Source organism: Streptomyces eurythermus, from assembly GCF_014649115.1.
Lineage (GTDB): Bacteria > Actinomycetota > Actinomycetes > Streptomycetales > Streptomycetaceae > Streptomyces > Streptomyces eurythermus.
Window position 1 is genome coordinate 56,311 of the sequence record NZ_BMSK01000016.1, and the last position, 115,343, is coordinate 171,653.

Below are 115,343 nucleotides of genomic sequence, written 5' to 3' on the forward strand. Positions count from 1 at the left end.
CCAGCGCGGTCAGCGCCTTGCGGTCGGTCTTGCCGTTGGCGGTCAGCGGAAGGCTCTCCCGCCAGTGGAAGGCCGAGGGCACCATGTAGGAGGGCAGCGCCGCCGCGAGTTCCTCGCGCAGCGTCTCCGGCGGGATCCGCCGGCCGGTGTGGAAGGCGATCAGATGCCTGTTCCCGCCGCCCCGCTCGGCGACGACCACCGCGCCGTCGCGCACCCCGGCCACCCGCAGCAGGGTGTTCTCGATCTCGCCGATCTCGATGCGGAAGCCGCGGATCTTGACCTGGTTGTCCCGGCGGCCGAGGAACTCCAGCTTGCCGCCCGGGTGCCAGCGGCCCAGGTCACCGCCCAGATACAGCCGCTCACCGGGCCGGTACGGGTCCGTCCGGTACGCCTCCCGGGTCCGCTCGGGATCGTTCACGTACCCCCGGCCCACGCACACGCCGGAGAACGCGATCAGCCCCGGGGCGCCCAGCGGCACCAGCGACAGGTGCTCGTCCACGACATAGACGCGGACGTTGTGCACCGCGCGGCCCAGCAGCACCCGGTCCGGCACACCGTCCAGCACCTCGTGGTTGGTGTCGTCCGAGGTCTCGGTCAGCCCGTAGGCGTTGAGCAGCCGGATCCCCGGCTGGAGCGCGAACCAGCGCTGGGTCAGCTCCCGCTTCAGCGCCTCCCCGGTCACCGACACGCACCGCAGGTCCGGCAGCGCGCGCGGACGCTGCTCCAGGTACGAGACCACGACCTCCAGGTAGGAGGGCACGAGCTGGGCCACGGCGACCCGGCCGCGCACCAGCGTGTCCACGAACCGCTCCACGTCCGTGATCACGTCCTGGCCGACCAGCAGCGTCCGCCCGCCGGTCAGCAGCGCGGACAGCAGCTGCCACAGCGAGATGTCGAAGCACTGCGGCGCCGTCTGCGCCACCACCGACCCCTCGCCGATCCCCAGGTCGTCGATCTTGGCGTACAGGTGGTTGAGCAGGCCCGCGTGCTCGCACATCGCCCCCTTCGGCTCCCCCGTGGAGCCGGAGGTGAAGTAGATGTACGCCAGCCGGCCGGGCTCGATCGGCAGCCCGGGGTCGGTGTCGGGGTGCGGCTCCGCGTACGCCGTCTCCACCGGCAGCTTCTCGGTGCCCGGTACGGCGGCCAGCGCCTCGTCGAGGTTGTCGGTGCCGCCGGACTCGGTGAGCACCAGCCGGCAGTCCGCCCGGGTCAGCATGGCCGCGATCCGGCCGGCCGGGAAGTGCGGTTCGACGGGCAGATAGACGCCGCCCGCCTTGAACACCGCCAGCGTCGCCGCCAGCCAGTCCAGATCGCGCTCGGTGACGACGGCGACCACGTCCTCCGGGCCGAGCCCGCGCTCCAGCAGCGCGTGCGCCAGCCGGTTGGCCCGCGCGTTCAGCTCCCCGTACGTCCACTCCCGCTCGCCGTGCACGGCGGCCACCCGGTCCGGGTGCTCCCGCGCCCGCCGCTCGAACAGCTCGTGCGCGCGGGCGTCCGGCAGCTCCCGGTGCGGCCCCGCCAGCCCCTGGAGCTGCTCGCGCACCTCCTCGGGGGACAGCAGGCTCTGCTGCCCGTGGTCGGCGTCCGGGGCGGCCGCCAGCAGAGCCAGGGCCTTCAGGTGGTAGCCGCCGATCCGGGCGGCGGCACCGGCGTCCAGCACGTCGGTGCGGTACCGCAGGCGCAGCACCAGCCGCCCGCCCCGGTCGTACCAGCGGACGTGCAGCACACCCTCGCCGTCGCTCTCCGCGCTCCCGGCGCCTTCGGGGCTCCCGGGGCCCTCGGGGCCGAACACCACCTCGTACGGCGGCTCGGTCAGGCCCAGCTCCCGGCGCAGCCCGGCCACCGGGAACTCGCGGTGCGCCAGCAGCTCCGCCTCGGCCCGCTCGGCGGCCGTCACCAGCGCCCGCCAGGACCCCGGCGGGACGGTCAGCCGGCACGGCAGCGGCTCGCCGCGCACCCCGCCGGTGTACCCGGTCACCACCTCCGGCTCGCCGGACAGCGCGGCCAGCACCTTGGCGTGCGCCGCCAGCAGCACCGCGCTCAGCGGGAGCCCGGAGCGCCGCACCAGGGCGCGCACCGCGGCCGTCACCTCCTCCGGTACCGCCGTCTCCTGCTCCAGCACGCCCGGCACCGGCTCCACGGCCCAGCGCGGCACGGCGGTCGCGCCGCCGGCGGTCAGCACACGGCTCCAGTGGTCCCGGTCGGCTTCCACACGCGTTTCCATCGATGGCCTTCCTCACCTGGTGGCGGCAGCGGCGGCGTCGGTCTTCTTCTCGGCCAGGTCCGGCGGGAGGGGCCCGCCGCCGGGCTCCGGCATGTCCACGGCCGGGTTGCCGCCCCAGTGGGCGCCCGGGGGGACCTCCTCGCCCTTCATCAGGAAGGAGTCGGGGGCCAGCACCGAGCCCTCGCCCATGGTCACGCCGTAGTGCACATGGGCGGCGACACCGAGCGTGCAGCGGGCGCCGAGCGTGATGCCGTCGGACTTGAAGGTGCCGTCCTCCTGCGAGTGGCACTGGATCTTGCTGCCGGCGTTGAGGGTGCACTCGTCGCCGACGGCGGCGAGGGTCCGCTCGGTCATGAAGCAGCCGTCGTCGAACACCCGCTTGCCCATGCGCACCCCCAGCAGCCGCCACACGAGGCTCTTGTAGGGGGTTCCGTTGAAGATGTTCAGGTACTCGACCGGGACCTTCCACAGGCGTTCGTGCAGCCAGAAGTTCCGGTCGTAGATGGAGCACAGCTGGGGCCGCAGCGCGCGGAACCTGGTCATGCAGCGCTCCACCAGGACGTAGTACGCGGTGGACAGCAGCAGGGTCAGCGCCAGGTACAGGGCGATCACCACATGGCCGGTCACGCCGTACAGCTCGACGGAGAGCAGGCCGAACAGGGTCAGCAGGAAGACGTGCAGCCAGCGCGCGAACAGCATCAACGTCATCGACAGCAGGTTGTAGCGGTTCTTCGCGGAGAGGTGGCGGCGCAGCTCCTCGCCCGTGCGCAGATGGTCGAACCGGGCGTCGCGGTCCACCGAGCGGGGAATCTCGAACGGCGGCGAGCCGAGCAGCCCGACGTTCGTGCGCACCTCGCCGTCCAGCGGCACCAGCACCTTCGTCGCGAGCAGACAGTTCTCGCCGGTCCGCCCGCCCGCCGGATAGGCGATGTTGTTGCCCAGGAAGTTGCGCGGCCCGATCGTCACCCGCGACAGCCGGAAGGACGTACCCGAGTACTCGGCGTTCACCACCGACAGACCGTCGGCCACCATCGTCCCGGTGCCCACGGTGACCAGGGACGGCGTCTCGTGCTGCACCTCGGTGCCGAAGTTGGACCCGGTCTGCTCCACGCGGGACAGGTCGTAGCCGAGTCCGCGGAGGTAGTACACGATGTACGAGCTGTCGCCGAACAGCCAGGCGAAGAACTTGACGTTCGTGATGCGGGCGGCCAGCCGGTGCAGCGTGTAGTGCACTCCGTACAGCGGATAGACCCGCTCGGGCCGGACCACCAGGCCCAGCAGCCGGGGCACCATGTAGAGGGCGACCAGCCCCAGGCCGACGAAGCCGGAGAACAGGGCGAGGGAGACGGCCAGCGCGTCGGGTATCAGCTCCGGCCGGCTCAGCACGGCCGTCTGCGGATCGAGCCGCTTGCCGATCGCCGGTATCCCGGTGAACACCATGTACACGCCGCCGAGGGCGATCGGGAGGTAGACGAACAGCAGTTGCAGCAGCGTCACGGTGCCGAACCAGGCCCGGCGCAGGGTGCCGCACCGGGCGGGCGGGACCCGTACGTGGTCCACGTCGGTGGGCTCCGCGGGGGAGCCGTGCCAGCGCTCGCCGTCCGGGACCGCCTGGCCGCGGTGCAGCGCGGAGGAGTGGCCCAGCTGGGCGCCGTCGCCCAGCGAGGTGTCGATGTCCAGGACGGTCTTCTCGCCGACGAACGCGTCCCGGCCGATCGTGACCCGGCCGGTCTGGATCCGGCCGGAGTGCGCCCGGTAGCCCAGGAAGAAGGAGTCCTTGCGGATCAGCGTCCCGGCGCCGATGGTCAGCAGGTCGGTGCAGACCGGGACCGAGCGGGAGAGGATCGTGACGCCTTTTCCGATCCGCGCGCCGAGGGCCCGCAGATACAGCACATACAAGGGGGTGCCGACGAGGAACACCATCGGATTCGCGTGCAGCAGCACTTTCACGAACCAGAAGCGCGCGTACGCCAGTCCCCAGACGGGAAACTCGCCCGGTTTCCACCGGCCGATGAGAATCCATTTCGCGAGCACCGGAAAGGCGCACAGCGCGACGAACGCGATGCTTCCGAACACCAGCGCGCGCAGATAGACGCCGCCCGGTCCGGAAGCCTCGGAGATCCACTCGTATCCGCCGGCGGCTATGTATCCGTAAACGAGCGAGTAGACCAGGAAGACCAGCAGCTGGAACGCCCCGCACAACCGGTGATGAAGCGGGTTCACCGGGGTCACCGCGGCCGGTTCCGGCGCCGTTTCCGCCGCCGGCGCGGGTGCCGCCGGGGCGTTGCCGTCGGGCGAGGCCGGCGCGAGGGCCTCGGCCAGGCCGCGGATCGTGGGGTGCCGGTAGATGTCCCGGATGGAGGGGGAGGGCAGGTCCGGTATTTTCCGCAGCCGTGCGCAGAACTGGGCCATGACCAGGGAATTGGCGCCCAGATCGGTGAAGAAGTGGCTGTCGGCCCGAACGTGGTCGGCCTCCACGAGTTCGGCCAGTGCCGCCGCGAGTTTTCTCTCGGTCTCCGCTCTGTCCGGGCCGGTGTCGCTCATGGTGACGGCGGTTTCGTCCGCCCCGGATATGGGGACCTCGGAGGACTGTTCCACCATTCGATCTCCTGAGGACGTATGGATGGCCCTTGCCGTCCGGATCCATTTCGATCACGAACCGCCGTTTTCAGTCTGGCGAGCCGGACGGCACCCTGCCACTCAACGAAGCCCGCCGCGGCCCCGGAAAACGGCCCCGGCACCGCACATTCCGGCCCCTCATGCCTCCCGCGTCCCACGGTTCACCCGATCGGCGGGCCCCGGACGCAGTAACGACGGCCGGGGCCGGCCCCTGACGGGACCGGCCCCGGCTCGCGCACCCGGGCGGGACGGCCGTCAGCCGTCCTTGCCCATGGCCCTGCGCACCAGGTCCTTGGTGCGGTCCATCAGCGCGGCCACCGGCCCGAGCGCCAGGTTCTTCGCCCCGGACTCGACCCCCGGGTGCGGATGCGTGGGCGCCATGGCCTCGGCGGCCTTGACGGCCTTGGCCATGGCCGCGAGGTTGGTGACGTCGGTGCTGCGCCGGATGTGCGTGAACTCGTAGCGTTCCTCGGCCCGCGCGTGCTCCTGGACGTCCGTGCGCAGCCGCGCCAGCCGGGGCAGGAACTGCGGGTCGTCGGTGTCCATCTCGTCCAGCGCGGCCAGCGCCTCCTTGGCGGCCCGTTCCTCCGCGAGCCGGTCCCGGACGACGTCCTCGCCGCCGGGCACGGCGCGCCGGGCGAAGGGGTGGACGACCTCCTCCTCGGCGGTCTCGTGCACGGCCAGCAGCCGCACCAGCCGCCGGAACGCGTCGCGCCGCTCGTCCCCGGTCGCGGCCTCGACCTCGTCGAAGAGGTTCCGGATGTCACCGTGCTGGCGCATCAGCAGCGCCACCACGTCCGTGTCCTTCGCCCCGTCGTCGCCGGCCTGCGGAGTGTGCGGTTCGGACATGTCGGCTCCCTCACTTCTCGCGCATACGGGGGTCGGGGTGCTCGCCCTCGGACTCGACGCGGTACTCGCGGCCGAACATCCGGTCGTGCTCCGCCATGACCCGTTCGCTCGGCGGCTCCTCGCCGCCGTGGATCCGCTCCTGCATCGTCTCGAACCGCTCGTGCGCCTCGCGCACATAACCGGCGCCGAGCGTGGTCAGGTCCATCTGGGTGTCGAGCAGGTGCCGCAGGTACTGCTTGTTCGGCTCGAAGGTGAGCACGGGCGGCAGCTCGGGCGCGAGGATCTCCTGCGGCTCCCGGCCGTCGTAGCGGCGCATCAGGTCGCAGGCCGTGTGCAGGTGCTCCAGCTCCATGTTCAGGTGCAGCTCCCAGACCGCCTTGACCCTGGGATCGCTCTCCTGCTCCATGAAGGAGTAGTACAGGTAGCACTCGTTGTACTCGTGGTTGACCAGCTGCTCCCACCAGGTCTCCCCGGGGTCCACCAGGGACTCGTAGTGGGTGACGTGCTCCTCCTCGATCAGCCCGATCTCCTGGTAGAGCTGCCGCGCGATCGGCTCCATGTAAGTGGGGCCGGTGTTCATGTAGAAGTTCATGGTCTGCTGCTCGGCGGACATGACCGTCAGCGCGTGCAGCTTCGACAGCGGGCTCGTGGCCGCCTTGTCGTAGGGGTCGCGGACGTTGTCGTACGGGTCGCGGTGATGGAACTTCGTGGGCCGGCCCGGCATGACCTCGGTGAGGTTGTCGACGATCGACTCGGCCTTGCGGTGCTCGATCATCTCGTACAGGTTCGCGTACCGGTACAGGTGGTCGAAGTCCTCCAAGACCCCGAACTCGTACGCCTGCTTCAGATACGGATCCGGCTCCATCCGCGCCACCCACGCCGTCAGGTCCACCGCGATCTGCTCGTAGGCGATGGTCGTCTCCAGCACCGAGGACACGCCGGGCAGCAGCCAGTTGACGACCTTCTGCTGCTGGGCCTCGATGTAGCGGGTCCGGGCCAGCTGCCGCTTCACCTCGGGGTCGGCGGTGTTGCGGGCGAGCTGGTGGCTGAAGAGGATCGCCTCCGCCTCGATGCCGTTCATGGTGATGACGCGGCACCGGGTGTACGGGTCACAGCGGTCGGGGTCGATCGGCCGCACGTCCAGCTCACGCCAGTTGCGCAGCTGACGGTCCAGCGGGATGCCCCGCTGCTCCAGGAGGTTGAAGGTCATGGAGGCCACTCCTGTGACGATTCGGGGGCGGGGGGTACCCCCGTCGCCGCACCGGAGATGAGCGCCAGGGTCCACCGCTCATGTTTCGGTCGCGCCCCCCGCCCGGCCACCGCCCACGCCCGGACGGCCGGAGGCTTCCTCCCTTCGTGCGCGTCACTGGGCTGTTCGCCCCGGCCGCGTCCGGCCCGCCATCTGTTTCCGCCGCGCGGGCGAGGGGACCCGGGCCGCGTGGCGGCGTACGGAGCGGAACAGCGGGTGCGGCTGCCCGCGCTGTGTGCGGGCTGGATGACGCAGACGTTCGTCCACTGGGCGTATCCGGCCCGGGCGGTGCGGGCGCTGGTGCCGGAGCCGTTGGTGGTGGAGGAGTACGAGGGCAGCGCCTGGGTGGGTTTCACCCCGTTCGTGATGACGGACGTACGCCCGCCCGGCGTGCCGTCCGCGCTGCCCGGCCTTCCCTCCTTCGCGGAGACCAATCTGCGGACCTACGTCCGGCACCCGAACGGCCGGGACGGGCTGTGGTTCCTCTCCCTGGAGGTCGCCTGCCCGGTCATGCTCGCGGCGCGGGCGATCGGCGCGCCGTACCACCCCGGTGTCCTGGAGGTCACCCGGAGCGGGGAGACCGTCCGCTACCTGGGCCGCAGGCGCCGGGGCCGGGCCTCGTACCGGCTGGTAGCGCGCCCCGGTGCCCCTCTCGAGCGGCCCACCGAGCGGGACCTCTGGCTGACCTCACGCTGGCGGGCGTACACCCGGCGGCTGGGCCTGCTGTGGGAGACGCCCGTGGAACACGAGCCCTGGCCGCTGGCCGGCGCCGCCGTCGGGGAACTGGAGGAGAACCTGACCACCGAGGCGGGTCTGCCGACCCCCACCGGCGAGCCCGTCGTGCACTTCTCGGACGGAGTCAGGCATGTGCGGATGGGTGTCTCGGTGCCCTGCTCGCGGACGCCCTGAGTCCGGGGGAGCCCCCCGGCGCCGGCGAACGCTCCGCTTCGAGGGCTGGATCGCGGGCCTGGGCACGACCTCCGGCACCCGGGTCGTGCTCGGCCACTGGCAGCGGTCGCCGTTCGGCCCGTTCAGCGACGTGATGCTGGAGCGGCCGGACGGCGAACGGCTGCTGCTCGCGCCCACACGGGAGACGGCGAAGTTCATCGACGGCACCTACGTCTTCGACACCGTACGCGTCGTCCCGGTGCGGGTCGGCGTGGCGGACGGCGTCTGGACCGTAGCCGCGGGCCCGCTGCGGCTGCGCTTCGTCACCGGGCGGCGCCGGCCGCTGGGCGTGCTGCTGCGGGCCGTACCCGCCGCGCTCGCCCGCCGCCCCGCGTGGAGCGCGCTCACCGACGGCCCGGCCCGGCTGCTGCTGCCCGGCGTCCGCACCCGGGGCAGCGCCGGGGCGGGCCGCCGCGAGTGGTACGGCGCCCGGGACCTGCGCGCGGTCCGCGCGCTCACCGCGTCCCTCGACGGCGCCGGCCTCGGCGCCCTCGCCCCGGTCGACCCGCCCGTCCGCTTCGGGTTCGGGTCGGTGCCGAGCCGGCCGTCGCTCACCCGGGTCACCACGACCGTAAGGCTCGGGGCCGGGTGAGCGGCACCGGCCGGGGTACCCGCCCCGCCCCGTGGAGGGAGGCTCACATGGCCAGGACGCCGGACCGGGAGCCCGGGCGCGGTGTGGCGGTGGCGCACGGCGCCTTCAACGTGGTGGGCGGGCTGTGGCCGCTGGTGCACCTGCGCAGCTTCGAGTGGGTCTTCGGGCCGAAGACCGATGTGTGGCTCCGGATGACGACGGGCGGGCTGCTGGCCTCCGCCGGCCTCGCCCAGCCGGCGGCGGCGGCCGGCCCCGGCGGGCCGGCCCATGCCCGCCGCGTCGGCCTGGGCACGGCGCTGACCCTGCCGGCCGTCGATCTCGCCTACGTGCCCCGGGGCCGCATCCGCCCGACGTACCTCCTCGACGCCGTGATGCAGACGGGCTGGATCACCGCCTGGCTGCGCACGAGCGCCCGGCCCGCCGCGCGGGCCGGGGCGGCGCGGTAGACGTGCCGGCGCGGTAGACGTGCCGGCGCGCCGCCGGGTGCCGTGGGTCAGCCGATGCCCTCCGTCGTCAGGAGGTGGGACGCGGTGATCGCCGGCTCGCGCAGCCGGTCCTGCGGCCGCCGGGACGCCGGGCCGGACACTCCGAGGGCGGCCACGACCCGGCCGTGCCGGCGCACCGGCACCGCGGCGCGGCACGGTCCGGGCTGGTGGTCGGCCCACGCCTCCGGTTGCTCACGGGAGCCGGCAAGCCGGCGGGACCAGGCAGAAGCTGCCCTCGCTCACCGGCCTGCGGTGCCGCACCCCCCTGACGCGGATCACTTGGTCGCGCCTTGGGCGAAGCCGTTGTAGATGTAGCGCTGGAGGAACAGGAAGACGACGAGGGTCGGCACGATGACGAGGATCGTGCCGGCCGAGATGTTCTCCCAGTGCGCCCCGAACGGGCCCTTGAAGCGGAACAGGGCCGTGGAGATGGTGCCGAGGTCCTCGGACGGCATGTACAGGAAGGGGATGTAGAAGTCGTTGTACACGGTGATCCCCTTGATGATGACGACCGTGGCGATCGCCGGTTTCAGCAGGGGAAGGATGATCTTCCAGTAGATGGTGAGGGAGTTGGCCCCGTCCAGCCGCGCCGCCTCGTCCAGCGACACCGGGATGCCGCGGATGAACTGCAGGAAGATGTAGATCGAGACGATGTCCGTGCCCATGTAGAGCAGGACGGGCGCCCAGATGGTGTTGAACAGCCCGAAGCTGTTGACCACTTGGAAGGTCGCCACCTGGGTGGTGACCCCGGGCACCAGGGTGGCGATCAGGAACAGCGCCATCACCGGCTTCTTCAGCCGGAAGCGGAAACGGTCGATGGCGTACGCGGTCATCGACCCGACGATCACCGTGCCGGTGATGGAGAACAGCAGGATGACGGACGTGTTGACGAAGGCGGACAGCATCTTGCCCTCGTTGAACGCCGTCACGTAGTTGCCGAAGTTCAGCCAGTCGCCCGGCAGCGACAGCGCACCGCCGTCCGCGACCTCCTCGGAGGTCTTCAGCGAGGTCAGGAAGACGACGGCGAGCGGAACAAGCACCACCAGCGAGGCGACGATCAGCGACAGATAGGTCAGCGCGGGGCCGGTCCGGCGGCGGGCGGGCAGGGGCGTGGTCATACGAGGTCCACCTTCTCGTCGGGCACGAGGCGGCGCTGGATCCAGGTGATCAGCAGGATGATCAGGAGCAGGACGACGGCGGCGGCCGAGGCCAGACCGGTCTTGTTGAACTGGAAGGCGAGCTTGACCGTCTGGATGACGAACGTCGTCGTGCCGGTCGCGCCGCCGGTCATGATGTAGGGGATCTCGAACACCGACAGCGAGCCGGAGACGGCCAGGATGACGCTCAGGCTGACCACCGGCCGGATGCTCGGGGCGATGATGTGCCGGAACTGCTGCCGGCGCGAGGCCCCGTCGAGCTGGGCGGCCTCGTACAGTTCCCCCGGGATGGACTGGATCGCGCCGAGGAACAGCACGAAGTTCAGTCCGGTGAACCGCCAGACGGACACCCCGGCCAGGGAGGTGTTGGCCGACTCGGGATCGCCGAGCCAGGCGTGGTCGGAGCCGGCGCCGAACCAGGACAGCACCGAGTCGAGCGTGCCGCCGTCCTGGAAGAAGTACAGGAAGACGAAGCCGATCGCCACGCCGTTGATCAGGTAGGGGAAGAACAGGATCCCCTTGAACAGATTGCGGAAGCGCAGGTCGAAGCTGAGCACGGTCGCGAAGTACAGGGCGATCACGATCTGCACGGCCGAGGCGGCGAGGTAGTAGAAGCTGACGAAGAACACCCGGAACAACTCGGGCCGGGTCAGGATCTGCTCGTAGTTGTCGACGCCGGTGAAGCGGCGGTCGGGACTGACGCCGTCCCAGTCGGTGAAGCTGTAGTAGATCATGTTCCCGACCGGCACATAGGTGAACGTCACCAGCAGGGCCAGGGGAACGGCCAGGAACAGCCAGGGGGTCAGCCGGCGCAGCACCCGGCCGCCCCGGCGGCCGCCGCCCGGCGTGGGCGCCCCGCCGGGAGCTGCGGTGGCGCGGGGCACCTTGGCGGGTGCCGTACGGGTCGTCTCGGTCATCTCGGCCTTCCGTCGTCGCGGGTGCGGACCCGGCGCGGTTCAGGAACCGGCGGTGCGCGCCGCCTCGTTCCACCGCTTGTCCAGGTCCGCGAAGTAGTCGTCGAGGCTGCCGTGCTGCGCGCCGCGGGCGAGGTCGACCAGCTTCTGGCGGTAGTCGGGCTTGTTCAGTCCGATCTCGGCCGCGTTGTCGATCGCGTTGACCTCACCGGTCTTCGCCTCGGAGCGCTCCACGAAGGTGACATCGTTGTCAACAAAGTCCTTCAGCGTGCCCGGCATCGCGGCGGACTTCAGGGCCGGGACGGCGCCTTCCGCGGCCGCGTAACCGGACTTCTGGGTGAACCAGTCGATCCAGGCGCGTGCCGCCGCCTTGTGCGCGGAGTGGGCGTTGACGGCCTGCTGGTAGTCGGAGGCGAGGACGGCGCAGTACTTGCCGTCCTTCCGCACGGGGAAGGGCATGAAGCCGATGTCGTCCGGGTCGCCGCCGGCCTTCTTCGCCGCGTCGCGCATCTGGGTGATGGCCCAGGAGCCGAGCTGCATGGTGGCGACCTTGCCCCGCGCGATCAGGCCCTTGGACGCCTCCCAGTTGGTGGTGTTGGGGTCCTTCTCCGACAGGCCGTCCTTGACGATGTCGTGGAGCAGGGAGTCGATCGTGTGCAGCTCGCCGCCCTCGCGCCAGGGCGAGACGGCGCCGGCGAGCTTGTCGTTCGCCTCGGCGTCGCAGGTGACGGAGCCGATGCTGTTGCTCCAGGCGGTCAGCGGCCAGCCGTCCTTGAAGTTCGTGTAGTACGGCAGGGCGTCCGTCTTCGCCCCGACGGCCTTCAGGTCGGCCAGGAACTCGCCCGGGGTGGCCGGCCAGCCGGTGATGCCGGCCTTCTTCCAGACGGCCTTGTTGTAGACGAAGCCGTTGGCCGTGCCGAACTGGGCGATGCCGTAGACCTTGCCGCCGACCTCGGTCTTGTCGCCGAACCGGTAGGTGCCGCCCAGTTCGGCGGCGGTGCCGAGGGGTGCGAAGAACTTCGGGTAGTCGTTCTTGGCCACGGCGGCCGGGATCATCAGGACGTCACCGTAGTCGTCGGTGTTCATCCGGATCCTGACCTCGCCCTCGTAGTCGGTGAGGGCCTCGAACTTCACCTTCACCTTGGGGTAGACCTTGGTGAACTCCTCGGCGTACCGGGCCATCGTCCCGTTCTGGACCAGGTCGGTGCGGTGGGTGAGGACCTTGATCGTGCCCGAGGCGTCGGCCGGGTCGGCCGGTGCCTTCGCCGTCTCGCCGGAGACCGTGCCCCCGCCGCCGCATCCCGCGGCGGTCAGCACCGCGGCGGCCAGCAGTCCACCGCGCCACCGACGCCCCGCGAACGTCGTGTTCTTCCCCATGTGCCCAGCTCCTCCAGGATTGCGGCTCAGCTCTGTGAGTGGGATGTCGGCACTATGTCAGCCGCTGGTGAACCGGTAAAGCTCCGATTTCCAGCGTGATGCGCAATCGTTACCGTTGGTCGAAGTGCGGTCCGTTGGCCTGTGGATTCCCTTGCGCCTTATGACGGTTGTGTGGCTAGACCGGTTTATAGACAGTCCGCTGTCCGCGCGTTAGGTTGTGCGCCGTTGTCCGTCGACCGGCCTGAGTCAGGCGATAGGAGCCGCACCATGAAGGACGTCACCCAGCTCACCGAGGGCTGGAGCCTGCGCCACGGGGAGGAGCTGCTGGAAGCCCGGGTGCCCGGCTGCGTCCACACCGATCTCCTCGCCGCCGGCGCCATTCCGGACCCCTTCGTCGCCCGCAACGAGACGGACGTCGCCTGGGTGGGCCGCCGCGCCTGGACCTACGTCCGCCGGCTCGGCCACGACAGCGGCCACGAGCGCACCGACCTCGTCTTCGACGGCCTCGACACGGCCGCGCACCTCACCCTCGCGGGCCGCCCCCTCGGCACCACCCGCAACATGCACCGCACCTACCGCTTCGACGTCACCGGACGCACCGGCGACCTGGAGATCCGCTTCGCCTCCGCCTACGACGAGGCGGCGGCCGTCCGCGCGGTGACGGGGGAGCGGCCCAACGTCTATCCCGAACCCTTCCAGTACATCCGCAAGATGGCGTGCGGCTTCGGCTGGGATTGGGGGCCCACCCTGGTGACCGCGGGCATCTGGCGGCCGGTCCGGCTGGAGCACTGGTCCACCGCCCGCCTGGCCGAGGTGCGGCCCCAGGTCACCGTGGCCGAGGGCACCGGCCGCGTCGAGGTGCGGCTGCGCGTCGAGCGCACCGAGCGGGGACGGGACCGGCGCCTGCGCGTCACGGCGGAGGCGGCCGACGTCCGGACCGAGGCCGAACTCACCGGCGACGAGACGGTCCTGAGCCTGGACGTCCCCGACCCGCGCCTGTGGTGGCCGCGCGGATACGGCGAACAGCCCCTGTACGACCTCGGACTCACCCTGAGCGACGACAGCGGCCCGCTCGACACCTGGCACCGCCGGATCGGCTTCCGCACGATCGAACTGGACCGCTCCGCCGACGCCCACGGCACCGGCTTCACCCTGGTCGTCAACGGCGTACGGGTCTTCGCGCGGGGCGTCAACTGGATCCCCGACGACGCCTTCCCCTCCCGGATCACCCCCGAGCGCTACCGCACCCGCCTCACCCAGGCCGCGGACGCGGGGATCGACCTGGTCCGGGTGTGGGGCGGCGGCATCTACGAGGACGAGGCGTTCTACGACGCCTGCGACGAGCTGGGCCTGATGGTCTGGCAGGACTTCCTCTTCGCCTGCGCCGCCTACCCGGAGGAACAGCCGCTGCGCGGGGAGATCGAGGCCGAGGCGCGCGACAACGTTGTCCGGCTGATGCCGCACCCCTCGCTGGTGCTGTGGAACGGCAACAACGAGAACCTGTGGGGCTTCCGGGACTGGGACTGGGAGGGCCCGCTCGCCGGGGACTCCTGGGGCGAGGGCTACTACCTGGGCCTGCTGCCCCGTATCGTCGCCGAACTCGACCCCACCCGCCCCTACACCGCGGGCAGCCCCTGGTCCGGCTCCTGGGACCACCACCCCAACGACCCCGCCCACGGCACCCACCACTCCTGGGAGGTGTGGAACCGCCAGGACTACGCCGAGTACCGGGCGAGCGTGCCCCGCTTCGTCGCCGAGTTCGGCTGGCAGGCACCGCCCGCCCTGGCCACCCTGCGCCGCGCGCTGCCCGGCGAGGTCCTCGCGCCCGACTCCCCGGGCATGCTCCACCACCAGAAGGCCGAGGACGGCAACGGCAAGCTGAACCGCGGTGTCGCCCGCCACTTCCCGCTGCCCGAGGACGACTTCGACCGCTGGCACTACCTGACCCAGCTCGTACAGGCCCGCGCCGTCGCCGCCGGCATCGAACACTGGCGCTCCCACTGGCCGGTGTGCGCCGGCACGGTCGTCTGGCAGCTCAACGACTGCTGGCCGGTGACCTCCTGGGCCGCCATCGACGGCGACGGCCGCCCCAAGCCGCTCTACCACGAGCTGCGCCGCGTCTACGCCGACCGGCTGCTCACCCTGCGCCCGGACCCCGAGGGCCCGGACCCCGACGGCCTGGTGCTCGCCGCGGTCAACCAGGCCGCCACGCCCTGGCGGCCGGCGGTGACCCTGCGACGGGTCGACGCCGACGGCACCACGCTCGCCGAAGCCGTGGTCGAGCCGGCCGCGCACCCCCGTTCCGTCGCCCGGATCCCGGTCCCCGAGCACCTCGTACCGGACCCGCGGACCGGCAGGGAGTTCCTGGTCGCGGACGCCGAGGAGGCCCCCCGCCCGGACGGGGCCGGGAGCGGGGAAGGGCTGCGCGCACTGCACTTCCCCGTCCCCGACAAGGACTTCGCCTACCCCCGCCCCCGCTACGACGTCACCCTGGAGCCCGTGCCCGGACCGGGGGATAGAGTCGACGTCGTGGTGAGCGCCCAGACCCTCGTCAGAGACCTTCTGCTCCAGCCCGACCGGCTGGGCCCGGACGCCGTCTGCGACCGCGGCCGGCAGACCCTCCTGCCCGGTGAGCGCACACGTATCCGGGTCGAGGGCTGCGGCCCGGTCACCGTGGACGCCGTCGAGGCCGCCCTGTTCTGCGTGGACCTCGGGTGAGCGGGACCGGGGAACGCGTCACCATCAAGGACGTCGCGGCGCGGGCCGGGGTGTCCAAGGGCGCCGTCTCGCTCGCCTTCAACCACAAGCCCGGCGTCTCCGAGGCCACCCGGGAACGGATCTTCGCGGCGGCCCGCGAGCTGGGCTGGGCCCCCAGCGCCACCGCGCGCAGCCTGTCCAGCAAACGGGTCGACATCGTCGGGCTGGCCCTGTGCAGGCCCGCCCGGCTGCTCGGCCTGGAGCCGTTCTACATGGACTTCATCTCGGGCATCGAGGGCGTCCTCGCGGAGCGGTCCTGCTCGCTGCTGCTGCGGCTGGTGCGGGACCTGGACGAGGAGATCGCGCTCCACCAGGAGTGGTGGCGCGGCCGGATGATCGCCGGCGCGATCCTGGTGGACTTCCGCGAGGACGATCCCCGGGTGCCCGCCCTGCGGCGCCTCGGCATGCCGGCGGTCGCCGTCGGCCACCCCCGCCTCACCGGCCCGTTCCCGGCGGTGTGGACGGACGACGCGTCGGCGGTCGCCGAGGCCGTCCGCTATCTGGCGGCCCTGGGCCACCGGCGCGTCGCCCGGGTCGGCGGCCCGGCCGACCTGGGACACAGCGCCATCCGGACCCGTGCGTTCGCCGACACCGTCCGGGAACTGGGCCTGGAGGAGGCGCGGCAGATCGCCACCGGGTTCGACGAGAAGGAGGGCGCCCGGGCCACCCGCACCCTGCTGCTCGCCGCCGACCGGCCCACCGCGATCGTCTACGACAACGACATCATGGCGGTCGCCGGGGCGGGCGTCGCCGCGGAGATGGGCTTCACCGTCCCCGACGACCTGTCGCTGCTGGCGTGGGACGACTCCCAGCTGTGCCGGATCACCCATCCGACCCTGTCGGCCATGAGCCACGACGTGCACCACTTCGGTGCCGAGGTGGCGCGCGTGCTCTTCGACGTGGTCAACGGCGTGGACACCGGCGGCCACCAGGTTCCGACCCCGTCCCTGACCCCGCGCGGCTCCACGGCACCGGCGCCGGGGGCGTAGACCGAGGCCGGACCGGCGCCGGGCCCATGGTCTGGGTCCGGGTCCAGAGCCGGCGGAGTGGGCGCGGGCCCGTGAGCCGGCGGAGTGCGGAAGGGCCGCGTCCGCGGCGGACGCGGCCCGTCGGCGTGCCGGGCTGCCGGGACTGCCCGTCTGCCGGGTCAGCCCTTCGCGCACGCGGCGCCGTTGAGGCTGAAGGCGGCCGGCACGCCGTTGGCGGTGCCGGAGGAGCCGTTGAACCCGAAGCTCACGGAGCCGCCGGCCGGGATGATCTCGGTCCAGGACTCGTGGGTGGCCCTCACCTCGCTGCCCTGCTGGACGGCCTTGGCGTTCCAGACCGAACCGAGCCTCTGGTCCCCGGGGAAGGCGAAGGCGAGCTGCCAGCCCTTCACGGCCGTCGTCCCGGTGTTGCGGATGGTGACGTCCGCGTTGAACGAGGTGCCCCAGTCGCCGAGGCGGTAGTCGACCGAGCAACTCGCGGGCGCGGGAACGGAGCCGCCGTCACCGAAGACGCCCGACTCCCGGGCCGTCTGCCGGATGCCGTCGGCGCCGGAGAAGACGCGCTGCCCCCAGGCGGTGAGGTGCGCGGCGTCGAAGCCGGTGGCCATGTCCAGGTACTCGACACCGCCGCCGTTGCCGCTCCAGGACCAGCCGAGGTAGCCCACACCGAGCTGCCGCGCGCTGGACATGATGGCGTCCTCGTCCGGATCGCCGTCCGAGTGCATGCTCCCGAATTCCCCTACGACGATCGGAAGCCGCTGCGAGATGAACCGGTCAAGGTAACTCCTGACCTTGTCGGCGGTGTTGAACACGCCGTACATGTGGATCGAGAACACCGTGTTGCGCTCGGGATCCGCGGCGAATACCTCGGCGGCGTGGTCGCGCATGGTGAAGGACCAGTCCTGGCCCCAGTTCGGGGCGTCCACCATGAGCGTGTGCCGGAATCCGGCCGCCCGCATCCGGGCGAGGGCGCCCGCGGTGTCGGAAGTCCACGCCGCATAGCCGGAATTGCCGTACGGCTCGTTCCCGATGTTCAGGATGACGTACTTCTCCTGGCCCTGTACCGCGTCCTTGACGCCGATCCAGTAGTCGACGGCGCGGGAGAGGGTGGTGGCTCCGGCCTGCTCGCCGTAGCCGGTGGTGTCGTGGGCCTCCAGGACGCAGACGAGCCGGTTCTGCCTGCACTGCGCGACCACGGCGGCGACGTCGGCGGTGTCGTTCCTCGTCCACCGGTCACCGGTGGCGAGCACCACGCGCACCGAGTTGGCGCCGAGGGCCTTGATGTCCTTCAGCGCCTGCGCCGTCCGGGTGGGGTACCAGGCGTGCGCGTGGTTGACGCCCCGCAGGACGAAGTCCTCGCCGTTCGCGTCCACCAGCCGGCCCCCGGCGACGTGGAACCCCGGGACCGCCTGGGCCCGTGTCTGCGGCTGTGCCTGCGCGGAGGACGGTGCGGCCAGTAGCGAGGCGGCGAGGGCCAGCAACGCTCCCGCCGCGGTGGCCAGTCTCTTTCTCATCTCTGCTCCCCAGGAGGCGGCGCGTACGGCCGGGACGCGAAGGCATACGCGAACCGTTCCGGAATGCCGCAGCCGGACGTGGTGTCGCGGCGAGGCTAGGACGGGAAATTGAGAGAGACAACCATCTGAGCGAAACCGGTTAAGTTTAGTGGGAGTTCAGTGGGCGGGGCGCCTGTCGGCGGCCGGTCGACCGCGATGCGGCCGGGGGAGCGGACCCGTGGAACGGGCCCGCTCCCCCCTGTGCGCGGTCAGGTGAGCGGGATCTGCTTGTCGCTCGGGTCCACCGACTGCCTGTCGGGGTGGACGGCGACCAGCCGGCTGCCCTGGGCGAAGCCGCTGTCCCGGCCGTAGAAGTGGTAGCCGGACTCGATGAGCTGGAGGATCTCATGACCCAGCATCGCCTGCGGCCCGCCTTCGTCCGGCGCCTTCGCGCTGTCCCAGAGGGCGCTGTCCCCCAACTGCTCGATCTCCGACCAGAAGTTGGCCGCGTTGAGCTGCCCGGAGGTGAGCATGCCCTCGATCCGCGGGCCCAGACTGGTGACGATCTTGAAGACGGCGCGCTCCTCGATACCGCCGTCCATGAAGGCGTAGTTGACCGGGACCGACCACTTGGTGGTGTTCAGCCGACGGCCCATCCGGGCGTCCAGGTCGAGTTCGCCGGGCGCCTGGGCCTTGTTCTTCTGGTACTCGGCCCACCGGCCGGTGTCGGTGGTGCGGCCGAGGATCAGCTTGTACTTGGCGATGGCCGCCGCCGTCCTGGTGCTCGCGACCGTCTCCGAGGCGGTGGTGGTCAGATCGGCGCGGATGGTGCCGTCCAGCTCCCGCAGCAGGTCGTCCTTGGAGCGCCCCTGGGGGTCGCCGACCTGCGACTCGATCACCTCGTAGGAGTCGTTGAGGTCGGCGTTGTTCATCACCCACTTGAAGTTCAGCCGGTTCGTCTGCCACTGGGCGTAGTCGGCGATGTAAGCGTCGATGCTCGGCTCCGCCTGGGCGACGAGCCGCGCCACCTCGGCGTCGATCTTGCCCGGGTGGTGCATCCGCTGCACGTCACCCCCGCCCGCCGGGGAACCCGCGGCGGGGGAGGCCGCTTCCGGCGCGGAGGCCTTCGCGGGGCCGCTCAGCACGCGCCGCGCGGTGGTCTCCGCCTCCCGCTCGAAGCGGTCCGAGGGGTCGCTGACCCGCAGCCCGTCCCCCCGGTCGGTCCCGGCCACCGGCCCCGAGCGCTGCTGGAGGACGTGGGTCAGCTCATGGGCCAGGGTGTGCCGGTCGATGCCGGAGGGGCCGGCGACGATATGGCTGCCCGAGGTGTACGCCACCGCGCCGAGCTGGGCCGCGGAGTCCCGGGCGGCGGCGTCGGTGTGCACGCGCACGTCGGAGAAGTCGGCGCCGAAACGGGCCTCCATGTCGGTACGGCTCCGCTCGTCGAGCGGCCGGCCGCCGCTGCGCAGGACGGCGTGCACGGCGGAACGCTGCACCGGCTGGGACTCCTCGGCGTGGCCGCAGCCGGCGCCGTGCCGATGGGCGTCCTCCTCCTCGGTCCGCTGCACCATCCGGACCACGGCCGCGTTTCCGGCGGAGCGCTGGAGGGCGAGCAGGGAAGCGGCCGGCGCCACCGCCCGTGACCCGGATGTGCGGGCGGCCGCCGGAGCCTGCCGACCCTTTCGTGCCCGGCTGTCGGCGTGGTCGTACAAGGCGGTTCCCTCCCGGCGTCGGTGTGCGTGCCTTCCCGGTGTACCGCACGATCCGGGCCCTGACCATGTACGCGAGGGCAGACCCGGGTCCTTCCGCGTTGCCCCCGGACCGACCACCACGTACCGCTCGTCGCCCCCCACCAACCCGTTGATCCGATCCTTCATCGAGATCGCGGCGGCCGCGTACCGCCATTGAGCACCGGCGGAGTCCCGGACGACGCCGTCCCGGACGGCAAGCGGCGCGCCCTCACCACTGCATTGGTATGGACATGTCTGGGCGGCCGCAATAGCCTGGGCGTTGGTCTAGACCAACGCACGGTTCGGCTCGATCAACTCCCCATACGTTCCGAGGAGCGGCTTCATGCGCACCAAGGGCAAGTTGTACGCGGCCGTATTAGGCCTCGCCACCGCCGGCGCCTTCGTACTGTCCACCGGCGGTGCCAGCGGTCACGGCTACACCGACCTCCCCATCAGCAGGCAACTGCTCTGCGCCGACGGCACGGTGCGGGGCTGCGGCGAGATCCAGTGGGAGCCGCAGAGCGTCGAGGGCCCCAAGGGCTTCCCGGCGGGCGGACCCGCCGACGGGCAGCTCTGCTCCGGCGGCGAGACCCGCTTCGGCCAGCTCGACGGCGCCCGCACCCCCAGGGGCGCGGAGTGGCCCACCACCAAGGTCACCGGCGGTCAGAGCTACACCTTCCGCTGGCAGTTCGAGGCCCGGCACGCGACGACCGACTTCCGGTACTACGTCACCAAGCAGGGCTGGAACCAGGGCCACGCCCTGACCCGCGCCGACCTGAACACCACACCGTTCCTGACGGTCCCCTACGGCGGCAAGCAGCCGCCGGCCACCCTCAGTCACAGCGGCACCCTGCCGACCGGGCTGAGCGGCCACCACGTCATCCTCGGCGTCTGGACCATCGCCGACACGGGCAACGCGTTCTACGCCTGCTCGGACGTGACGTTCTGACCCGGTCCCCGGCAGTCCTGAACCACCGCCGGTCCCGGCGGCGACCCTGAACCACCGGCCCCCCGGGGCCGGGCACGACGTCCCTGTCCGGTCCCGCCCCCTGACGCGGGCCCGGACAGGGATTCCAGGCCGTCGGCCGCCGACGGCGCCGCACCGTCGCCGACGGCACCTGGTGCAGACCGGTCGGTCTCCTTTTTCCCGGCATATGCCGCCTCCCGCGGAAGCCGTCCGGTTCTCCGCAGCGCCTGACATCACGTCACGGTGTCATCTCAGAGCCGGCATCTCTCGCTCGAGCAAGGAGCGGAGAAGACGCTCCGCGCACTCCTCGACGGAGCTGGCCGTCACGCACAGGCTCAGGTCGGCCTCGCAGTCCGTACGAGGTGACCTGGTCACGTGGACTTCGAGGAAGGGGCTGCCCTCGGCGGCGTGCCGTTGCCGTATGGCCGCCCGGCACTCGCGGGCGGGGTCGTCGGTGGCCAGCAGGACCGTGATGCCGCTGCGGGCCAGCACAGAGGCCATGAGACCGGTCCGGTGCAGCCCGGACTCCCAGTTCCGGTAGGAACACGGGGTTTCGGCGGCCAGGGCCTTCGCCAGCTCGCGGCCGTCGAGGATCTCACTGAGACGGCCGGCCCGCCGCAGGCCGTCGGCCACGGCGCGGGCGATGGGCGCCGTCTCCGAGGGAGCCCCGCGCAGCCATATCGTGGCACCTCGCCCCGGCTCGGCCGTGGCGTCGATCGCGGGGCCGCTGACCAGACGGCTTGCGGCGCCGCCGGTGAGTCTACGCACCGGAACTCCTCATGTTGACGCGTGAAGGGACCTCAGGGATAAAAACAAACCTTCCAGTTGGATTCAATTGACATCACGAATCTTGATCGAAAGGGCGCGGTCCGTGACCGCGCCGCCTCCCCGGCCCCGCCCGGAGGGCACCGGTCACGAAGGGGCGCGCTGCCGTACGGCCTGTGGCGGCGGCTGCTCCGCGCCGGTGCGCGGCCTCGCCAGGAAGAGCGCGACCGGCTCCGTGAACCTCGCGGCCAGCGGGCCCATGAGGACCAGCAGGAGAACGTACGCCGTCGCCAGGGGGCCGAGCGCCGGCGCGACGCCGGAGGACACCCCCAGGCCCGCGATGACGATGGAGAACTCGCCGCGCGCGACGAGCGCGCCCCCCGCACGCCAGCGCCCGCGCTCCCCGATGCCCGCCCGCTTGGCGGTCCAGTAGCCGGTGGCGATCTTGGTGGCGGTGGTGACGGCCGCCAGAACCAGCGCGGGAAGGAGGACGGGAGGGATCGTCGTGGGGTCCGTGCTGAGCCCGAAGAAGACGAAGAAGACCGCGGCGAACAGATCGCGCAGCGGCATGATCAGCTGGTGCGAGTGCCGGGCGACCTCTCCGGACAGCGCGATGCCCACGAGGAACGCCCCCACGGCCGCGGACACTTGGAGGTGCTGCGCGAAGCCGGCCACCAGCAGGGTGAGGCCGAGGACGACCAGCAGCAGGTTCTCCGGATCGTCGCTGGAGACGATCCGGGAGATGAAACGGCCGCATCTGACGGCGAGGGTCAGCACCAGGGCGACCACGAGGACGGCGACCGTGAGCGCGAGCACGCCGGCGGTCCAGCCGGCCCCGGCCAGCACGGCCGTCAGGACCGGCAGATAGACGGCCATGGCGAGGTCCTCCAGGACGAGCACGCTCAGCACCACCGGCGTTTCCCGGTTTCCGAGCCGTCCGAGGTCGCTCAGCACCTTCGCGACGATGCCCGACGACGAGGCCCAGGTGACGCCCGCGAGGACCAGCGCGGCCACCGGGCCCCAGCCGAGGAGGAGGGCCGCCGCGGCCCCGGGCAGGGCGTTGAGCGCGAAGTCGACCAGCCCGGCGGGCGCGTGCCGGCGCAGATGGCCGACCAGGTCGCCGGCGGTGTACTCGAGACCGAGCATGAGGAGGAGCAGGACGACGCCGATGTCGGCCCCGACTCCGATGAAGGTCTCGCTGGCGGCGAGCGGGACGAGTCCGCCGGCGCCGAAGAGGAGCCCGGCGAGCAGGTAGAGGGGGATGGGCGAGAAGCTCATGCGGACGGCTAAGCGCCCGAGGAGCCCCAGGGCGAGCACAACGCTTCCGAACTCGATCAGGAAGACCGTGGAGTGCATCCGTTCACGTCCGTTCGAGGATGGTGTGGGCCTCGTCCACGCCGTCGCGTGTGCCGATCACGATGAGGACGTCACCGCCCCGCAGCCGGAAGCGGGGGCCGGGCGACGGGATCGCGTGCGACCTGCGCAGGACCGCCACGATCGAGGCGCCGGTCCGGGTCCGCAGACGCGTCTCGCCGAGCGCCCGGCCGTTCCAGTAGGAGGTGCCCGCGACGCCGATCCGCTCGGCCATCAGGCCGAAGTCGCCGGCGTGCAGCAGGCTGGGGCTGTCGTGGTCCGGCACCAGCACGCTCGCCAGGACGGTGGCCTCGCCGGCGGCGAGCCTCAGGGAGACGCCGCAGGAATCCGGGTCCTCGTCGTGGTGCACGTTCAGTGTGCGGCCGCCGTCGCGGTGGGTCACGACGGAGAGCGCGTCTCGCGCGTTGGTGTGGAGCTCGTACCGGACGCCGATGCCCGGCAGAGGGGTCGCGCGTAGTCGCGGAGTCACCATGGCAGCTTCCTTTCCGCGCCGAGTTGTAATGCATGACAGTCATTGCATGTCATGCATAAAGTCAAGCATGTAGTCCTGAGCTGACGCTGCCAAGTGCGAATTCCCTCGGCGGTTCTGTCAGGCCACTCGACAGATCCCTGCCAGCTGCATGACTTACTGCTTGACAGTGTCTGACAGGCCGGGCTAGAACTGTCATGCAGTCGGGGCGTGGCTGGAGTGCGCTCCGATCGACGAGGGAGGATCGATGGACCACGCGGTAGCCGTCATCGGCGGCACGGGCCGGACCGGCCGTCTCATCGCGGAGCAGTTGGCGCGGCGCGGCGAGCGCGTCCGGACCCTGGCGCGGCGGCCCTGCCGGGACACGCCCGCCGACGGCATCACCCGCTTCACCGCCGATGTCCGGGACCCGGCCAGTCTGAGGATCCCGCTCCGCGGCTGCTCGGCCGTCGTCTACTGCGTGGAGCCCGGTACCGACGACGAAGGCCCCGACTCCCCCCGGGCGACGATGTACCAGGGCGTTCGCCATGTCGTCGCCGCCAGTACCGCCTCCGGTGAGCGCCCGCACATCGTGCTGGTCAGCCAGGTGCACACCACGCACCTGGGCCACCCGCTGAACGCCTACGGCGGCCTGCTCGACTGGCGCCGGGCGGGGGAGGAGGTGGTGCGGGCGTCGGGACTGCCCTACACGATCGTCCGCCCGGGCTGGCTGACCGACGACTGTGCCGGCGACCACGGCCTCCGGCTGGCCCAGGGAGACGACCAGACCGGCTACGTCTGCCGCCGTGACCTGGCGCGGGCCTGTGTGCAGGCCCTCTGCTCCCCGTCCGCGATCGGGGTGACCTTCGAACTCTTCAACGGCTCCGGCGTCTCCCCCTGGATGCCGGACGATCTGTCCGGCGCCTGGGACATGGCCTTCGCCGCGCTGGAGGGGGATCTGGAGATGGCCGCGTAGACCGGGCCGATGGCTTCACGACGCCCCTCGGCGCGCGCGTTTCCCCGCCACGCGCCGGCCCCCGATCCCGGTGCGCGGCCCCCGCGTCGGCCCGCCGGCTGTACACGCAGCGCTTCAGCATGCCCGGAAACGGAGAACCCCCGCGATGACAACAGCCGCCAAGAACCACCGTACTTATTCCGACAGCATCGCCGGTTACGTCACCTCGTACGAACCGACTCGCGACTGCTTCACCCTGCGCACCACGGACGACCGGCACTTCACCATCCACCTGGGCAGCTCGGTGAACTCGCAGATCGTGCGCAACCTGGGGGACCCACCCCATGACACGAGCGCCGGCACCCGCGACATGCTCACCGAGGGCCGCTACGTCCTGGTGTACGGGCTGTTCCACCAGTACCCGGACGGAGAGCGGATCGAGGCCCGCTCCATCACGTTCGCCGAGGAGCACCGCGGCTCCTACGTCTTCGAACAGCCCGGCTGGTGGCAGCAGCAGGCGCGCGAGATAGCCGACTTCTATCTGCGCGCCCACTTCCCCGACGGCGTCTACGACTGGAGCAGGTTCCGCACCCACGTCACCCTGTCCGGAACGCACCTTCCCGACACGGGGCAGGACGTCCGGCAGGAGACCGACACCATCTCCCGCCTGGTGTACGGGCTGGCCACCGCCTATCTGCTCACGGGTGAGGACCGCTTCCTCGAAGCGGCCGAATCCGGCACCGCCTACCTGCGCGAACACATGCAGGTCGCCGACGACAGGGCGGGCATCGCCTACTGGTACCACGGCATCGACATCTCCCCCAGCGGCCGCCAGCGCAAGGTCTACGCGTCCGAGTTCGGCGACGACTACGACGCCATCCCGATGTACGAGCAGATCTACGCGCTGGCCGGGCCCACCCAGACCTACCGCGTCACGGGCGACCCGAAGATCCTCGCCGACATCGACCGGACCATCGAGCTGTTCCGCCGCTACTTCCGCGACGACGAGCAGGGCGGGTTCTTCTCCCATCTGGACCCGATCACCATGGACCCGCGCGCCGACTCGCTGGGCCGCAACCGGTCCCGCAAGAACTGGAACTCGGTCGGCGACCACGCGCCCGCCTACCTGATCAACGCCTATCTCGCCACCGGCCGCGAGTCGTTCGCCGAGCTGCTGCTGGACACCGCGGACACCATCTGCCGGCACTTCCCGGACGAGCCCGACAGCCCCTTCGTACAGGAGCGTTTCCACGAGGACTGGAGCCCGGACCGGACCTGGGGCTGGCAGCAGGACCGCGCGGTGGTCGGGCACAACCTCAAGATCGCGTGGAACCTGACCCGTATCCGCGCGGTGGCGGACAAGCCCGAGTACGCGCGGCTCGCCGAGCGCATCGCCGAGATCATGCCCCCGGTCGGCAGCGACGTCCAGCGAGGCGGCTGGTACGACGTCGTCGAGCGGAAGGCCGACGAGTGCGGCACGCACCGGCTGGTCTGGCACGACCGCAAGGCGTGGTGGCAGCAGGAGCAGGCGATCCTGGCCTACCTGATCCTGGCCGGTGTCGGCGGGGACCCGGAGCACCGTCGCCTCGCGCGGGAGGCGGCCTCCTTCTACAACGCCAACTTCCTCGACTACGACGACGGCGGCGTGTACTTCAACGTGCTCGCCAACGGCATCCCCTACCTCGTCGGCACCGAGCGGCTCAAGGGCAGCCACTCGATGTCCGGGTACCACTCGCTGGAACTGTGCTACCTGGCCGCCACGTACACGGGCCTGATGCTCACCGAGGAACCCATCACCCTGCACTTCCGGCCGCGGCCCGACGCCCTGCCGGAGCGAGTGCTGCGCGTGGCCCCGGACCTGCTGCTGCCCGGCACCGTGACCCTGGACCGCGTCTGGGTCGAGGGCGAGCCGTACCACGACTTCGACGCCGACGCCCTGACGGTACGGCTGCCCGCGGGCGACCGTCCGCTGCGGGTCCGGGTCGAGATCGCTCCCGCGGACATGCGCCTGCGCATCAGCAGCGAGTCCGACGGGGACACCGCACGGATGCGCTTCCGGGGTGTCATCGACGCGGCGGAGCTGGAACGCTTCCGCCGCGCGCTGACGGAAGTCCTCGCCGACGAGCCCAGGCAGGTGGAGTTCGACCTGAGCGGCGTCACCGAGATGTGCCGTCCGGCCATCAACGAACTCCTCTTCCAGCGGGCCAAGTCGGGCCTGGAGACGCACTTCGTGATCACGGGTGACGCCCAGCCCGGCATCACGGCGGACCTGCTCGCCACGGACGCCTTCATCCTCGCCCCGGCGTCCCTCGCGGAGCAGTCCTGACCGCAGCCGCCGGGCCCGATCATCCACGGCCCCGGCAAGCCACCCATCCAAAGGAGCAATCCGTCATGGAGAGCAGCCGTACGCACGAGATCGTGGCGGGCTGGTTCGACGCCATCGCCCGAGGCGACATGGACTCGGTCTTCGGCACCCTGTCGAAGGACATCGTCTTCGAGCTCCCCGTCGACAAGTGGAACCAGGTCATCCCCTACCTCGGACGTCATGTGGGCCCCGAGGCCGTGGCCCAGGCGTTCGCGGTGCGCGCCGAGACGACCGAGGTCATCGACTACGGAGTGCGCGACCTGCGGGCCGAGGGCGACACGGCCTTCGCGGTGATCTACACCCTCGGCGCCCACACCCGTACCGGCCGGCGGTTCGAGATCGAGGACGCCCACCGGATCACCCTCGACGAGGACGGCAAGATCGCCCGGTGGAAGGTCTACTTCGACCCCAACGGAGAGGTCGCCGCGTTCAACGCCGACCGTGAGGAGCGGCTCCTCGAGGCGATCCGCTCCGGTGACGCCCGGCTGGCCGCCGAGCTGATCGAGGCCGGCGCGGACGTCGACCACCGCGACGACGAATCCGGCCTCACGGCACTGCTCCTCGCCGCCGGCCGCGGTGACGAGCCGATCGTCCGGCTGCTGCTGGACGCGGGCGCCGACCCCTTCACCACCGACTCGCGGGCCGGTGCCACCGCGCTGCACAAGGCGGTCCAGGGCGGCAGCCTCCCGGTCGCCCGGCTCCTCGTGGAGGCCGGCGCGTTCATCGACGCCGTCGCGCCCACCACGGGACACACCCCGCTGATGGACGCGCTCTGGTACAAGCACCCCGACCTCGTCGGCTACTTCCTCGACCAGGGCGCCAACCTCGAACTGCGCACGCACTACGGCTTCTCGCTCCAGGAGCACTTCGACTACGAGCTGGGCGTCAACACCGAGGGCCGGGACCTGCTGCTGCGCTCCGAGCAGCTGATGAAGGAGCGCCGCAGGTCCGACGCCGAGGCCGTCGCCGACCAGCACCTCATGGCCGCGGTCGCGGACGGCGACACCGAGGGCGTGCGCAAGCTGCTGGCCGACGGCGCGACCGTGGACACCGTGTACCCGCGGGTGGGCGGCTTCAACGACGGGCACACCCCCCTGCTGGTCGCCACCCGCGACGGACACACCGAGATCGCCCGCCTCCTCCTCGAGGCCGGGGCGGACGTCAACGCGGTCGAGCCCTGCTTCGGCGCGGTGCCCCTGCACAAGGCCGTCTACAACGGCCACGCGGACATCACCGCCCTCCTGGTCACCCAGGACGGCATCGACCTGGACTTCCAGGGCGCGACCAACGGCTACACCCCGCTGCACGACGCGCTGTGGCACGGCTACGAGGACTGCGCCCGCATCCTCCTCGACGCGGGCGCCGGCACGGACCTGACCGGACACGACGGCAAGACGCCCCTCGACGTGGCCGTCGACACCTTCGGAGACGCACACCCGATCTGCGCCAGGCTGCGCGCCGCGCAGGCCGGCTGAACCGTCCCGCACCCTTCCGAACAGACAGGATCTCAGATGCTCTTCTACGTCCAGATGAAGTGGAACCACGAGGGCCGCATCACCCTCGACGAACTGTGGGAGATCGAGCAGGCGGAGGCCGAGCACGCGGCCGAGACCGTGGACTCCGGTTTCTGCGTCGGCATCTGGAAGGTCGCCGCGCAGAAGCGCGTCATCGCCATCATCGACTCGCCGGACGCCGAGGAGCTCGACCGGACCGCGCTGGGCCGGCTCCCCATGCGCGAGTACCTGGAGTTCGAACAGGTGTGGCCACTGCGTGACTACGTGGGCTTCGCCGACGACGTCATCAAGCGCTACCAGGTCTGAGCGGAGCGGAGGCAACCCATGAGCAAGCACATCCTCATCGTCCTGTCCGAGTACGGCTACTGGGGGGAGGAGCTCGTAGGCCCGCTGGAGACGTTCGAGAAGGCGGGCTACGAGATCACCTTCGCGACCCCCACCGGCCGCCGTGCCCAGGCCCTGCCGCCGAGCATGGACCCCACCTACATCGACCCGCCGCTGGGCAAGTCGGTGACCAGCCCCGAGATGGCGGCGAAGGTGCGCGCCCTGGACGGCTCCAGCCGGCTGGACAACCCCCTGGACCTGTCCGCCTGGCTCCCGGACCGCCCCTACCGCAGCGACCCCGGCTTCCTGCGCGCCTACGAGGCGTACAACTCCCGCCTCGACCGGGTGCGCGCGGAGATCGCCGACCGCTACGACGCGCTGCTGATCGTCGGCGGCAGCGGCCCGATCGTGGACCTCGCCAACAACTGGCGCGTGCACGACCTCATCCTGGCCTTCCACGCCCTGGACCGGCCGATCGCCGCCGAGTGCTACGGCGTCGCCTGCCTCGCCTTCGCGCGGGACCAGGAGGACCGCACCAGCATCATCCGCAACAAGCACGTCACCGGTCACTGCATCGAGTACGACTACAAGGACGGCACCGGCTTCATGGGGACCGACTTCGTCATCGGCCCGCCGCCGTACCCGCTGGAGTACATCCTGCGCGACGCGACCGCGCCGAACGGCTCCTACATCGGCAACTTCGGCAAGGAGACCTCGGTCATCGTGGACTACCCGTTCATCACCGGACGGTCCACCCCGGACTCCTACCTGACCGGGGAGAAGGTCGTCGAGGTCCTGGAGCAGGGCCTGCGGCAGTGGGGATTCCACGCTTCCTGACCGCCCCGACCGGCGGGCCGGCTTCCTTCCCGTCCGCTGCCGGAAGCCGGCCCGCCCCCCACACGCCCGCCCACGAAAGGTGGTATCCCATGCCCAGCAGACGGCCCGCCAGGGTCGCCATGCTCGAACAGTTCCGGGCAGACGGTGTCGAGTTCATGTTCGGAAACCCGGGAACGGTCGAACAGGGATTCCTCGACGAACTGCGTGGCTTTCCCGACATCGAGTACATCCTGACGCTCCAGGAGTCGGTGGCCGTCGGCATCGCCGACGGGTACGCCCGGGCCACCCAGCAGCCGGCCCTGATCCAGCTGCACACCGGTGTCGGTCTCGGCAACGCCGTCGGCCTGCTCTACCAGGCCATGCGCGGTCACGCGCCGCTCGTGGTGGTGGCCGGCGAGGCGGGACTGCGGTACGAGGGCCTGGAGGCGCAGATGGCCGCCGACCTGGTCGGCATGGCCCGGCCGGTCACCAAGTGGGCCACGCGTGTGGTCGACCCCGACTCCACGCTGCGCACCCTGCGCCGTGCCTTCAAGGTCGCCGCGACCGAGCCGCGCGGGCCCGTCCTGGTGGTGCTGCCGGCGGACGTCATGGACCGTACGACCGACGAACCCGTGGTGCCCACGTCGTACCTCGACACCTCCTCCGCGCCGAGCGACTCCACGCTCGCCCAGGCGGCCTCGCTCCTGGTCGGCGCGCGCAAGCCGCTCATCATCGCCGGCGACGGGGTGCACACCGCGCACGCCCAGGAGGAGCTCGGCACCTTCGCCCGCCTGTGGGGCGCCGAGGTGTGGGGCGCGGACTGGGCCGAGGTGAACCTCCCGGTCGACCACCCCTGCTACGCCGGCCAGCTCGGCCACATGTTCGGCGAGAACAGCGCGCGGGTCACGAGTCAGGCCGACGCCGTCCTGATCGTGGGTACGTACGTCCTCCCCGAGGTCTACCCGGCCCTGTCCGGTGTGTTCGCCACCGGCGCCAAGGTGGTCCACATCGACCTCGACACCGGGGCGATCGCCAAGAACTTCCCCGTCGACCTGGGCGTCGTCGCGCATCCCAAGCCCGCTCTCGCCGGGCTCGCCCGGGTGCTGGAGGGCCTGATGGGGCCGGCCGACACCGAGCAGGCCGCCGCCCGGGTGCGGGAGCTGGCCGGCCGCAAGGAGGAGCAGCTGGCCCGGGAGACCGAGCAGGACCGGCTCCGCTCCGACGCGGTGCCCATGCCGGCCTCGGTCTTCGCCCGGGAACTGGCCTGCCGGCTCCCCGAGGGCGCCATCCTGTTCGACGAGGCGCTGACCTCGTCGCCGGACATCTTCCGCTATCTGCGGCCCAATCTCCCGGGCCACTGGTTCCAGACCCGTGGCGGCTCGCTCGGCGTGGGCATCCCCGGCGCGATCGGCGCCAAGCTGGCCCACCCCGGGCGCGAGGTCATCGGCTTCACGGGCGACGGCGGCAGCATGTACACGATCCAGGCGCTGTGGACCGCGGCCCGGCACCAGATCGGCGCGAAGTTCGTGATCTGCAACAACGGTTCCTACGAACTGCTGAAGGACAACATCGCGCAGTACTGGAACGAGCAGGGCATCGAAGCGCACGCCTTCCCGGACCTGTTCGACCTCAAGCCGGAGATCGGGTTCGTGGAGCTGTCCCAGTCCCTGGGCGTCCCCGCGATGCGGGTCGAGAAGGCCGACCAGGTCCCCGCGGCCGTGGAGGCCATGCTCGCCCAGCCGGGGCCCTTCCTGGTGGACCTGGTCACGGCCCGCGCCACCTGACCCCCGCGGCCTGGCCCGCCCCAGGCGCGAAGCCCAGACAAGGAGTGCCCGTGCGACTGACCGGCCACAAGATCGCCGTGCTCATGGAGAGCGACTACTACGAGCCGGAGATCCTCTACTACCAGCAGCGCTTCCCCGAGGAAGGCGCCGAGATCCACTTCATGACCCGGATGTGGGGCGCCGACAAGCAGACCTTCACCGGCCATGAGCACCAGTTCCCCTTCGAGGTCACCCGCAGTTTCGAAGACCTCGACGACCGCGAGCTGGGCGAGTACTCGGCCGTCATCGTGCCCTCGGGCATGGTCGCGGACCGGCTGCGCTTCACGGAGGACCCCAAGGCCCTCCCGCCGGCCAGCCGGTTCCTGAAGCGCGCGTTCGACGACCCCGGAATGCTCAAGGGGATCATCTGCCACGGCATGTGGCTGGCCGCCCCGATCCCCGAGGTCGTACGCGGCCGGCGGGCCGTCGTGCACAACAACCTGCTGGGCGACCTGCGCAACATGGGCGGCATCTACGTCGACCAGGACGTGGTGATCGACGGGGACCTGGTCACCGCGCGCACCGGCAACCACTGCCACCTGCTCGCCCGCACGCTCATCGACATCCTGGCCCAGCGCGCCCCCCGCACGGCGCCGCTGGCCGCCTGACCCCTACGGAGACACCATGATCCACCAGCTGATCTTCGCCCATCCCAAGCCCGGCATGACCGAGGAGGAGTTCCAGCGCTACTGGCTGGAGGTCCACGGCCCCAACTACGCCGCCAAGATCCCGCAGATCGTCAAGTACTGCGTCGACACCCGCATCCCGCTCGGCCCCGAGCCGGACGACCCGATGTGGAGCGGCATCGCCGAGATCTGGCTCCGCAACGACGAGGAGCAGATCGCCTCCCTCCAGACCCCGGAGTTCCTGGAGGGCGCGCGCAAGGACGAGCCCAACTGGGCCGCGTTCTGGCGCACCGTCGTCCTCGACACCGACGCGCACACCCTGAAGGCGGGCCCCGGCCCCGGCCGGCCGCACCCGGTGAAACTGGTGATGCTCGTCAAGCGGAAGAACGGCACGACCGTCGCCGAGTTCCGCGAACGCGCCCTGACCGGCCACGCCCGGCTGGCCCTGGACATCCCGGGGCTGCAGCGCTACCTGCAGTGCCATGTGCGCGACGGCGGCTACGCGATCGGCGAGCCCGTCCTGGACGCCGCCTGGCAGCTGTCCTTCGAGGACGAGACGGCCCTCGCCGCGGCGGTCGACTCGCCCGAGTTCAAGGCGTTCCAGGAGGACCTGTCGGCCTTCTGCGAAACGCGGTACATCCACAGCATGGCGGTGCGCGAGCACTGGCTGATCGGTACGGAGGACGTCTGACCGTGGCCCGCGCCTCCCAGCGCACGGCGCTGGTCACGGGAGCGAACCGGGGGATCGGCCTGGCCGTCGCCCGCCAGTTGGCGAGCAGGGGCGTGGATGTCGTGCTGGCCTCGCGCGACGCGGCGCGCGGCCGGCAGGCCGCGGCGCTGCTGGCCGAGGAGGGGCACACCGTGCGCGTCGAGCAGCTCGATGTCACCGACGCCGCCGGCGTCGAGGCCTGCGCCGAGCGCCTGGCCGAGGACGGCGTCGCCATCGACATCCTGGTCAACAACGCCGGCACCTACCCCACCATGCCGTTCTTCTCGGTCGGCGAAGCCGACCTGCGCGACGCCCTGGAAGTGCACCTGATGGGAGCGTTCCGCACCTGCCAGGCGTTCGTGCCGGGCATGGTCGAGCGCGGCTGGGGCCGGGTGGTGAACGTCTCCTCCGGCGGTGGCGCGATGACGGAGTCGACGCCCGGCCCCGCCGCCTACGGCATCGCCAAGGCCGCGCTCAACGCCCTCACCCTCGTCGTCGCGGCAGCGGTTCCCCCGGATGTCCAGGTCAACGCCGTCTGCCCGGGATGGGTGCGTACCCGCATGGGCGGAGCTCACGCCTCGCTCAGTCCGGACGAGGGCGCGGACACGGTGACGTGGCTCGCCCTGCGGCCCGACTCCGGTGGCAGCGGCGGTTTCTACCGAGGCCGCCGCCGCATCCCCTGGTAAGTCACCCAGAGGAGAAAGAACGTGAACGCCCACCACATACCCCCGCACCATCACCACCAGCAGCACCACGCGCAACACGCCGGAGCGACCACCGATCTCCCCGAGATCAGCACCGCCCGGCTGGAGCTGTTCAGCGATGCCGTCTTCGCCATCGCGATCACGCTTCTCGTCCTGGAGATCGACGTACCCGACCCGCACGACGGATCCATGCTGCACGGCCTGATCAGGCTCTGGCCGTCCTACGGGGCGTACGTCTTCAGCTTCCTGATCATCGGTGTGGTGTGGATGAACCACCACACGATGTTCTACTACATCCGGCGGGTCGACCGGGTGCTGCTCGTGCTGAACCTGCTGCTGCTGATGTGCGTGGCCTTCATCCCGTTCTCCGCCGCGGTCCTGGCGGAGGGGCTGGCCACCGGGCAGGGTTCGCGCACCGCCGCCATCTTCTACGGGCTGGTCCTCACCGTGGGGGGCATCCCCTTCAACGCCATCTGGTGGTACGCCTCCCGCGGCCACCAGCACCTCAGCCACCTCATCACGCCGGCGGAAGCCTCGACGATCAAGCGGCACTTCTCCCAGGGCCCGCTGCTGTACCTGGGCGCGTCCGTCATCGGACTGGTCAGTGCCGTGGCCAGCCTCACCTGCTTCGCGCTGCTGATCGTCTACTACATGCTCGACGTGCTCAGTTCACGGCCCGAGCACCGTCCCGGGCCCGCCCCGGCGGCACACCAGCAGCACCCCGGGCCGGCGGCGCCGCATCCGGCCGAGCCCCATGTGTCCGCGCACGAGGCGCTGAGCGCGGCCTCCACCCCGGCCCAGCTGCCCGCCGCGGCACAGCCCGCGGCCGGCCGGACCTGCGCCAGGTGCGGCCAGCTGAGCATGAGCAGTTAGGCGGGTGCGGCTGCCCCGCGAGGCGGGGCAGCCGCGCCGGAGCCGTCCCACCACCGCACCGCATCCCCAGCTCACCCGCCCGGACTCCGGCCGCAGTCGCCGGGGCAGGCCCATGACCGAGGATCGCCATGCCCACTCAAGCCCCGCACCGCCGTGCCCGCAGGCCCAAGCCGAGCCGGTCCGGCTCCCCCCTTCCGCCGGCGGGCCCCGCCCCGCGCGTCGGCCGCATCTGCATCGAGGACGTCACGCCCCGGGTCGACGGCGGGCGCTTCCCCGCCAAGGCGGTGCCGGGCGAGACGTTCGAGGTGGCGGCCACCATCTTCCGCGAGGGGCACGGCGAGCTGGGTGCCCAGGTCGTCCTGTACGACCCGCACGGCCGCACGGCGCTGCGCACCCCGCTGCGCGAGACCGCCCGGGGCACCGACCGGTGGACGGCCACCGTCGAGGCCGACGCCCCGGGCCGGTGGTCCTTCACCGTGGAGGCGTGGAGCGACCCGCTCGCCGACTGGTACCACGAGGCCGGGGTGAAACTGCCCGCGGACATCGACACCGAACTGGTCCTGACCGAGGGCGCCCTGCTGCTCAAGCGGGCCGCGGCGAACATCCGCGCAGGCGTCGACCGCTCCGTCGTGGAGCGTGCCGTCGAGGTGCTGCTCACCGGTGAACTCACCGCCGTGGAGCGCCTGGAGAAGATGAACCGGCCGCGCCTGCGGGCCGTCCTCGACCGTCATCCGCTGCGCGAGCTGGTCACCGTCACCGAGCCGCTGCCGCTCCAAGTGGACCGCCCCAGGGCGCTGTTCGGCTCCTGGTACGAGTTCTTCCCCCGGTCCGAGGGGGCGAAGACCGCCCCCGGCACGGCACCGGTGAGCGGCACCTTCCGCACGGCGATGGACCGCTTGCCGGCCATCGCGCGCATGGGCTTCGACGTGGTGTACCTGCCCCCGATCCACCCCATCGGCACGGCCCACCGCAAGGGCCCCGACAATGCCGCCGTAGCGGGCCCGCACGACGTGGGCTCCCCGTGGGCCATCGGCTCCCCGGACGGCGGGCACGACGCCATCCACCCGGACCTGGGCACGTTCGCCGACTTCGACGCCTTCGTCGAGCGGGCGCGCGAACTGGGCCTGGAGATCGCTCTCGACTTCGCCCTGCAGTGTTCCCCCGACCACCCGTGGGTGACCCGGCACCCGCGGTGGTTCCGGCACCGGGCGGACGGGTCCATCGCCTACGCCGAGAACCCGCCCAAGAAGTACCAGGACATCTACCCCATCGACTTCGACCAGGACTTCGAGGGCCTGGTCGCCGAGACCGTGCGGCTGCTGCGCTTCTGGGCCGGCCGCGGCGTGCGGATCTTCCGGGTGGACAACCCGCACACCAAGCCGGTCTCCTTCTGGGAAGCCGTGCTCGGACGGATGGCGGAGAGCGACCCCGATGTGCTCTTCCTGGCCGAGGCGTTCACCCGCCCGGCGATGATGCGGGCCTTGGCGCGCGTCGGCTTCCACCAGTCGTACACGTACTTCACCTGGCGCACCGGCAAGCACGAGATCATCGACTACCTCACGGAGCTGAGCCGGGAGACGGACGCGTACCTGCGGCCCAACCTGTTCGTGAACACCCCGGACATCCTGCCGCTGCACCTGCAGAGCGGCGGCCGCCCGGCCTTCGAGCTGCGCGCCGTCCTGGCGGCGACGCTCTCGCCGAGCTGGGGCATGTACGCCGGCTACGAACTGTGCGAGAACACCCCGTTGAAGGAGGGCGGCGAGGAGTACCTCGCCTCGGAGAAGTACGAACTGCGGCCGCGCGACTGGGAGTCGGCCGAAGCCGAGGGACGCTCCCTCGCCCCCCTGATCACCCGGCTGAACACCATCCGGCGCAGCCATCCCGCCCTCCAGCAGCTGCGCACCCTGCGCTTCCACCACACGGACAACGACGCGCTGCTCGCGTACTCCAAGCGCACCGGGGACGACACGGTGATCACCGTGGTCAACCTCGACCCGCACCGCCCCCAGGAGGGCACGGTCTCCCTCGACATGCCCCGGCTGGGCCGCGCCTGGGACGACCGGATCACCGTGCGGGACGAGCTGTCGGGAGACGTCTACGCCTGGGGGCAGCACAACTACGTACGCCTCGACCCCGCTGCCGCGCCCGCGCACATCCTGTCCGTGCGGAGGGACACATGACGGTCGTCGCCTGCGAGTCCTGCCTGTCCGCGATCGGCGCCGCCGAGACACCCGACCCGGTCCTCGAGGCCCTGCGGCCCTGGCTGGCCGGCCGCCGGTGGTTCGCGCACGAGGACGGCTGCCTGCGCGGTGTGCGCACCCGCGCGATGACGGTCCTGCACGAGGGCCCGCCGACCCTGCTGCACCTGCTGGTCGACGTCCGCCACGACAAGGCCGCCGAGGCGCGCCGCTACCAGCTGCTCCTGGGCATACGTCCCACGCTGCCACCGCACCTGAGGGACGCCGCCGTCGCCCGGCTCGACCACGGCCGCTGGGAGGACGCCTGCCTCTACGACGCCACCGCCGACCCCGAGCTGATGGCCGTGATCCTGCGGGAGGGCGGACCCGGCGGTGACCCCGGCGGACCGCGCCTGACCCTCACGGGCGCCGTGCCCGCCACCACCGGCCTCGCTCCCCGGCTGCTGACGGGCGAACAGAGCAACACCAGCATCGCCTTCGGCGACCGGCTGATCCTGAAGGTACTGCGCTCACCGCGCCCCGGGCCCCACCCGGAGACCGAGATCCTCGGCGCCCTCACCGCCGCCGGATCCGCCCGCACCCCCAGGCTGGCCGGCTGGCTGCACACCCGGGTGCCGGGGGAGGACTCCTCGGTGCTCGGCGTGCTCGCTGAGTTCGTCGACTCGGACGGGGACGGCTGGGAGCTGGCCACCCGGCACGCCGCGCGGTACATCACCGGGGACGGCCGCGCCCTGCCCGCGGTCGGCGGCTTCACGGGCGAGGCGCACTCCCTCGGCCGCGCCGTGGCCGGACTCCACCGCGACCTGGCCCGGTGCTTCCCGCCCGGCCGCATCTCCGCCCGGGCCGTCGCGGACCGCGCCGGCGTCATGTGCGGGGAACTGGCCGAGGCGGCCGTCGTGGTGCCCCAACTCCAGCGCTACAGCGACCGGTTGCGGGGACTGTACGGTGACTACGCGCGCTTCGCGGCACGCGGCCGGGGGATCACCGCGCAGCGCGGTCACGGGGACCTGCACCTCGGCCAGGCCCTGCACACCGCCGACGGCTGGAAGATCACCGACTTCGAGGGCGAGCCCGACCGGCCGCTGAGCGAGCGGACGGCCGCCCAGCACGTGATGCGCGACGTCGCGGGCATGCTGCGGTCCTTCGACTACGCGGCCCAGCACGCCCTGGCCGGGCTGCTCGCCACTCCTGAGGACCGGGGCGCCGCCGGTACCGCGCCGGCCCGGTTGCGCCAGGCCCGCCGCGCCCAGGCATGGGCGGCCCGCCACCGCCGGGCCTTCTGCGCCGGCTACGCGAGCGCGGGCGGCTGCGACCCCCGCTGCCACCCCGTGCTGCTGCGGGCCTTCGAAGCCGAGAAAGCCGTCTACGAGGCCGTCTACGAGGCCCGCCACCGGCCGGAATGGCTGCACATCCCGCTCGCGGCCCTGCGCCGCCTGACCGCCGCCCGCTAGTACCCCCCCCGCCAGCCGGACCGTACTCACAGAACAGGACGTGCCTGCCCGTGACTTCGCTCATCCAGGAGACCGACGACGCACCCGCCGTCGACCCCCCGGTGCCCGGCTCCCCGCTCGGGGAGCTGGATCTCCATCTGATCGCCGAGGGGCGGCACGAACAGCTGTGGCGTGTGCTGGGGGCCCGCGTGTCCCGGGTGGAGACCGCCGACGGACCGGTGACGGGAACGTTCTTCGCCGTGTGGGCACCGCGCGCCGCCGAGGTCCGCGTCATCGGCGACTTCAACGCCTGGGACGGCACCCGGCACCCCATGCGCCGCCGCGGACCGGGGGTCTGGGAGCTGTTCGTTCCCGGCGTCGGTGACGGGGCGCTGTACAAGTACGAGATCGTCACGGACGACGGGCGGACCCTGGAGAAGGCGGACCCCCTGGCCCGGCGGGCCGAGGTGCCGCCCGCCACGGCGTCGATCGTGCACACCTCGGACTACCGCTGGGGCGACGACCGGTGGATGGCCGAGCGCACGGCGCGCCCCGCGCACCGGGCACCCCTGTCCGTCTACGAGGTGCACCTGCCGTCCTGGCGCCCCGGCCTCGGCTACCGCGAGCTGGCGCGCGAACTGACCGACTACGTGACCGACCTGGGCTTCACCCACGTGGAACTGCTCCCCGTGGCCGCGCACCCCTTCGGCGGCTCCTGGGGCTACCAGGTCACCGGCTACTACGCCCCGCTGCCCACGCTGGGCCCACCGGACGACTTCAAGTTCCTGGTCGACACCCTGCACCAGGCCGGAGTCGGCGTGATCCTCGACTGGGTGCCGGCCCACTTCCCCAAGGACGACTGGTCCCTGGCCCGGTTCGACGGCCATCCGCTGTACGAACCCGAGGACCCGCGCCGCGCCGAGCACCCCGACTGGGGAACCCTGGAGTTCGACTACGGCCGCCCGGAGGTGCGCAACTTCCTCGTCGCCAACGCCCTGTACTGGTGCGAGGAGTTCCACGTCGACGGCCTGCGGGTCGACGCGGTGGCCTCCATGCTCTACCTCGACTACTCGCGCGGGCCCGGCGCCTGGACGCCCAACGCGTACGGCGGGCACGAGAACCTCGACGCGGTGGCCTTCCTCCAGGAGATGAACGCCACCGTGGCCCGCCGCTGCCCGGGCGCCCTCACCATCGCCGAGGAGTCCACCGCCTGGAACGGGGTGACCCGGCCGACCCACTGCACCGGGGACAACGGCCTCGGCGGCCTGGGCTTCCACCTCAAGTGGAACATGGGCTGGATGCACGACTCGCTCGCCTACATGGCGCACGACCCCGTGCACCGCGCCTACCACCACGGCGAGATGACCTTCTCCATGGTCTACGCCTACTCCGAGCACTTCGTGCTGCCCATCTCGCACGACGAGGTGGTGCACGGCAAGGGCTCCCTGGTGTCGAAGATGCCGGGCGACTGGTGGCAGCGGTGCGCCAACCACCGGGCGTACCTGGGCTTCATGTGGGCCCACCCCGGCAAGAAGCTGCTGTTCATGGGCCAGGAGTTCGCCCAGGGCGCCGAGTGGGACCACGAACGCGGGCCGGACTGGTGGCTGCTGGAACCCGAGTGGGGCGCCGCCGGCGACCACCGTGGGGTGCGGGACCTGGTGCGGGACACCAACCGGCTGTACACGGGCACCGCCGCGCTGTGGGAACTCGACAGCGACCCGGCCGGTTTCGCGTGGATCGACGCCGACGCCCGGGACGACGACGTGTTCTCCTTCGTCCGCCGCGACGCCGAGGGGCGGGAGCTGGTGTGCGTCAGCAACTTCTCCCCGGTGGTGCGTCACGACTACCGGGTCGGCTTCCCGCGCGCCGGGTCCTGGCGCGTGGTGCTGAACACCGACGCCCTCGGGTACGGCGGCGGCGGCGTCGGCGAGGACTCTCCCGTGCCCGCCGCGCCGGTCCCGTACCAGGGGCAGCCGGCCCGCGCGTCCCTCACCCTGCCCCCGCTGGCCACCGTGTGGCTGGTGCCCGACGACACCGACAACGACGACGACACCGACACCGACGACATCCAGAAGGACGGCTCTCGTGCGTGAGACGAACACAGCCATCATCAAGGCGTATGACGTCCGCGGTCTGGTTCCGGACGAGTGGGACGGCGCGGACGCCTACCGCATCGGCGCGGCCTTCGCCGACCTCGTGGATGCCCCGGCGATAGCCGTCGCACGGGACATGCGGGAGAGTTCACCCGGGCTGGTGTCGGCGTTCGCGGACGGGGTGCGCGACCGCGGGGCCGAGGTCATCGACGCGGGCCTCGGCTCCACCGACTACCTGTACTTCGTCTCCGGCAGCCTGGGTGTGCCGGGGGCCATGTTCACGGCGAGCCACAACCCGGCCGCGTACAACGGCATCAAGTTCTGCCGGGCGGGCGCCGTACCCGTCGGGGAACACACCGGCCTGGACTTCATCGGGTCGGCCCTGCGGACCGGGGCCCCCGTGGTGTCCGTCAGCCCGCGCGGCGGCTACCGCGAGGTCGACCTGCTGGAGGACTACGCGCGGCATCTGCGCTCGCTGGTCGGCCTGGACCGGATACGTCCCCTGACCGTCGTCGTGGACGCGGGCAACGGCATGGCCGGCCTGACGGTCCCGCTGGTGCTGGACCACCCGGGCCTGGACATCATCCCCATGTACTTCGAGCTCGACGGCACCTTCCCGCACCACGAGGCCGATCCGATGAAGCCGGCCAACACCGCGGACCTGCGGGCCCGCGTGGTGGCGGAGGGCGCCGACCTGGGGCTCGCGTTCGACGGGGACGCCGACCGCTGCTTCGTGGTCGACGAACGGGGCCGGGCCGTCTCCCCGTCCGCGCTGATCGCCCTCATCGCCGCCCGCGAACTCGCGCGGGTGCCCGGTGCGGCCGTCGTCCACAACCTGATCACGTCCACCTCGGCCGTGGAGGTGATCAGGGAGGCCGGTGGCACGCCCGTGCGCTCGCGGGTGGGGCACTCCTTCGTCAAGGCGCTGATGGCGGAGCACGACGCGGTCTTCGGCGGCGAGCACTCCGGGCACTACTACTTCCGCGACTTCTGGTTCGCCGACACGGGCATGCTCGCGGCCCTGCATGTCCTGGCGGCCCTCGGCAGCGAGCGACGGCCCCTGTCGGCCCTGCTCGCGGAGTACGACCGGTACGCGTCCTCCGGCGAGATCAACGTGCGCACGTCCCGTCCCGAACTCGCCCTCAAGGCGGTGGAGGAGGCGTTCGCCGAGTCCGGAGCCGGCATCGACCGGCTCGACGGACTCACCGTCACGCTGGACGACGGCGCCTGGTTCAACCTCCGGGCCTCGAACACCGAGCCCGTCCTGCGGGTCAACGTCGAGGCGCCGGCGCCGGACCGGGCCGAGGCCCTGACCGGACGCGTCCTGGCGGCGATCGAATCCGCCGCCTGACCGCCCGGAGCCGGCCCGGGCCGGCGGCCCGTACGCACCACATCCCCTTCCCAGATTCCGACCAGTCAAGGAGCAGCACATGCCTGCGATGATGCGCGCCATACGCCAGCACGAGTTCGGCGGGCCCGAGGTCCTCCGCCTCGAGGAGGTGGAACGCCCCGAACCGCTGTGGACCGAGGTCCTGATCCGGGTGCACGCCGCCGGCGTCAACCCCGTCGACTGCAAGACCCGTGCGGGAGGCGGGATCTCCGACAGCCAGGGCAAGCTGCCCATCACCATCGGCTGGGACGTCTCCGGAGTGGTCGAGGCCGTCGGTTCCGGCGTCACCCGGTTCGCCCCCGGTGACGAGGTGTACGGCATGGTCAACTTCCCGCGCGTCGGCGAGGCGTACGCGGAGTACGTCGCCGCCGACTCGCGTCAGCTCGCCCGCAAGCCGGCCAACATCTCCCACGTGGAGGCCGCGGCCATCCCCCTCGTCTCGCTGACCGCCTGGCAGTCCCTGGTGAGCGTGGGCGGTGTCGGACCGGGCAAGCGGGTCCTGGTGCACGGCGCCGGCGGCGGCCTCGGGCACCTCGCGGTGCAGATCGCGCGTGCCCGCGGTGCCTCCTACATCTACGGCACGGGCCTGGAGTCGCAGGCGGACATCCTGCGCGGCTGCGGGCTGGACGAGCTGATCGACTACACCAAGCAGTCGTTCGAGGAGATCGCGCACGACGTCGACATCGTGGTCGACACCGTGGCCGGTGACAACGGCCTGCGCTCCGTGAAGGTCATGCGCCCCGGCGGCGCGCTCATCTCCCTGCCGGTCCCGCCGAGCGAGGCCACCCTCCAGGAGGCCGAGCGCAGGGGAGTGCGGGCCGTCTCGCTGACGGTCGAGGGCGACCGGGCCGACCTGGAGGCGATCACCGCACTGGTCGAGGCCGGCGCCCTGCGGCCGCACGTCGGTGACGTCCTCCCGCTGGAGCGGGCGGACCAGGCCCACGAGATCGTCGAGTCCGGCCGCTCCCGCGGCAAGGTCGTCCTGCGCGTCGTCGAGGGGGAGTGAACGATGCCCATCATCAGGGTCAGTCTCATGGAGGGGTTCGCCAGCCGCGCCGAGCAGGCGCAGATCGCCTACGGAATGACCGAGGCGCTGGTGGACGTCATGGGAGACCTCGTGCGTCCGTACGTCTACGTCACGGTGGACGACCTGCGGGCGGGTGCCACCGCCGTGGGCGGAACGATGCTGACCGAGGTCGATGTGCGCGACGGCATCGCCACCTCCGACCGGCTGCTGACCGACCGTCCGCTGCCGCAGCAGATCGAGGCGGCGTACGCGGCACTGGGCACGGGTGACGAGGAGGCGATCGCACAGTACTGGGCGCGGGACCTGACCTGGTCGGTGCCGTCGGACAGCCCGCTGGCGGGTACGTACGAGGGGCTCGACGCCTTCCTCGGTTACCTCGGCAAGCGGCCCCGGCCGTTCTCCGGCGACGCCCGGCCCGCTCTCATCAGGGGGTCGGTGTCGCTCCAGGTGCGCACCGAGACGGCGGCCGGCGACGCGGAGCCGGACCGTGAGCCGGCGCTGGACGTCATCCACGAGCTGACGTGGCGTGACGGCAAGGTGATCGCCGGCCGTGAGGCCCGCTTCGGGGCCGGCAGCGCCTGCGCCGACTCCTACTGGGGCTGACGGCGGGCGCGTGGCACGACGCAGGGGCGGTCCACGCGGGACCGCCCCTGCGGCACGTCCGGATCAGCCGGCCTGCTGGATACGGAAGTTGAAGTTCCAGTGGCCGAGGCTGGTCCACAGCTGGATCCACAGCGGCAGAGTCTGCTCCGTGGCCCGGGAGGCGGTGATGTCGCCGAGGTCGATCAGCGCGTCCTCGGGCCAGCCGAAGGCGAGCAGCAGCCGCGACACCTGCTCCTTGGCGTCGGCGTCGTTGCCGCACAGGAAGACGTGGTGGTCGCCGGGCACGAGTGAGGGCTCGACCATCACGGAGCAGTTCATGGTGTTCAGCGTCTTGACGACCCGCGCGTCCGGGAAGGCCCGCTGGATCTGCTCACCGAGGCTGTCCGTGCCGACGGGGTTCAGGAAGGGGGGCATCCCCTGGGAGAAGTCCAGCGGGTTGGCCACGTCGATGAGCAGCTTGCCGGCGAGGTTGTCGGCGCCGGCCGCCCGCAGGGCGTCGAGGCTGGACATCCCGGCCGTCGCGTTGACGACGGTCTCCGCGGTGGAGGCGGCTTCCTCGAACGTGGCGAGGGCGATGTCCGGGTGGGCGGCCGACCAGACGGAGAAGGGCTCGTTGCCGTAGCCGTCGGGCTCGGTGTTCTCCAGCGTACGGCGCACGTCACGCGTGCCGATGGTGACCTTGTGGCCCAGGTCCGAAAGCTTCGCTGCCAGGGTTCGTCCGACGATGCCGGTGCCGATGACGGCGTAGTTCATTGGGGGTTCTTCCTCATCTGCCGATGGAGGGACTCTGACGCGACTCAGTGTATTGCCAACTGTCAAGTCGAGCGTCATGTGAGTCGTCTGACGGTGACTCGGCTGGTTCCCGATTTCCTACTGAAAACAGCACAGTTTGCTGTCATTGAGGTCGTCATGTAGAGTCATGAAACGCTTGACAAGAGGAGTGCGGGCGTTGTTCCATCGTGCTGTTGGGCGCCAATCAGCGGGGAGGAGACGGCGGATGCACCGGATGGAAGAAGAGACGGTCGGGATCATCCTGGCCGGCGGGCGTGGGGAGCGGGCGAAGCCGATCACGCTCGAATCGTCGGACTACATCAGGAGCAAGGCGCTGATCCCCTTCGTGGGCCGCCCGCTCATCGAATGGGTGGTCAAGGCGTGCCGGGAACAGGGCATCCGCCGGTTCTACGTGGTCGCGCAGGGGCTGGAGAACCGCAACCAGATCAAGCTCGTGCTGGGGTACGGCGAGGCGTACGGCGTGGAGATCCGCTACTCACGCTCGCGCTTCGACCGCTACAACGTGGGCTCGGGCGCCGCCACGCTCCACAACATCGAGCAGTGGGACCTCGGCGGCCAGGCCCTCGTACTGCCGATCGACTCGGTGTTCGACTTCTCTCTCGAGGAGATGAACGCGACGCGCCTCGAAAGCAACGCCGTGGTCACCATCGCCACGGTGGAGCGCACCGCCGAGGAAGTGGCGGGCAAGTACGGCGCGCTGCGCACCGACGGCAGGGGGCTGGTCGAGGGCTTCCTGGAGAAGCCGGGCCTGAGCGAGATCGGGCAGATCTTCCCCGACGCCCTCGGCGGAGACGCGTACATCCCGACGAACGCCGGCATGTACCTGATCGACTGTGCCCAGCTGCGCCGGGCTGCCCGGGACCCGGAACTGCTGCGCATGTCCCAGCAGCGTCTGGACTGGGGATCCGACCTGCTGCCCTGGCTGGTCGGCCACGGCCACCCGGTGGCCGCCCGGCGCATCCGCAGGCTGGGCGACCTGGGCAACGTCGCCGACTACCTGCACACCCTGATCGACGTCCTGGACGGCGACTACGAGCAGATGAACGACCTGATGACCGCCCCCGACTCCACCCACCCCCGCTACTGGATCCACGAGTCCAGCCTCCGCACGAAGGACTCCCGGACCGGGACGACGCTGGCCGAGAAGATCGAGAACGGCAGCGTCGTCATCGGACCCGGCGTGCGGATCGGCCGGCACGTGGAGGTCGGCCCCGGCGTCGAGCTGGAGTACGCGGACATCGGCGACGGCGTGGACCTCCACGAGGGCGCCCGGCTGTCCCGGACGGTGTGCGGCGACGCCGCGATGGTGGGGCCGTACGCCCAGATCAGCGACGCGTATCTGGGCCCCATGGTGCAGGTCCGGTCCAGCCGGCGAAAGCCCGTCCGCCTGGACGACTACTCGGCCATCGGGGACGGAGCCCATCTGTGGGCCGGGACGCGCCTGTCCGGGATCAGCGTCTACCCGCGCCTGGAGGTGCCCGCGCTGTCCGGGCTGCCGCTCGGCACCACCCTCACCAGCGCCAGCGACATCCTGCGCTGGGTCTGACCGACGGCTTTCGTCCCGCCACCCTCAGTTGACCTGGAGTACTCATGGACCGACCCATCACCGTGATCGGCGGTACCGGCAGTGTCGGGACCCTGATCGTCCGCAAGCTCCTGGACCGCGGTGAGCGAGTCCGCGTGGTGGGCCGCAGCGGACTGCGTGCCCAGAACCTGCCGGAAGGCGCGGTCTTCTTCCCCGGTGACGTACGCGACTGCGGGACGCTCACCACGCCGCTGGCCGATGTGTCGGCCGTGGTCTTCAGCGTCGAGCCCGGTACCGCCAACACCGGCCCCGACAGCCCGAAGACCACCATGTACCAGGGCGTCTGCAACGCCCTGGCCGCCGCGGGCGCGGACGGCAACCGGCCGCACTTCACGCTGATCAGCCAGATCTTCGTCACCCGGCACGACCACCCGATCAACGCGTGGGGCGGCATGCTCGACTGGCGTCTGGCCGGCGAGGACGCCGTACGCGAGTCGGGGCTGCCCTACACGGTCATCCGCCCCGGCTGGCTCACCCAGGTCCGCCCCGGGCAGGAACGGGTCCGGCTCGAACAGGGCGACCGCGGCGAGGGCAGTGTCTCCCGGGAGGACGTGGCCGAGGCGGCGGTGCGGTCGCTGGCCCTGCCGTCCGCCGACGGTCTGACCTTCGAGATCTTCAACGAGCCGGGTGCCCGGCGCACCGACTGGAACGACCTGTTCGCCTCGCTCGACCGCGACCAGGTGCCCGTCGGCTGACCACCGCCACCGTTCCTGCCGTCGGTGTGCCCGACGCTCAGCAGATGTCAGTCCCGTATCGCCCAGGAATGGCTAACCACATGACCACGAGTCGCCTAGATGACACCCGGGTGTGCCCGCCCACGACGGTCAAGGCCGTCACGCCCGGCAGACCTCAGCCGCTGGGGGCAACGCCGGACGCGACAGGCGTCAACTTCGCCGTCTACTCGGAGCGGGCGACGTCGGTCGACCTCCTGCTGTTCGACCACTGCACCGACGAGCGGCCCAGCCACGTCATCACGCTGGACCCCCAGCGCAACCGCAGCTTCCACTTCTGGCACTGCCACGTCGAGGGCCTCCAGCCGGGGCAGGTGTACGCGTACCGGATGGACGGCCCCTCCCACACACGGGAACTGGGCACCCGGTTCAACCACCGCAAGGTGCTGCTCGACCCCTACGCCCGGGCCAACACCAACGAACTCTGGGACCGGGTGCACGCCATCGGCCCCGAGGACAACTGCGCCTACTCGATGCGCAGCATGGTGGTCGATCTCCACTCCTACGACTGGGAGGGGGACGAGCCGCTGCGCACCCCGCTCGCCGACACCGTCATCTACGAGATGCACGTGCGGGGCCTGACCGCGTCCCCGACCTCCGGCAGCGAACACCCGGGCACCTTCTCCGCCGTCGTCGACAAGATCCCCTACCTGAAGGAACTCGGCGTCACCGCCGTCGAGTTGCTGCCGGTCTTCGACTTCGACGACCGCCAGGTGCTGCGCACCGGCCCGGACGGCCGGCGGCTGCACAACTACTGGGGCTACGACTCCTTCGGCTTCTTCGCGCCGCACACCGGCTACTGCGCCACCCCCCATCTGGCGACCCACATCACCGAGTTCCGCGACATGGTCAAGGAACTGCACAAGGCCGGCATCGAGGTGATCCTGGACGTCGTCTTCAACCACACGTCCGAAGGCAACGAGCACGGGCCCACCATCAGTTTCCGCGGCCAGGCGAACGAGGTGTACTACCACCTCTGGCCCGAGGACCGCCGGCACTACATGGACTTCACCGGCTGCGGCAACGCCGTCAACGCCAATCACCCGGCCGTGGCCAAGTTCATCATCGAGTGCCTCGAATACTGGGTGACCGAGCACCATGTGGACGGCTTCCGCTTCGACCTGGCCTCGGAGCTGTCCCGTGGCGCCGAGGGGTACGAGATGGACGTGCCGCCGGTGCTGTGGGGCATCGAACTGTCCAGCGTGCTCGCCGAGACGAAGATCATCGCCGAGCCCTGGGACGGCGGCGGCCTCTACCAGGTCGGAAGGTTCCCGGGGAAGCGCTGGTCCCAGTGGAACGGGCCGTTCCGCGATGACGTACGCCGCTTCGTCCGCGGGGACGGCGGACTCGTCGGCGCCGTGGCCAGCCGCATCGGCGGGTCACGCGATCTGTTCCACAAGGACGGGGAACTGCCGACCAACAGCATCAACTTCGTGACCTGCCACGACGGGTTCACGCTCAACGACCTGGTCAGCTACGACCACAAGCACAACCACGCCAACGGCGAGGCCAACGCCGACGGCGCCCACGAGAACTTCAGCTGGAACTGCGGAGTGGAAGGACCGACCGACGATCCGGAGATCGACCGGCTCCGCGTCCGCCAGATCAAGAACCTCGCCGCCATCCTGCTGCTCAGCCGCGGCGTGCCCATGCTCCTGGCGGGCGACGAGTTCCGCAACAGCCAGAACGGCAACAACAACGCCTACTGCCAGGACAACGAGCTCTCCTGGCTCGACTGGGACCAGGCGGACAAGGAGACGGAGGTCCGCGCCTTCTTCCAGCGGATGATCGCGCTGCGCAAGAGGTACGAAGCCCTCCACGAAGCCGCCTTCTTCACCGGGCGGCGCAACGCGCGCGACCTGCCGGACGTCGAATGGCACGGCGTCGAACTCGGCAAGCCCGGCTGGGAGGACACCGAGGCCCGGGTCCTGTCGTACACGCTGGCCGGCTTCGGCGACGACCCCGACCTGCACGTGATCCTCAACATGTTCCACCTGGGCCTGGACTTCGAGCTGCCCCGGATCCCGGGCCGTCGATGGGCGCGCGTGGTGGACACGTCGTACGGCGAGGGACAGGACGTCCTGCCCGAGGGACGGGAAGCCGCGCTGGAACGGACGGACGTCTACCACGCGAACGGCCGGAGCGTCGTCGTTCTGGTGTCGGTGCCGCGATCCGACGACGGCGAACAGTAGCCGACGGCACCCCACCCCGCGACGAGGCCCTTCCCCTCCCGACTCCGGTCTCCCCGGCATCCGAACCAACCCCCGCGCCGGATGCCGGGGAGACCGGGCGGTTCAGCGGGCTGAACCACCCGATCGGATCCGTGGCCGATTGTCCACCGTGCTCCGCTCGCTCGTGAGCTGCGCCGACACCGAACGACTCACAGGTAGCCGGGCTGTGCAACATACTTTCCCGGCAGTATCGTTCCGTGCGCTGCTCGGATCTCGACGAGGCGACCCGATCGCATGCATGGCTGGTTTTCAAGGCGTGATACGCCTTCGGGGGGAGCACCGCGGGCCCCCTTGTGATCTCAGGAGTCTTGGGGAGGGTCTCATGAGGACGGTCGCACAGCATGCCCGTGACGTGGGGGTACCAGGAAATCGGCAACCCGGCGTACGTCCCGGCGATCCGCCCCCTTCCTCGCTGGTGACCGACGGCGTCCGCGCGAGCGACGGGCGGGTGCTCGTCGGTGTGCGGCTGCCTCGGCGGCACGCCCTGTACGAGCCGGACGCCGAGGGCCACCACGACCCCCTGCTCATGGCCGAAGCGACACGGCAGGCCATGATCCACGCGACGCACGCGTTCTACGGAGTGCCCCTCGGACACCATCTGATCGTCCGTGACCTCGGCTTCCGCATCGAGGTTCCGGAGCTGCTCCGCACCGGCCCGGCACCGCTGCAGGTCGAGGTCGAACTGCGCCGGACGGAACAGGGCGGCCGGCCGGCCGGACGCACCCGGGCCCGGCTGGACGCCGTGTGCCGGGTCGCGGGGCGGCGCTGTGCCTCCATGACACTCACCTGTCTCGCCGTCGGCAGCCGGATCTACGAGGCCCTGCGCACGCCGGCCCGTCCCGCCCCCGTTCCCCGCGCGCGGCGGTCGGACGAACCGCTGCCGGCGGCGGAGGTGGGCCGGTCCCGGCAGGACGGCGTACTGCTGAGTCCCGCCGGCCCGGACGAGCGGCGCGCCCTGCTGTGGCCCGACCCCGCACACCCGGCGTACGCCGACAGCGCCCTGGACCACGTGCCGGTCATGGTGCTGGCCGAGGCGTTCCGGCAGGCCGGGTACCGGGAACTGCGCCGCCGTGGGGGCGAGGGCAGCCGGCCGGGGCTGGTGGCGCTGGACATCTCCTTCACCGCGTTCGCGGAGCTGGGCGACGCCGTGGTCCTCTCGGCCGCGCGGACCTGCGCGGGCACCGCCGGATCCGGGGCGTCCGTGCATGTCACGGCCGCACAAGGCGGGCAGGTGGTGGCCGCGGGCACGGGCGTGTACGTCACCGCACCGGCGACCGGGCACCCGGCGAGCGCTGTCCGGCCCCGCCCGACGGATGTGTGGTAGCCCATGGAACTGCGGTACCTCACGGCGTTCTGCGAAGTGGCCAAGGAGCGCAGCTTCACCCGGGCCGCCGGCAATCTGCACTGCGCCCAGTCCACCATCACCGGTTACGTCAAGCACCTGGAGCACGCGCTCAGCACCGAACTGATCCGGCGCGGCGGGCGGCAACCGGTCGAACTGACCGAGGCCGGGGCGCTGTTCCTCGTCCGGGCCCGGCAGGTTCTCCAGGTCATGGAGACGGCGGACCGGGAGATCCGGGGAGTGGTGGAAGGCTCTCCTGCCGGGGGAGCGGCCGCGCCGGCGTCCGTGGTGGCCTTCTTCGACATCGACGAAACCCTCATCAGGGGCAGGAGCATGCCGGACTTCGTGGCCCACTGCCGCCGGCTGGGCCTACGGATCTCCGCGCGCGGGGTCCCCGAGGGCTGTACCCCGTCGGAACTCGCGCGTGCCGGACGCTCCTGGGTCGAGGCCGAACTGGCGCAGGAACGTTTCTTCCATGAGCCCGTACGACAGGCCCTGCGCCGGCACAAGGAGGACGGACACCATGTCGTCCTCGTCACCGGAGCGTTCGAGGCATGCGCCCGCTCCATCGCCGAGGCCGTGGCGGCGGACGACGTCCTCACCGGCGACAGCACGGCACCGGCCGCCGGACGCGACCAGGCGGAACGGGCCAGGGCCGTGATGCGCCGGTACGGGGCCCGCCCCGTGGACTGCTATGCCTACGGCAACCACGCCGGCGACCTGCCGTTGCTGCAGTCGGTCGGGCACCCGGTGCTCGTGGGCGACGATCCCGAGCTGGACGTCTGGGCCCGGCAAGGCGGCTGGCTCCGGTTGCCCGGCGTGGAAACGAGCCGGGCGAGCCGTATCTGAGGACGCCGACGCCCTCCCGGGGCCTTTGCCGAGAGGGCGTCGGCTGTCACGCGTCGGGCGCGCGGCCCGGGCCTCAGCGCAGCAGGCGCTCGGTCCGGGCGAGGAGGGTGACGGCGTTGTCGCCACCCCGGGCGAGCAGTTCCCGGAACGCGCCGGGGTCCTGCCGCACCCCCCGGGTGAAGTCGGTGAGCGTGGGCCACCACAGCTGGCGGGCGCCGAGGAACGGCGGGGTGTCGCCGTGGACGGTGCGGTCGGGACGGTTGCGGGTGTGCCGGAGGGCCCCGACGCGGCGGCCGAGGGCGCCGTCGTCCTCGCCGGCCCAGTCCGGACGCCCCTCGGGCCGGACGAACTGCAGGAGCTGGACGGACACGGGGAAGTCCAGGTAGTTCCACTGGGCATCCGCGTAAGCGGCGCCGTCCCGCACACCGGCCCGGGCCTGGAGGACCTCCTCCGTGGTGCTCAGCCACCGGAGCCTGGACCGGTCGCACCACAGGTCCTCGTCGGGCTGGACGTGGTCGGTGAACTGCGGTTCGTCGCTGAGCGCGAGCGCCTCCCCGGGGCTGTCGAACCCCGAGATCGCGACGCCCTCGTACTCCGTGGTCGCGGCGGCGAGGTACTCCGTCGTCTCGGCGTCGAGCAGTTCGGCGCGGATCCTGTGCGCCTGGGCGTAGCTGGTCAGTCCCGGGACGAGGCGGCCCATGGTGCCGTGCGGGTGGCGCCAGTGGTCGTGGAACTCCTGGAGCGTGAGACCCTCACGAGGCGCGACGAGGGCGAAGAAACGGATCACGCGTGGGCTCCTTGCTGGTGGGGCCGGGAACGGAACGCCGCCCCGTGCCTGTGGAATGTGGTACGCGCCTTTCTCGCCGAGGGCTCCCGTGCCGGTGCCGGACGGCACCGGGCGGGCGGCACCGGTGGAACGCGGCGACTTCACCGCCCCTGGGTGCTCAAGGAGTTGCTGACCTGGGGCAGCGGGGTCAGGCCGACCATGGACAGCGCGGTCCGGTAGGCGTCGGTGGCCTTGTCGGGCTCCTCGCACCGGGACCACAGGTCGGCGATGGCACGCCAGAGACGGGCCGTGCTGCGACCGTCCTCGAGGTGCCGGACCTGGCGCTCGGCGGTGCGCAGCAGCGAGGCGACGCCGGCCCGGTCGCCCGAGAGCATCGTGGCCTCGGCCATGGCGAGCCGGGCGCGCACCGCTTGCGGACGCGGCTCCGAGCCGAGCAGCCCCAGCGCCCGGTCGGCGCGCGCCAGCGCGGCATCGGCCTGCCCGAGCTGGAGTTCGGCGAAGGCGAGGCCGATCTCGCAGCTCGCGCGCTCGACGTTGTTGCCCACCTCGATGAGAGCGGAGTGGGCCTCTTCGATGAGCTGCTTGGCGCGGGCGGTGTCCGAGCCGGGGACGAGCAGCATGATCCAGCCGCAGTTGTACTTGAGCATGGCCAGGTGGCGCGTGTTGTCGCCCTCGGCCATCAGGACCAGGGCGCGCTCGATCAGGGCGAGCGCCTCGCTCGAGTGTCCCCGGGACTCGGCCACCAGTCCCGCGTTCCAGTAGACCGCGCCGCGCCCGGCCCGCAGCCCGGTGTCCTCGGCCTTGTCCAGGAACCTGTTCGCGAGCAGTTGCGCCCGCGTGAGGTCACCGCGCTCCGTGTAGCACGCCACGAGGGACGAGCCGAGCTGCAGATGGTCGTCGGTGATGTCGAGGCCGAGGGCGTTCAGCTGGGCCAGGGCGTTCTCGCCCAGTTCGATCGCCAGCTTGAGATCGCCGGCGAGCCGGTAGCACCGGCACAGGGACACGGCCAGCTGCGCCCACTCCGCCGAGCCGGGCACCGTCTCGTCGTCGGAGTACAGCTCGTCGAGCAGGGTGATGGCCGCTTCGAGGCGGCCGAGCTTCTCCAGTGCCTGCGCCTGGCCGAGGCGGGCCCGGCGGACGGTCGCGGCGTCCAGCTGCGAGGAGTGGCCGAGCGCCTCGCTGTAGGCCTGGAGGGCCTCGCCGTCGTCGCCGTTGCGCAGGGCCATGTCCGCGAACGCGACCTTGAGCCGCAGTTCCTTCGCCTGCGAGTCGGCGCGTCCGCTGCGCAGGTACTCGACGGAGCAGGAGAGCTTCTCCGCGAGCGCCCGCAACACCGCGTCGGACGGTGACCGCTTCCCCGATTCGATGAGGGACACATAACTGGCGGACACCTCCGGTGACGCCAAGTCCTGCTGCTGCAGCCCCTTCTGTCGACGCAACTCGCGAATCCGAGCGCCGATCGAGGCTCCCTTGCTCTGTTCCATCTCACTCCTTGGCCCTCAGACCTGCCTGACTCATGCCTACTTGCATGACTCACCGTTGTCAAGTCTCGTCGGTGACGCTTGTCGAGTCGGGCTGTCACATGGGGTTTTTACCTCGCCTTGGTCGTCGCTGCGGGCCGGTGAAACGTCCGCCCTCCGCGTGACCAGCCAGCACGCCGCCGGGGTGGCTGTATACCGACGCATGACTTGAATTGACTTAGTGAGTCATGAGTGTTTGACTCATCGTGTCAAGCGAATCCCACCCAGTGGGTTGTGAAGGGGTTGTCATGTTTGTCAGGCTCGTTTCTCTCGTGATCATCGCTCTGCTGGCCGTGACGTCCGGTGCCGCGGGCGTGGCCGTGGCCGACACGGCGGGCACCGAGCAGCAAGTCACCGTCAACGACCTGCTGCCCTGCTGCTGAGTTGCCACATCACGACACTGGAGGGGGGCGGTCGATGCGCATCGACCTGATGACTCGGGAGTACCCGCCCGAGGTGTACGGGGGAGCGGGTGTCCACGCGGCGGAACTCACCCGCGCGCTGCGCCGCTTCACGGAGGTGCGGGTCCGGGCGTTCGGGAACCCGGTCGCCGAGCCGCACACCACCGGGTACGGGGTGCCGGACAGCCTGCGGGACGCCAACCCCGCGCTGCGGTCGCTGGGCATCGACGTACGGATCGCGGCCGACGCGCGCGGCGCGGACCTGGTCCACAGCCACACCTGGTACGCCAACGCGGCAGGTCACCTAGCGGCACTGGTGCACGGCATCCCGCACGTCATGACGATGCACAGCCTGGAGCCGCTGCGCCCGTGGAAGGCCGAGCAGCTGGGCGGCGGCTACGCCCTCTCCGCGTGGCTGGAGCGCTCCGCCGTCGAAGCGGCCGCCGGGGTGATCGCGGTGTCGAGCGCCATGCGGGACGACATCTGCGAGGTCTACCCGCAGGTCGACCCCGGCAGGGTCCATGTCATCCACAACGGGATCGACGCGGAGAACTACCGGCCGGATCACGGAACCGCCGCGCTGGACCGCCTCGGCATCGACCCGGGCCGGCCCATCGTCCTGTTCGTCGGCCGGGTGACCCGGCAGAAGGGCCTGCACCACCTTCTGCGCGCGGGCTTCGAGCTCCACCCGGAAGCCCAGCTCGTGCTGTGCTGCGGCCAGCCGGACACCCCGGAGATAGCCGCGGAGGTGGACGCCCTCACCGAGGAGCTCGGACGGGCGCGCACGGGTGTGGTCCGCGTCGACGAGATGCTCGACCCCCGCTCGCTGCGCCAGCTCCTCACCCACGCTTCGGTCTTCGTGTGCCCCTCCGTGTACGAGCCGATGGGGATCGTCAATCTCGAGGCGATGGCCTGCGGCACGGCCGTGGTGGCCTCGGCCGTCGGAGGGATTCCGGAAGTCGTCGAGCACGGACGCACCGGCCTGCTCGTCCCGCTGGAGCGGGACCCGCGCTCGGAGTCCGGAGAGCCGGCGGACCCGGCCCGCTTCGCCGGAGCCCTCGCGGAGGCCGTCAACACCCTCCTCGAGGACCGGGACCTGCGCGCACGCATGGGCCGGGAGGGACGCCGTCGCGTGGAGACCGAGTTCACCTGGGACCACGCGGCCCTGAAGACGATCGAGGTGTACAAGTCCCTGACACGGTGACCGGGTCGACCCCCCACGGGAAGGTGCCGCCGCACCCTTTCCGGCCCCCGGTGAGGCGGGCCGGGAAAAGGGGTGCGGCGGCATCAGCCGGTCGACCGGTGGGGCCGGCGGGCGCGCCGGCTGTCGACGGGTACCGCACCGGCGAGCGACACCACCCCGCCGATCAGTACCGGGGCGGTGGGCGAGCTTTCACCCCAGGTCGGCGAGGAGGCTGTCCAAGGCCCCTTCGAGAGCCGTGGAGTTGGCCGGGCCGAACCAGGTGGTGCGGACGCGCTCGTTGTTCCCGGCGGGTGTCTCGTGGTCGGCGGCGAGTCGGTGCAGAGGGCGGGACCCGTCGCTCAGGGAACGGCCGGCGTTCTCGAAGAGGCCGCGCACATACCGGTCGGCGATGTCAGGGGCGATGCCGTGGCCGGCGGCCCACGAGGTGAGCGTGGCGAGGTAGGCGTAGTGGGCGGTGAGCGTCCCGGTCAGTGCGGAGAAGACGTTGAACGCCGCCTCGTCCGTGACGGGGAGCGCTCCGCCCAACCGCTCGAAGAGGGAGTCCACCGCCGGGTGCGAGGGGAACGTCACGGTGACGGAACGGCGCTCGCGCACGGCGGGCAGCGGGATGGCGCGGATGACCGGGGCGCGGGTGACGAGGGTTCGGCGCAGGTCGTCGACGGCGAGCCCGGCGATCAGGCTGACCAGGATCTTGCCGTCGTCCGGTGTCAGCCCGGCGAGGGCGGCGTGATGGTCCTGGCGGCGTACCGCGAGGAACACCACATCGGCGCGGTCCACCACCTCTTGGTTGTCGGCGCATCCCCGCCCTGGCCCACTTCGCCCGCGAGGTCCGCCCCCTCGCGGCGGACCGCCGTGCCGCGTTCGAAGAGATCCTCACCGCCCAACTCGCCCACATCGAAGCCCGGACGGCCGCACCGGAGTGAGAGCGCCGGGTGACTGTCCGGAGGGGCCGGGCCGGAGCGCGGCCGGAGAGCACGCCGCCGGCGCAAAGTCCCGGAGAAGTCCCAGAGATGCCGCCGCACCCCGTCCGATCCGCTGAACAGCAGGTCGGACGGGGTGCGGCGGTACCGGCGTATCAGATGTCCCGGAAGATCTCGATCTGCGCCCCGATCGAGTTCAGGCGCTCGGCGAGGTCCTCGTAACCGCGGTTGATGACGTAGACGTTGCGGAGCACGGACGTGCCCTCCGCCGCCATCATCGCCAGCAGGACGACCACCGCGGGGCGCAGGGCCGGCGGGCACATCATCTCGGCCGCGCGCCAGCGGGTCGGGCCCTCGACCAGGACCCGGTGCGGGTCCAGCAGCTGGAGCCGGCCGCCGAGGCGGTTGAGGTCGGTCAGGTAGATGGCGCGGTTGTCGTAGACCCAGTCGTGGATGAGGGTCTTGCCCTGCGCCGTGGCCGCGATGGCCGCGAAGAACGGCACGTTGTCGATGTTCAGGCCGGGGAACGGCATGGGGTGGATCTTGTCGATCGGCGCCTCCAGCTTGGAGGGGTGCACCGTGAGGTCGACCAGGCGCGTACGGCCGTTGTCCGCGCAGTACTCGGGGCTGCGCTCGTGGTCGAGCCCCATCTCCTCCAGGACCGCCAGCTCGATCTCCAGGAACTCGATCGGGACCCGGCGCACCGTCAGCTCCGACTCGGTGACCACGGCGGCGGCCAGCAGGCTCATCGCCTCGACCGGGTCCTCGGAGGGGGAGTAGTCGACGTCGACGTCGATGTTCGGCACTCCGTGCACGGTGAGCGTGGTGGTGCCGATGCCCTCCACCTTCACGCCCAGCGCCTCCAGGAAGAAGCACAGGTCCTGGACCATGTAGTTGGAGGAGGCGTTGCGGATGACCGTGACGCCGTCGTGGCGGGCGGCGGCCAGCAGCGCGTTCTCGGTCACGGTGTCGCCGCGCTCGGTCAGCACGATCGGCCGGTCCGGGCGGACCGAGCGGTCCACCTGCGCGTGGTACTGGCCCTCGGTGGCCGCGATGTCCAGACCGAACCGGCGCAGGGCGATCATGTGCGGCTCGATGGTCCGCGTGCCCAGGTCGCAGCCGCCGGCGTACGGCAGCTTGAAGCGGTCCATGCGGTGCAGCAGCGGGCCGAAGAACATGATGATCGAGCGGGTGCGCACGGCGGCCTCCGCGTCGATCGCCGCCATCTCCAGCTCGGCGGGCGGGACGATCTCCAGGTCGACGCCGTCGTTGATCCAGCGGGTCCGCACGCCGATGGAGTTCAGTACCTCCAGAAGGCGGTACACCTCCTCGATGCGCGCCACCCGGCGCAGCACCGTGCGCCCCTTGTTCAGCAGCGACGCGCACAGCAGGGCCACACACGCGTTCTTGCTGGTCTTGACGTCGATGGCGCCGGACAGACGGCGACCGCCGACCACGCGCAGATGCATCGGACCCGCGTAACCCAGGGACACGATCTCGCTGTCCAGGGCTTCACCGATTCGGGCGATCATCTCAAGGCTGATGTTCTGGTTGCCGCGCTCGATGCGGTTGACCGCGCTCTGGCTGGTGCCGAGCGCCTCCGCGAGCTGCGTCTGCGTCCAGCCCCGGTGCTGCCGGGCGTCACGGATGAGCTTGCCGATGCGTACGAGGTAGTCGTCTGACATGACCTTGAGGCTATCTCAGATATGAGATGGCGCTCGCCAGGGGGGTCCGTTCGGGTGACGGAGTGACGCAGCGTCAGCCGGTCGGCCGTACGGGAGGCCGCCGGGCCGGGTGCGAGGGGCCCGTACGCAGGCCCGCCGGAGCCGCGGGGGCGCCGCGCCGGGGCCGCGTGGGGGTGCGGTGGGAGGCGCGCACCCTCCGCCGCGAGGGCCGGCCGTGTGCCGTATCCCTCGCGACGGTGGGGGCGCGCCGGTGCCGGGACTCAGAAATCGTCCGCGCCTTCGCGCAGTTCGGGGGTCCAGTAGCCGGTGAGCGCCTTGGCCGGGTCGACGGCGATGCCCTCGCTGCCGGGCGCGGTCACGGCGATGACCGTGGGGTCGCCCTCCAGCATGACGGAGAACGCCGACACGGGCTCGACGTCCTCGTCGACTCCGCCGTCCGACAGCTTCACCAGGGCGTAGGCCGGGGCTCCCGGCGTGAGCACGACCGGCGCGGCCGGCTTGCTCTTGGCGACGGCCGGAACGTCCTGCTTGTGGCTCTCCAGGAACTGGACGTGCGGGAAGCCCGTCAGCCGGCAGGCGTGGGAGGAGGTGTTCTTCGCCGTGAGGACGATGTGGGTGTAGGGCGGACCGTCCTGCGTGGCGGCGCTGACGGAGAGGTTCCCCGCGGTGCACAGCGGGGCGGAGTCGGAGGCCCGCTCACCGGTGGTGCCGGCCGAGCCGGAAGAGCCGCTGGAGCCGGCCGAGCCCGCGGAGTCCTTCGATCCCGTCGAGCGCGCCGAGCCGGCCGAACCCGTCGCCCCGGACGCGCCGGCGCCCTTTTCGCCGGCCGGCCGGGCGGTCACCTCGGACGCCGCCACGGTCGCCGCCACGGTGGCCTCGGGAGTGGCCGAGGACGTGGTGTCCCCGTCGCTCGAGCAGGCGGTGAGGGAGAGGACGAGAGCCGTGCCCGCGACGGCGAGCAGCGCGGAGCGGTGACGCGGAGTGTTCATGGAGGTTCCCCCTGGAGAGTGCGGGGCCGCGGCGCGGTGCCGTCGGCCGAGGTCGTGCTGCGGTGGTGCGAAGTCGTGATGCCGGTGGTGCGCGGTCTTTTCCGTCGACGGCGGGTGGTCGGAGCCGTCCGGGAGCGTGTGCGCCCCGCAGGCGCCGACCCGTTCCGAGCCGGCCGGGTGCGTGTGCGCCCCCGAAGCGCCGACCGTTCCGCGTCGGCCTTCAGTCGATCACTTCCGGTCTGTGTCGCCCAGGCGGTTCCCCCGGCAGAAGTACCGTCGGCCATACTTCTGCCGGGCGCTCGCAACCGGACGAGCCGGACGAACGGGGACATCGACGGTGCGCGACGGCACGCCATCCAGTGAGGGTCACGGCACGCCGCCCAGCGGGGACTTCGGGCAGCGGTTGCGTCGGCTGCGGGCCCGTGCCGGACTGAGCCAGGAAGCCCTCGCGCACGCCGCCGGGGTGAGTGTCAGGGCGCTGGCGGACATGGAACGCGGGCGTACCCGGGGACCGCAGCGCCGTACCGTGCGGGCGCTGGCCGAAGCGCTGGGGCTGGACGACGACGAGGCGGCGGGTCTGGAGGAGGCCGCCGCCCTCGGCCGTCCGCGACCCCGGCCGGCCACCGGACCGGCCGGCCCCGGCCCGCTGGCCCTGCCGCGCGACATCCGCGACTTCACCGCGCGCGGCCCGGCCCTCGCCCATCTGCTGGACCTGGCGCGGGACACCGCCGAGGACCGGCCGGTGGTCAGCGTGGTCGCCGGGCAGCCCGGTCTGGGCAAGACCGCGTTCGCGGTGCACGCCGCGCACCGCCTCGCCCCGCACTTCCCCGACGGCCAGTTCGCCCTGGACCTGCACGGAATGGACCCGGAACCGACCACGCCCCGGGACGCGCTGGCCCGGCTGCTGGGCGCGCTGGGGGTCCCCGACGCCGCGCTGCCGGCCGGCACCGACGACCGCGCCGGCCTGTGGCGGTCCCTGACCGGTGAACGGCGCCTGCTCCTGCTGCTGGACAACGCCGCCGACGAGGACCAGGTCGCCCCCCTGCTGCCCGGCGCCGGCCCGTCCCTGACCCTCGTCACCAGCCGTCACGCCCTGGCGGGTCTGGAGTCCGTGCACCGCACCGATCTGGCCCTGCTGCGGCGCGAGGAAGCGGTGGAACTGCTGACCCGCATCATCGGCCCGGACCGGGTGCGGGCGGAGGCACAGGCGGCCCGCGACCTCGCCGACCTGTGCGGGCACCTCCCGCTGGCCGTCCGGATCGCCGGCCAGCGCCTCCTCAGCCGTCCGCACGAACGCCTCGCCAAGCTCGTCGCCCGCCTCGCCGCCGAGGGCCGGCGGCTGGACGGCCTCCAGGCCGGAAACCTGCGGGTGCGCGCCGCCTTCGCGCTCTCCTACCGTCAGCTCCCGCCGGACACCCGGACCTTGCTGCGCCGCGCCGCGCTGGCCGCCGGCGCGGACTTCAGCCCGGAGACCGGCGCGCTGCTGGCCGGCCTGTCCCACGACGAGGCGGTCGCCCGCGCCGAGGAACTGACCGACGCCGGTCTGCTGCAGAGCGACCCCGCCGCCGAGCGGTACCGCTTCCACGATCTGCTGAGGCTCTACGCGGCCGAACAGGCCGACGCCGAGGACGGCCCCGAGGTCCGGGACGCCGCCCTGGACCGGACCGCGGACTGGATGCTGCGCCGGGCCACCGCCGCCGCGCTGCACTTCGACGTCGACCACGAACGGACCGCGCCGGGGGCGGACCCCGACCCGGACACGGCGCCCACCGGCCGGGACGAGGCACGGGCCTGGCTGGAGGCGGAGCGGGCCCAGTGGCTCGCCGCGCTGCGCCGGGCCCACGCGGCCGGCCGGCACCGGCAGGTCCTGGACACGGCGGAGGCGATGCACTGGTTCTCCGACCTCAACCAGCACTGGGAGCAGTGGGTGGAGGTGTTCCAGCGCTCCGCCGATTCCGCCCGCGCCCTGGGCAGCAGGCGTGAGGAGGCGGTTCACCTCAACTACCTCGCCTGGGCCCACAACCTCTGCGTCCACGACCCCCGTGCCGCGCTGACGAGCGCCGACGCCGCGCTCGCGGCGGCCCGCGACTGCGGGGACGGGCTGCAGGAGGGCTGGGCGCTCGGCTACGGCGCGGGCGCGCTCAGCCGGCTGGGCCGTACGGAAGAGGCCCGGGAGCGCCTGCGCGGCGCGGCCCGCCGGCTGGCCGCCCATCCCTCCCCGCAGGCCCGGCTGGCCGAGCTGACGGTCCTCAACAGCCTCGGCACCCTGCTGCGCCAGACCGGCCGGGCGGACGAGGCCCTGGACATCCACCGGCGCAGCGAGCGGATCTGCCGCGCGGGGATCCCGGGCCGGACGGAAGAGCTGATGGCGCTGTACCACGCGGTGGCCCGGCAGCAGATCGGCAACGATCTGGCGGCCCTGGAGCGCTGGCAGGAGGCCGAGGCACCGCTGCGGCAGGCCCTCGCCGCCTTCGAGGCGGCGCAGATGCCGGCCTGGGCCTCACAGGCCCGGCTCGACCTCGGCCAGGCGCTCGGTGCCGCGGGGCACCCCGAGGCCAGGGAGACGCTGGTCGCCGCCCGCGCCGACCTGAGGGCACTGCGGAGCCCGCGCCAGGCCGAGGCCGACGCCGCGCTCGCCGCGCTCGGCCGGAGCACCGCGGGCGCCTGAGGTCCCGCTGCCGGAGAGCGTGTGCGGACATGACCCAGCCGCGCCCATGTACTAGTGTTATCTCGACATCGAGATATCTGCCGAGGCGCACCGCGGTCGCCACACTGGTAAGGCATGCCTAACTTAGCCTGACCTTACTGGTTCGGCCAAGCCGGCGTGGCGGCACGATTGACGGTGGTACGCGCACATCAATGAAGGAGACTGTCGTGTCGGCGAACAGCTTCGACGCCCGCAGCACGCTGCAGGTGGGCGGCGAGTCGTACGAGATCTTCCGGCTGGACAAGGTGGAGGGCTCGGCCCGGCTGCCGTACAGCCTCAAGGTCCTGCTGGAGAACCTGCTCCGCACGGAGGACGGCGCGAACATCACCGCCGATCACATCCGCGCCCTCGGCGACTGGGACTCCCAGGCCCAGCCCAGCCAGGAGATCCAGTTCACGCCGGCCCGCGTGATCATGCAGGACTTCACCGGCGTCCCCTGCGTCGTGGACCTCGCCACGATGCGCGAGGCCGTGAAGGAGCTGGGCGGCGACCCGGCGAAGATCAACCCGCTGGCGCCGGCCGAGCTGGTCATCGACCACTCCGTCATCGCCGACAAGTTCGGCACCACCGACGCCTTCAAGCAGAACGTCGAGCTGGAGTACGGCCGCAACAAGGAGCGCTACCAGTTCCTGCGCTGGGGCCAGACCGCCTTCGACGAGTTCAAGGTCGTCCCGCCGGGCACCGGCATCGTCCACCAGGTGAACATCGAGCACCTGGCCCGTGTCGTCATGGTCCGCGACGGCAAGGCCTACCCCGACACCCTGGTCGGCACCGACTCGCACACCACCATGGTCAACGGCCTCGGCGTCCTCGGCTGGGGCGTCGGCGGCATCGAGGCCGAGGCCGCCATGCTCGGCCAGCCGGTCTCCATGCTCATCCCGCGCGTCGTCGGCTTCAAGCTCACCGGCGAGCTGAGCCCCGGCACCACCGCCACCGACCTCGTGCTCACCATCACCGAGATGCTCCGCAAGCACGGTGTGGTCGGCAAGTTCGTCGAGTTCTACGGCGAGGGTGTGGCCGCCACCTCCCTGGCCAACCGCGCCACCATCGGCAACATGTCGCCGGAGTTCGGCTCCACCGCCGCCATCTTCCCGATCGACGGCGAGACCCTGAACTACCTGCGCCTGACCGGCCGTTCCGAGCAGCAGGTCGCCCTGGTCGAGGCGTACGCCAAGGAGCAGGGCCTCTGGCTGGACCCGGCCGCCGAGCCCGACTTCTCCGAGAAGCTTGAGCTGGACCTCTCCACGGTCGTCCCCTCCATCGCCGGCCCGAAGCGCCCGCAGGACCGCATCGTCCTGGCCAACGCCGCCGAGCAGTTCAAGCAGGACGTCCGCAACTACGTGGACGTCGTGGACGAGGCGGGCCAGGAGTCCTTCCCGGCCTCCGACGCCCCGGCCGTCGCCCCGAACGGCGCCCCGAGCAACCCGGTCCAGGTGACCGCCCCCGACGGCACCACCTACGAGCTGGACCACGGTGCGGTGACGGTCGCGGCCATCACCTCCTGCACCAACACCTCCAACCCGTACGTCATGGTCGCCGCCGCCCTGGTGGCCAAGAAGGCGGTCGAGAAGGGCCTGACCCGCAAGCCGTGGGTGAAGTCCACCCTGGCCCCGGGCTCCAAGGTCGTCACCGACTACTTCGACAAGGCCGGCCTCACGCCGTACCTGGACAAGCTCGGCTTCAACCTGGTCGGCTACGGCTGCACCACCTGCATCGGCAACTCCGGCCCGCTGCCGGAGGAGGTCTCCAAGGCCGTCAACGACCACGACCTCGCCGTCACCTCGGTCCTGTCCGGCAACCGCAACTTCGAGGGCCGGATCAACCCCGACGTCAAGATGAACTACCTGGCGTCCCCGCCGCTGGTCGTCGCCTACGCCATCGCCGGCTCCATGAAGCTGGACATCACCCGCGAGGCCCTGGGCACCGACCAGGACGGCAACCCGGTCTACCTGAAGGACATCTGGCCCTCCGAGGCCGAGGTGAACGACGTCGTCGCCAACGCCATCGGCGAGGACATGTTCTCCAAGTCCTACAGCGACGTCTTCGCCGGCGACGCCCAGTGGCAGTCGCTGCCGATCCCGACCGGCGACACCTTCGAGTGGGACGCGGAGTCCACCTACGTCCGCAAGCCCCCGTACTTCGAGGGCATGACCATGGACCCGGCCCCGGTCGAGGACATCGCCGACGCCCGCGTCCTGGCCAAGCTGGGCGACTCGGTCACCACCGACCACATCTCCCCGGCCGGTGCCATCAAGGCCGACACCCCCGCCGGCAAGTACCTCACCGAGCACGGTGTCGAGCGGCGTGACTTCAACTCCTACGGCTCCCGCCGGGGCAACCACGAGGTCATGATCCGCGGCACGTTCGCCAACATCCGCCTGCGCAACCAGATCGCGCCGGGCACCGAGGGCGGCTACACCCGGGACTTCACGCAGGACGGCGGGCCGGTCTCCTTCATCTACGACGCCTCGCAGAACTACCAGGCCGCCGGCATCCCGCTGGTCGTCCTGGCGGGCAAGGAGTACGGCTCCGGCTCGTCCCGCGACTGGGCGGCCAAGGGCACCGCGCTGCTCGGCGTGAAGGCCGTCATCGCCGAGTCCTACGAGCGCATCCACCGCTCCAACCTCATCGGCATGGGCGTCCTGCCGCTGCAGTTCCCGGAGGGTGCCTCCGCCGAGTCCCTCGGTCTGACCGGCGAGGAGACCTTCTCCATCTCCGGCGTCACGGAGCTGAACGAGGGCCGCACCCCGCGCACGGTGAAGGTCACCACCGACACCGGTGTGGAGTTCGACGCGGTCGTCCGCATCGACACCCCCGGTGAGGCCGACTACTACCGCAACGGCGGCATCATGCAGTACGTGCTGCGCAACCTGATCCGCAAGTAAGCGGCAGGGCACAGCGGTTCGGCGGCACAGGGCCGCGTCCCCGGCACCCGGGGGCGCGGCCCTTCGCCGTCCCGCTCCGGGCGGACCCGGTGGCCGAGGGCACCGGGTCCGCGAGCCGGGCAGGCGAGGGGGGCGGGGCCTGCCCGGAGAGGGGGGTCGGGGCGGGCGGCCGATGTGACCGCCGAGTCTCGCGACATCGTTGTCATCGGCCGTGTCCCGACTGTACCGCCGCCACCGCCGACCCCGTCAACCCGCTTTCCTAGCCCGTCCGGGTGATACCGGCGCGCGCCTACCGGAGCGTACGCGGGCCTCTGTGGTACCGGTGACACCCGATGTTGCCCCTGGGGCCGGTGTGACCCCGGTCGGCGCTTGACCTCAAGCGGACTTGAGCTTCTACGTTCGTCCTGTTGCCGGCGACGGCGAGCCGCAGGCCGCCGATCAGCCGAAGTGCCGTGCCGTCAGGAGGGGTTGAACGATGAAGGCTGTCGCGTTCCGCGCGTTCGGAGGGCCCGAGGTCCTGGAGCTGATGGAGCTGCCGACGCCCGAACCGGGACCGGGCGAGGTGCGGGTGAGGGTGAAGGCGGCCGGTACCCAGCCCGTCGACTGCGCGGTGCGCACCGGCTGGGTCCCGCCGGGCTTCACCGTCACCTTCCCGCACATCACCGGCGGCGACTTCGCCGGCGTGGTGGACGCGCTCGGCGAGGGCGTCACCGGATTCTCGGCCGGCGACGAGGTCCTGGGCTTCCGCACCCAGCTCACCTACGCGGAGTACCTCGTCGTCCCCGCGGACCAGATCGTGCCCAAGCCCGCCGCGCTGTCCTGGGAGGTCGCCGGCTGCCTGTCCGCCTCCGGCCAGACCGCCCACACCGCGATCGAGACCCTCGGCGTCGGCGAGGGCGAGACCGTGCTGATCAACGGCGCCGCCGGCGGGGTCGGCACCATCGCCGTGCAGCTCGCGGTGGCCCGGGGCGCCAAGGTGATCGCCACCGGCCGCGAGGAGAACCACGCCTACCTGCGCGGGCTGGGCGCCGTACCGGTCGCCTACGGCGCGGGCCTGATCGACCGGGTCCGCGCGGCGGCGCCCGAGGGCGTGGACGCCGCCCTGGACACGGCGAGCGTCGAGGGCCTGCGGGTCGCGGCCGAACTCGTCAAGGACAAGGACCGGGTCGGCACCATCTTCGCCCACGAGGACTACGAAGAGCTGGGCGTGCGCTGGATCCGCAGCATGCGCTCGGCGCGGCGGCTCGCCGAACTGGCCGGACTGGTCGCCGACGGCGCGCTCACCGTGCACATCCGCAAGACCCTGCCGCTGGCCCGGGCCGCCGAGGCGCACCGCGAGCTGGAGACCGGCCACGGCCGCGGAAAGATCGTCCTGCTCATCGGCTGAGCGCCGCCCGCTTCATCGCTCTCCCATTCCTTCCACCCTTGCGAGGAGACCTCTCATGTCCACGGCCCCGCTCAAGATCGGCGTCATCATCGGCAGCGTGCGCACCGGCCGGTTCGCCGACAAGGTCGCCCAGTGGTTCCTCTCCGAGATCGGCCGGCGCGATGACATGGACGTCCATGTCATCGACCTCTCCGAGCCGGCGCTCGTGGCGGAGCTGAAACTCACCCTGGACACCACCGAACCGGGGGAGGGCACCCTCAGCCTGGCCCAGCGCATCGGCGGACTGGACGGGTACGTCGTCCTCACGCCCGAGTACAACCACGGCTACCCGGCCTCGCTGAAGCTCGCCATCGACTACGTGTACCGCGAGTGGCGGGCCAAGCCCGTCGGCTTCGTCTCCTACGGCGGCATGGCCGGCGGCCAGCGGGCCGTGGAGCAGCTGCGCCAGGTCTTCGCCGAGCTGCACGCCGTCACCCTGCGCGACACCGTCAGCTTCCACATGGCGTGGAGCCAGTTCGACGAGGAGGGCCGCCCCAAGGACGCCGACGGCGTCGGCAAGGCCGCCTCCGTGCTGCTCGACCAGCTCGCCTGGTGGGGCCTGACGCTCCGTGAGGGCCGTGCCGCCCGCCCCTACGACGGCTGATCCGGGGGCACCGGGTGGCCCGGCGGGCGGGGCCGCCGTCAGTCGGCGCGCGGACGGGTGGGCGGCGCCGCCGCGTGGGCCAGCAGGCACTCCTCCAGGAAGGCCAGGGCCCGCAGGTGGTAGGTGCGGGCGGCCCAGCCGAGGCTGATGTTGTGCCCGGCGTCGGGCAGCCGGTCCACCACCGCGCGCGGTGCGGCGAGCGGCGCCAGCAGGGCCCGCACGGCCTCCTCGTCGGTGCGCCACCACTGTTCCTGCTCGGCGAAGGTGAAGCGGACCGGCACCCGCACCCGGGCCGCCAGCTCCGGGTACATCCGGGGCCACGCCAGGGTCTCGCCGGCCTCCGTCGCCGGCACCGGCGCCACCAGCCGCTGCCCCTCCCGGAAGGCCTCCGGCGGGTACAGCCGCAGCTGCCCCCAGTGCCGCCGCCAGGCCCCGGGCGCGCCGGCGCCGGGCAACTGGTCGGGCGTCACGGCGAAGGCGCTGCCCAGCCCGGACAGGTCCAGCCCGATCAGCGGGGCCGGCAGGGCGTCGGCCGCCGCGGTGGACAGCGCGAGCCGGCCGCCGCCGGAGTGGGCGAGCAGGAAGAACCCGGCGCCGACGGGCCATCGTCCGGCGAAGTCCGCCAGGGCAGAGCCGAGCGTGGCGGTCTGCCCGGCCAGATCCTGTCCGTCCGGCAGTACGGCGGCCGAGGCGCCGTAGCCCGGCCGGTCGAGCGCCAGCACAGTGCAGCCGAGCCGGCTGCCCAGCTCCAGCAGCGACAGGCCCGGCCGCGCCCGGTTGTCGAAGTAACCGGCCCGCATGCCGCTGCCGTGCAGGGCGAGCACCACGGCCCGGGGCGCCCGCCCCGCCCCGGGTTCGGCGAGCAGCCCCGACAGCCGTACTCCGTCGCCGCCGTCGAGCGTCAGCTCCCGGGGGCCGGGCGGGTCGTCCGGCGGGGTGGGCGCGGGGGAGTCCGGACGGGTGAGCCCTGGCGACGATACGGCCTGCACCGGGGTACCTCCTGTGGTGGGCGGCGGGGTGACGAGCGGTGCGGTGACGAATGCTGCGGACATGCCTTTCTACCAAGCCGCCCCCGTGATCGCGGCCGCATCCGGCGCCGGTGCGGCGCGGGCGGCCGTACGGCTGACACGGCCCGAGGCTCAGCGGGCGTCGCCGTCCGCCGGGTGCCGGGCGGAGCGGACGGCCTTCCACCAGCCGGGGTGGTCGCGGTACCAGGCGACGACGTCGGCGAGCCCCTGCTCGAACGGGATCCGCGGGGCGTAGCCCAGCTCCTCGCGGATCTTGCTGTCGTCCAGGGCGTAGCGCAGGTCGTGCCCCTTGCGGTCGGGCACGTGCCGGACCCGCGACCAGTCGGCGCCGCACAGCGCGAGCAGCCGTTCGGTGACCTCGCGGTTGGTGCGTGCGTCGCCGCCGCCGACGTTGTAGACCTCGCCCGGCCGGCCCCGGTCGAGCACCAGCGCGACGGCCCGGCAGTGGTCGTCGACGTGCAGCCACTCGCGCACGTTGCGCCCGTCGCCGTAGAGCGGCAGCGGCAGGCCCTCCAGCAGGTTGGTCACGAACAGCGGGATCAACTTCTCGGGGTGCTGGTAGGGGCCGTAGTTGTTCGAGCAGCGGGTGATCGACACGTTCAGGCCGTGTGTGCGGTGACAGGCGCGGACGATCAGGTCCGAGGACGCCTTGGAGGCGGCGTAGGGCGAGTTGGGCAGCAGCGGGTGGTCCTCCGTCCAGGAGCCCTCGGCTATGGAGCCGTAGACCTCGTCGGTGGAGACGTGGACGAACCGCCCGGTGCCGGCCGCGAGACAGGCGTCCAGCAGCGTCTGGGTGCCGGCCACGTTGGTGCGCACGAACTCCGACGCCGACCGGACCGACCGGTCCACGTGCGACTCCGCGGCGAAGTGCACCACCGCGTCGTGCCCGGGCAGGATCCGGTCCAGCAGCTCCCGGTCGCAGATGTCACCGCGCACGAAGTCCAGCCGGGGGTGCGCCGCGGGCAGGCTGTCCCGGTGACCGGCGTAGGTGAGCTTGTCGAGGACGGTCACCCGGGACGTCTCGTGGCCGGGGTAGCCGCCGTCGAGCAGCGTGCGCACGAAGTGCGAGCCGATGAACCCGGCTCCGCCGGTGACCAGCAGCCTCATGCCGTCGCCTCCCGGGCGGTGCGGGCGGGGGTGCGTGGTGTCATCGGTGCTCCTGTGGCAGGGGGTCCTGCCTCGCAGTATGCGCGGCCACCGGTCCCACAGGCGAAGGGGCCCCCGCCCCGCGCGACACCGGCCCGCCGGAAGAGCCGCGATGCTCCTCCGGCGGGCCGGCCGCCGTACCCGGTGTGCGCTCAGGCCAGCAGCTCCACCTCCGCCAGGGTCGACTCGCCGTCCAGGACCAGGCGGTAGCGGCTGTACGTGCCCGGCGCGGCGATGGTGAAGGCGCGGGTCTGGCGGTCCCAGGCGAACGTCTCACCGGTGCGGTGGTCCAGGGTCCGCCACGTCGTGCCGTCGGCGGAACCCTGGAGGGTCCAGCCGGACGGCGCGGTGGTGTGGTCGGCCCCCGAGGTCAGCGTGTACCGGACGGGCCGTACGGCGCCCCGGGCCGGCAGGTCGGCGGAGGCGAGCGTCGCGCTCGTCGCCGAGGTGTCGTCGAAGAGCGCCCCCGCGCCCTTCAGCACGTCCGCGCGCGGCTCGGGCACCTGGTCGCCCCGGGTGATCGAGACCGGCGCCGCGTTCTCGCCCGTGCCCCAGGCCGACGGCTCCGGGCCCATGGCGAAGTCCAGCACCCCGCCCTTGGCCAGCAGCGAGTGGGGGAGCGAAGTCGACGTCCAAGGGCGGCCGTCGACCTTGAGCCCCTGCACATAGACGTTCTTCGCGCTGTTGCGCGGGGCCCGCACCACCAGGTCCCGGCCGTTCTCCAGGTGCACGGTCGCCTTCTTGAACAGCGGGGAGCCGATGGCGTACTCGCCGCTGCCCATCACCAGCGGGTAGAAGCCGAGCGCGGAGAACAGGTACCAGGCGGACTGCTCGCCGTTGTCCTCGTCGCCGTGGTAGCCCTGCCCGATCTCGCTGCCGGTGTACAGCCGGGACAGCGCCTCGCGCACGTACGCCTGCGTCTTCCACGGCTGGCCGGCCGCGTCGTACATGTACAGGACGTGGTGCGCGACCTGGTTGGAGTGGCCGTACATGCCCATCCGGACGTCCCGGGCCTCGGTCATCTCGTGGATGACACCGCCGTAGGAGCCCACGTAGTCCGGGGAGGCGGTCTCCGGGGTGGCGAAGTAGGTGTCGAGCTTGTCGGCGAGGCCCTGCCGGCCGCCGTACAGGTTGGCCAGGCCCCGGCTGTCCTGCGGGACGGTGAAGGCGTAGCCCCAGCCGTTGGTCTCGGTGTAGTCGTAGCCCCACACCCGCGGGTCGTACTTCGCGGAGTCCACGCGCCAGCCGCCCTTGGCGTCCCGGCCCTGGAAGAAGCCCGCCCCGCTGTCGAACAGCTTCACGTAGTCGCGGGCGCGGTCGAGGAAGTACCGCGACTCCTCCTGATAGCGCCTCTCGCCCGTCTTCCTGTACAGCGCCTCGCCCATCTTCGCGATGCCGTAGTCGTTGACGTAGCCCTCCATCGCCCAGGACAGACCCTCGTGGGTGTCGGTCGGGGTGTAGCCGAGGAAGGGGGAGGTGGCCATGCCCTTGCGGCCCACGCCCGGCGCGGGCGGGACGACGGTGGCGTTCTTCACGGCCGCCTCGTACGCCGCCCTCGCGTCGAACTGCACGCCCTTGACGTAGGCGTCGGCGAAGGCCACGTCCGAGGAGGTGCCGGTCATCAGGTCCGCGTAGCCCGGGGAGGACCAGCGGGAGGTCCAGCCGCCGTCCTTGTACTGCTGCACGAACCCGTCGACCAGTTCCCCGGCCCGGGTGGGCGTCAGGAACGAGTAGGCGGGCCAGGTGGTGCGGTAGGTGTCCCAGAAGCCGTTGTTGACGTACACCTTGCCGTCGACGATCTTCGCGCCGGTGTGCGTGGGGGTGTCCGGGCCCGGCATGGGGGAGAACGGGGAGGCGTAGCGGTCCTCGCCGTCCACCTTCTCGAAGCCGGAGTTGGGGTACAGGTACAGCCGGTACAGACCGGAGTAGAGCGTGGTCAGCTGGTCCTCGCTCGCGCCCTCCACCTCGACCTTGCCGAGCAGTTCGTCCCAGGCGTGCCGGGCGCGCGCCTTCACGGTGTCGAACGACGTGCCCTCGGGGATCTCCTGGCGCAGGTTCTCCCGCGCCTGGTCGACGCCGATCAGCGAGGTCGAAAGGCGCAGGGTGACGGTGCGGTCGGCGCCCGCGGCGAACCGCAGACGGCCCTTCACCCCGCTCGCCGCGCCGTCCGTCACCGGCTTGTCGAACTCGCCGTACACGAACAGCCGGGTGGCGCCCGTGGACAGGCCCGACTTCACGTCCGAGTAGCCGGTGACCCGCCCGTGCTCCTTGTCGAGGGTCAGCCCGGCCTGCTCGGTGACGTTGTCGAACAGCACGCTCGCGTCGTCGCCGGGGTAGGTGAAGCGCAGCACGGCCGCGTGGTCGGTCGGCGTCATCTCGGCCTTGAGACCGTTTTCGAACCGGACCCCGTAGTAGTAGGGCCGCGCGGTCTCGTTCTCGTGCCGGAAGGCCAGTGCGCGTGCCTCGCGGCCGGTGTCCGGGGTGCCGGCCGCGGCCGACGGCATCACCTGGAAGGTCTGCCGGTCGCCCATCCACGGGCTCGGCTCATGGCTCGCGCTGAACGCCTGGATCGTCGGCAGGTTGTCCGCGTTGTTCGCGCGCGCGTACTCGTACAGCCAGCTCAGCGAGGACGCGTTGGTCACCGGCGTCCAGAAGTTGAAGCCGTGCGGCACGGCGGTCGCCGGGAAGGTGTTGCCGCGCGAGAAGCTGCCGCTGGAGTGGGTGCCGCGGGTGGTCAGCGCGTAGTCCGCCAGGTGTGCCTTCGGCCTGGCCGGTGCGACCGGCTTCAGGGACACGTCGTCCAGCCAGCCGCGGAACTTCGCCGGGCCGCCCGGGGAGTCGTAGGCCACCAGGATCCGGTCGACGGTCTTCCCGGCCGCCACCGATCCGATCCGCGCGGTCACGTTGTTCCACTGGTTGACGTACAGCGCCTTCGCCGCGCCCTGCCCGCGCGGGGAGAGCGGGAAGCCGTGCTGGTCCAGGGCGCCCAGGTCGCTGAGGTAGGTGCCGTCGGTGAAGGCCAGGTCGACGGAGACGTGGGTGGCGTCGTAGTCGCGGTCGCCGTCGGCCATCGACGGGAAGATCCGGTAGGCCAGTTCGGTGTCGCGGCCGACCCGCACGTTCACGTCGAAGACCTTGTTGGAGGAGTGGGCGCGGCCGTCCGCGGTGTGCCGGCCGGCGTAGCGCAGGGCCCGCTTTCCGGTGAACCCGGCCCGCGCCTTGGCGGTCGGGGAGCCGCTGGGCCCCTTGTCCACCAGGGTCAGCATGTCCTGTGGCACCGGCCCGCCGCCGCCTCCGGTGGCGAACTGCACATCGGCGAGCTGGAGGATGTCCGGGGCGCCGTTGTTGCGCGTCACCTCCAGCCGGAAGTGCTGGTAGACGGCCGGTTCGGCCAGGTCGTACGACTTGGTCAGATACCGCTCGGAGAAGGCCTCGCCCGAGCGGGTGTCGAGCGTCGTCCAGTGCGTGCCGTCGGCGGAGCCCTTCAGGGTCCAGTCCCTCGGGTCGCGCTCGGCGTAGTCGTTGGCCGAGGTGAGCGCGTACGTCCGCAGGCTCACCGGCTTGTCCAGGTCGAACTCCGCCCAGCCGGACGGCTCGAAGGTCAGCCACTTGGTGCCGGGCTCGCCGTCGGCCAGGTTCTCCTTGACCTCGCCGGCGCCCGCGTTCTCGCCGCCGGCCCGGACCTCGGTGACATGGTCGGTCACATTGCCCGGGATGCCGGTGCTGTAGCCGCCGTCGACGCCCGCCGCCCGCTTGCTCCCGTCCGGGCCGGTGTCCACGGTGTTCAGCCAGTCCGGCGCCGGCTCGCCCGCCTCGAACGAGGACGCGAACTCCCGGTCGGGCACCGCGGGCCGGGCCGGCAGGGCGACCGCCGCGCCCTGTGCGCCGACGGCCATGACAAAGGCGGCCGTGAGGACGGCCGCCGGACCCCATCTGTGCCGAGTTCTCCGCTGCATCTACGGATTTCCCCTCCTGCGCCCCTTCGGACAACGTTGTCAGCTGCGGGCGCAGGAACCAGTAGGTGGTCAAGTGGCCCGTGATGTCAAGGGTGTTGACCGTGGCATTCAGGGAGTAATGTCGCGAATTTTTCCTGCGCGGCACGTGTCGCGGGCTCATATTTTCCGGCAGGTCTCAACTCGGAAAAGACCGATGGGGAACCCTGCACTCGATCTTGTCCGCCGGGGTCAAGTGGACTATACCTGTCGGCATTTCCCGCACGACCCTGCACGACCCGACCAGCGGTGCCGGCAAGGATCCGGTTCACCGCCTGAGTCCTGGAGAAGGCGAGGACTTGAGCATGGGATCCACTGCGCACCACCGTGCCGAAGGTGTCGGCCGCCGCGATCTGATCAAGCGCTCGGCGGCGCTCGGTCTGATCGCCACGCCGGGGATGGGCCTGCTGTCCGCCTGCGCCAGCAGCGGCGGCGACGGACAGGACAAAGCCGAGCAGGGCAAGAAGACCGCCAAGAACCCGCTCGGTGTCAATGACACCGCCGGGCTGGAATTCGTCCTCTTCGACGGCGGCTTCGGCAAGGAGTACGCCGAGGACGCGGTGAAGATCTACGAACACGACTTCCCCAAGGCCAAGGTGAGGTTCGCGGCCACCCAGAAGATCCAGTCCACCCTCCAGCCCCGCTTCAACCAGGGCACCCCGCCGGACCTCATCGACAACTCCGGCGCCGAACAGATGGACATGGGCGTCCTCGTCGGCAAGAACCAGCTCGCCGACCTCACCGCGCTGCTGGACGCGCCGTCGTACGACGACCCCCGGAAGAAGGTCCGCGACACACTGCGCCCCGGCATCGTGGAGATGGGCCAGTTCGACGGCGACCCGGTCTGGATCCTGTACTACGCCTACACGGTCTACGGCGTCTGGTACTCGCAGAAGGCCCTGGACTCGCTGGACGCGGCGTACCCGGAGACCTGGGACGACATGCTCGCGCTGTGCGCCAAGGCCAAGAAGAGGGGCATCGCGGGCTGGACCTACGCGGGCAAGTACCCGTACTACATCCCCTTCTCGCTGTACCCGATGATCGGCAAGGTCGGCGGGCGCGAGGTGCTCGACGCCATCGACAACCTGGAGCCGAACGCCTGGAAGCACCCCGCGGTCAAGGCGTGCTTCGAGGCCTACTACGAGCTGTACAAGAAGGGCTACATCCTCCAGGGCACCCCGGGCCTGGACCACATCCAGTCGCAGACCGCGTGGGCCAAGGGCAAGGCGCTGTTCCTGCCGAACGGCTCCTGGGTGGAGAACGAATCGGCCAACGTCATCCCGCCCGACTTCGGCCTCGCCGTCTCCGCGCCCTCCGGCCTCGACGCCTCCGACAAGCTGCCGTTCGGCACCATCTGGGCCTCCGGCGGCGAGCCCTTCATCGTCCCGGCCAAGGCGAAGAACGCCGAGGGCGGCATGGAGCAGCTGCGCATCATGCTCTCCGAGGCGTCCTCGAAGAACTTCACCGCCAAGGTGAAGTCGCTGACCGCGTTCAACGGCGGCACCTCCGGCATCACCCTCACCCCGGGCCTGAAGTCGGGTGTGGCGGCGCTGGAGAAGGCCGGGAGCAACGTGGTGAATCCCCGGCTGCAGGACTGGTACGTGCAGTTGCAGAAGGAGAAGATCGGGGTGTCCGGCCTCGGCGAGATGATGGCCGGCCGGCTCACCCCCGCCGAGGCGATCAAGAAGATCCAGTCGTTCGCCGACGAGGCGGCCAAGGACTCCTCCATCAAGCACTACAAGCACCAGTAATCCGGCACCCTGACAGCACCGGAGTGGCGATGCGGCACGGCAAATACCGGTTCATCGTGGGGTTTCTGGCACTGCCCCTGGGACTGTACGCGCTCTTCGTGGTGTGGCCGTTCATCCAGTCCGTCTACTACTCGTTCACGGACTGGACGGGCCTCAGCCCCGATTTCAAGATGGTCGGGTTCGACAACTACGAAAGGATGCTCGACGACGGCATCTTCTGGAAGTCGTTGCGGCACAGTCTCCTGTTCGCTCTGGTGCTGCCGGTGGTGACGCTCGCCCTGGCGCTGTTCTTCGCCTTCATGATCAATGTGGGCGGCCGGCGGAGGAAGGGCGGCCCCGCCATTTCCGGGGTGCGGGGCTCGGCCTTCTACAAAATCGTCTATTTCTTCCCGCAGGTCCTGTCGATCGCGATCGTCTCGCTGCTGTTCGCCTTCGCGTACAACCCGGACAGCGGAGCGATCAACTCGCTGCTGCGCGGCATCGGCCTCGACGGCGTGCAGCCGCTGTGGCTGGGCGATCCGGACCTGGCCCTGTGGTGTGTGATGGCGGTGCTCGTGTGGTCCACGGTCGGCTTCTTCGTGGTCCTGTTCTCCGCGGGCATGGCCTCGATCCCGGCCGAGCTGTACGAGGCGGCGCTGCTGGACGGCGCGAACCGGGCCACCACGTTCTTCCGCGTCACCCTGCCGCTGCTGTGGGACACCGTGCAGTCCGGCTGGGTCTACCTGGGCATCCTCGCCCTCGGCGCGGAGTCGTTCGCGGTCGTGCAGATCATGACGACCGGACCGGGCGGACCGGACTACTCGACCACCGTGATGGTCCTGTACGTGTACCAGAAGGCGTTCCGGGACGGTCAGGCCGCGTACGCCACCACCATCGGCGTCGCCCTGCTGGTCGTCACGCTCGCGTTCGCGGCGATCGTGATGCGGCTGGGCCGTCGCGAGCGGCTGGAGTTCTGAACCGATGAAGACGACCGAGACCCCCGCCCCGCCGCCGGCCGAGTCCGGCGCCACGGTCCACAAGACGGACCGGCACCCGGCCGCGCGCCGGCCCTCCGGCCGGCAGCGGGAGGGGACCGTCCTCAACGTCTTCTCCCACGGCGTCCTCGTGATCTGGGCGATCATGGTGGTCATGCCGTTGGTGTGGGCGGTGATGACCTCCTTCAAGGACGACGGCTCCATCTTCGGCTCGCCCTGGTCCCTGCCGGACCGGCTGCACTTCGACAACTGGGCCCGGGCCTGGACCGACGCCCATATGAGCGACTACTTCCTGAACACCGTCCTGGTGGTCGGCGGCTCGCTCGTCGGCACCCTGGTGCTCGGCTCGATGGCGGCCTATGTGCTGGCCCGGTTCGACTTCCCGGGCAACCGCTTCGTCTACTACCTGTTCGTCGGCGGCATGAGCTTCCCGGTCATGCTCGCGCTGGTCCCGCTGTTCTACGTCGTGAACAACATGGGCCTGCTGAACACGATCCACGGCCTGATCCTGGTCTACATCGCCTACTCGCTGCCGTTCACGGTGTTCTTCCTCACGGCGTTCTTCCGCACCCTGCCCACATCGGTGGCGGAGGCGGCCTTCGTGGACGGCGCTTCGCACACGCGTACGTTCTTCCAGGTCATGCTGCCCATGGCCAAGCCCGGCCTGATCAGCGTGGGCATCTTCAACTTCCTCGGCCAGTGGAACCAGTACATGCTGCCCACGGTCCTGAACACCGACCCGGACAAGAAGGTGCTCACCCAGGGACTCGTCCAGCTCGCGGTCAGCCAGGGCTACAAGGGCGACTGGTCCGGTCTGTTCGCGGGCCTGGTCATGGCGATGCTGCCGGTGCTCGCGGCGTACATCGTCTTCCAGCGGCAGGTGGTGCAGGGACTGACCGCGGGGGCGCTGAAGTAACCCCGGCCGGCGGGCGGGGCCACACCCCGTGATTGCTCGTGCGCACACCGTCCCGGCGGATCCGGGGCGGTGTGCGCCGCCGTGCCCGGGTACCCGGAAACGGTTCAACCTCTTGACGTGAGTCGCCCCGAACGGCTCAGCTTAGAGTTCACTAGTTGGACATACACGGGGCCTCGCCGAAGCGGCCCCGCGCTCAGGAGGTCGTCGTGGAGACTCCAGGGTCGCAGTCGTCACTGCACCGGGCCAACCTGGAGCGGGTGGTCCGGGCCGTACGACTGGCCGGGTCCCTCACCCAGGCGGAGATCGCGCGGACGACCGGGCTGTCCGCGGCCACCGTCTCCAATATCGTGCGGGAACTGAAGGACGGCGGAACCGTCGAGGTCACCCCCACGTCGGCGGGCGGGCGGCGGGCCCGCAGCGTCAGCCTGAGCGGGGACGCCGGCATCGTGATCGGGGTCGACTTCGGGCACACCCATCTGCGGGTCGCGGTCGGCAACCTCGCCCACCAGGTGCTCGCCGAGGAGGCCGAGCCGCTGGACGTCGACGCCTCCGCCGACCAGGGCTTCGACCGGGCCGAACAGCTGGTCAACCGCCTCGTCGCGGCGACCGGCGTGGACCGGACCAAGGTGGCCGGCGTCGGCCTCGGCGTGCCCGGCCCGATCGACGTCGAGTCCGGCACCCTCGGCTCCACCGCGATCCTGCCCGGCTGGGGCGGCACCAAGCCCGCCGAGGAGCTGCGCGAGCGGCTCGGCGTACCCGTGCACGTGGACAACGACGCCAACCTCGGCGCCCTCGGCGAACTGGTCTGGGGCAGCGGCAAGGGCGTGCGCGACCTGGCCTACATCAAGGTCGCCAGCGGTGTCGGCGCCGGTCTGGTGATCGACGGCAAGATCTACCGGGGCCCGGGCGGCACGGCCGGCGAGATCGGGCACATCACCCTGGACGAGTCCGGACCGGTCTGCCGCTGCGGCAACCGCGGCTGTCTGGAGACCTTCGCGGCGGCGCGCTATGTGCTCCCGCTGCTCCAGCCCAGCCACGGCCCCGACCTGACCATGGAGGGCATCGTCCGGCTGGCCAGGGACGGCGACCCGGGCTGCCGCCGGGTGATCGCCGACGTCGGCCGCCACATCGGCAGCGGAGTGGCCAACCTCTGCAATCTGCTGAACCCGAGCCGGGTGGTCCTCGGCGGCGACCTCGCCGAGGCCGGGGAGCTGGTGCTCGGGCCGATCAGGGAGTCCGTCGGCCGCTACGCCATCCCCAGCGCCGCCCGTCAACTGTCCGTTCTCCCCGGGGCACTTGGCGGCCGGGCCGAGGTCCTCGGCGCGCTCGCCCTCGCCCTCAGCGAGATGGGTGATTCCACCCTTTTGGACGGAGCCCTGCAGGTCACGGCGCCTGCCTTCACTTAGAGAACGGATGGCACCGTTGCCATCTCGTTAAGGATTTACTTCTTGACGTCGCACGTGTGGCCGAGTTGACTTCCAGCCACCTCGGCCGCAACGACGCGGCCTCGTCAGGGAGGTTTCTCAAGTGAACGCACGTATGCGTCGTGCCGCCGTTGCCGTTGCCGCCGGTGCGATGGCCGTCTCGCTGGCCGCCTGTGGCAGCGCCAAGGAGTCGAAGGGCAACGACGACTCTTCCTCCGCTTCGTCCGTCAAGAAGGGCGACGACATCACGGTCGGTCTGCTCCTTCCGGAGAACAAGACCGCGCGGTACGAGAAGTTCGACCGCCCGCTGATCGAGAAGAAGATCGGCGAGCTGACCAACGGCAAGGCCAAGGTCGAGTACAACAACGCCCGCCAGGACGCGAACCTTCAGGCCCAGCAGGTCGACACGATGATCACCAACAAGGTGGACGTCCTGATCATCGACGCGGTGGACGCCAAGGCCATCCAGAACTCCGTCAAGAAGGCCGTGGACCAGGGCATCAAGGTCGTCGCCTACGACCGCCTCGCCGAGGGCCCGATCAGCGCCTACACCTCCTTCGACAACGTCCAGGTCGGCAAGACCCAGGGCGAGGCCCTGCTGAAGGCGCTGGGCGGCAAGGCCACCAAGTCCTCCAAGATCGTCATGATCAACGGCTCGGTGACCGACCCCAACGCCAAGCAGTTCAAGGACGGCGCGCACTCCGTCCTCGACGGCAAGGTCACCATCGCCAAGGAGTACGACACCAAGGAGTGGGCGCCGGACAACGCCAACTCCGAGATGGAGGCGGCGATCTCCGCCGTCGGCAAGAAGGACATCGCGGGCGTCTACTCCGCCAACGACGGCATGGCCGGCGGTATCATCACCGCCCTGAAGGCCGCGGGCCTGAAGGTCCCGGTCACCGGCCAGGACGCCGAGCTGGCCGGTGTGCAGCGCATCGTCACCGGCGACCAGTACATGAGCGTGTACAAGTCGTACCCGCAGGAGGCGGAGACCGCCGCCCAGATGGCCGTCGCGCTCGCCAAGGGCGAGAGCCTGGACTCCATCGCCAAGGACAAGGTCTCCAGCGCCAGCGCCAAGGACGTCCCGTCCGTGCTGGTCCCGGTCGTGTCCCTCACGCAGGACAACATCAAGGACACCGTGATCAAGGACGGCATCTACACCGTCGACGAGATCTGCTCCGGCAAGTACAAGGCCGCCTGCGACAAGCTCGGCCTGAACAAGTAAGCGGCACCCGGTCCCTTCCCGGCCGCCGGGCGTTCGACCCTTGAACGCCCGCGGCGCGGACGACGACCGGCCGCCTCCTCGCTCCTCCGGCGCCCCGGCGCATTCACACAGCCCCGCAAGCTCGGCCCGGGGCGCCGGACGGAACTCCCTCCCCCCAAACTTCTGCACAACCTCCCGCCGGGTCAGGCGGCGAAGGAGATGGTTCACGTGTCCGCTACGCCCGTGCTGGCGTTGCGCGGGGTCTCCAAGCGGTTCGGTGCCGTTCAGGCGCTCACCGACGTAGAGCTCGAGATCCACGCCGGTGAGGTGGTCGCCCTGGTCGGCGACAACGGCGCCGGAAAGTCCACGCTGGTCAAGACGATCGCCGGCGTCCACCCCATCGACGAGGGTGCCATCGAATGGGATGGCAAGCCCGTGTCGATCAGCAAGCCGCACGACGCCCAGGCACTGGGCATCGCGACGGTCTACCAGGACCTCGCGCTGTGCGACAACATCGATGTCGTCGGCAACCTCTTCCTCGGCCGTGAGCTGAGGAAGTGGGGCGTGCTGGACGAGGTCGAGATGGAGCGCCGCGCCCGCGAGCTGCTCACCACGCTGTCGATCCGCATCCCCAGCGTCCGCATCCCGATCGCCTCGCTCTCCGGCGGTCAGCGCCAGACCGTGGCCATCGCCCGTTCCATGCTCGGCGACCCCAAGCTGGTCATCCTGGACGAGCCCACCGCCGCCCTCGGCGTCGAGCAGACCGCCCAGGTGCTCGACCTGGTCGAGCGGCTGCGCGAGCGCGGCCACGCCGTCATCCTCATCAGCCACAACATGGCGGACGTGAAGGCGGTGGCCGACAAGGTCGCCGTCCTGCGCCTCGGCCGCAACAACGGCGTCTTCGAGGTCAAGACGACCTCGCAGGAGGAGATCATCTCCGCCATCACCGGCGCCACCGACAATGCCGTGACCCGCCGTGCCGCGCGCACGTCCAGCGCGAACGGGGAGGCTTCCCAGTGAGCATCGACAAGACCTCCGCCACCGACCCCGGCAAGACGTCCGCACAGGACGCGACCCCGGTCGAGAACCCCGAGGCCGCCGCGGCCGCGGTCACCGCCGTCGACCCGCGCCTGCTGGTGCAGGAAGAGGGCCTGCTCGGCTACTGGAACGAGTTCAAGCGCAAGATGAAGGCCGGCGAGCTGGGCTCCCTGCCGGTCATCGTGGGCCTGGCGATCATCTGCGTGATCTTCCAGGTGCTGAACTCCAACTTCCTGTCCGCGCAGAACATCAACGACGTGACGATCACGATGGTCGGCACGGGCATGATCTCCGTCGGCATCGTCTTCGTGCTGCTGCTCGGCGAGATCGACCTCTCGGTGGGCTCGGTCAGCGGCGCGGCCAGCGCCCTGATGGCCGTCCTCGCGGTCAACCAGGGCTGGCCCGAGTGGGCCGCCGTCCTCCTCGCCATCGCCGCCGGCCTCGCCATCGGCGCGCTGCACGGCTTCTTCTTCGCGGTGCTCGGCGCCCCCGCCTTCGCCGTCACACTGGCCGGCCTGCTGTTCTGGCTCGGCTTCATGCTGAAGGTGCTGGGCGAGGACGGCACGATCAACCTGGACGGCGAGGGACTGGTCGCCAAGCTGACCACGTACTACTTCTCCGACATCGCCGCCGCCTACGGGCTCGCCGTGGTCGTGGTCGCGGTGTTCTTCGTCACCTCCTTCCTCGGCAACCGGCGCCGGGAGGCCGCGGGCATCCCCGCCCGGCCGCTGAGCGACACGGTGCTGCGCACGGTGCTGCTGGCCGTCGTCGCCTTCGCCGCCGCCTACATGTACAACCAGTACAAGGGCCTGCCGCTGGCCACGGTGATCTTCCTGGTGTTCCTGGTCGCCACGGACTTCCTGCTGCGGCGCACCGCCTACGGGCGCAAGATCTTCGCGCTCGGCGGCAGCGTCGAGGCGTCCCGGCGCGCGGGCATCAACGTCACGGCGGTGCGGATCTCCGTCTTCGCGATCTCCGGCGGGTTCGCCGCGATCGGCGGCCTGTTCCTGGCCTCGAAGATCGCCTCGGCCAACCAGAGCGCCGGCACCGGCGACCTGCTGATGAACGCCATCGCCGCGGCCGTCATCGGCGGCACCTCGCTCTTCGGCGGGCGCGGCCGGACCTGGAACGCCCTGCTGGGTGTGCTGGTGATCGTGTCCATCCAGTACGGTCTCCAGCTCCAGTCCATCGCGGAGCCGGTGAAGTACATGATCACCGCCGCCGTTCTGCTGACCACCGTCGTGATCGACTCCATCACGCGCAAGACGCAGAAGACCGCGGGCCGCGCCTAGCGCCCGCCCGCCCCAAGGGGCGCGGACGACCGCGTACCGGCCCGTCGTGGCCGGCTCCGCGGCCGACCGCGCCCCTTCGGGGTGCCCGTCGGGCCCGGCATTAGACTCGGGCGAGCCCGGCAACAGCTCGATCAGCTCTAGTTCAAGGAGGCACGGGTGCCGCTGCTGACCCGCATCAGGGGACCGCGCGATCTGGACCGGCTCAGCCTGGAGGAGCTGGACCAGCTGGCAGAGGAGATCCGTACCTTCCTCGTCGACGCTGTCTCCAAGACCGGCGGCCACCTCGGTCCGAACCTCGGTGTGGTGGAGCTGACCATCGCCCTGCACCGGGTCTTCCACTCGCCCGAGGACAAGGTGCTGTGGGACACCGGCCACCAGTCCTACGTGCACAAGCTGCTCACCGGCCGGCAGGACTTCTCCCGGCTGAAGATGAAGGGCGGGCTGTCCGGCTACCCGGCGCAGGCCGAGTCCGAGCACGACGTCATCGAGAACAGTCACGCCTCGACCGTGCTCGGCTGGGCCGACGGCATCGCCAAGGCCAACCAGCTGCGCCGGCGGGACGACCACGTGGTCGCCGTCATCGGTGACGGCGCGCTCACCGGCGGCATGGCCTGGGAGGCGCTGAACAACATCGCCGAGGCCAAGGACCGCCCGCTCGTCATCGTCGTCAACGACAACGAGCGCTCCTACGCCCCGACCATCGGCGGCCTCGCCAACCACCTGGCGACCCTGCGCACCACCGACGGCTACGAGCGCTTCCTCGCCCGGACCAAGGACATCCTCGACCGCACCCCGGTCGTCGGCAAGCCGCTGTACGAGACCCTGCACGGCGCCAAGAAGGGGCTGAAGGACTTCATCGCCCCGCAGGGCATGTTCGAGGACCTGGGCCTGAAGTACCTCGGCCCGATCGACGGCCACGACATCGAGGCGCTGGAGTCCGCGCTGGCCCGCGCCAAGCGGTTCGGCGGCCCGGTGATCGTGCACTGCCTCACCGAGAAGGGCCGCGGCTACCAGCCCGCCCTCCAGGACGAGGCCGACCGCTTCCACGCCGTCGGCAAGATCCACCCGGACACCGGGCTGCCGATCAGCTCCTCCGGCGCCGACTGGACCTCGGTCTTCGGCGAGGAGATGGTCAGGCTCGGCGAGGAACGCGAGGACATCGTCGCGATCACCGCCGCCATGCTCCAGCCGGTCGGCCTGGACAAGTTCGCCAAGCGCTTCCCCGACCGGGTCTACGACGTCGGGATCGCCGAGCAGCACGGCGCCGTCTCCGCGGCGGGCCTCGCCTACGGCGGGCTGCACCCGGTCTTCGCCGTGTACGCCACCTTCCTCAACCGCGCCTTCGACCAGGTCCTCATGGACGTGGCCCTGCACAAGTGCGGGGTGACCTTCGTGCTGGACCGGGCCGGGATCACCGGCACCGACGGCGCCTCGCACAACGGCATGTGGGACATGTCGATCCTCCAGGTGGTGCCCGGGCTGCGGCTGGCCGCGCCGCGCGACGCCGACCAGGTGCGGGCCCAGCTGCGCGAGGCCGTCGCCGTCGAGGACGCGCCGACCGTGGTCCGCTTCTCCAAGGGCGCAGTCGGTCCCGCCGTGCCCGCCGTGGGCCGGGTCGGCGGCATGGACGTACTGCGCGAGCCCGGCACGGACCGACCGGACGTCCTGCTGGTGTCCGTGGGCGCCCTCGCCCCGATGTGCCTGGAGATCGCCGCCCTGCTCGACAAGCAGGGCATCTCCACCACCGTGGTCGACCCGCGCTGGGTCAAGCCCGTGGACGAGGCCATGGCCCCGCTGGCCGAACGGCACCGGGTCGTCGTCACCGTCGAGGACAACAGCCGGGTCGGCGGCGTCGGCTCCGCGATCGCCCAGGCCCTGAGGGACGCGGGCGTGGACGTACCGCTGCGCGACTTCGGCATCCCGCCGCGCTTCCTCGACCACGCCTCCCGTGCCGAGGTCATGGCCGAGATCGGGCTGACCGCGCCGGACATCGCCCGCCAGGTCACCGGGCTGGTCGCCAAGCTCGACGGCCGGTTCGAGCGCCCGGCCGACGCCGTGGAGCCCGCGCGCGACTAGCGAGCGCCCCCGACAGGCCGGTCCCGCCACGTCCCCCGGTGGCGGAACCGGCCTGTTTGCGTGAACCTGCCTGTGCGGGTCAAACCCGTACCACCGGCCCTCTCGATCATGTCGAGGCCGGCAAGCGTGGGAGGTGGGTTCGTGAGCAGCACGCTGTTCCGGACGAAGAACGTCGAGCAGTCCATCCAGGACACCGAGGAACCCGAGCACGCGCTCAAGAAGTCACTGTCCGCCCTGGACCTGACCGTCTTCGGCGTCGGCGTCATCATCGGCACCGGCATCTTCGTCCTCACCGGCACGGCGGCGAAGAACACCGCCGGACCCGCGGTCTCGCTGTCCTTCGTCATAGCCGGTGCCGTCTGCGCGCTCGCCGCCCTCTGCTATGCCGAGTTCGCCTCCACGGTTCCGGTGGCGGGCTCCGCCTACACCTTCTCCTACGCCTCGCTCGGCGAACTCCCCGCCTGGATCATCGGCTGGGACCTGGTGCTGGAGCTGGCGCTCGGCACGGCGGTGGTCGCGGTCGGCTGGTCCGGCTACATCCACTCGCTGCTCGACAACTGGGGCTGGCACCTGCCCGAGGCGCTCGGCGGGCGGGACGGCGCCACCGGCTTCGGCTTCGACATCCTCGCCGCCGCCCTCGTGCTGCTGCTCACCGCCATCCTCGTCGTCGGCATGAAGGTGTCCGCGCGGGTCACCTCGGTGGTCGTCGGGATCAAGGTGGCCGTCGTCCTCGTCGTGATCGTCGCGGGCGCCTTCTTCGTCAAGGGCGCCAACTACGACCCGTTCATTCCCGCGGAGCAGCCCGCCGCGGCCGGCGGCAATCTCAAGGCCCCCCTGGTCCAGTTGATGTTCGGGTGGGCCCCCTCGCACTTCGGGGTCATGGGCATCTTCACCGCCGCCTCCGTGGTCTTCTTCGCCTTCATCGGCTTCGACGTCGTCGCCACCGCCGCCGAGGAGACCCGCAATCCGCAGCGCGACGTCCCGCGCGGCATCCTCGGCTCCCTGGTCATCTGCACCGCCCTGTACGTCGCCGTGTCGATCGTCGTCACCGGCATGCAGAAGTACAGCTCGCTGTCCGTGGAGGCGCCCCTCGCCGACGCGTTCAAGACCACCGGGCACCCCTGGTTCGCGGGCCTGATCAGCTTCGGCGCCGCGGTCGGCCTGACCACCGTGTGCATGATCCTGCTGCTCGGCCAGTCCCGGGTGTTCTTCGCGATGAGCCGCGACGGGCTGCTGCCCCGGTTCTTCTCCCAGACCCACCCGAGGTTCCGCACCCCCTACCGGTCGACCATCCTGCTCGGCGTCGTCATCGCGGTCGTGGCGGGCTTCACCAGCCTCAGCGAACTGGCCGAGCTGGTGAACATCGGCACCCTCTTCGCCTTCGCCATCGTGGCGCTCAGCGTGATCATCCTGCGCCGCACCCGCCCCGACCTGCCCCGCGCCTTCCGCACCCCGCTGGTCCCGCTGGTCCCGGTGCTGTCGGTGCTCGCCTCGCTGTGGCTGATGCTGAACCTGCCCGCGGAGACCTGGCTGCGGTTCGCGGTGTGGATGCTGATCGGTTTCGTCGTCTACTTCCTCTACGGCCGCTCGCACAGCCGGCTCGCCCTGCGCGGGCACACCCCGGCCGACGGGACCCCGCGCCCGCCGGCCTGACCCGGGCGACACTCCCGCCCCCGTATGTCCTTCGGCGCCCGGCGCCAGGCGTCCGGATAGCGTGCTGACCATGCTCGCCGCCCAGCTCGCCCCCGCCCGGACCACGCTCACCCGGACGGCGTACTGGACGCGGTTGCTGCCCCTGCTGACGGTGCTGGCCTGCGCCACCCGGATCCCCTCCTTCGTCCGCCCGCTGTGGAACCCCGACGAGGGCTACCTCGCCGTCGAGGCCCGGCTGCTCGCCCACGGCGGGCAGCTCTACGACACGGTGGTGGACCGCAAACCGCCGCTGCTGCCCTGGCTGTACGAGGCCGCGTTCGCGCTGTGCGGCTCCGGCTCCCTGACCCCCCTGCGGATCCTCGCCGTCCTCGCCCAGCTGCTCACCGCCGTGCTGCTGGCCTCCCTGGCCCGCCGCCACTGGGGCGACCCGGCGGGCCGCACCGCCGGGGTGCTGTATCTGCTGGTGTCGGTGGGGCTGAACCCGGAGGACGCGCAGGCCGCCGGCTTCGAGGTGTTCATACTGCCCTGGACGGCCGCCGCCGTGTGGTGCGCGGACCGGGGGCGCTGGGGCGCGGCCGGCACCGCCGTCGCGGCCGCGTTCCTGACCAAGCAGACCGGCGGTGCCGTCCTGCTGCCGGTGCTCTGGCTGCTGCACCGGCGCGGTGCCGTCCGGGCGGGCCTGCCCCGGCTCGCGGCCGGGTTCGCCGCCCCCGTGCTCGGCGCGGCGCTGCTGACGGACCCGGCCGGCTTCGTGTTCTGGACGGTGACCGGCTCCGCCGCCTACGCCGGCGTCTCCGGCTCCGCGCTCCACATCCTCGGCCGGGCCCTGGCCAACACCGCGCTCCTCGCGGCGGCCTCGGCGGGGCTGCTCCCGCCGATCGCGCGGGCCCTGCGCGGCTCCCGCGCCCGGGCGGCCGAGCCGTGGCTGTGGCTGTGGCTCGCCTCCTCGGCCGTCGCCGTGGCCGTCGGCTGCCACTTCTTCGGCCACTACTACCTGCAACTGATCCCGCCGCTCGCCCTGCTGGCCACCGCCGCGCTGCACACCCGCCCGGGGCAGCGGCGCCCGGCCGCCGTCGTCACCTCCTGCTGCGCCTGCGCCCTCTTCGTCGGCTGGGGCCTTGCCGCCCCGCGCCCCGAACTCGCGCACGCCGAGCGGCTGGCGGCGGCCCTCGCCCACCGCACGGCGCCCGGCGACCGGGTCCTGGTGTGGGGGATGCACCCCGAGACGTACTGGCTGGCCGGCCGCACCCCCGCCACCCGCTACCTCACCGCGGGGCTGCTCACCAACTACAGCGGCGGCCGGGACGGCTCCCGGGTCGGCGAGGCGTACGCCGTCCCCGGCGCCTGGCCCGTCTTCCGCCGCGAGCTGGCCGCGCACGCCCCCGCCCTGATCGCCGACGACTCCCGCGGCAAGCCGTACGCCCCCGCCCGCCTGCCCACCCTGCGCCGCCTGCTCGCGAGCGACTACACCGAGGTCGCCCGCGTCGACGGCGCGGTCCTGTACGCCCGCGCGACGGCGCGGCCGGACGCGGCACCGTAACGGGCACGGGACGTGACCCGAGGCGGGCCGGCCCCCGCGGGCCGCCGGGGCGGCTGTGGGCCCCGCTGGCGTGGTGCTTGCCGGTGGTCGGCCGGGGTCGCGGTCGGTGTGGCTGCACCCGGAACTGTGGCGGGTACGGGGGTGTGGTGTGTGGTGGTGTCGCTTCCGGCGGTCGGCCCCGGCGGGCCGTCGGGGTGGTTGTGGGTCCAGCCGGCCGTGCCCCCCCCGCGACGGGGTGCTTGCCGGTGGTAGGCCGGGGTCGCGGTTGGTGTGGGTGATCCCGGAACTGTGGCGGGTACGGGGGTGTGGTGTGTGGTGGGGTGGCTCCCGGCGGTCGGCCCTGGCGGGTCGTTGGGGTGGCTGTGGGTCCGGCCGGCCGTGCCCCCCCGCCGACGGGGTGCTTGCCGGTGGTCGGCCGGGGTCGCGGTCGGTGTGGCTGGCCCCGGAACTGTGGCGGGGACGGGGGTGTGGTGTGGCGGGGCGGCTCCCGGCGGTCGGTCCGCGGGGTGTGCCGTGGCGCTGCGGCTCCTGGCGCACGGGTCCCGCCGGCCGGGACTCCCGCCGGCGCGGGCCCCGGCGGCGGTGCCGCCCGGGTGGCCGGCCGGGGCCGCCGCCGGTGCGGCTCAGCCCAGGACCGTGCGCGGCCCCGCCACCCGCGCGCCCAGTTCCGTCACCCGGCGGCGCAGCTCGCGGTCGGCGGTCACCACCAGACGGGGGCGGCCGGGGCTGGCGGCGGCCAGCTCCACGACGTGGTCGTCCCCGCTGCCCGGCGCCGACTCCACCCGCACGCCCGGCACCGAGGCCACGCCCCGGGCCGCGCCCTCGACCACGAGCACGATCTCCACCGGCCCCGGGTGCCCGGGCAGGCCCTCGCCCGCGAGCCGGTCCCGCAGCCGCTCGGCCGCGCCCTTGCGGTCCTTCCACCAGCCGTCGGGCCGCGATCCGACGACGTTCGCGCCGTCCACGATGACGAGCGGCGGGGCGGGGGAGGACGGGGCGTCGAGGGGATCGGTCATACCGCAAGGGTCCCATGTCCCGAGCCGGGGGCCGTGCCCCGTGGCCGGTGCGGGGCGGCTTAAAGTGAACCGGTGAACGGCGACTGGCTCCTTCGCGGCCGAGACGGCCGGCTCAGTGTGTACCAGCTGTCGGGCGACGCCGTCCTGTGCCGGGCGGAGCGCGGCCCCGGCGGCCCCTGGTCCGCCCCCCGCAGGATGGGCGGCGACCAGAAACTGCACCCCGTCCTGGCGATCGGCCAGGGCGCCGACCGCTATGCCCATCTGGTGTCCTGGCGGCCCACCGTCAAGGGCGAAGCCGGACTCGTGCACTCCACGCACTTCCGCCCGCACCTGGCCGCCCTGGACTGGCAGCCGATCGGCCACCCGGACAAGACCGGCGAGCGCACCGGCACCCCCGCGGTCACGGTCGACGCGCAGGGCCGCGCCCATGTGTTCGTCCGGAACAAGGGCGGCGGCGTGAGCATGCTCGGGCAGAAGGAGAAGGGCGGCTGGGGCCCCTGGCGAGACCTGGGGGGCAGCGAGGCGCACGACCGACTGGCCGCGGTCACCACGGGGTCCGGCACGGTGGAGCTGTACGCGGCCGACCCGAAGGGCCTGCTGTACTGGCGTCAGGAGTCGCCGGGCGCCGTGCCCGTGCTCCAGGAGTCCCTGCCCGCCCCGGTCCGTCCGGGCACCCTGCGCGCCCTGGCCACCTCCCCGGAGAGCACGACGCTCTTCTACACCGACACCGACGACACCCTGTGCGCCTGGCGGCCCGGCGGCAAGCCGGCCACGCTGCTGCCCGCGGCGGGCCCCGGCCCGGTCTCGGCGGTCCGCTGCGACCTGGACGGGTACGACTGCACGCTGCTGGCCCAGCGGACGGCGAGCCGCCGGGTCGCCTTCGCCGCCTATCCGACCGAGCAGGAGTCGGCGGGGGCCTGGTGGACCGAGTCGGGCCCCGAACTGCCCCTGGACGCTCTGGTGTCCCTCGCGACGGACGAGACCGGCCGGGTGGTGGCGGCCACGCTGTCCCCCTCGACGGGACAGCTTCTGCTGACCCGGCGCAAGGACGAGCCGGGCCTGGCCCTGGAGGCGTGGCGGCAGTCCTGAGCACGCGGAAGGGCCCCCGCCTCGTTTCGGCGGGGGCCCTTCACACGTCGTGCTTCACACGTCGTACCGGGTTACGCCGGGACGCTCGCCACGCCCGGGGCCAGGAACTTCTTGCCGTTCACGCGCTCGGAGACGCCCTCGCGGTCCAGGTACGGCGTGATGCCGCCCAGGTGGAAGGGCCAGCCGGCGCCCGTGATCAGGCACAGGTCGATGTCCTGGGCCTCGGCGACGACGCCCTCGTCGAGCATGAGCCCGATCTCCTGCGCCACCGCGTCCAGCACCCGCGCCCGCACCTGCTCCTCGGTCAGGACCACGTCGCCCTGCTTGAGCAGCGCGGCGACCTCCGGGTCCAGCTCCGGCTTGCCGCTGTCGTAGACGTAGAAGCCGCGCTTGCCCGCCTCCACGACCGCCTTGAGGTTCGGGGAGACCTTGAAGCGGTCCGGGAACGCGCCGTGCAGCGTCTCGGAGACGTGCAGGCCGATCGCGGGGCCGACCAGCTCCAGCAGCACCAGCGGGGACATCGGCAGACCGAGCGGCTCGACGGCCTTCTCGGCGACCTCGACCGGGGTGCCCTCGTCGATGACGTTCTGGATCTCGCCCATGAAGCGGGTCAGGATCCGGTTCACGACGAACGCCGGGGCGTCCTTGACCAGCACCGCGGTCTTCTTCAGCTTCTTGGCGACGGCGAACGCGGTCGCCAGGGAGGCGTCGTCGGTCTGCTCGCCGCGGACGATCTCCAGCAGCGGCAGGACGGCCACCGGGTTGAAGAAGTGGAAGCCGACGACCCGCTCGGGGTGCTTCAGCTTCGACGCCATCTCCGTCACGGACAGCGAGGAGGTGTTGGTGGCGAGGATCGCGTGCGCCGGGGCGACCGCCTCGACCTCCGCGAACACCTGCTGCTTGACGCCGATCTCCTCGAACACGGCCTCGATGACGAAGTCCGCGTCCGCGAAGCCCTCGGCCTTGTCCAGGACACCGGTGACCAGCGCCTTGAGACGGTTGGCCTTGTCCTGGTTGACGCGGCCCTTGCCGAGCAGCTTGTCGATCTCGGCGTGGACGTAGGCAACACCCTTGTCGACGCGCTCCTGGTCGATGTCGGTCAGCACGACCGGCACCTCCAGGCGGCGCAGGAACAGCAGGGCGAGCTGGGAGGCCATCAGACCGGCGCCGACGACACCGACCTTGGTGACCGGGCGGGCCAGGTTCTTGTCCGGGGCGCCGGCGGGACGCTTGCCGCGCTTCTGGACGAGGTTGAACGCGTAGATGCCGGCGCGCAGTTCGCCGCCCATGATCAGGTCGGCGAGGGCCTGGTCCTCGGCGTCGAAGCCCTGCTGGAGGTCGCCGTTCTTGGCGGCGGCGATGATGTCCAGGGCGCGGTAGGCGGCCGGGGCCGCGCCGTGCACCTTGCCGTCGGCGATGAACCGGCCCTTGGCGACGGCCTGGTCCCAGGCCTCGCCGCGGTCGATGGCCGGGCGCTCCACGGTGATGTCGCCCTTGAGGACCTGAGCCGTCCAGATCAGGGACTGCTCCAGGAAGTCGGCGCCCTCGAAGATCGCGTCGGCGATCCCGAGGTCGAAGACCTGCTGGCCCTTGAGCTGCCTGTTCTGGTTCAGGGAGTTCTCGATGATGACCGAGACGGCCTTGTCGGCGCCGATCAGGTTCGGCAGCAGGGTGCAGCCGCCCCAGCCGGGGACCAGGCCGAGGAAGACCTCGGGCAGCGAGAACGCCGGGATCGCCTTGGAGACGGTCCGGTAGGAGCAGTGCAGACCGACCTCGACGCCGCCGCCCATGGCCGCGCCGTTGTAGTACGCGAAGGTCGGCACGGCCAGCTTCGACAGCCGCTTGAAGACCTCGTGGCCGCCCTTGCCGATGGCGAGGGCGTGCTCGTGCTCCTTCAGCAGCTCGACGCCCTTGAGGTCGGCGCCGACGGCGAAGATGAACGGCTTGCCGGTGATGCCCACACCGACGATCGCGCCCTCGGCCGCCTCCTTCTCGACCTGGTCGACGGCGGTGTTCAGGTTCGCCAGCGAGGCCGGGCCGAAGGTGGTCGGCTTGGTGTGGTCCAGGCCGTTGTCCAGCGTGATCAGAGCGAACCGGCCCGCGCCGAAGGGCAGGTCGAAGTGGCGTACGTGCGCGCTGGTGACGACCTCGTCGGGGAACAGGTCCGAGGCCTGCTTCAGAAGCTCGGCGGTGGTGCTCACTTGTCCCCCTCGAAGTGCGGGTTCTCCCAGATGACCGTCGCGCCCATGCCGAAGCCGACGCACATGGTGGTCAGGCCGTAGCGGACGTGCGGCTGCTCCTCGAACTGGCGGGCCAGCTGCGTCATCAGCCGGACGCCGGAGGAGGCCAGCGGGTGGCCGAAGGCGATGGCGCCGCCGTACTGGTTGACGCGCGCGTCGTCGTCGGCGATGCCGTAGTGCTCCAGGAAGGCCAGGACCTGGACGGCGAAGGCCTCGTTGATCTCGAACAGGCCGATGTCGGAGATGGAAAGGCCCGCCTTGGCGAGGGCCTTCTCCGTGGCCGGGATCGGGCCGTAGCCCATGACCTCCGGCTCGACGCCCGCGAAGGCGTACGACACCAGGCGCATCTTGACCGGCAGGCCGTTCTCGCGGGCGAAGTCCTCGCTCGCGATGATCGACGCGGTGGCGCCGTCGTTCAGACCGGCCGCGTTGCCCGCGGTGACCCGGCCGTGCACACGGAACGGCGTCTTGAGGTTCGCCAGGTTCTCCAGCGTGGTGCCCGGGCGCATCGGCTCGTCGGCGGTGACCAGGCCCCAGCCGGTCTCGCCGCCCTCCGGGTTGGTGCGGCGCACCGAGATCGGCACCAGGTCGGCCTGGATCTTGCCGTTGGCGTACGCCTTGGCGGCCTTCTCCTGCGAGCGCACCGCGTACTCGTCGGCGCGCAGCTTGGTGATCGACGGGTACCGGTCGTGCAGGTTCTCCGCGGTCATGCCCATGAACAGGGCGGACTCGTCGACCAGCTTCTCGGAGACGAAGCGCGGGTTGGGGTCCACGCCCTCGCCCATCGGGTGCCGGCCCATGTGCTCGACACCGCCGGCGATGACGGCGTCGTAGGCACCGAAGGCGATCGAACCGGCGGTGGTGGTCACGGCGGTCAGCGCGCCGGCGCACATGCGGTCGATCGAGTAGCCGGGCACGGACTGCGGCAGGCCCGCGAGGATGCCGGCCGTGCGGCCGAGGGTGAGGCCCTGGTCGCCGATCTGCGTGGTCGCCGCGATGGCGACCTCGTCGATCTTCTTCGGGTCCAGGCCGGGGTTGCGGCGCAGCAGCTCCCGGATCGCCTTCACGACGAGGTCGTCGGCGCGGGTCTCGTGGTAGATGCCCTTCGGGCCCGCCTTGCCGAACGGGGTGCGGACGCCGTCGACGAAGACGACGTCCCTGACGGTACGAGGCACGATGGCTCTCCTCCAGATGCGGGATGGCACTGCTGCGTTGCGCTGAGCGCGCGCTCAGCCCCATGCTACTTATGGGTAACGTAGCTGCACAGCCCTGTACGGGGGAGCGGTGAACGTCACACCTTCGGGGGAGCCGTCGAACCCCTCGGCGTCAGCACCGGACGCGAGACGGGAGATCTTGGCGTGATTTAGACGTCCCTGTTCGCCCAGAGGGCGCGGGAAACCGCGCGAGCGGCCACGGCGAACCCGCGGCCGCCGTGATCGCTCGACGCGCCCGGTGTCTAGGCGCCCTTTGTCACCAGCGCGTCCACCAGCACCGGCGTGACCAGCTCCACCTGCCACGCGCGCGCCCCGTATCCCGTGAGCGCGAGCTCCACGGAAGCGGCGTCCACCACCTTCGGCGGTTCCCAGCAGATCCGGCGCACCGTGTCCGGGGAGATCACGTTCTCCTGAGGCATGTTGAGCCGCTCGGCAAGGGACGACACCCCCGCCCGCGCGGCGGACAGCCGGGCCGCGGCGGCGGGGTCCTTGTCGGCCCACGCCCGGGGCGGCGGCGGCCCCGCCACCGGCTGCCCGGGCTGCGGCAGCGCGGCCTCCGGCAGCGCCTTGGCGCTGTCCACCGCGGCCTGCCACTGCTCCAGCTGCCGCCGTCCCATCCGGTGCCCGAAGCCGTTCAGCGCGGCGAGGGCGTGCACATTGCCCGGCAGGGCCAGCGCGGCCTCCACGATGGCCGCGTCGCTCAGCACCTTGCCCGGCGAGACGTCCCGGCGCTGGGCGATCCGGTCCCGGGTCTGCCACAGCTCCCGGACCACGGCGAGCTGCCGGCGGCGGCGCACCTTGTGCATCCCGGACGTACGGCGCCAGGGGTCCTTGCGGGGCTCGGGCGGCGGCGCCGTCGCGATCGCGTCGAACTCCTGCAGGGCCCACTCCAGCTTGCCCTGCCTCTCCAGCTCCTTCTCCAGGGCGTCCCGCAGGTCGACGAGCAGCTCGACGTCGAGCGCGGCGTAGCGCAGCCACGGCTCGGGCAGCGGGCGGGTCGACCAGTCGACGGCGGAGTGGCCCTTCTCCAGGACGTAGCCGAGGACGCCCTCGACCATGGCGCCGAGGCCGACCCGGGGGAAACCGGCCAGCCGCCCGGCCAGCTCGGTGTCGAACAGGCGGGCCGGGACCATGCCTATCTCGCGCAGGCAGGGCAGGTCCTGGGTGGCGGCGTGCAGCACCCACTCGGCGTCGGCCAGGGCCGCGCCGAGTCCGGACAGGTCGGGGCAGGCGACGGGGTCGATGAGCGCGGTCCCGGCGCCCTCGCGGCGCAGCTGCACCAGGTAGGCGCGCTGGCCGTAGCGGTAGCCGGAGGCGCGCTCGGCGTCCACGGCGACCGGGCCGGTGCCGGCGGCGAAGGCGGCCGTCACCCGGGCCAGGCCCGCCTCGTCGGCGATCACGGGCGGAATGCCCTCGCGCGGCTCGAGCAACGGAGTCGGCGCCCCCGTCACAGAAGATCCGGCGTCGTCCGGAGGAGTGCCTCCGGTGGTGCGCAGGGAGCTGTCTGCTGCGGTGTCTTGGGCGTCGGTCACCTGTCAAGGGTATCCGTGCGCGCACCGCGCCCGTCGACGGAACGTTCCGTCGACGGGCGCGGCAGGGGCGTAAACCGGTCAGCGGCGGGCCGTGTCCGCTGCGCCGGAGTGAACGGGGCTTGCGCCGAAGGGAGCATCCGGTGGGCTCAGTGGATGATCCCGGTGCGCAGGGCGACGGCCACCATGCCGGCCCGGTCGCCGGTGCCCAGCTTGCGGGCGATGCGGGCCAGGTGGCTCTTGACGGTGAGGGCGGACAGGCCCATGGACACGCCGATCGCCTTGTTCGACTGGCCCTCCGCGACCAGTCGCAGCACCTCGACCTCGCGTCCGGACAGCTCCCGGTAGCCGCCCGGGTGGCTCGGGGCACCCGGGGGGCGGCGGTGCATACGGGCGGCGGCGCCGAGGGGAGCGGCGCCGGGGCGGGTGGGGAGCCCGATGTTGGTGCGGGTGCCGGTGACGACGTAGCCCTTGACGCCGCCGGCCAGCGCGTTGCGGACCGCGCCGATGTCGTCGGCGGCGGAGAGTGCCAGTCCGTTGGGCCAGCCCGCGGCCCGGGTCTCGGACAGCAGGGTGAGGCCGGAGCCGTCGGGGAGGTGGACGTCGGCGACGCAGATGTCGCGCGGGTTGCCGATGCGGGGACGAGCCTCCGCGATGGACGAGGCTTCGATGACATCGCGCACGCCGAGCGCCCACAGATGGCGGGTGACGGTGGAGCGGACGCGCGGGTCGGCCACGACCACCATGGCGGTCGGCTTGTTCGGGCGGTAGGCGACCAGGCTTGCGGGTTGCTCAAGGAGAACGGACACCAGGCCTCCTGGGTGGGGGACGGGGCCGGCTTGTGGGGATGAAGCCGGGACGAACCGTGCTTTCAAGGTCACAGTCGTCTTCGGCAGCAAACTCGTCCGCCTTTAGGGAGTGATCACGATCTAGTGAGTAACAATCCGTACGCTTCGGACACACGATCGATCAACCGAAGATCGAGTCGGTTCGAGCGAGTGCGATTCGAGTACGGAAAGTGGCCGTATCGACAAAGAGATGGTCAATACGGCGTTTCGTACCGACCCCTCGGTAGGACAATGCGCGCCGCGCCTCAGCGGGACTGCGGGCCCCGGCGCTGCGGCAGGGTCACCACCGACGCGTCCCCGGGACCGGCCGGCGGCAGGCCCGCGACCTGCGCCAGCAGATCGCACCAGGAGCTCAGGTGCGCGGCGGTGTCCGGCACCCCGCCCAGGCCCTCACGGGGCGTCCACGAGGCACGGATCTCGATCTGCGAGGCGGCGGGCCGCTCCGCCAGTCCGCCGAAGTAGTGCGAGCCCGCCCGCGTGATCGTGCCGCTCGGCTCCCCGTAGGCCAGCCCGCGGGCCTGGAGCGCCCCGGTCAGCCACGACCAGCACACCTCCGGCAGCAGCGGATCGGCCGCCATCTCCGGCTCCAGCTCCGCCCGCACCAGCGTCACCAGCCGGAACGTGCCCTGCCACGCGTCGTGCCCGGCCGGGTCGTGCAGCAGCACCAGACGCCCGTCGGCCAGCTCCTGCTCGCCGTCGACCACCACCGCCTCCAGCGCGTACGCGTACGGGGCGAGCCGTTGCGGGGCGGGCGTCGGCTCCACCTCGACCTGCGGCCGCGGCCGCGCCGCGCGCAGCGCGTCGACCGCGGCCCGGAACGCCGGCGGCAGCCCGCCGCCCCCCCGCCCCTGAGCGGTGTCCTCCGCGTCGTCCATTCCGTCAGCGCCGTCCGACAGTCGTCCCTGAGCCGCAGCCATGCGGGGAAGAGTAAGGGGAAGCGGGCCTTCGCGCAGGGCAAGACACCCCGCGCCACCCCTCCCCGGTGTCATGCGAGACTTGCCCCGTGACCGCGAACGACACCTTCACGGGCCAGGGGCCCGCAGCGACGTACGACAGCGCGTTCCTCAAGGCGTGCCGGCGCGAACCCGTGCCGCACACCCCCGTGTGGTTCATGCGCCAGGCCGGCCGCTCCCTGCCCGAGTACCGCAAGGTCCGCGAAGGCGTCCCCATGCTGGAGTCCTGCATGCGGCCCGAGCTGGTCACCGAGATCACCCTCCAGCCGGTGCGCCGGCACGGCGTGGACGCGGCGATCTACTTCAGCGACATCGTCGTCCCGCTCAAGGCCATCGGTATCGACCTCGACATCAAGCCCGGCGTCGGCCCGGTCGTCGAGCAGCCCATCCGCACCCGCGCCGACCTGGCCCGGCTGCGCGACCTCTCCCCCGAGGACGTGCCGTACGTCACCGAGGCCATCGGCATGCTCACCCGCGAGCTGGGCGCCACCCCGCTGATCGGCTTCGCGGGCGCGCCCTTCACCCTCGCGAGCTACCTGGTCGAGGGCGGCCCCTCGCGCACGTACGAGAACGCCAAGGCGATGATGTACGGCGACCCCGGGCTGTGGGCCGACCTGCTGGACCGGCTCGCCGACATCACGGCCGCCTTCCTGAAGGTGCAGATCGAGGCCGGCGCCGGCGCCGTCCAGCTCTTCGACTCCTGGGCCGGCGCGCTGGCCCCGGCGGACTACCGGCGCTCGGTCATGCCGGCCTCCGCGAAGGTCTTCGACGCGGTCGCCGGGTACGGCGTCCCGCGTATCCACTTCGGCGTCGGCACCGGCGAGCTGCTGAAGCTCCTGGGCGAGGCCGGCGCGGACGTCGTCGGCGTCGACTGGCGCGTCCCGCTGGACGAGGCCGCCCGCCGCGTCGGCCCCGGCAAGGCCCTCCAGGGCAACCTGGACCCGACCGTGCTGTTCACCGACAAGGACACCGTCGAGGCCAAGGCCCAGGAGGTGCTCGACGCCGCCGCCGGGCTGGAGGGGCACGTCTTCAACCTCGGCCACGGCGTCATGCCGAACACCGACCCGGACGCGCTGACCCGGCTCACGGAGTACGTCCACACCGCGACCGCGCGCTGACTCACCAGGCGGAACGGGGCCGTGCGCGCCTGCCGAACAGCAGGCCGGGCGGCTCCGGCGGCGGTGGTGTGCCGGGCTTGAGCGGCCAGGCGAGCAGCATGCCCGCCACGAAGCCGACCACATGCGCCGCGTACGCCACCGTGCCCGCGCCGGACACCCCGTGTCCGGAGGAGTACACCGCCTGGAGCCCGAACCAGAACCCGAGCACCAGCCAGGCGGGCAGCCTGAGCGGCAGGAAGACCAGGAACGGCACCAGCACCCACACCCTGGCCCGCGGATACAGCACCAGATAGGCGCCGAGCACCCCGGCGATCGCCCCGGACGCGCCGATCAGCGGGTCCGCGGAAGTGTCGTTGAGCAGCGCGAAGCCGTATCCGGCCGCGTAGCCGCACACCACGTAGAAGAGGAAGAACCGGATGTGGCCCATCCGGTCCTCGACGTTGTTGCCGAAGATCAGCAGGAACAGCATGTTCCCCAGCAGGTGCGGCCAGCCGCCGTGCAGGAACATCGCCGTGAACACCGACAGCGGCGGCGACTTGTCGTAACCGGGCGGCGCCACCACGCAGCCCGGCCCCTGCGGGCCCACACCGACCTCCCCGGTCGGCACCAGCCGGGGCATCCGGTCGTGGATCAGCTCCCGGGGGACCGCCGCGTAATGGTCCAGGAACGCCTGCAGATCGCACAGCTGGGCCAGCTTGGAGCCGCCGGTCACGGAACCGGCCATGCCGGGCATGGTGACGAACACCAGCACATTGGCGGCGATGAGCGCGTACGTCACCCAGGGGGTGCGGCGCACCGGGTTCAGATCATGGACGGGGATGACCACACACAAGTAGTGCCCGCGATCCGGCCCCGCTATCAGCGCGTCCGCCGCCGGTCAGCCCGACCGCACCTTCGAGGCGGCCTTCCGCGCGGCCACCAGCACCGGGTCCCACACCGGTGAGAACGGCGGGGCGTACCCCAGGTCCAGGGCCGTCATCTCCTCCACCGTCATCCGCGCGGTCAGCGCCACCGCCGCGATGTCCACCCGCTTCCCCGCCCCCTCCCGGCCGACGATCTGCACGCCCAGCAGCCGTCCCGTACGGGCCTCGGCGAGCATCTTCACCGTCATGGGGGCGGCCCCCGGGTAGTACCCGGCGCGGCTGGTCGACTCGATGGTGACCGTCTCGAACCGCAGGCCCACCCGGCGGGCGTCCTTCTCCCGCAGGCCGGTGCGGGCGATCTCCAGGTCGCACACCTTGCTCACGGCCGTGCCGACGACACCGGGGAAGGTGGCGTAGCCGCCGCCCGCGTTGGTGCCGATGACCTGGCCGTGCTTGTTGGCGTGGGTGCCGAGCGGAACGTACTGCTGCTGTCCGGAGACCAGGTTCAGCACCTCCACGCAGTCGCCGCCCGCCCAGACGTCCTCCTGCCCGCGCACCCGCATCGCCAGATCGGTGAGCAGCCCGCCGTGGGCGCCGAGCGGCAGCCCGGCCGCCCGGGCGAGGGCGGTCTCCGGACGGACGCCGATGCCGAGGATCACCACGTCCGCCGGGAACTCGGCGTCCCGCGTGGCCACCGCCCGTACCCGGCCGTCCCGCCCGGTGAGCACCTCGGTCACCTCGGCGTCGCCGACCATGGTGATGCCGAGGCCCTCCATGGCCCGGTGCACCAGTCGGCCCATGTCCGGATCCAGCGTCGACATCGGCTCCCGGCCCCGGTTGACGACCGTCACCTCGAAACCCCGGCGGATCAGCGCCTCGGCCATCTCGACGCCGATGTAGCCGGCGCCCACGACCACGGCCCTGCGGCCCCGCGTGCCGGCCAGGGTGTCCAGCAGCGCCTGGCCGTCGTCGAGGGTCTGCACCCCGTGCACCCCGGGGGCGTCCACGCCGGGCAGATCCGGGCGGACCGGCCGGGCACCGGTGGCGATGACCAGCTTGTCGTAGGGCGTCCAGTACTCGGCGCCGGAATCGACGTCACGCGCGTGTACCCGCTGCCCGGCCACGTCGATCTCCGTGACCTCCGTGCGCATCCGCAGATCGATGTCCCGCGCGCGGTGCTCCTTCGCCGTCCGCGCGATCAGCCGGTCCCGCTCCGGAACCTGACCGCCCACCCAGTACGGGATGCCGCACGCCGAGAAGGAGGTGAAGTGGCCGCGTTCGAACGCCACGATCTCCAGCTCCCCGGGCCCCCGCAGCCGCCGCGCCTGCGACGCCGCGGACATGCCCGCGGCGTCACCCCCGATCACGACCAGCCGTTCCCTGCCGCCAGCGATGCTCATGGGAACACGCTACGGGGCGCGGCCGGTTCGGCCCCCGTCGGCCCCCGCGGGCCGGACGCCGGGTCCCGGCCGGAGTGTCAGTGGGGTCTGAGAGAGTGGGGGACATGAGCACAACGGGTAGGGGCCTGGGGCACGTCGTCGTCATCGGGGCCGGTATCGCCGGGCTGGCCGCCGCGCACCGGCTGCTGGGGCGCGGCGCGCGCGTGACGGTGCTGGAGGCCGGCGACCGGGTCGGCGGCAAGCTGCTGCCCGGGGAGATCGCCGGCGTCCGCGTCGACCTCGGCGCCGAGTCCATGCTGGCCCGCCGTCCGGAGGCGGTGACCCTCGCGCGCGAGGCGGGCCTCGGCGAGTCGCTCCAGCCGCCGGCCACCGCCACCGCCTCGATCTGGACCCGGGGCGCCCTGCGGCCCATGCCCAAGGGCCATGTGATGGGCGTGCCCGGCACCGCCGCCGCGCTCTCCGGCGTCCTGTCCGCCGAGGGCCTGGCCCGCATCGAGCGCGACGCCGACCTGCCCCGCACCGAGATTGGCGACGACGTGGCCGTCGGCGAGTACGTGGCGGCCCGGCTCGGCCGCGAGGTCGTCGACCGTCTCGTGGAGCCGCTGCTGGGCGGGGTGTACGCGGGCGACGCCTACCGCATCTCGATGCGCTCGGCCGTCCCCCAGCTCTTCGAGGCCGCCCGCGCCCACACCTCCCTCACCGAGGGCGTCCGCGAGATCCAGGCGAAGGCCGCCGCGCACCAGCAGGCCGGGCCGGTCTTCATGGGCATCGCCGGCGGCATCGGACGGCTGCCGCTCGCGGTCGCCGACTCGGTGCGCGCCCGCGGCGGCGAGATCCTCACCAACACCCCCGCCCGCGCACTGCGCCGGGAGCCGGACGGCTGGCGGATCACCGCGGGCGAGCGCGAGCTGCGCGCCGACGCGGTCGTGGTCGCCGTACCCGCCCCGGCCGCCGCCCGGCTGCTGCGCGCCGAGGTCCCGGGGGCCGCCGCCGAGCTGGCCGCCGTCGAGTACGCCTCCATGGCCCTGGTCACCCTCGCCTACCGGCGCGCCGACGCCCGCCTGCCCGAGGGCAGCGGCTTCCTCGTGCCGCCCGTCGACGGCCGCACCATCAAGGCGTCCACCTTCGCCTCCCACAAGTGGGGCTGGATCGCCGAGGAGGACCCGGACGTGGTGGTCCTGCGCACCTCCGTGGGCCGCTACGGCGAGACGGAGATCCTCGACCGGGACGACGCCGGCCTGGTGGAGGTCTCCCGGCACGACCTGCGGGAGGCCACCGGCCTGGACGCCGTCCCGCTGGAGACCAGGGTCACCCGCTGGACCGACGGCCTGCCCCAGTACCCCGTCGGGCACCACGCGCGCGTGGCCCGCGTCCGCGAGCACATCGCCAGGCTCCCGGGGCTCGCGGTGTGCGGCGCCCAGTACGACGGCGTCGGCATCCCGGCGTGCGTCGCGAGCGCCTGCGCCGCGGTGGACCGGCTGGCGGGCGACGACCGGGGCGTCCGGGAGCTGACGGCCCACCCGGTGCAGAGCCTGCACGGCGGAGCGGGAGAATAGGGACCATGAGTGACGACGCCCCCATCACCGAGTCCGGCAGGATCCCGAACAAGGGCAAGCTGGCCAAGGACCTCAACGAGGTCATCCGCTACACCCTGTGGTCGGTCTTCAAGCTGAAGGACGCCCTGCCGGAGGACCGCGCGGGATACGCCGACGAGGTCCAGGAGCTGTTCGACCAGCTCGCCGCCAAGGACGTCACGGTCCGCGGCACCTACGACGTCTCCGGTCTGCGCGCCGACGCCGATCTCATGATCTGGTGGCACGCCGAGACCAGCGACCAGCTCCAGGAGGCGTACAACCTCTTCCGCCGCACCAGGCTGGGCCGCGCGCTGGAGCCGGTCTGGTCGAACATGGCGCTGCACCGCCCGGCGGAGTTCAACCGCTCGCACATCCCGGCGTTCCTCGCCGACGAGACGCCCCGGAACTACGTCAGCGTCTACCCGTTCGTGCGCTCCTACGACTGGTACCTGCTGCCCGACGAGGACCGCCGCCGGATGCTCGCCGACCACGGCAAGATGGCCCGCGGCTACCCGGACGTGCGCGCCAACACGGTCGCCTCGTTCTCCCTCGGCGACTACGAGTGGATCCTCGCCTTCGAGGCCGACGAGCTGTACCGCATCGTCGACCTCATGCGCCACCTGCGCGGCTCCGAGGCCCGCATGCACGTCCGCGAGGAAGTCCCCTTCTTCACGGGCCGCCGCAAGAACATCGGCGACCTGGTGGCGGGGCTCGCCTGAGGTCAGGCGCCTTCTGGCCGAGCCGCCGGAGGCCGCCGCGGTGCGCACGACGCGTGCCGCGCCGGCACCCGGCCCTCCAGCAGGTACGCGTGCAGGTGCCCGTTGACGCAGGCGTTGGGCCCGCCCGCGATCCCGTGGGTCCCCGCGTCCCGCTCCGTCACCAGCACCGACCCGGCCAGCCGCCGGTTCATGGACAGCGCCCCCTGGTACGGCGCCGCCGCGTCCCGCTCGGCCGCCAGGATCAGCACCGGCGGCAGCTCGCCGGGCCCGGTCCGCACGTCCAGCGGCTGCTGCCGGGGCTCCGGCCAGAAGGCGCACGGCAGGTTCGTCCAGGCGTTGTCCCAGGTCTCGAAGGGCGCCACCCGGGCGAGGCGGGTGTTGTCGCGGTCCCACACCGCCCAGTCCGTCGGCCAGGGGGCGTCGTTGCACTCGACGGCGGTGTACACGGCCGAGGCGTTCTCCGCCTCGGCGGCCGTCTCCGGGCGCGGCGCGGCCAGCCGGACCAGCGGCTCCGGGTCGCCGCGCAGATAGGCCGACAGGGCCGCGGCGCGGCTCGGCCAGTAGTCCTCGTAGTACCCGGCGGTCAGGAACGCGTCGTGCAGCTGTCCGGGGCCCACCTTCCCGCCCGCCGCCTTCCCGGCCAGCCGCTCGCGCGCGGTGTCGTAACTGCGCTGCACCCGCGCGGACGTGGCGCCGAGCCGGTACACGTCGTCGTGCCGGGCGATCCAGTCCCGGAAGTCCGCCCAGCGGTCCTCGAACGCCGCCGACTGCTCCAGGTTGCTGCGGTACCAGATCTTCTCCGGGCCCGGGTCCACCGCCGCGTCCAGCACCATGCGCCGCACGTGGGAGGGGAACATCGCCGCGTACAGCGCGCCGAAGTAGGTGCCGTACGAGGCGCCCATGAAGGTCAGCCGGTCCTCGCCCAGCGCGGCCCGCAGCACGTCCAGGTCCCGGGCGTTGTTCAGCGAGGTGTAGTGGCGCAGCCGGCTCCCGGACCGCTGGGCGCAGCCGCGCGCGTACGCCCGCGCCCGCTCGACGCGTTCCCGCTTGTACGCCTCCGTCGGGTGCACCGGCGCCTCGGTGGGCGCCTCGAGGAAGCCCGCGGGGTCCTCGCAGGACAGCGGCGCCGAGCGGCCCACCCCGCGCGGGGCGTAGCCGACCAGGTCGTAGCCGGCGGCGATCCGCTCCCAGCCCGCGACCGTGCCGATCAGCGGGAAGTACATGCCGGAGGCGCCGGGGCCGCCCGGGTTGAAGACCAGGGCGCCCTGCCGGGGGACCTTGCGCTTGCTGTTGTGCGGGTCCTTCTGGGTGGCCGGGGCCCGGCTGACGGTCAGCTCGATCTGCCGGCCGTCCGGGTGGGCGTAGTCCAGCGGGACGCTCACCGTGCCGCACCGCACACCGGCCGGCGCGCCCGGCACCTCGGCCGCCGGGCACGGGCCGAAGTCGATCCCGGCCGCCCGGGCGCGGGCCGCGGCCACCGCGGTGCCGCGCAGCTCGGCCGCGCCGGGGGCCGCCGAGACGTGCGTGGCCTGCGTGGCCTGCGGGACCCGGGGGGCGTGCGGAGGGCCGGGGGTGCCGGGGGTGCCGCCCGCCGGGGCCGCGGCCAGGGTGGTCAGCAGCAAGGACCCGGCGGCCGAGTAAAGGGCGGCAGCTTTCATCGCGTATCCCTTCGGTGCGCGGCGGCGGTGGCACGGCTGCCACGGCCCGGCGCGAACACAAGGGATATTTGGTACGGCCGTGGGGGAAGGCAAGGACCGCCCGGCCGGTGTCGGCGTCAATGCCCCCTGTGCGCCCCCGGCGCCTTCCGGGCTCGCGGATCCCGGACGCTCCCGGTCACTCGCGCAAGGGCTGGTCGCGGTGGGTGAAGGCCGCGCGCAGCTCCGGCTCGCCGATCGCGTGGATGCCGCGTACGGCGACGGAGGTGAGGAACGACCGCTCGTCCCCGGCCGGCCGCCCGGTCAGCGCGCGCAGCAGCCGCTGCCCGGCCGGGGAGGCCCAGGGCGAGTAGGGGTGCACCTCGAACCGGGCGATGGCCAGGCTGCTCAGCGTCAGTATGAGGGGCAGCGCGAACCACGCGCCCACCAGCGGGCGCGGTGTCCCGGTGTCGCCGGGCAGCAGCAGGGCCGTGATGCCGAGCGCCGTCACGGCGAGCGCGGCGGCGCGCACCTGACGGACGGCGGACGCCACCGTGCCCGAGCACTCGGGCACCGCGAGCCCCGCGTGCACCAGGCCGTCGGCCAGGCGGCGTACGGCCTCCGCGTCGGCCGCCCGCGTCCGCACCGGCGCGATCCGTGACTGTCCGCCGGGTCCTATGGCTCCGATGACGGACTGCTCGATCTCGTCGCGGCCCCGCGGGTCCACGACCGTGGCCCAGCCGGTGTGCGCGAGCAGCAGCCGGCGCTGGCGGGCCATGGAGACGAGGGCCACATCGGCGACCCGCCGGGGCCCGCCGGAGAGGAACGCCGCCTCGTACAGCGTCAGATCGCGCTCGGCGACCGTCGGCGTGCCGGGTGCGTCCGGCGTGTCCGATGCGTCCGTGCGTACGGCCGCCAGGCAGAGGCGAGCGCAGGCCGTACCGGCGAAAGCCCAGGCCAGGAAGAGGAGAAGGACCCAGAACATGAGCTGTTTGTATGTCAGGGGGCTGGGTGAACACCATGCTCTGTTCACTATCCGGACGCACTGTTGCCGGTATGTGACGTTCCGTTTTCTCCGCTGGTCAGGACCCGCCGGGCACCGGCACCGGTGCCGGCGTGACCGGCACGGCGGCGCTGGGGCCGACCTCCGGCGGGGTCGGCACCGGGGCGGGGGAGACCGCCAAGTCCCGGGCCAGCGCGGCGAAGTCGACGTATCCCGTCGCCTCCAGCGCCTTGATGTGGTCCAGGACGGTCGCGCCCGCGTCGTCGGCCAGATCGCGGACCAGGGAGTTCTGGGTGCCGGCCCGGACCTGGGCGGCGAGAGAGTACACCCGGCCGTGCGCGAGCCGCAGCACGGCGGTGAACCGCCGGTCGAAGTCCTGGCCCTCGGCCGCCTCCAGGGTGGCGAGCCACCGCTTCTGCCGCTCGTCCGGCTCGTTGGGCAGGGGAGTGCCGAGCTGGGCGGCGACGGTGCGGACATGGGTGTCCAGGGCGGTGTGACCGTCCACGAGATGCCGCCCCGCCGCGCGGACGGCCGGGGTCGTCCCCTTGCGCAGCGCCAGCTCCCCGGCCGGCAGCTCCCACAGCCCGGCCAGCCGGACCTTGGTGACGAAGTCACGGTCCGCGTCGGACAGCGGTCCGTACGGTGTCGTGACCGTGCGCGTGCTCAGCGCCGTCGCGGCCGCCGTGTCCGGCCGGCCGGCGTACGACCAGAGCGGGACCAGCAGGGCGACGGCCGTCGCCGCGAGGGCGGTCACGATGAGCCCGGTACCGCTGAAGATGCCTCGGCCGGTGACGGGGGGTCGGGGTCGCATGGTGCCTCGGAGTGGGAGCGGGGCTGGCATCGTACCGAGGTGCTGCCCCGCCGGGGCAGGCGCCGCCGCACCGCCGGGCGGCCCGGGGCCCGGCTCAGTGGGACCGGCCGCCGCGCCGCCGCAGTACCCGCCCCAGCAGCCCCCGTTTCCTGGGCGCCGGGCCCGATCGGTCCAGCCACCACTCCCGCAGGTCACGGCGGGCGCGGGCGTCCTGCGGCCGGCCCAGTTTCAGCAGGTGGCCGGCGAAGTCCAGCGCGTCCTGGCGGTAGCCGCCCCGCATCGGACGCCGGCGCGCGTACTCCAGGAACGCCTCCCGGTACCCCGCCCCCAGGATCACCGGCAGTTCCGGCGCCACCTTCGCCACCACGCCCGCCCGCTTCGCCGCGAGCGCCCGCGCCTGCACCCCCATCCGGACGCGGTCGAACCCCTCCGGCACCGGCGTCCCCGCCACCAGCGCCGACAGTACGGCGGTCTGCGCCACCCCGAGCCGCTCGCGCACCCCGGCCACCGGCCGCGCCAGGACCCCGACGCCCCCCGCCCCGGCACCGCCGGCGCCCCGCACCGCCGTGCGCTCCGCCGCGCGTCCCCGAGCGCGCCCGATCGCCACAGCCTCCCGGATGGCCGCCAACTCCCGCACCAGCTCCGCCGGTTCGGGGAAGTTCTCGTCCCGCTCCAGCAGGACTCCCGGCGGTGCGACCCGGGTGGCGAGGCCGGTCAGGATGTCGAGCACCGGGCGGGGGACGGGGTGTGCGTGGCTGTCGTGCCAGACGCCGTCGCGCTCGAAGCCGCCCGCGACATGGACGTAGGCGATCGCCTCCACCGGCAGCGCGGCCAGCGCCTCGGCGGGGTCCTCGCCCCGGTTGACGTGGTTGGTGTGCAGATTGGCCACGTCGATGAGCAGCCGTACCCCGGTCCGTTCGACCAGCTCGGACAGGAACTGTCCCTCCGTCAGCTCCTCGCCCGGCCAGGAGAACAGCGCGGCGATGTTCTCCAGGGCCAGCGGCACCGGCAGCGCGTCCTGGGCGATACGGACGTTCTCGCACAGCACGTCCAGCGCGTCCCGGGTACGCGGCACGGGCAGCAGATGACCGGCCTCCAGCCGGGGGGACGCGGTGAGCTCGCCGCCCGCCCGGACGAACGCGATGTGCTCGGTGACCAGCGGGGAGCCGAGGGCCTCCGCACGCTCGGCGAGCGCCGTCAGCCGCCCCGCGTCGGGCCGGTCCGCGCCGCCGAGGCCGAGGGAGACGCCGTGCGGGACCACCGTCACACCGCGCTCGCGCAGCCGCAGCAGCGAGTGGGGGAGATGGCCGGGGCAGACGTTCTCCGCCACGACCTCCACCCAGTCGATGCCCGCCATCGCCTCCACGGCGTCCGCGATCTCCGGCCGCCAGCCGATCCCCGTCCCCAGCCGCATGACGCCTCCCCCTCCTCGGCCTGTGTCCGTACGTCGAGTGAGGGGGATATGGCCCCACCGCCCACCGGCGAACCACCGCCCGGAGGCGTTCAGAGCAACATTTGAGGTTCGGGTGGCCACGGCGTCCCGGACGGGACCCGGTGTGGTCAGGGGGTGCCCGCCAGGGAGCGTGGCCGGGGGGTCGCGTACTGGCGGTTGTGGTAGACCAGCGGTGGCTGTTCGAGGACGGCCGCCTGCTCCACCTGCCCGATGAGGATGCTGTGGTCGCCGCCGTCGAGGATCGAGTGGACGGCGCAGGCCAGGCGGACGGTGGCGTCGGGCAGCCCGGGCAGCCCGAGTTCGCTGGTGAGCATCGGGCCGTCGGCGAACTTGTCCCGGTCGGGGGTGGCGAAGCGCTGGGCGATGCCGTGGTGGTCCGCGCCCAGCAGGTTGACCATGAAGTGCGCGGTACGCAGGAACGCCTCGTGGGAGGACGCGGTCTTCGCCAGGCAGACCAGGATCAGCGGCGGGTCGGCGGACAGGGAGCAGAAGGAGCTCGCGGTGAATCCGTGGCGCCGTCCTTCGGGGGTGACCGTGGTGACGACGGTGACGGGGGCGGGCACCTGGGCCATGGCGTGGGTGAAGACGGTGCGATCGATGGGCATCGTGGTCTCTTCCGTTGCGACAGGGGACGGAGCCGGGGTGCCGCCCTCAGACGGTGGCCGGGCGCGCCGTCCCGAGCCTGAGCGGGCGGGCGTCCAGCCACTGGCCGTCGGGGTCGCCGAAGCCGTGGGAGTCCCAGATGACCGAGCCGCGGCGGACGGTGATGTCCACATGGCCGGTGAAGGTCCAGCCCTCGTAGGCCGACCACGCGTTCTTGGTGTGGGCCTCGCGGGACGACATCAGCCAGTTGGCGAAAGGGTCGAAGACGACGAAGTCGGCGTCACGGCCCTCCGTCAGGGCGCCCTTGCGCTCGTCCAGGCCGAACAGCGCGGCCGGCCTGGCGGCGCACAGCCGGGACAGCAGCATCATGTGGTCGTCGAGGGGGACGTCCGGGAAACGGCGCACCAGCCCGGTGAAGACGGCGGTGAGCAACTCCTGGACGCCGGGCAGGCCGGGCGGCGCGTCCGGGGCGGGCCGGGCCTTCTCCCGCGGGGTGTGCGGCGCGTGGTCGCTGCCCAGCGTGGTGACCCGGTCCGATACGACGGCCCGCCACAGGCACTCCTGGTCGCGTTCTTCCCGGATCGCCGGGCTCAGCCGGATGCGCGCACCGAGCCGGCGCGTGTCGGAGGCGGTGAAGGAGAGGTGGTGCGGGGTGGTCTCGTAGGTCACGGGCAGTCCCGCGGCGCGGGCGGCCGACAGCAGGTCGCTCTCCTCGGCCGAGGAGACGTGCAGGACGTGCGCCGCGGTGCCGTGGCGGCGGACCAGGTCGATCACTTTGGCGACGGCGACGATGCCGCCGCTGCGGGGCCGGTGGGGTTCGTAGGCGTCGTAGGAGTCCGGCCCCGGACGGTGGGTGTCGAGCAGGGAGAAGACGCCGTCGTCCTCCGCGTGCAGGACCAGGCGCAGGTCCCGCTCGGCGGCGACGGCGAAGATACGGTCCAGGACGGCCGGGTCACGGATGACCGACGGAGCGGTGTGGTGCCCGGTCATGAACACCTTGACGGAGGTGGCGACGCGCGGGGTGAGGTCGCGCAGCACGTCGACGGTGTCCTCCCGCACCCCGAAGTGGAACCGGTAGTCGACCAGGGACTGCCCGGAGATCATCTCCGCCTTCGCGTAGGCCAGTTCGAGGCTGTGCAGCGGCGGTTCGGTGTTGGGCATGTCGATGACGGTGGTGACTCCGCCGGCCGCGGCGGCCCGGCTGCCGTGGTGCCAGGTCTCCTTGTGGGTCAGGCCCGGGGTGCGGAAGTGGACGTGGGAGTCGATGACACCGGGCAGCACGTACCGGCCGGCGGCGTCCAGCGTCCGGGTCGCCGGCGGCAACGGCGCGTCGGCGGACAGGATCCGGGCGATGCGGCCGCCGGCCACGGCGAGGGCACCGGTGCGCACCCCCTCGGGCGTGACCAGGCGGGCGTCGGTGACGAGCAGGTCGTAGGCGGTCAGGTGTTCCATGGCATGCTCACCAGCTCTCGGGTCAGATCGTTCGTGGGGCCCATCAGGCCGACGGCGCGGGCGTCCCGGGCCAGCCGGTTCAGGGGGTGGTCGCGCAGATAGCCGGCGCTGCCCAGAAGGCGCTGTGCCTCCAGGCAGACCTGCTCACCCGTGCGGGAGGCGTGGAGCTTGGACAGCAGGGTGGTGGTGCCGGGGTCGGAGCTCTCGCGGCGCCCGGCGCGTTCGACCAGCGCGCGGGCGCTCTCCACCTGGGCGGCCAGATCGGCCAGGCGGTGGCGGACCGCCTGCGCCCCGTCCAGGCCTCGGCGGCGCGCGTGGGTGAGCGCCAAATCCAAGGCGGCCTCGGCGATGCCGACGGAGACGGCGCCCAGAGTGGCACCGGACTGCCGTACGCCGGCGATGATCCGGGCCGCCTGGCCCACGGGGCCGAGGACGTTGTCCAGGGGCACCCGGCAGCCGTGGAGTTCGACGAATCCGGTCGCCGACGCGCGCATTCCGACCAGGTCCATCCCGGTGTCGGCGATCAGCCCCGGCCGGTCGGCCTCGACGAGGAAGAAGGTCTGTCCGTCGCTGCCGTAGATGCCGTCGTCGCCGCCGGGGGCGGAGGTCTGGGCGAGTACCAGGTAGAGCTGGGCCAGGCCGGCTCCCGTGGTGAAGGTCTTGGCCCCGTTCAGGGACCAGCCCGTGGCGGTGCGGTCGGCGGTGGTGGACAGGTTGCGTTTGTCGGCGCCGGCACCGCTCTCGCTCCAGGCGGAGGCCGCGATCCACTCGCCGGTGGCGAGCGGCGGCAGGAAGCGCCGCTTCTGCTCCTCGGTGGCCCATTCGCTGATGCGGGCGGTGACGGCGTAGTGCTGGAAGAGGATGATCGCCACGGACGGGTCGGCGGCGGCCACCTGCCGGATGAGGTCGTTGGTGGTGGCGGCGCCGGCGCCGAGACCGCCGTACGCCGCGGGTACCGCCGCCGCCAGGATGCCGCTGGAGCGCAGGTGGGCCAGGACGTCGTCGCTCAGCCGGCCGGCCACGTCGGCGGTCGCCGCGTCACGGCGCAGGGCCTCGTCGAGCCCGGGGTAGTCCCGGCGCAGGATCGCGTGGTGGTCGTGGACGGACGTCAGGCGCTCGCGGGCTGCCATGAGGGTGCCTCCTGGTAGAGGTAGGTGCTCAGTTCGGGGATCTTGGCGGGGCCGCGCAGGTGGGCGTGTTTGTCACTGACGCTGACCCACAGCAGCGCGGAGCGGGCGTCGGCCGTGGTTCCCAGGGAGGCGGCGATCCGCGTGGTGCTCCGCGGGGTGTCGACGACGATGTCGTCCAGCCCGGCTCCGGCCCGCTCCAGCAAGCCGGCGGGGACGGTTCCGGGAATGGCGGCGGCCGCCGCGAGGCAGGTCGCGCCGGTCAGCGCGAGGGTGGGGTGCCAGCTGGGCACGGAGATGGCCCGCACGGCCAGGCGGCCCGGCTCGTACGATCCGACCGCCGCGATCTTGGGGAAGACGCTTTCGGGCGGCCAGCCCAGGGTGGTGGCGGCCGCGGTGCGGATCTGCTGCAGCCGTTCGTAGGTCTCCTCGCCCGCTTCGAACAGCTCCTGCCGGCCGGTGAGGCCGAGGGACTCGGCGTCGACGAAGACATACGGGTTGCCGGTGGCCACGAGGGACGCCTCGTGCAGGCCGGACGGGGTGAGCAGCAGGTCCCGGGCACGCCCGGTCAGCAGCAGGTCCTCCAGTGCCCGGTCGGAGTCCTGGACGAAGTGGACGGTGAAGGTGCCGCCGTCGCGGCGGGCCTCGTCCACCTCGCAGACCACGTGGTCGCCGTTGTTGAGGACCCGTACCCGGACCCGGCTGCCGGGGGCGAGTCCGGGCAGCCAGCCGAGTGTGTCGGCGGCCAGCACCGAGGAGAGGATCGAATGCCCGCAGGAGCCGCGGAAGTCGAAGTGGCCCGGGCCGTCGGGCAGCCCCTGCACGAAGCGGTAGTCCAGGTCGAACAGCGGGTGGGCGGAGGGGGTGACGAGTGCGAACTTCAGTACGTCGTGGTGGCCGTTGGCGGCCAGCCAGGAGCGGACGGTGGTGAGGACCGTGCGTATGTCCGGTTCGTCCGGAGGAACCAGGCTGGCGTCCAGAACCAGCGTGGGGGTGGGCGCGCCGGTGGCCTGGGCGAGATAGGCGATCATGCGAGCACCTCGTGTCGGTTGCGGGGAGTGGCGGCGTGGAACTGGTCGAGCCACAGCTCGTGGATGAGCAGGGACCACACGGCCAGGGCGGAGGCGTCGTTCGGGGTGGTGCTCTGTGTGCGCAGGAGGGCTTGCACCGCGTCCGGGTCGAGCCGGCCGTGCCGGCGCAGCCGGGCCGGTGCCAGCATGTCCCGGGCGAACTCCATCAGCCGCCGGCCGTCGGAGAGCATGGCGGTGATCGGCAGGGTGAAGGGCTGCTTGGGCCGGTTGAGGACCGAGTCGGGCAGCAGTCCGCCGGCCGCCGCGTACAGGACCTTCTTGACCTGATCGCCCTCGACCTTGAGCGCGGCGGGCAGGGAGCGGGCGTAGCGCACCAGGGCGGGCTGGCAGAAGGGCAGGCGCACCTCGACCGAGGAGGCCATGGACAGGTGGTCGACCCGGCGCAGGTGGTAGGCCGGCAGCCGGCGGCCGATCTCGACCTCGGTGATCGCCGTCAGCCGGTCGTGCGGCGAGGAGGTGAGCGCCCGCTCGAGATGGTCCTCGGCGGTGCCGTGCGCGGTGATGAAGTGCCGGTAGTCGTCGGAGTACAGCCCCAGCCGCCGTTCGCGGGGGACGGCGGCGAGCGCGCGGACGTAGGCGGGCACCCAGTCGTCGCCGGCGCCGGCCTTCAACGCGGCCTTGATCCGGTCGTAGCCGCCGAAGAGTTCGTCGGCCGCGTCCCCGGTGACCGCCACCTTGAACCCGGCCTGGTGGACGGCCCGGAACAGCGCGTAGGTGCTCAGGGTGATGGGGTCGGCGTTCGGCTGGCCCAGGTGCCACACCACGTCCGACAGCAGGTCCGGGAAGTCCGCGGGGTCTATCTCGACCTGGTGGTGGCGGGTGCCGTGGCGGCTGGCGACCTCCTGGGCGAAGCCCCGCTCGTCGGCCGGCCAGGTACCGCGGTAGGCGATGTTGAAGCTGTGCAGCTCCCCGACCCGTTCGGCGGCCAGGGCCGTCACCAGGCTGGAGTCGAGCCCACCGCTGGTGATGGCACAGACGGGTACGTCGGCCCGGGTCAGGCGGTGGACCTCGTGGCGCAGCAGCTCGCGGACTCGCTCGGCGGCCTCCTCGGGACCGGCGTCCGCCGGCGGGACCGAGGTGTCCCGTACCCGGACGCGCAGCCCGCTGCCGCGGGTGACCTCCGCGGTGGCGGCGGGAGGCAGGACCCGGATGCCGTCGAACATGGTCTGCTCGCTGAACGGCGTCTTGGTCGCCAGGTAGGCGTCCAGGCCCGGCTCCCAGACCCGGGCCCGGACCGCCCGGAAGGACAGCAGGGCGGGCAGCTCGGAGGCGAAGTACAGGTGCCGTTCGGCGGCGTTCCAGTGGTAGTAGAGCGGCTTCATGCCCATGTCGTCGGTGGCGAGCACGAGTTTCGGCTCGCCGCGCAGATCGACGACGGCCACGGCGTACATGCCGTCGAGGTGCTCGGTGAACGCCGTGCCGAACTCGGCGTACAGCGCGGGCAGGATCGATCCGTCGCACAGATCGGGGAAGCGGTGGCCGCGGGCGGTCAGCATGCGGCGCAGTTCGTTGTGGTTGTAGATCTCGCCGTTGAAGACGACGACGATGCCGTCGAGGACGTAGGGCTGGTCGCCTCCGTCGAGGTCCATGATGGCGAGCCGGTTGTTGCCCAGGCCCCAGGTGTCGCCCGTGGTGATGTACTGGGCGTCCGGGCCGCCGTGGCGCTGCAGCGCCGCGACGGTCCTGAGCTCGTGCACCGTGGCCTGGCTGTCGAAGTGGCCGAATATTCTGCACATCCTGATCACTTCACCTCGGTGGACAGTCCGGCGCGCTGGTAGAGCACCGGGTCGAAGGGGGTGGGACCGCCGCAGGTGGCGAAACGCGGGGCGGCGGGGTCGGTGGCGGGGTGCCGGGTGCCGTGCGGCACTCCGGGCGGGGCGAAGAGCACGTCACCGGGGGCGGCGTCGATCCACTCGCCGTCCAGGTGGAGCTGTCCGGTTCCCTCGAAGACGATGAAGGCCTCCTCGCTGTCCGGATGGACGTGGACGTTGAAGTACTCCCCGGCCTGCATGCAGCCGCAGTGCAGGCACAGCTGCGGGCTGCCGGTGCCCGGCCAGAACAGGAAGTTCATGGGGGCGGTGCGCCGGGAGGCGGGGGCCTGGCCCGTGCCGGTGAAGCCGGTGAGCCGGGTGTCGGTGTTCCACAGGTGGTTGAAGCGCGCCGGGGCGGCGCCGGGACGGCGGCCGGGGAGCAGACGGCTGCGCCAGAGGTAGACGGTGACGTCCGTGCCGGCCGCCGTCATGTCCAGGGTGTCGCCCGTGGGGGAGTAGACGGCGTCGCCCCGGGTCACCTCGCGGGTGTGCGCTCCCGAGGCCGCGGTGCCGTGGCCGGCGAAGACCACCATGACGTTCTCCTCCAGGGAGGCATGCGGAAGTGCCCAGGTGCGGCCCGCGGTGATACGGACGACGTCCAGGCGGACGATGCGGGCGCCGAGGTGGGTGCCGACCGCGGTGGCGGTGGTCACTCCTTGGCCGGCGGAGGTGAAGGTGAGCGTGCCGGCGGGGATGACGGCACCACGCGTGGCTGTCGTGGACATGACTGTTCCTTGTCGTGAGGGGGTGGTTTCGCGGCAGGCGGGCAGGAGCCGCGATACGAAGCTCTCGCGCAGGGCAGCGGTTGGGATCCGTCGGTCAGCGGGGGGCCGGCACCGGAGTGTCCGGGTCCCGGCGCTGGTCCCGGCCGGGATGCCGCGCCGGAGGCGGGACGTCCGCGGGGCGGCGCCGGCTGCCCCAGCGGCGCATCGCGGGCACCTCCACGTACCTGTGGAGCAGCCAGGCGCACCCCAGTGACGCGCCGAACAGGCCAGCCGTCAGGGCGAGGCCCCCGGCGGTGCTCCAGTGGTGGCCCAGGGCCCGCAGCCCGTAACGGATGATCAGCTCGTGGACCATGTAGAAGGCGAAGGAGAGTTCACCCAGCCGCACCATGGCCGCCGACCGCAGCGGTGACGGTGCGCCCGTGACGTCCGCCGTGGCGACGGCCGCGATCAGCAGGGCCAGCGGTACGGCGGGGACGGCCGCCATGGCGAACTCGGCCGGCGTCACGGTCATCACACCGTAGGCGGCCAGGGTGAGCAGCGTCGCCGTCACGGGGCCCGGGCCGGCCCAGCGGCCGGTGAGGACGGTGCGGGCCACGAGGATGCCCAGGACGAACTCGAGCATCCGTACCGGGGGCAGGCTGTAGGCCAGCCAGTAGTGCCAGAACGGGATGCCGGGAGCCCACGGGGTGACCGGTGCGGTGGGCAGCGCACGCGCCAGGAAGGGCACGGCGACGACGAGGAGCCCCACCGCGGCCGTCCATGCCCACAGTCGTGTGGACGGGATGCGCACGACGAGACGGTGCAGAAGCGGGAACGCGAGGTAGAAGGCCAGCTCGCAACAGAGCGACCAGCTCAGCCCGTTGGGGCTGTCGTAGATGTCGACGACGGGCACCCAGGTGTTGAGCAGCAGCAGGTTCGCCGCGGTGGCCGGGGGCCTGATGGTCTGCCCGACGGCCGCCATCAGGGCCAGCGCGGCCACGAGGGTGACCAGGTGGTTGGGGTAGATCTTGACGATCCGGCGGCGCCAGAAGCCTCGCACCGTGTCGGCGGGGCGGGCGGACCAGGTCAGGATGAAACCGCTGAGGACGAAGAAGAAGCTGACGCCGAGCCATCCGGCGCGGCCCAGCACGGCGGCCAGAGCGTCGTCGGTGGCCCGCGAGGCGAAGAGCCGGTTGGCGGATATGTGTGTGGCGAAGACCAGCAGGGCGGCGATGAACCGCATGCCGGTCAGGGACGGAAGTCTGCTGAACGTCGCGTTGCTGTTCGCCGGTTCGACGGATGCCGGTTCTCCGGACGCCGTCGGCGCGTGCAGGCGCGGCATGGAATATCCCCCCGGTTGTCAGGCCCGTCAGGAGCGGTACCGGTACTGGTCGAACCGCTCGGCGAATTCCTCCAGTTCCTGCTCGCTGGGGACGACGTCCCGGTTCAGCAGCTCGGCCAGCCCGCGGAAGAAGTCCTCGCGGTGACGGCCCGGCATGAACGCGATCAGCAGCTCGGCAGGTGTGTCGGAGACGTTCGCGAAGCCGTGCGGGGTGCCCGGGGGAACGTAGAGTGCCGTACCGGGCCGGGCCGTCACCGGTGTCTCACCCCTGGTCAGGGTCACCTCACCGGACAGGACCACGAACAGCTCGGTCATCTCCTTGTGGAAGTGGGGAGAGGCGTACGGACCGTTCGGGGGCATCGACAGCGAGAACAGGCCGAGTCTGCCGCCGGTGGCGTGGGTGGGCACGAGCATCCTGCACACGTTGCTGCCGATGGGAACCTGTTCGGCCTGCTCGGGGGTGCCCAGGTAGGACTCGTCGGGGCGGGGCCGTACATCCCGCCGGCCGTCCGGGTGCTGTCCGGGAGTGTGCTGTGCGGAGGTGCGTATGTAGAGCGACATGTTCACCTGCCTGCCTCTGTGCGAGCGATCTGCTCCTCGAGGGGGATGGGCGCCGGAGTGTCGGGGGCCGGAACGCCGTGGCGGAAGGGGTGGTTCTGGGGGACCTCGACGACGTAGATGCGCACTCCGTCGGGGTCGCTGAGGTGCATCTCCCACAGTCCCCAGGGTTCGGCCCGCGCGTCACGGGCCGGGGTGACGCCGTTGGCGAGCAGCCGGGCGCGGGTCGCGGCGAGGTTGCGGACCTGGAGCCAGATGGCGGGCTGGTCGGTCAGCGGCGTCGTGGACCGGCCGACGAGTTCGAGGAATCCGCCCCCCAGGTGGAAGACGGTGCCGCGTTCGGGACCGCTGCCGAACTCCTGGTAGACCGGCAGCTCCAGCTGGTCACGGTAGAAGCGGCGGGCCGCTTCGGGGTCGGTGGGACGGATGACGATGCGGCTGGCGAGGATTTCCATGGTGCTTCCCGGGCTCCTTCCGGAAGGCCGGCGGCGGGCGCCGGCGGGCGGGGGCCTCGCGTCCGGGGGTCCCTGAGGGAGGACGGGCCCCCGGACGCGGCGGCCGCGGTGAGGGGTTCCGCCCGGTGCGGCCGGGTGGCCGCACCGGCATCGCGGCGGCGGGCGGACGCGGTTGTGGAGCGGGTGGAGCGGGTGGACGCGGGCGTGCTGTGCGTGGGGCAGGTGGCCGCGGTGGTGCTGTGCGCGGGGCGGACGCTCAGTCCGCCTTGCCGGCCAGCGGGCCACGCAGGCCGGCGGCGGCGACCAGGGTGCCGAGCAGGGCCATGGCGCCGGTGGCGGCGAAGGTGGTCGTGAAGTTGCCGGTGCCGGGGTGCGCGCCGAGGAGGATGACCAGGACGGCGAGGCCGAGCGCCTGGAAGACGTTCTGCGTGGTGGTCACCAGCGCCGCGCCGACGCCCTGGTTCTCCCCGGGGATCTCGGAGGTGGCCGCGATGAACATGGCCGGGAAGGCGATGCCGTTGCCCAGCCCGGACAGCAGCAGCCCGGGCAGCACACCGATCGCGTAGCTGTCGCTGTGCACCCCGACCGCGAGCAGGCCGAGGCCGATCGCGGCGAGCAGCAGCCCGCCCATCACCATGGTCCTCGGCCCGTGCCGCCCGACCAGCCGGTCCGTGACGGCGTTGCCGATGATCACGGTCACCGTCAGCGGCAGGAAGCCCAGCCCGGCGGCGAGGGGGCTGAAGCCCTGCTGGTCCTGGAGGAACAGCGTGACGAGGAAGAACTCCACACCGATGCTGAGCACATAGCAGGCGTCCACCGCACAGGCCACCATCAGCGACCGGGTGCGCCACAGTTCGCGGGCGATCAGGGGGCTGGCGCTGGTCCGCTCGCGCACCACCCACAGGGCGGCCAGCACCACGAAGCCGGCCAGGCCGACGAGGGTGGCGGGGTCGGACCAGCCCGCGTCCCCGAGGCGGGTCAGGCCGAGCACGAGCAGGAGGATCGCGCCGGTGCCGAGGATCCCGCTCAGCGCGTTCAGCGGCGTCGGCGCGGCCGTGTCGGTGCGGCGGCCGGGCAGCAGGAAGAGACCGGCGGCGATGACCGCGGCGGCGATCGGTACGTTCACGAGGAACACCCACTGCCACGACACCGTCGTCAGCAGCCCGCCCAGGGCGACACCGCCGACCAGGCCGATCGCTCCCACGGCGCCCCATACGGCCATGGCGCGGTTCCGCTTGGGGCCGGGCGGGAAGACCTGCTGGATCAGTCCCAGGGTGGCCGGGTCGAGCAGTCCGGCCCCGATGCCCTGCAGAGCGCGGGCGACGACGAGCGTGGTGAAGTCCTGGGTGAGCGCGGCCGCCAGTGAGCTGGCTCCGAAGAGCGCGGTGGCGCCGAGGAAGACCCTGCGCGCGCCGAAGCGGTCCCCGGTGCGTCCCCCCACCAGGAGGAACCCGGCGAAGAAGATGGCGTAGCCGCTGACGATCCACTGGAGCCTGCTCTCGGGCAGCGCCAGGTCCTCGCCGATGCTGGGCAGGGCCACGTAGACGATGGAGAGGTCGAGGGTGGCGAGGAACAATCCGCAGCCCAGGACCGCCAGGGCCCATGCCTGCCGGCCGCTGATCCTGTTGTCGGCCGGCTCGGGAGCGCTCTGGGCGGCGGC

General features: G+C 71.9%; 89 protein-coding genes and 2 pseudogenes (2 of these 91 only partly in view). 48 read left to right on the forward strand and 43 right to left on the reverse strand.

Annotated elements, in window-relative coordinates:
• The 4 genes from IE251_RS28220 to IE251_RS28235 all read right to left on the reverse strand — a co-directional run.
• On the reverse strand, positions 1 to 2,224 hold the 5' portion of the coding sequence (locus IE251_RS28220) for a non-ribosomal peptide synthetase (protein ID WP_189755815.1). It extends 1,085 nt beyond the left edge of the window; the window shows 2,224 of its 3,309 coding nt (coding positions 1–2,224); the start codon lies at positions 2,222 to 2,224; its stop codon lies off the left edge, out of view.
• 12 nt (positions 2,225 to 2,236) lie between these two features.
• Positions 2,237 to 4,825: a Pls/PosA family non-ribosomal peptide synthetase gene (locus IE251_RS28225; protein WP_189755816.1), complete on the reverse strand. Its 2,589-nt coding sequence runs from the start codon at positions 4,823 to 4,825 to the stop codon at positions 2,237 to 2,239.
• 273 nt (positions 4,826 to 5,098) lie between these two features.
• Positions 5,099 to 5,692 (reverse strand): hemerythrin domain-containing protein, encoded by a 594-nt coding sequence (locus IE251_RS28230; protein ID WP_189755817.1) that lies wholly within the window; start codon positions 5,690 to 5,692, stop codon positions 5,099 to 5,101.
• A gap of 10 nt (positions 5,693 to 5,702) precedes the next feature.
• The gene (locus IE251_RS28235; RefSeq protein WP_189755818.1) at positions 5,703 to 6,902 is read right to left on the reverse strand and encodes a hypothetical protein; all 1,200 of its coding nucleotides are present in this window, start codon (positions 6,900 to 6,902) and stop codon (positions 5,703 to 5,705) included.
• Between the two features lie 228 nt (positions 6,903 to 7,130).
• Between IE251_RS28235 and IE251_RS28240 the strand changes: the two genes are divergently transcribed.
• From IE251_RS28240 to IE251_RS28250, 3 genes are all read left to right on the forward strand, one after another.
• Positions 7,131 to 7,850, forward strand: a complete 720-nt coding sequence (locus IE251_RS28240; protein WP_229896974.1) for a YqjF family protein — start codon at positions 7,131 to 7,133, stop codon at positions 7,848 to 7,850.
• 85 nt (positions 7,851 to 7,935) lie between these two features.
• Positions 7,936 to 8,481 carry a hypothetical protein gene (locus IE251_RS28245; protein ID WP_373302061.1) on the forward strand — a complete coding sequence of 182 codons (546 nt, stop codon included), beginning with the start codon at positions 7,936 to 7,938 and terminating at the stop codon, positions 8,479 to 8,481.
• 47 nt (positions 8,482 to 8,528) lie between these two features.
• Positions 8,529 to 8,927, forward strand: a complete 399-nt coding sequence (locus tag IE251_RS28250; protein ID WP_189755819.1) for a hypothetical protein — start codon at positions 8,529 to 8,531, stop codon at positions 8,925 to 8,927.
• Between the two features lie 314 nt (positions 8,928 to 9,241).
• Here IE251_RS28250 and IE251_RS28260 read toward each other — a convergent pair whose 3' ends face one another.
• The 3 genes from IE251_RS28260 to IE251_RS28270 are packed head-to-tail and all read right to left on the reverse strand — an operon-like array spanning position 9,242 to position 12,414.
• The gene (locus tag IE251_RS28260; RefSeq protein ID WP_189755820.1) at positions 9,242 to 10,084 is read right to left on the reverse strand and encodes a carbohydrate ABC transporter permease; all 843 of its coding nucleotides are present in this window, start codon (positions 10,082 to 10,084) and stop codon (positions 9,242 to 9,244) included.
• Positions 10,081 to 11,040, reverse strand: a complete 960-nt coding sequence (locus IE251_RS28265) for a carbohydrate ABC transporter permease (protein WP_189755821.1) — start codon at positions 11,038 to 11,040, stop codon at positions 10,081 to 10,083. Before IE251_RS28265 ends, IE251_RS28260 begins: the two co-directional genes overlap by 4 nt.
• Positions 11,041 to 11,079: 39 nt before the next feature.
• The gene (locus IE251_RS28270) at positions 11,080 to 12,414 is read right to left on the reverse strand and encodes an ABC transporter substrate-binding protein (RefSeq protein WP_189755822.1); all 1,335 of its coding nucleotides are present in this window, start codon (positions 12,412 to 12,414) and stop codon (positions 11,080 to 11,082) included.
• A 267-nt stretch (positions 12,415 to 12,681) separates the two neighbouring features.
• Between IE251_RS28270 and IE251_RS28275 the strand changes: the two genes are divergently transcribed.
• Together IE251_RS28275 and IE251_RS28280 are read left to right on the forward strand one after the other, a co-directional pair.
• Positions 12,682 to 15,132: a glycoside hydrolase family 2 protein gene (locus tag IE251_RS28275; RefSeq protein ID WP_189755823.1), complete on the forward strand. Its 2,451-nt coding sequence runs from the start codon at positions 12,682 to 12,684 to the stop codon at positions 15,130 to 15,132.
• Positions 15,129 to 16,160, forward strand: a complete 1,032-nt coding sequence (locus tag IE251_RS28280) for a LacI family DNA-binding transcriptional regulator (protein ID WP_189755824.1) — start codon at positions 15,129 to 15,131, stop codon at positions 16,158 to 16,160. The genes IE251_RS28275 and IE251_RS28280 overlap by 4 nt, the downstream gene beginning before the upstream one ends.
• Before the next feature lie 158 nt (positions 16,161 to 16,318).
• On the opposite strand, the gene IE251_RS28285 is transcribed toward IE251_RS28280, so the two are convergent.
• Together IE251_RS28285 and IE251_RS41275 are read right to left on the reverse strand one after the other, a co-directional pair.
• Positions 16,319 to 17,671 (reverse strand): cellulase family glycosylhydrolase, encoded by a 1,353-nt coding sequence (locus IE251_RS28285; RefSeq protein WP_189755825.1) that lies wholly within the window; start codon positions 17,669 to 17,671, stop codon positions 16,319 to 16,321.
• Positions 17,672 to 17,919: 248 nt separating this feature from the next.
• Complete coding sequence (locus IE251_RS41275; protein WP_229896976.1) at positions 17,920 to 19,284, reverse strand: eCIS core domain-containing protein; 1,365 nt, start codon at positions 19,282 to 19,284, stop codon at positions 17,920 to 17,922.
• A 439-nt stretch (positions 19,285 to 19,723) separates the two neighbouring features.
• On the opposite strand from IE251_RS41275, the gene IE251_RS28295 reads away from it, so the two are divergent.
• Positions 19,724 to 20,329: a lytic polysaccharide monooxygenase auxiliary activity family 9 protein gene (locus IE251_RS28295; protein ID WP_189755826.1), complete on the forward strand. Its 606-nt coding sequence runs from the start codon at positions 19,724 to 19,726 to the stop codon at positions 20,327 to 20,329.
• Between the two features lie 264 nt (positions 20,330 to 20,593).
• Here the strand turns inward: IE251_RS28295 and IE251_RS28300 are convergent, their stop codons facing one another.
• From IE251_RS28300 to IE251_RS28310, 3 genes are all read right to left on the reverse strand, one after another.
• Positions 20,594 to 21,115: an adenylyl-sulfate kinase gene (locus IE251_RS28300; protein WP_189755827.1), complete on the reverse strand. Its 522-nt coding sequence runs from the start codon at positions 21,113 to 21,115 to the stop codon at positions 20,594 to 20,596.
• A gap of 144 nt (positions 21,116 to 21,259) precedes the next feature.
• Positions 21,260 to 22,468, reverse strand: coding sequence for a cation:proton antiporter (locus IE251_RS28305; RefSeq protein WP_189755828.1), 1,209 nt, complete (start codon positions 22,466 to 22,468; stop codon positions 21,260 to 21,262).
• Between the two features lie 4 nt (positions 22,469 to 22,472).
• Positions 22,473 to 22,958: a cation:proton antiporter regulatory subunit gene (locus IE251_RS28310; RefSeq protein WP_189755829.1), complete on the reverse strand. Its 486-nt coding sequence runs from the start codon at positions 22,956 to 22,958 to the stop codon at positions 22,473 to 22,475.
• A gap of 244 nt (positions 22,959 to 23,202) precedes the next feature.
• Between IE251_RS28310 and IE251_RS28315 the strand changes: the two genes are divergently transcribed.
• The 16 genes and pseudogenes from IE251_RS28315 (at position 23,203) to IE251_RS28385 (ending at position 42,384) form a co-directional block, all read left to right on the forward strand.
• Positions 23,203 to 23,910 (forward strand): SDR family oxidoreductase, encoded by a 708-nt coding sequence (locus tag IE251_RS28315; RefSeq protein WP_189755830.1) that lies wholly within the window; start codon positions 23,203 to 23,205, stop codon positions 23,908 to 23,910.
• Positions 23,911 to 24,055: 145 nt separating this feature from the next.
• The gene (locus tag IE251_RS28320) at positions 24,056 to 26,215 is read left to right on the forward strand and encodes an AGE family epimerase/isomerase (RefSeq protein WP_189755831.1); all 2,160 of its coding nucleotides are present in this window, start codon (positions 24,056 to 24,058) and stop codon (positions 26,213 to 26,215) included.
• 65 nt (positions 26,216 to 26,280) lie between these two features.
• Positions 26,281 to 27,729 (forward strand): ankyrin repeat domain-containing protein, encoded by a 1,449-nt coding sequence (locus IE251_RS28325; protein WP_189755832.1) that lies wholly within the window; start codon positions 26,281 to 26,283, stop codon positions 27,727 to 27,729.
• Positions 27,730 to 27,765: 36 nt separating this feature from the next.
• The gene (locus tag IE251_RS28330; RefSeq protein ID WP_189755833.1) at positions 27,766 to 28,074 is read left to right on the forward strand and encodes a muconolactone Delta-isomerase family protein; all 309 of its coding nucleotides are present in this window, start codon (positions 27,766 to 27,768) and stop codon (positions 28,072 to 28,074) included.
• Positions 28,075 to 28,092: 18 nt separating this feature from the next.
• Complete coding sequence (locus tag IE251_RS28335) at positions 28,093 to 28,929, forward strand: type 1 glutamine amidotransferase domain-containing protein (RefSeq protein ID WP_189755834.1); 837 nt, start codon at positions 28,093 to 28,095, stop codon at positions 28,927 to 28,929.
• Positions 28,930 to 29,018: 89 nt separating this feature from the next.
• Positions 29,019 to 30,692 (forward strand): thiamine pyrophosphate-binding protein, encoded by a 1,674-nt coding sequence (locus IE251_RS28340; protein WP_189755835.1) that lies wholly within the window; start codon positions 29,019 to 29,021, stop codon positions 30,690 to 30,692.
• A gap of 50 nt (positions 30,693 to 30,742) precedes the next feature.
• Positions 30,743 to 31,339 carry a DJ-1/PfpI family protein gene (locus tag IE251_RS28345; RefSeq protein ID WP_189755836.1) on the forward strand — a complete coding sequence of 199 codons (597 nt, stop codon included), beginning with the start codon at positions 30,743 to 30,745 and terminating at the stop codon, positions 31,337 to 31,339.
• Positions 31,340 to 31,355: 16 nt separating this feature from the next.
• Positions 31,356 to 32,048 (forward strand): EthD domain-containing protein, encoded by a 693-nt coding sequence (locus IE251_RS28350; RefSeq protein WP_189755837.1) that lies wholly within the window; start codon positions 31,356 to 31,358, stop codon positions 32,046 to 32,048.
• Positions 32,049 to 32,050: 2 nt separating this feature from the next.
• Positions 32,051 to 32,752, forward strand: a complete 702-nt coding sequence (locus IE251_RS28355) for an SDR family NAD(P)-dependent oxidoreductase (RefSeq protein WP_200692497.1) — start codon at positions 32,051 to 32,053, stop codon at positions 32,750 to 32,752.
• A gap of 21 nt (positions 32,753 to 32,773) precedes the next feature.
• The gene (locus IE251_RS28360) at positions 32,774 to 33,643 is read left to right on the forward strand and encodes a TMEM175 family protein (protein ID WP_229896977.1); all 870 of its coding nucleotides are present in this window, start codon (positions 32,774 to 32,776) and stop codon (positions 33,641 to 33,643) included.
• A 128-nt stretch (positions 33,644 to 33,771) separates the two neighbouring features.
• On the forward strand, positions 33,772 to 35,823 hold the full coding sequence (locus IE251_RS28365) for an alpha-1,4-glucan--maltose-1-phosphate maltosyltransferase (protein WP_189755838.1): 2,052 nt from the start codon (positions 33,772 to 33,774) through the stop codon (positions 35,821 to 35,823).
• A pseudogene (locus tag IE251_RS42335) lies at positions 35,820 to 36,110 on the forward strand (maltokinase N-terminal cap-like domain-containing protein); the annotation flags it as partial. The gene IE251_RS28365 and the pseudogene IE251_RS42335, both read left to right, overlap by 4 nt.
• A gap of 983 nt (positions 36,111 to 37,093) precedes the next feature.
• Positions 37,094 to 39,364 carry a 1,4-alpha-glucan branching protein GlgB gene (gene glgB, locus IE251_RS28370; RefSeq protein ID WP_189755839.1) on the forward strand — a complete coding sequence of 757 codons (2,271 nt, stop codon included), beginning with the start codon at positions 37,094 to 37,096 and terminating at the stop codon, positions 39,362 to 39,364.
• Positions 39,357 to 40,715 carry a phosphomannomutase/phosphoglucomutase gene (locus tag IE251_RS28375; protein WP_189755840.1) on the forward strand — a complete coding sequence of 453 codons (1,359 nt, stop codon included), beginning with the start codon at positions 39,357 to 39,359 and terminating at the stop codon, positions 40,713 to 40,715. The genes glgB and IE251_RS28375 overlap by 8 nt, the downstream gene beginning before the upstream one ends.
• A 79-nt stretch (positions 40,716 to 40,794) precedes the next feature.
• Positions 40,795 to 41,760 (forward strand): NADP-dependent oxidoreductase, encoded by a 966-nt coding sequence (locus IE251_RS28380; protein ID WP_229896978.1) that lies wholly within the window; start codon positions 40,795 to 40,797, stop codon positions 41,758 to 41,760.
• A 3-nt stretch (positions 41,761 to 41,763) separates the two neighbouring features.
• The gene (locus IE251_RS28385; protein WP_189755841.1) at positions 41,764 to 42,384 is read left to right on the forward strand and encodes a nuclear transport factor 2 family protein; all 621 of its coding nucleotides are present in this window, start codon (positions 41,764 to 41,766) and stop codon (positions 42,382 to 42,384) included.
• A 63-nt stretch (positions 42,385 to 42,447) separates the two neighbouring features.
• On the opposite strand, the gene IE251_RS28390 is transcribed toward IE251_RS28385, so the two are convergent.
• Positions 42,448 to 43,137: an NADPH-dependent F420 reductase gene (locus IE251_RS28390; protein WP_189755842.1), complete on the reverse strand. Its 690-nt coding sequence runs from the start codon at positions 43,135 to 43,137 to the stop codon at positions 42,448 to 42,450.
• Positions 43,138 to 43,381: 244 nt separating this feature from the next.
• On the opposite strand from IE251_RS28390, the gene IE251_RS28395 reads away from it, so the two are divergent.
• The 5 genes from IE251_RS28395 to IE251_RS28415 all read left to right on the forward strand — a co-directional run bounded on the left by IE251_RS28395 (position 43,382) and on the right by IE251_RS28415 (position 49,914).
• Positions 43,382 to 44,722 (forward strand): sugar phosphate nucleotidyltransferase, encoded by a 1,341-nt coding sequence (locus IE251_RS28395; RefSeq protein WP_229896979.1) that lies wholly within the window; start codon positions 43,382 to 43,384, stop codon positions 44,720 to 44,722.
• Between the two features lie 44 nt (positions 44,723 to 44,766).
• On the forward strand, positions 44,767 to 45,456 hold the full coding sequence (locus IE251_RS28400) for an SDR family oxidoreductase (protein ID WP_189755843.1): 690 nt from the start codon (positions 44,767 to 44,769) through the stop codon (positions 45,454 to 45,456).
• Between the two features lie 80 nt (positions 45,457 to 45,536).
• Positions 45,537 to 47,684, forward strand: a complete 2,148-nt coding sequence (gene glgX / locus IE251_RS28405) for a glycogen debranching protein GlgX (protein WP_189755844.1) — start codon at positions 45,537 to 45,539, stop codon at positions 47,682 to 47,684.
• A 454-nt stretch (positions 47,685 to 48,138) separates the two neighbouring features.
• Positions 48,139 to 49,047 carry a ScbA/BarX family gamma-butyrolactone biosynthesis protein gene (locus IE251_RS28410; protein ID WP_189755845.1) on the forward strand — a complete coding sequence of 303 codons (909 nt, stop codon included), beginning with the start codon at positions 48,139 to 48,141 and terminating at the stop codon, positions 49,045 to 49,047.
• Between the two features lie 3 nt (positions 49,048 to 49,050).
• Entirely contained in the window at positions 49,051 to 49,914 is an 864-nt protein-coding gene (locus tag IE251_RS28415) for a haloacid dehalogenase-like hydrolase (protein WP_189755846.1), read from the forward strand.
• Positions 49,915 to 49,987: 73 nt separating this feature from the next.
• Here the strand turns inward: IE251_RS28415 and IE251_RS28420 are convergent, their stop codons facing one another.
• Together IE251_RS28420 and IE251_RS28425 are read right to left on the reverse strand one after the other, a co-directional pair.
• Positions 49,988 to 50,701, reverse strand: a complete 714-nt coding sequence (locus IE251_RS28420; protein ID WP_189755847.1) for an EthD domain-containing protein — start codon at positions 50,699 to 50,701, stop codon at positions 49,988 to 49,990.
• Positions 50,702 to 50,841: 140 nt separating this feature from the next.
• Positions 50,842 to 52,185, reverse strand: coding sequence for a helix-turn-helix domain-containing protein (locus IE251_RS28425; protein WP_189755848.1), 1,344 nt, complete (start codon positions 52,183 to 52,185; stop codon positions 50,842 to 50,844).
• A 284-nt stretch (positions 52,186 to 52,469) separates the two neighbouring features.
• Between IE251_RS28425 and IE251_RS41780 the strand changes: the two genes are divergently transcribed.
• Both IE251_RS41780 and glgA read left to right on the forward strand, forming a co-directional pair.
• Complete coding sequence (locus tag IE251_RS41780; protein ID WP_267926397.1) at positions 52,470 to 52,604, forward strand: hypothetical protein; 135 nt, start codon at positions 52,470 to 52,472, stop codon at positions 52,602 to 52,604.
• 34 nt (positions 52,605 to 52,638) lie between these two features.
• Positions 52,639 to 53,826, forward strand: a complete 1,188-nt coding sequence (gene glgA, locus IE251_RS28430) for a glycogen synthase (RefSeq protein ID WP_189755849.1) — start codon at positions 52,639 to 52,641, stop codon at positions 53,824 to 53,826.
• Between the two features lie 189 nt (positions 53,827 to 54,015).
• Here the strand turns inward: glgA and IE251_RS28435 are convergent, their stop codons facing one another.
• On the reverse strand, positions 54,016 to 54,603 hold the full coding sequence (locus IE251_RS28435; RefSeq protein WP_229896980.1) for a pyrroline-5-carboxylate reductase: 588 nt from the start codon (positions 54,601 to 54,603) through the stop codon (positions 54,016 to 54,018).
• Between the two features lie 17 nt (positions 54,604 to 54,620).
• Here IE251_RS28435 and IE251_RS41285 point away from each other — a divergent pair.
• Positions 54,621 to 54,749: pseudogene (locus IE251_RS41285) on the forward strand (TetR/AcrR family transcriptional regulator); the annotation flags it as partial.
• A gap of 152 nt (positions 54,750 to 54,901) precedes the next feature.
• Here IE251_RS41285 and IE251_RS28440 read toward each other — a convergent pair.
• Together IE251_RS28440 and IE251_RS28445 are read right to left on the reverse strand one after the other, a co-directional pair.
• Entirely contained in the window at positions 54,902 to 56,431 is a 1,530-nt protein-coding gene (locus tag IE251_RS28440; RefSeq protein ID WP_181793548.1) for a helix-turn-helix domain-containing protein, read from the reverse strand.
• Between the two features lie 260 nt (positions 56,432 to 56,691).
• Positions 56,692 to 57,420, reverse strand: a complete 729-nt coding sequence (locus tag IE251_RS28445; RefSeq protein ID WP_189755851.1) for a DUF4232 domain-containing protein — start codon at positions 57,418 to 57,420, stop codon at positions 56,692 to 56,694.
• Between the two features lie 337 nt (positions 57,421 to 57,757).
• Between IE251_RS28445 and IE251_RS28450 the strand changes: the two genes are divergently transcribed.
• The 4 genes from IE251_RS28450 (at position 57,758) to IE251_RS28465 (ending at position 65,042) form a co-directional block, all read left to right on the forward strand.
• Positions 57,758 to 60,088, forward strand: a complete 2,331-nt coding sequence (locus IE251_RS28450) for a helix-turn-helix domain-containing protein (RefSeq protein WP_189755852.1) — start codon at positions 57,758 to 57,760, stop codon at positions 60,086 to 60,088.
• Positions 60,089 to 60,294: 206 nt separating this feature from the next.
• Positions 60,295 to 63,012: an aconitate hydratase AcnA gene (acnA, locus tag IE251_RS28455; RefSeq protein ID WP_307784894.1), complete on the forward strand. Its 2,718-nt coding sequence runs from the start codon at positions 60,295 to 60,297 to the stop codon at positions 63,010 to 63,012.
• Between the two features lie 475 nt (positions 63,013 to 63,487).
• Positions 63,488 to 64,399 (forward strand): NADP-dependent oxidoreductase, encoded by a 912-nt coding sequence (locus IE251_RS28460; RefSeq protein WP_189755854.1) that lies wholly within the window; start codon positions 63,488 to 63,490, stop codon positions 64,397 to 64,399.
• A 55-nt stretch (positions 64,400 to 64,454) separates the two neighbouring features.
• Complete coding sequence (locus IE251_RS28465) at positions 64,455 to 65,042, forward strand: NADPH-dependent FMN reductase (RefSeq protein ID WP_189755855.1); 588 nt, start codon at positions 64,455 to 64,457, stop codon at positions 65,040 to 65,042.
• A gap of 38 nt (positions 65,043 to 65,080) precedes the next feature.
• Here the strand turns inward: IE251_RS28465 and IE251_RS28470 are convergent, their stop codons facing one another.
• The 3 genes from IE251_RS28470 to IE251_RS28480 all read right to left on the reverse strand — a co-directional run bounded on the left by IE251_RS28470 (position 65,081) and on the right by IE251_RS28480 (position 71,172).
• Positions 65,081 to 66,094, reverse strand: coding sequence for an alpha/beta hydrolase (locus tag IE251_RS28470; RefSeq protein ID WP_189755856.1), 1,014 nt, complete (start codon positions 66,092 to 66,094; stop codon positions 65,081 to 65,083).
• 87 nt (positions 66,095 to 66,181) lie between these two features.
• Positions 66,182 to 67,177, reverse strand: coding sequence for a dTDP-glucose 4,6-dehydratase (gene rfbB / locus IE251_RS28475; protein ID WP_189755857.1), 996 nt, complete (start codon positions 67,175 to 67,177; stop codon positions 66,182 to 66,184).
• Positions 67,178 to 67,368: 191 nt separating this feature from the next.
• On the reverse strand, positions 67,369 to 71,172 hold the full coding sequence (locus IE251_RS28480; RefSeq protein WP_189755858.1) for a GH92 family glycosyl hydrolase: 3,804 nt from the start codon (positions 71,170 to 71,172) through the stop codon (positions 67,369 to 67,371).
• A gap of 341 nt (positions 71,173 to 71,513) precedes the next feature.
• Between IE251_RS28480 and ngcE the strand changes: the two genes are divergently transcribed.
• The 10 genes from ngcE to IE251_RS28530 all read left to right on the forward strand — a co-directional run bounded on the left by ngcE (position 71,514) and on the right by IE251_RS28530 (position 85,076).
• Positions 71,514 to 72,959 (forward strand): N-acetylglucosamine/diacetylchitobiose ABC transporter substrate-binding protein, encoded by a 1,446-nt coding sequence (gene ngcE / locus IE251_RS28485; protein ID WP_189755859.1) that lies wholly within the window; start codon positions 71,514 to 71,516, stop codon positions 72,957 to 72,959.
• A 29-nt stretch (positions 72,960 to 72,988) separates the two neighbouring features.
• On the forward strand, positions 72,989 to 73,915 hold the full coding sequence (locus IE251_RS28490) for a carbohydrate ABC transporter permease (protein WP_189755860.1): 927 nt from the start codon (positions 72,989 to 72,991) through the stop codon (positions 73,913 to 73,915).
• 4 nt (positions 73,916 to 73,919) lie between these two features.
• Positions 73,920 to 74,849 (forward strand): carbohydrate ABC transporter permease, encoded by a 930-nt coding sequence (locus tag IE251_RS28495; RefSeq protein WP_189755861.1) that lies wholly within the window; start codon positions 73,920 to 73,922, stop codon positions 74,847 to 74,849.
• 206 nt (positions 74,850 to 75,055) lie between these two features.
• Entirely contained in the window at positions 75,056 to 76,255 is a 1,200-nt protein-coding gene (locus IE251_RS28500; protein ID WP_030606849.1) for an ROK family transcriptional regulator, read from the forward strand.
• Between the two features lie 133 nt (positions 76,256 to 76,388).
• The gene (locus IE251_RS28505; RefSeq protein ID WP_189755966.1) at positions 76,389 to 77,498 is read left to right on the forward strand and encodes a substrate-binding domain-containing protein; all 1,110 of its coding nucleotides are present in this window, start codon (positions 76,389 to 76,391) and stop codon (positions 77,496 to 77,498) included.
• A gap of 198 nt (positions 77,499 to 77,696) precedes the next feature.
• Positions 77,697 to 78,497 (forward strand): ATP-binding cassette domain-containing protein, encoded by an 801-nt coding sequence (locus IE251_RS28510; RefSeq protein WP_189755862.1) that lies wholly within the window; start codon positions 77,697 to 77,699, stop codon positions 78,495 to 78,497.
• Positions 78,494 to 79,807: a sugar ABC transporter permease gene (locus IE251_RS28515; protein ID WP_189755863.1), complete on the forward strand. Its 1,314-nt coding sequence runs from the start codon at positions 78,494 to 78,496 to the stop codon at positions 79,805 to 79,807. Before IE251_RS28510 ends, IE251_RS28515 begins: the two co-directional genes overlap by 4 nt.
• 156 nt (positions 79,808 to 79,963) lie before the next feature.
• Positions 79,964 to 81,883, forward strand: a complete 1,920-nt coding sequence (gene dxs / locus IE251_RS28520; RefSeq protein ID WP_189755864.1) for a 1-deoxy-D-xylulose-5-phosphate synthase — start codon at positions 79,964 to 79,966, stop codon at positions 81,881 to 81,883.
• A gap of 141 nt (positions 81,884 to 82,024) precedes the next feature.
• Entirely contained in the window at positions 82,025 to 83,536 is a 1,512-nt protein-coding gene (locus IE251_RS28525) for an amino acid permease (protein WP_189755865.1), read from the forward strand.
• A 70-nt stretch (positions 83,537 to 83,606) separates the two neighbouring features.
• A complete protein-coding gene (locus IE251_RS28530) occupies positions 83,607 to 85,076 on the forward strand; it encodes a glycosyltransferase family 39 protein (RefSeq protein WP_189755866.1) in 1,470 nt (489 codons plus the stop codon).
• A 623-nt stretch (positions 85,077 to 85,699) separates the two neighbouring features.
• Here the strand turns inward: IE251_RS28530 and IE251_RS28535 are convergent.
• Positions 85,700 to 86,092, reverse strand: a complete 393-nt coding sequence (locus tag IE251_RS28535; protein ID WP_189755867.1) for a PIN domain-containing protein — start codon at positions 86,090 to 86,092, stop codon at positions 85,700 to 85,702.
• A 72-nt stretch (positions 86,093 to 86,164) separates the two neighbouring features.
• Between IE251_RS28535 and IE251_RS28540 the strand changes: the two genes are divergently transcribed.
• Positions 86,165 to 87,181: a PLL family lectin gene (locus tag IE251_RS28540; RefSeq protein WP_189755868.1), complete on the forward strand. Its 1,017-nt coding sequence runs from the start codon at positions 86,165 to 86,167 to the stop codon at positions 87,179 to 87,181.
• Positions 87,182 to 87,252: 71 nt separating this feature from the next.
• Here the strand turns inward: IE251_RS28540 and IE251_RS28545 are convergent, their stop codons facing one another.
• The 5 genes from IE251_RS28545 to IE251_RS28565 all read right to left on the reverse strand — a co-directional run bounded on the left by IE251_RS28545 (position 87,253) and on the right by IE251_RS28565 (position 93,929).
• Entirely contained in the window at positions 87,253 to 89,382 is a 2,130-nt protein-coding gene (locus tag IE251_RS28545) for a 3-hydroxyacyl-CoA dehydrogenase NAD-binding domain-containing protein (RefSeq protein ID WP_189755869.1), read from the reverse strand.
• On the reverse strand, positions 89,379 to 90,596 hold the full coding sequence (locus IE251_RS28550) for a thiolase family protein (RefSeq protein WP_189755870.1): 1,218 nt from the start codon (positions 90,594 to 90,596) through the stop codon (positions 89,379 to 89,381). The genes IE251_RS28545 and IE251_RS28550 overlap by 4 nt, the downstream gene beginning before the upstream one ends.
• A gap of 281 nt (positions 90,597 to 90,877) precedes the next feature.
• Complete coding sequence (locus IE251_RS28555) at positions 90,878 to 92,167, reverse strand: ribonuclease D (protein WP_189755871.1); 1,290 nt, start codon at positions 92,165 to 92,167, stop codon at positions 90,878 to 90,880.
• Between the two features lie 146 nt (positions 92,168 to 92,313).
• Positions 92,314 to 92,973 carry a response regulator transcription factor gene (locus IE251_RS28560; protein ID WP_030777669.1) on the reverse strand — a complete coding sequence of 220 codons (660 nt, stop codon included), beginning with the start codon at positions 92,971 to 92,973 and terminating at the stop codon, positions 92,314 to 92,316.
• A 284-nt stretch (positions 92,974 to 93,257) separates the two neighbouring features.
• Positions 93,258 to 93,929 carry a DUF3000 domain-containing protein gene (locus IE251_RS28565; RefSeq protein ID WP_189755872.1) on the reverse strand — a complete coding sequence of 224 codons (672 nt, stop codon included), beginning with the start codon at positions 93,927 to 93,929 and terminating at the stop codon, positions 93,258 to 93,260.
• Positions 93,930 to 94,015: 86 nt separating this feature from the next.
• Here IE251_RS28565 and hemE point away from each other — a divergent pair, with 86 nt between their 5' ends.
• A complete protein-coding gene (gene hemE, locus IE251_RS28570; protein WP_189755873.1) occupies positions 94,016 to 95,083 on the forward strand; it encodes a uroporphyrinogen decarboxylase in 1,068 nt (355 codons plus the stop codon).
• A 1-nt stretch (position 95,084) separates the two neighbouring features.
• On the opposite strand, the gene IE251_RS28575 is transcribed toward hemE, so the two are convergent.
• Positions 95,085 to 95,909 (reverse strand): rhomboid family intramembrane serine protease, encoded by an 825-nt coding sequence (locus IE251_RS28575; RefSeq protein WP_189755874.1) that lies wholly within the window; start codon positions 95,907 to 95,909, stop codon positions 95,085 to 95,087.
• Between the two features lie 51 nt (positions 95,910 to 95,960).
• Positions 95,961 to 97,346 (reverse strand): FAD-dependent oxidoreductase, encoded by a 1,386-nt coding sequence (locus IE251_RS28580; RefSeq protein ID WP_189755875.1) that lies wholly within the window; start codon positions 97,344 to 97,346, stop codon positions 95,961 to 95,963.
• Between the two features lie 104 nt (positions 97,347 to 97,450).
• Here IE251_RS28580 and hemG point away from each other — a divergent pair, with 104 nt between their 5' ends.
• Both hemG and hemQ read left to right on the forward strand, forming a co-directional pair.
• On the forward strand, positions 97,451 to 98,902 hold the full coding sequence (gene hemG, locus IE251_RS28585; protein ID WP_189755876.1) for a protoporphyrinogen oxidase: 1,452 nt from the start codon (positions 97,451 to 97,453) through the stop codon (positions 98,900 to 98,902).
• Between the two features lie 5 nt (positions 98,903 to 98,907).
• Positions 98,908 to 99,639: a hydrogen peroxide-dependent heme synthase gene (hemQ, locus tag IE251_RS28590; RefSeq protein ID WP_189755877.1), complete on the forward strand. Its 732-nt coding sequence runs from the start codon at positions 98,908 to 98,910 to the stop codon at positions 99,637 to 99,639.
• A gap of 2 nt (positions 99,640 to 99,641) precedes the next feature.
• Here the strand turns inward: hemQ and IE251_RS28595 are convergent, their stop codons facing one another.
• The 14 genes from IE251_RS28595 to IE251_RS28660 form a co-directional block, all read right to left on the reverse strand.
• Positions 99,642 to 101,297, reverse strand: coding sequence for an alpha/beta hydrolase (locus IE251_RS28595; RefSeq protein WP_189755878.1), 1,656 nt, complete (start codon positions 101,295 to 101,297; stop codon positions 99,642 to 99,644).
• Positions 101,298 to 101,472: 175 nt separating this feature from the next.
• Positions 101,473 to 102,258, reverse strand: a complete 786-nt coding sequence (locus tag IE251_RS28600) for a TIGR04222 domain-containing membrane protein (RefSeq protein ID WP_189755879.1) — start codon at positions 102,256 to 102,258, stop codon at positions 101,473 to 101,475.
• Positions 102,259 to 102,355: 97 nt separating this feature from the next.
• The gene (locus tag IE251_RS28605) at positions 102,356 to 103,087 is read right to left on the reverse strand and encodes a DUF4142 domain-containing protein (RefSeq protein WP_189755880.1); all 732 of its coding nucleotides are present in this window, start codon (positions 103,085 to 103,087) and stop codon (positions 102,356 to 102,358) included.
• 94 nt (positions 103,088 to 103,181) lie between these two features.
• On the reverse strand, positions 103,182 to 104,501 hold the full coding sequence (locus tag IE251_RS28610) for an MbnB/TglH/ChrH family RiPP precursor modification enzyme (protein WP_189755881.1): 1,320 nt from the start codon (positions 104,499 to 104,501) through the stop codon (positions 103,182 to 103,184).
• A gap of 146 nt (positions 104,502 to 104,647) precedes the next feature.
• Positions 104,648 to 105,145 carry a flavin reductase family protein gene (locus IE251_RS28615; protein WP_030777690.1) on the reverse strand — a complete coding sequence of 166 codons (498 nt, stop codon included), beginning with the start codon at positions 105,143 to 105,145 and terminating at the stop codon, positions 104,648 to 104,650.
• A gap of 46 nt (positions 105,146 to 105,191) precedes the next feature.
• Positions 105,192 to 106,595, reverse strand: coding sequence for a dihydroorotase (locus IE251_RS28620; RefSeq protein WP_189755882.1), 1,404 nt, complete (start codon positions 106,593 to 106,595; stop codon positions 105,192 to 105,194).
• A complete protein-coding gene (locus IE251_RS28625) occupies positions 106,583 to 107,725 on the reverse strand; it encodes an acyl-CoA dehydrogenase family protein (protein ID WP_189755883.1) in 1,143 nt (380 codons plus the stop codon). The genes IE251_RS28620 and IE251_RS28625 overlap by 13 nt, the downstream gene beginning before the upstream one ends.
• Positions 107,704 to 108,753 carry a PrpF domain-containing protein gene (locus IE251_RS28630; protein WP_189755884.1) on the reverse strand — a complete coding sequence of 350 codons (1,050 nt, stop codon included), beginning with the start codon at positions 108,751 to 108,753 and terminating at the stop codon, positions 107,704 to 107,706. The genes IE251_RS28625 and IE251_RS28630 overlap by 22 nt, the downstream gene beginning before the upstream one ends.
• Positions 108,750 to 110,549, reverse strand: a complete 1,800-nt coding sequence (gene asnB, locus IE251_RS28635; protein ID WP_189755885.1) for an asparagine synthase (glutamine-hydrolyzing) — start codon at positions 110,547 to 110,549, stop codon at positions 108,750 to 108,752. The genes IE251_RS28630 and asnB overlap by 4 nt, the downstream gene beginning before the upstream one ends.
• A 5-nt stretch (positions 110,550 to 110,554) precedes the next feature.
• Positions 110,555 to 111,349: a cupin domain-containing protein gene (locus IE251_RS28640; RefSeq protein WP_189755886.1), complete on the reverse strand. Its 795-nt coding sequence runs from the start codon at positions 111,347 to 111,349 to the stop codon at positions 110,555 to 110,557.
• Between the two features lie 94 nt (positions 111,350 to 111,443).
• Complete coding sequence (locus tag IE251_RS28645; RefSeq protein ID WP_189755887.1) at positions 111,444 to 112,670, reverse strand: acyltransferase family protein; 1,227 nt, start codon at positions 112,668 to 112,670, stop codon at positions 111,444 to 111,446.
• Positions 112,671 to 112,697: 27 nt separating this feature from the next.
• Positions 112,698 to 113,231 carry a cupin domain-containing protein gene (locus tag IE251_RS28650; RefSeq protein ID WP_189755888.1) on the reverse strand — a complete coding sequence of 178 codons (534 nt, stop codon included), beginning with the start codon at positions 113,229 to 113,231 and terminating at the stop codon, positions 112,698 to 112,700.
• A gap of 2 nt (positions 113,232 to 113,233) precedes the next feature.
• A complete protein-coding gene (locus tag IE251_RS28655; protein WP_189755889.1) occupies positions 113,234 to 113,683 on the reverse strand; it encodes a VOC family protein in 450 nt (149 codons plus the stop codon).
• Positions 113,684 to 113,939: 256 nt separating this feature from the next.
• Positions 113,940 to 115,343, reverse strand: partial view of an MFS transporter gene (locus IE251_RS28660; RefSeq protein WP_189755890.1) — the 3' portion only. The gene runs 42 nt beyond the window's last position; the window shows 1,404 of its 1,446 coding nt (coding positions 43–1,446); the start codon falls outside the window, past its right edge; the stop codon is at positions 113,940 to 113,942.

What these genes read in the sequence shown, in the direction of transcription:
- IE251_RS28595 (WP_189755878.1), bottom strand. Translation starts at nt 101,297, where the DNA reads ATGAAAGCTGCCGCCCTTTACTCGGCCGCCGGGTCCTTGCTGCTGACC.
- IE251_RS28415 (WP_189755846.1), top strand. Translation starts at nt 49,051, where the DNA reads ATGGAACTGCGGTACCTCACGGCGTTCTGCGAAGTGGCCAAGGAGCGC.
- IE251_RS28295 (WP_189755826.1), top strand. Translation starts at nt 19,724, where the DNA reads ATGCGCACCAAGGGCAAGTTGTACGCGGCCGTATTAGGCCTCGCCACC.
- IE251_RS28605 (WP_189755880.1), bottom strand. Translation starts at nt 103,087, where the DNA reads ATGCGACCCCGACCCCCCGTCACCGGCCGAGGCATCTTCAGCGGTACC.
- IE251_RS28320 (WP_189755831.1), top strand. Translation starts at nt 24,056, where the DNA reads ATGACAACAGCCGCCAAGAACCACCGTACTTATTCCGACAGCATCGCC.
- IE251_RS28275 (WP_189755823.1), top strand. Translation starts at nt 12,682, where the DNA reads ATGAAGGACGTCACCCAGCTCACCGAGGGCTGGAGCCTGCGCCACGGG.
- glgA (WP_189755849.1), top strand. Translation starts at nt 52,639, where the DNA reads ATGCGCATCGACCTGATGACTCGGGAGTACCCGCCCGAGGTGTACGGG.
- IE251_RS28385 (WP_189755841.1), top strand. Translation starts at nt 41,764, where the DNA reads ATGCCCATCATCAGGGTCAGTCTCATGGAGGGGTTCGCCAGCCGCGCC.
- hemQ (WP_189755877.1), top strand. Translation starts at nt 98,908, where the DNA reads ATGAGTGACGACGCCCCCATCACCGAGTCCGGCAGGATCCCGAACAAG.
- IE251_RS28530 (WP_189755866.1), top strand. Translation starts at nt 83,607, where the DNA reads ATGCTCGCCGCCCAGCTCGCCCCCGCCCGGACCACGCTCACCCGGACG.
- asnB (WP_189755885.1), bottom strand. Translation starts at nt 110,549, where the DNA reads ATGTGCAGAATATTCGGCCACTTCGACAGCCAGGCCACGGTGCACGAG.
- IE251_RS28340 (WP_189755835.1), top strand. Translation starts at nt 29,019, where the DNA reads ATGCCCAGCAGACGGCCCGCCAGGGTCGCCATGCTCGAACAGTTCCGG.
- IE251_RS28425 (WP_189755848.1), bottom strand. Translation starts at nt 52,185, where the DNA reads ATGGAACAGAGCAAGGGAGCCTCGATCGGCGCTCGGATTCGCGAGTTG.
- IE251_RS28610 (WP_189755881.1), bottom strand. Translation starts at nt 104,501, where the DNA reads ATGCGGCTGGGGACGGGGATCGGCTGGCGGCCGGAGATCGCGGACGCC.
- IE251_RS28390 (WP_189755842.1), bottom strand. Translation starts at nt 43,137, where the DNA reads ATGAACTACGCCGTCATCGGCACCGGCATCGTCGGACGAACCCTGGCA.
- IE251_RS28325 (WP_189755832.1), top strand. Translation starts at nt 26,281, where the DNA reads ATGGAGAGCAGCCGTACGCACGAGATCGTGGCGGGCTGGTTCGACGCC.
- IE251_RS28640 (WP_189755886.1), bottom strand. Translation starts at nt 111,349, where the DNA reads ATGTCCACGACAGCCACGCGTGGTGCCGTCATCCCCGCCGGCACGCTC.
- IE251_RS28565 (WP_189755872.1), bottom strand. Translation starts at nt 93,929, where the DNA reads ATGGCTGCGGCTCAGGGACGACTGTCGGACGGCGCTGACGGAATGGAC.
- IE251_RS28445 (WP_189755851.1), bottom strand. Translation starts at nt 57,420, where the DNA reads ATGAACACTCCGCGTCACCGCTCCGCGCTGCTCGCCGTCGCGGGCACG.
- IE251_RS28440 (WP_181793548.1), bottom strand. Translation starts at nt 56,431, where the DNA reads ATGTCAGACGACTACCTCGTACGCATCGGCAAGCTCATCCGTGACGCC.
- IE251_RS28250 (WP_189755819.1), top strand. Translation starts at nt 8,529, where the DNA reads ATGGCCAGGACGCCGGACCGGGAGCCCGGGCGCGGTGTGGCGGTGGCG.
- IE251_RS28350 (WP_189755837.1), top strand. Translation starts at nt 31,356, where the DNA reads ATGATCCACCAGCTGATCTTCGCCCATCCCAAGCCCGGCATGACCGAG.
- IE251_RS28535 (WP_189755867.1), bottom strand. Translation starts at nt 86,092, where the DNA reads ATGACCGATCCCCTCGACGCCCCGTCCTCCCCCGCCCCGCCGCTCGTC.
- IE251_RS28315 (WP_189755830.1), top strand. Translation starts at nt 23,203, where the DNA reads ATGGACCACGCGGTAGCCGTCATCGGCGGCACGGGCCGGACCGGCCGT.
- IE251_RS28620 (WP_189755882.1), bottom strand. Translation starts at nt 106,595, where the DNA reads ATGGAACACCTGACCGCCTACGACCTGCTCGTCACCGACGCCCGCCTG.
- IE251_RS28260 (WP_189755820.1), bottom strand. Translation starts at nt 10,084, where the DNA reads ATGACCACGCCCCTGCCCGCCCGCCGCCGGACCGGCCCCGCGCTGACC.
- IE251_RS28400 (WP_189755843.1), top strand. Translation starts at nt 44,767, where the DNA reads ATGGACCGACCCATCACCGTGATCGGCGGTACCGGCAGTGTCGGGACC.
- IE251_RS28650 (WP_189755888.1), bottom strand. Translation starts at nt 113,231, where the DNA reads ATGTCGCTCTACATACGCACCTCCGCACAGCACACTCCCGGACAGCAC.
- IE251_RS28380 (WP_229896978.1), top strand. Translation starts at nt 40,795, where the DNA reads ATGCCTGCGATGATGCGCGCCATACGCCAGCACGAGTTCGGCGGGCCC.
- hemG (WP_189755876.1), top strand. Translation starts at nt 97,451, where the DNA reads ATGAGCACAACGGGTAGGGGCCTGGGGCACGTCGTCGTCATCGGGGCC.
- glgB (WP_189755839.1), top strand. Translation starts at nt 37,094, where the DNA reads ATGGGCGGCCCGCCACCGCCGGGCCTTCTGCGCCGGCTACGCGAGCGC.
- IE251_RS28460 (WP_189755854.1), top strand. Translation starts at nt 63,488, where the DNA reads ATGAAGGCTGTCGCGTTCCGCGCGTTCGGAGGGCCCGAGGTCCTGGAG.
- IE251_RS41780 (WP_267926397.1), top strand. Translation starts at nt 52,470, where the DNA reads ATGTTTGTCAGGCTCGTTTCTCTCGTGATCATCGCTCTGCTGGCCGTG.
- IE251_RS28630 (WP_189755884.1), bottom strand. Translation starts at nt 108,753, where the DNA reads ATGATCGCCTATCTCGCCCAGGCCACCGGCGCGCCCACCCCCACGCTG.
- IE251_RS28600 (WP_189755879.1), bottom strand. Translation starts at nt 102,258, where the DNA reads ATGTTCTGGGTCCTTCTCCTCTTCCTGGCCTGGGCTTTCGCCGGTACG.
- IE251_RS28305 (WP_189755828.1), bottom strand. Translation starts at nt 22,468, where the DNA reads ATGCACTCCACGGTCTTCCTGATCGAGTTCGGAAGCGTTGTGCTCGCC.
- glgX (WP_189755844.1), top strand. Translation starts at nt 45,537, where the DNA reads ATGACCACGAGTCGCCTAGATGACACCCGGGTGTGCCCGCCCACGACG.
- IE251_RS28270 (WP_189755822.1), bottom strand. Translation starts at nt 12,414, where the DNA reads ATGGGGAAGAACACGACGTTCGCGGGGCGTCGGTGGCGCGGTGGACTG.
- IE251_RS28510 (WP_189755862.1), top strand. Translation starts at nt 77,697, where the DNA reads ATGGTTCACGTGTCCGCTACGCCCGTGCTGGCGTTGCGCGGGGTCTCC.
- IE251_RS28645 (WP_189755887.1), bottom strand. Translation starts at nt 112,670, where the DNA reads ATGCCGCGCCTGCACGCGCCGACGGCGTCCGGAGAACCGGCATCCGTC.
- IE251_RS28495 (WP_189755861.1), top strand. Translation starts at nt 73,920, where the DNA reads ATGAAGACGACCGAGACCCCCGCCCCGCCGCCGGCCGAGTCCGGCGCC.
- IE251_RS28310 (WP_189755829.1), bottom strand. Translation starts at nt 22,958, where the DNA reads ATGGTGACTCCGCGACTACGCGCGACCCCTCTGCCGGGCATCGGCGTC.
- rfbB (WP_189755857.1), bottom strand. Translation starts at nt 67,177, where the DNA reads ATGAGGCTGCTGGTCACCGGCGGAGCCGGGTTCATCGGCTCGCACTTC.
- IE251_RS28490 (WP_189755860.1), top strand. Translation starts at nt 72,989, where the DNA reads ATGCGGCACGGCAAATACCGGTTCATCGTGGGGTTTCTGGCACTGCCC.
- IE251_RS28365 (WP_189755838.1), top strand. Translation starts at nt 33,772, where the DNA reads ATGCCCACTCAAGCCCCGCACCGCCGTGCCCGCAGGCCCAAGCCGAGC.
- IE251_RS28265 (WP_189755821.1), bottom strand. Translation starts at nt 11,040, where the DNA reads ATGACCGAGACGACCCGTACGGCACCCGCCAAGGTGCCCCGCGCCACC.
- IE251_RS28480 (WP_189755858.1), bottom strand. Translation starts at nt 71,172, where the DNA reads ATGCAGCGGAGAACTCGGCACAGATGGGGTCCGGCGGCCGTCCTCACG.
- IE251_RS28230 (WP_189755817.1), bottom strand. Translation starts at nt 5,692, where the DNA reads ATGTCCGAACCGCACACTCCGCAGGCCGGCGACGACGGGGCGAAGGAC.
- ngcE (WP_189755859.1), top strand. Translation starts at nt 71,514, where the DNA reads ATGGGATCCACTGCGCACCACCGTGCCGAAGGTGTCGGCCGCCGCGAT.
- IE251_RS28505 (WP_189755966.1), top strand. Translation starts at nt 76,389, where the DNA reads ATGCGTCGTGCCGCCGTTGCCGTTGCCGCCGGTGCGATGGCCGTCTCG.
- IE251_RS28470 (WP_189755856.1), bottom strand. Translation starts at nt 66,094, where the DNA reads ATGTCCGCAGCATTCGTCACCGCACCGCTCGTCACCCCGCCGCCCACC.
- IE251_RS28335 (WP_189755834.1), top strand. Translation starts at nt 28,093, where the DNA reads ATGAGCAAGCACATCCTCATCGTCCTGTCCGAGTACGGCTACTGGGGG.
- IE251_RS28625 (WP_189755883.1), bottom strand. Translation starts at nt 107,725, where the DNA reads ATGGCAGCCCGCGAGCGCCTGACGTCCGTCCACGACCACCACGCGATC.
- IE251_RS28580 (WP_189755875.1), bottom strand. Translation starts at nt 97,346, where the DNA reads ATGAGCATCGCTGGCGGCAGGGAACGGCTGGTCGTGATCGGGGGTGAC.
- IE251_RS28285 (WP_189755825.1), bottom strand. Translation starts at nt 17,671, where the DNA reads ATGAGAAAGAGACTGGCCACCGCGGCGGGAGCGTTGCTGGCCCTCGCC.
- IE251_RS28615 (WP_030777690.1), bottom strand. Translation starts at nt 105,145, where the DNA reads ATGCCCATCGATCGCACCGTCTTCACCCACGCCATGGCCCAGGTGCCC.
- IE251_RS28235 (WP_189755818.1), bottom strand. Translation starts at nt 6,902, where the DNA reads ATGACCTTCAACCTCCTGGAGCAGCGGGGCATCCCGCTGGACCGTCAG.
- IE251_RS28225 (WP_189755816.1), bottom strand. Translation starts at nt 4,825, where the DNA reads ATGGTGGAACAGTCCTCCGAGGTCCCCATATCCGGGGCGGACGAAACC.
- IE251_RS28330 (WP_189755833.1), top strand. Translation starts at nt 27,766, where the DNA reads ATGCTCTTCTACGTCCAGATGAAGTGGAACCACGAGGGCCGCATCACC.
- IE251_RS28465 (WP_189755855.1), top strand. Translation starts at nt 64,455, where the DNA reads ATGTCCACGGCCCCGCTCAAGATCGGCGTCATCATCGGCAGCGTGCGC.
- IE251_RS28395 (WP_229896979.1), top strand. Translation starts at nt 43,382, where the DNA reads ATGCACCGGATGGAAGAAGAGACGGTCGGGATCATCCTGGCCGGCGGG.
- IE251_RS28655 (WP_189755889.1), bottom strand. Translation starts at nt 113,683, where the DNA reads ATGGAAATCCTCGCCAGCCGCATCGTCATCCGTCCCACCGACCCCGAA.